Origin of the sequence: Hoeflea sp. 108 (genome assembly GCF_000372965.1) — a bacterium.
Taxonomy (GTDB): domain Bacteria; phylum Pseudomonadota; class Alphaproteobacteria; order Rhizobiales; family Rhizobiaceae; genus Aminobacter.
This window is the reverse complement of record NZ_KB890024.1, coordinates 5069352-5182188: the sequence shown is the minus strand read 5'-3', so window position 1 is coordinate 5182188 and position 112837 is coordinate 5069352. Positions and strand designations below refer to the sequence as shown.

The following is a 112837-nucleotide window of genomic DNA, read 5'->3' as shown; positions in this document are numbered from 1 at the left end:
GTGGTAGCGCTCGGTCAGCATCGCCCAGCACGCCCCGCCGGCGGCGCGGCACTCGTCGGGCGTCGCGGTGCCGAAGGTGGCGTCCAGCACCGCCCAGCGGAGCAGCGTCAGGGCCGCATAACCGAGCAGCAGCACACCGAGCACGGTGATGGCGGCATGCGGCCACGGCTTGAAATAGGGGCTCAGGCGAGCCTTGAAGGTCGGACGATCACGGGCGACCGTGGCGATGGCGACATCACTCATAGCTTCACCAATTGGGCGCGCCGTTCCAGCCTGCGGATGACGACAGAGGTCACAAGGCTGAGCGACAGATAGATCAGGAGATAGATGGTCACGGTCTCGATGGCCCGGCCGGTCTGGTTGAGCGCCGTGTTGCCGACGGAGACCAGGTCGGGATAGCCGATCAGCACGGCAAGCGTCGTGTTCTTGATCAGGTTGAGATACTGGTTGGCCAGTGGCGGCAGCATCAGCCGCAGCGCCTGCGGCGCCAACACCAGCCAGAGTGTCAGGAACGACCCCAGCCCCAGCGAGGCCGCCGCCTCCGACTGGCCCTTGGGAAGTGCCGCCAGGCTGCCGCGGACGATCTCGGCGATGAAGCCGGAGGTGTAGAAGGCAAGGCCGAACAGCATCGCCAGATATTCAGGCGTCACGCTCCAGCCGCCGCGGAAATTGAAGCCGACAAGGGCCGGACGGTCGAGCGTCGTCATGGCGACGGCCCAGAAGCACAGCGCAATGAACGCCGCGCCGCAGCCGGCCAGACCAAGCTTGCCGAGAACAGGGAAGATGCCGGTCTCATTCTTGCTGCGCAGCGCCAGATACCAGACGCTCCAGGACGCAACGACCAGCCCCAGTGCTGCAATGGCCAAGGCCATGCCGTCGGCGAAGACGGGCAACGGCATGTAGAGGCCACGGCTGGAAAGCATCACGCCATCCACCGGCGCCCAGGCTTGGCGCGGGTTCGGCAGGGCGCGCACGGCAGTGGCGCAGACCACGAGGATCAGCAGCAGCGGCACATTGCGGGTAAATTCGACATAGGCCTTGGCAAGCCGCGTCAGCAGGGGATGGCCGATGCGGGCAGCCAGACCGACGAGCACACCGAACACGGAAGCCAAAACGATGCTGGCGAGCGCCAGCCTGATGGTATTGAGCAGCCCGGCAGTCAACGCCCTGAGATAGGTGTCGCCGGAGCTGTAGGCGATGATCGACTCGCCGATCGGGAACGACGTTGCCTCGCGCAGGAAGCCGAAGTCGATGACGATGCCCTTGGCGGCCAGATTGGCAGAGAAGTTGTATGACAGCCACGCCACGACGGCGGTGGCTGCCACAACAAACGTCACACCATGGAGACGTTCCCGACTGATCATCTCAACGGCGCCGCGAACATGAGGCCGCCCTTGGTCCACAGATCGTTGAGACCGCGGTCGAGCTTCATCGGCGAGCCCTTGCCGAGATTGCGCTCGAAGCTTTCGCCGTAGTTGCCGACGGCCGAGACGATCTTGACCACCCAGTCTTCCGACAGGCCGAGATCCTTGCCGTTGCCCGGCTTGGCGCCCAGAAGCTGCTGGATCTCCGGATCGGACGACTTGGCGACCATGTCCTGGACATTCGCCTGGGTGACGCCGAGACGTTCGGTCTCTATCAGCGCTGCCATCACCCAGCGGGCGATCACGAAGAGTTCCTCGTCGTCGCCGTAGACCGAAGGCGCATAGGGCTCGAGGGTCAGGAAGTTCGGGAAGATGACATAGTCATCGACATTGCCATGGGCGACGCGCGAACCGGCAAGGTTGCCGTAGTTACCGCCGAAGGCGTCGCAACGACCGCCAAAGAAGGCCGCGTCGAGCTGCTCCCAGGTGCCGAGCACCAGCGGGGTGTATTTGAGGCCGCGCGACTTGAAGAAGTTCTCGGTGTTCACCTCGAAGGTCGAGCCCTGCAGGATGCAGACTGTGGCATCGGCCAACTGGTCAGGGCTTTCGACGCCGAGCGACTTGGGCACCATGAAGGTGTAGCCGTCGAAGTAGTTCGGGAAGGTGAAGCGGGCCTTCTGAGCGCCTTCACGGTTCAGCGTGGTCGTCGTGTCATGGGCCAGCACGTCGATCTCGCCCGAGGCGAGCAAAACGAAACGCTCGGAATACGAGGTCTGGCGGTAGGTGACCTTGCTGGCGTCGCCGAGGATCGCGGCAGCCATCGCCTTGCAGTAGTCGATGTCGATGCCGGCGAGCTCGCCATTGGCGGCCGGCGCCGAGAAGCCCGGAACGGCCTGGCCGACGCCGCAGGTGAGGTTGCCTTTCTGCTTGATATTGTCGAGCACCTTGCCGGCCTGCGCCTCGACCGGCGCGAGCATCGCACCGGCCATGGCGAGTGCCGTCAGGCACCCCAGGGCGTGGCCCTGAATCCTCCAGGAAAACGTCATCTTATTCCCTCTCTTGTGTTGTTTGGCGATGGTGGTTTTCGCAGCGGGCCGTGCCTTCGACCCGCCGGAAGCCTAGGAGGCCGCCCGACGCGGGTTCTGCGTCAGGCAGACATATTTGAGGTTCAGGAACTCCTCGATTCCGTATTTGGAGCCCTCCCGGCCAACGCCGGATTCCTTGATGCCGCCGAACGGCGCCACTTCGTTGGAGATCAGGCCTTCGTTGACGCCGACCATACCCGTCTCGAGCGCCTCGGTGACGCGCCACATGCGGTCGAGGTCGCGGGTGAAGATGTAGGCGGCCAGCCCCGCCGAGGTGGCGTTGGCGGCAGCGATCACCTCGTCCTCGTCGGTGAAGCGGAACACCGGCGCCACCGGTCCAAAGGTCTCTTCCTTGGTGAACAGCATGGTGTCGTCGACATCGGTCAGGATGGTCGGCTCGAAGAAGGTGCCGCCGAGCCTATGCGCCTTGCCGCCGGTGGCGACCTTGCCGCCCCTCGCGACGGCATCGGCGATGTGACTCTCGACCTTGGTCAGCGCCGCCGGGTTGATCAGCGGCCCCTGCTCGACCCCGTCTTCGAAACCATTGCCGACCTTGAGCGCCTCGACCGCCGCCTTGAAGCGGGCAATGAAGGCGTCATGGATGGCGTCCTCGACATAGATGCGGTTGGCGCAGATGCAGGTTTGGCCGGTGTTGCGGAACTTCGAGGCCATGACGTTGTGCACGGCGACATCGAGGTCGGCGTCGGCAAAGACGATGACCGGCGCGTTGCCGCCGAGCTCCATCGACACCTTCTTCACGGTGGCGCCGGACTGCTGCATCAGGAGCTTGCCGACGCGCGTCGAGCCGGTGAAGCTCACCTTGCGCACGATCGGATTGCCGGTCATCTCGCCGCCAATCGCCTGGGCGTCGCCGGTGACGATGTTGAGCACGCCGGCCGGAATTCCGGCGCGAGCGGCAAGTTCGGCAAGGGCCAGCGCCGAATAGGGCGTGAACTCGGAGGGCTTGATCACGACGGTACAGCCGGCGGCGAGCGCAGGCGCACATTTGCGGGTGATCATCGCGCTGGGGAAATTCCACGGCGTGACCGCGGCCACCACCCCGACTGGCTGCTTCATCACCATGATGCGCGACTGCGCCTTGGGCGCCGGGATGAGGTCGCCATAGACGCGCTTGGCCTCTTCGGCATACCACTCGACGAAGGACGCCGCGTAGCGAATCTCACCACGGCTTTCGGAGAGTGGCTTGCCCTGCTCGGCCGTCATGATTCGAGCCAGGTCCTCGGCGTTGTCGAGCATCAGCTCGAACCAGCGGCGCAGGATTGCGGACCGCTCGCGTGCGGCAAGGGCTGCCCATTCCTTGCGGACCCGGTCGGCCGCCGCGATGGCCCTGCGGGTTTCGGCAGCGCCCATGTCGGGGATCGTGCCGAGGACGGCATCGGTGGCCGGATCGGTCACCGCGATCGTCACCTTGCCGTCGGCATCGACCCATTGGCCGTCGATATAGGCCTGCTGCCGCAACAGCGACGGATCGGCCAACTGTCCGAGGAGGGGATGGTGCGAACTCTGATGCAAGGTCATGCGCGAGGTGGTCCCGGTATTCTCAAAATCTGAAATCTGACGTTTGATATATCAAACTCCAAATCACATAGAGTCAAGCCAGCTTCGCGCTGGACCAGTGATTGGACGGCTCTGGCTGGGGAGGCTACGAAGAGGCCGTCCGTATCGACCGGACTTATGCTTGGCCTGACAAGCGCCGGATGGAAAAGCGCCCACTCCATGCCGCCTTCGGGACCGAAGCCGCAGCCGCAAATGGGGCGCAAAGCATAGCTTTGGGATTCCTTGCTAATCACTTCGCCCGCGGGACCGGCTAATGATGCCGGAAAGCAGCTTCGTGCGGCCCGGAGTTTCCTACGTCTCCGGCAGGTAGCGGCAGCTAAGCCGGCGGCCGCCCACACGAGCGTTTAAGGAGATGATTTCATGACGCGATTGGCGGTTACGGCAGCAGTTCTTTCCCTCGTCGCACTTGCCTCGACGGCCTGCAACACGCCACAGGAACGCGCGCTCGGCGGCGGCGCCATCGGTGCCGCCGGTGGCGCGCTGGTCGGCCAGGCGATCGGGGGCAACACCGGGTCAACCTTGGCAGGCGCGGCCATCGGCGGCGTCGCCGGCGCGATGATAGGTGCCGGAACCGCGCCGGGCGAATGCCGCTTTCAGCGCCTCGACAGCCACGGCCGGCCGATGCACGACCGTTACGGCAGGCCAATCACCTATCTGGCCCCTTGCCGCTAGCCGCGCTTCGCTTTCTTGGAATTGCCCTGGCGCATCGATCCGAAAATCGGATTCCCGGCTGACACGAGTCGCGGTTTCGAGCTCCCGGGCCGCCGAGCCCGGAGGCGATTTTCAAAAGGAATCGTCGACAGATTCAAGATCATGAGGGGCCTTTTTGAACGCCCGTTGACGGGCCTGCCCTGTACTGTGTCGTGGCAAGGTAAGGCATCCGTCCCGCCCATTCTGGCCTGACATCGCCTTCGACATCGGTCGGTGCAGCACATTCCTTTCCGCGGGCCTTGGCCAGAAGGCACGCGGCGGCCGGTACATGGGAAACGACCCAGGCCCCCTCCACCCCTTGTACCGGCCGATTTTAAGCCGTTGGATTTGGTGCAACGCGGCTCACACCGTGGCCGGATTCCGCGATCCGAAGAAAAGCGGAAACGCTCTAGCGGTCAGCCGAGCGCCACCAGGTGGCCGCCGCCGACATCGGCGAGGTCGAGCCGCTTCGGCGGATCGCCCACCTTGCGCACCGGGCTCGGAATTTCCCTGTCCAGGCGCTCGAAACTGCCGCGCCGCTGCCGCGGATCGGGCTGCGGAACAGCGGACAGCAGCCGCTTGGTGTAGGGATGGCGCGGGTTCGCGAAAATCTGCTCGCGCGTGCCCATCTCGACGATCTGCCCGAGATACATGACCGCGACCCGGTCGGAGATGTTTTCGACGACCGCCATGTCATGGGAAATGAACAGGTAGGACAGGCCGAACTCGGCTTGCAGTTCCCGCAGCAGCCCAAGCACCCGTGCCTGCACCGACACATCCAGCGCCGAAACGCTTTCGTCGGCGATGATCAGGCGCGGCTTCAGCGCCAGCGCCCGGGCAATGCAGATGCGTTGCCGCTGCCCGCCCGAGAACTCATGCGGATAGCGTTCCATCTGGTCGGCCGAAAGCCCGACCCGTTCGAAGAGATGGGCCACCTGATCGCGACGTTCGCGGACCGAGCCGAGCCCATGGATCAGCAGCGGCTCGGCGACGAGTTCACCAACCCGCATGCGCGGATCGAGCGATGCGTAAGGGTCCTGGAAAATCATCTGCACGTCGCGCTTGACGGCCATCCTGCCGGCGCGGTCGAGCGATGCAAGGTTCCGGCCGTTGATCGCAATCTCGCCGGCAAAAGGCACCAGCCCGGCGATCGCCTTGGCGGTGGTCGACTTGCCGCAGCCGGATTCACCCACCAGGGAAACGGTCTCGTTGGGGGCGATATCGAAGTTGATCCCCTCCACCGCATGCACGCGCCGGTCGACCCTCCCGAAGAACCCACCATGCAGATCGAAGCGTACATGCAGGTCGCGGATGCTGGCCACAGGGACCGTCACCGGCACCGCGGCTTCGTCTGCCTGTACAGACCTTGCCCTGCCGGCTCCCATCTTCGGCACTGCGGCCAAGAGTTCGCGGGTATACTCGGCCTGGGGGCGCTCGAAGATGTCGAGCGTCGCGCCTTCCTCGACCTTGCGGCCATGGCGCATGACGATGACGCGGTCGGCCATCTCGGCAACCACGCCCATATCGTGGGTGATCAGGATGACACTCGTGCCCTGCATCTTCTGCAGGTCGCGCAAAAGCTCCAGCACCTCGCCCTGGACGGTGACGTCGAGGGCCGTCGTCGGCTCGTCGGCTATGAGCACGTCGGGCTTCAGCGCCAAGGCCATGGCGATCATGACGCGCTGGCGCATGCCGCCAGAGAGTTCATGCGGATACTGCCTGAAGCGGCCCTCGGCATCAGGAATGCGAACCGCCTTCATCGCCTCTATGGCCCTGCGGCGCGCCTCTGCCTTGGGAACGTCGCCATGCGTCCTGATCGCCTCGGTCAGCTGCCGGCCGATGGTCAGCACCGGATTGAGCGAAGTCATCGGCTCCTGGAAAATCATGGCGATGCGGTTGCCGCGAACCTCCCTGAGCTGTCCTTCAGGCATCTGCGAAATCTCGGTCTCACCGAGCCGGATCGAGCCCGCCGAGATGCGCGCGGCCGGCTGAGGCAAAAGCCCCATGATCGCCAGCGACGTGATCGACTTGCCGGACCCGGATTCGCCGGCGATGCACAGGGTTTCGCCACGCCGGAGCGTAAACGACAGATCGCTGACGATGGCGCGTTCGCCATCCTCGCCGCGGACCGACACGGTGAGGTCGGAGACCGCGAGAACGGGCAGGCCTTCAGCCCTGCCCTCTCCTGGTGATCCCGCGCCAAGCGCGCTCATGTGGCTGGCACCATCAGGGGCATGGGCAACCTCACCGTCACGACGTTCATTCAAACACGCACCTTGGGAAGTAGAACGACACCACCCAGTTCGGCATGTCGACGATCTCGCTGATCCTCAGGTCGCCGCAGACGGAGCACAGCATGTAGGCATCGACGGCGCTCATGTTGTAGCGGCCGGCAAGAAGGTCGACCATCTGGGCCACCGCTTCTTTGGCGCCGGTCATCAGATCCGGACCGATGCCGGTGGTGACCTCATAGCCCTTGGCGTCAAGGTGGCGGGTTACCGGACCGAGCGTGGTGAAGCGCGGCGTCTTCAGCCTGGCGTCCTTGACCAGATCGAGCGTCAAAACGACGTTCATCGGGCTTTCGATGGCGGTGCCGCAGACCTCGCCGTCGCCCTGCGCGGCGTGGGTGTCGCCAACCGAGAAAAGCGCTCCGGCCACTTCCACCGGAAGGTAGAGTGTGGTGCCCGCAGCCAGATCGCGAATGTCGAGATTGCCGCCGACGCGCCGTGGCGGAACCACCGAATGCAGGCCCGTTTCGGCCAGCGCGTTGCCGATCGTCCCAGCGAAGGGCTTCAGCGGCACACGCCCGTTCTTGCCGAACAGAGCGGGCTCGAGCGAGGCGGCGTCATACTTCCAGATGTTGAGCGCCGGCTCCTTGAAGTCGTCGGCGAGCAGCCCGAAACCCGGGATGTTGGCCGTCCAGCCGAAACCTGACGGCTTGAACTGCTCGATCGTCACCTTGAGCGCGTCGCCGGGTTCGGCACCCTCGACATAGATCGGTCCGGTGACAGGATTGACCTTGGCGAAGTCCATCTTGCCGACGTCGGCAACGGTACTGTCGGGCGTGAACTGGCCGCCGGAGGAATCCAGGCATTCGAACTCGATGGTCGAACCGGGCGTCACCCTCTCGGTTGGGACAAACGAGTTGTCCCAACCGAAATGATGGCTACGCCCATGGATGGTGTAGTTGCAGTTATTGCACATCGTTCACATACACATAGTCGTAGTTGATCGGGATATGGACGGGATCGACATAGAGCTTGTCGTCGCCGGCCATGCGGGGCGAGCGCATGGTGAAACGCTGCTCGTTGAAGACAGGCGCCCAGGGCGCATCTTCCATCACCTTGGCGTAGATGTCGCTCCACAGCTTGTAGCGTTCCGCCACCTTGGTCGGGTCGACGATGGAGTCGGCTTCGGCCGCCTTGGCATCGAGGCTCTCGTTGCAATACCAGGACCAGTTCCAGCCTCCGGGCACAGCACCGCCGCAGCCGAGGATCGGGCCGTAGAAATTCGACGGATCCGGGAAGTCGGCGATCCAGGCCATGCCACCTGACCAGATCATCGGCGCACCGGCCTTGTCGCCGCCGGCGGCGATGACGTTGGCCTGGGCCAGCGCTTGAATCTTGGCCTTGACGCCGATGGCCGCCAGATCCTGCTGGATCGCCTGGGCGATGCGCGGGTTGGGGTCGGTGTTCATGGCAAACAATTCGGTCTCGAACCCTTCGGGGTGCCCGGCTTCGGCCAGGATCGCCTTGGCCTTGGCGGGATCGTAGGCATAACCCTTGTAGTCCTTGTCGTAGCCCGGCATCGACGGCGGCAGCGGCTGCGTTGCCGGCACTGCGCGGTTGTTGATCAGCTGGACGACGCGGTCCTTGTTGATCGCCATGTTGATCGCCTGGCGCACCTTCACATTGTCGAAGGGCGGCATGGTCGTGTTCATGGTCACGTAGCCAGTGTGCAGCTGGCCGCCGACGACGACGCGCTCCTTCTGCTGCGGATCGTTCATGACTTCCTGGAACTTGGCAGGCGGGATACCGTCGCCCGGCACGTCGATCTCGCCCTTCTGCAGGCGCAGCAGCGCCACGATCGGCTCCTGGCCGATCTCGAAGGTGATCTTGTTCAGGTAGGGCAGGCCCTTGCGCCAGTAGTCGGCGTTGCGCTCGAAGACGAGGCGCTGGCCGAGCGTCCATTCGGCCATCTTGTAGGCGCCGGTGCCGACGGGGTTCTTGCCGAAGTCGGCGCCGTATTTCTCCACCTCTTCCTTCGGCACGACGTGGCTGAAGTTGATTGCCATCACGTGCAGGAAGGTCGCGTCAGGCCGCGTCAGCTCGATCTTGACCGTCGAGGGGTCGACGACGGTGACGCCTTCGAGGCTTTCGGTCTTGCCGCTGGCGACATCGTCAAAGCCCTTGATCGAGGCGAAGAAGCCAGCGCCCGGGCTCTGCGTCTTCGGATTGGTGACGCGGTCGAGCGAATACTTCACGTCTTCGGCCGTCATCTCGCGGCCATTGTGGAATTTCACGCCCTTCTGCAGCTTGAAGGTAAAGGTCTTGCCATCGGGCGAGATCTCATAGCTTTCGGCGAGATCGGGCCGGAGCGTGGTCGTGCCGGGCTCGTAGTCCATCAGCCCGTCGAACAGGCTCTTGATCATCGACCAGTTCTGCCAGTCGTAGCCGATGGCCGGGTCGAGGGTCGCAACGTCATCCTTGTAGGTGATGACGATGTCGCCACCCTGCTTGGCGTTGGGGTCGAGCTTTTCCTGCGCCGAAGCGGGCATCGCCGCCATGAACAGCGCCAGCGCCGAGGCGGCGACGGTTGAAGCCAGGTATCTTTTCATCTCCATGTTCCCTTTCTTTGTTGTTTGATAGGCAATGTCACCGCAGCTTGATGCGGGGATCGATGAACGGCGCGACCAGGTCGGCCAGAAGATTTCCGATGATGATGGCGCAGGCCGAGACGATGGTGACGCCCATGATGATCGGGATGTCGACGCGCTGGATGGCCTGCCAAGCAAGCTGGCCGATGCCCGGCCAGCCGAAGACGCTTTCGACCACGACGATGCCGCTCATGAACAGGCCGATGTCGATGCCGATCATGGCAATGATCGGCAGAACCGCGTTGGGCAATGCATGGCCGAACAGGACCGCGCGCGCCTTCAGGCCCTTGGCCCTCGCCGTACGGATGTAGTCCTGGCGCAGCACGTCGATCATCGACGAGCGCATCATGCGCGAGTACCAGCCGGCGCCAAGAAGACCGAGCGTCAGCGACGGCAGGACGAGGTGCTGCCACGTGCCGTAGCCGCCGATCGGAAACCAGCTGAGCTTTACGGCAAAGACATAGAGCAAAAGCAGGCCGACCACGAACTGCGGCGCCGATACGCCGATGAAGGAGGCGACCATCAGCGACTGGTCGGTGGCGCTGCCGCGACGAACGGCTGCCACCATGCCCATGATCGAGCCGATCACCACCTCGCAAGCTATCGCGCCCACCATCAAGAGCAAGCTGGCGGGCAGGCGCGAGGCGATCAGCGTGCTGACCTCAGAGCGCTGCAGGTACGACCGGCCAAGATCTCCCGACAGCAGATTGGTCAGATAGCGCCAGTATTGCACGACAAAGGGCTGGTCGAGGCCGAGCTGCTGGCGAATGCTTTCGACGGTCGCGGGCGTGGCGCTGCGTCCGGCGATCTGCCTGACCGGATCGGCGGGCAGCAGATAGAGGATAATGAAGGTGATCAACGAAACGCCGATCAGAAGGAAGAAGGCCTGCACCAGCCGGCGCGCGATGTAGGCGATCATGCGCGCCCCCTCTGCGTCGGGTCGAGGATGTCGCGCAGTGCATCGCCGACAAGATTGAAGGCGAGCGCCAGTGCCAGGATCGCCGCCCCGGGAAAGAACACCAGCCAGGGGGCAGCCTGAAAATAGGTCTGGTTTTCGAAGATGATGTTGCCCCAGGAGGCCGTCGGCGGCTGCACGCCGATGCCGAGATAGGACAGCGTCGCCTCGAGCAGCACCGTGGTCGAGATGCCGAGCGTTCCCCACACGATGATCGTCGGCATCAGGTGCGGCAGGATGTGGCGAAACAGGATGCGCGAAGTCGATGCGCCGATGGTGCGTTCCGCGTCGATGAATTCACGCTCCGCCAGCGAACTGGTTTCGGTGAAGACGATGCGCGCGGTCTGCACCCAATTCACCAGCGCGATGACCAGCGCCACGATCCACAGGCTCGGCTGGAACACCGCGGCCAGGCAGATGGCGAGCAGCAGCGCCGGAAACGCCATCATCAGGTCGGTGAAGCGCATCAGCGCGTTGCCAACCCATCCCCTGAAGTAGCCGGCGGTGATGCCGACCAGCGTTCCGATCAGCAGTGCCGCGCCATTGGCGACGATGCCGATGATGAGCGAGGTCCGCGCGCCGTAAAGGATGCGCGAAAACAGATCCCTGCCGAGCAGGTCCGTGCCCAGCCAGAATTGCGCGCTTGGAGGCAAGGGCGCGCCCTCGAGCGTCAGTCCGTCGAACATCTGTTCGTTCGGATCGTAGCCGGCGAGCCAGGGCGCGAAGATCGCGCCGCCCACCACCACAACGATGAGAGCGAGGCCGGCAAGGGCCAGCTTCCGCCTGAGCAGCAGCAGCCACCATCCCGACCGGGGTCGGCTGGCAGCCGGCGCGACGGCGCCCAATGTCTCAGGCCCGGCTGGTGCGGTCATTGCTCAAGTCTCGTTTTGCCATGGCCAGAACACGTTGCGCAGCCTGTTCGATCGGCACCTGCCAGCTCATTGCCAGCTTGCGCAGCTGCCCATAGGCGCGCTCGTCGTCGATACCCTGCTCGGCCAGCAGCGACACGGCGCGCACCACGGTCTGGCGTTCCGACGCCCGTGCCCGAAGTGCGGCGATCTCGGCGGCCTGTGCCTGGCGCGCATCAAAAGCCTGCCGGGCGATCAGCAACGCCGAATAGACGCCGGCATTGCCGATCGGCTTCACCATCTGGGCGTCGGCCTTGTGCGACAGCGCCCACTCGATGCGACCAGGGGCCTCGGATCCGATCAGCGCGATGATCGGCATGGGGGCTTCACCCGGCTTCCAAGGAAACTGCTGGTCGAAGCCCGGGTCGACATCGAAGAAGACGAAGTCAGCGCCAAGCGCTTCCGCCGGCAGGGCGGGCCAATAATCGTTGGCGACGAGCCCGATCGCGGCGAGTTGGCGGACGATGGCCGCAACAGTCGGATGCGGACGGTGGAGGATGGCGGCCTGCGCGCCGCCGAGGTTGGGGATTCGCGACCCGCGGCTCATGACACCACCTTCAGCGCCGGCCGGCCAAACGCGGCAGCGCGATCGTAGCGCGAGAGATAGGGATCGGGCGCGACAGCCTCGATGCGTTCGACCGTGTCGAAGCGCTCCCCGGCGATACGGCCGATGACGACCGGCAGGGTGGCGTGCTGGGTGCTGGGGTCGATCGCGATCCTGCCCAGCGGCGTATCGAAGCGCGCGCCCGCGAAAGCACGCGGCAGATCGGCGAAACCCAGATCAGGCTTCTCCGCCAGCAGCCGGCCCAGAATCATGATCGAGGCATAGGCAGAGGCTTCGAAGGAGGACTGCGCCGCGTCGCTGCCGGTGTCGAAGTACGGACCGACCGACAAGTGCCCGCGCCCGGCCAGGCCGATGGCCGGCAGCTCACATTCGGTGAGATTGCACGACAGGAGCGGACAGCGTTCCGGCAGGAAGTAGCCGTCCGCGCGCCCCAGCGCCGCATAGGCCTGGAAGAAAGCGTAGGACGACGTGCCGATCAGGTTGTTGAGGACAAAACTCGGCCGCGTTACACGAATCTCGTCGATCAGGCGGCCGACGTCGGCCTCGCCGATAGGCAGATAACGCTCGCCCAGCACCTTGCCGCCGGCATCGGCAATGAGATCGCGCGCGATGCGATTGGTTTCCCAGCCCCAGATGTAGTTGGAGCCGAGCAGGAAACCGTTGCCGCCGAAGCGGGGAACGACGTGGCCGAGCAGCGGCACCAACTGCTGGTTCGGGCAGGCATGCATGTAGACGACATGCTCGTTGGCCTCGAAACCCTCATAGGGGCAGGAGTACCACAGCGTGCCGCCCGCCTTCTCCAGAACGGGGATGGTCTCCTTGCGGCTGGACGAGGTGACACAGCCGACGATGTGGCGGGCATCAGTGGTGGCAAGCACCTCCTCGCAGAGCTGCGCGTATCGGTCGGCATTGCCCTGCGGGTCTCGCTCGATGGCGTTGAGCATGATGGGGGAAGAAGAATCGGCATTGATCTCCGATATCGCGCGCATCGTGCCGCGCAGGCACGATTCCGAGACGAGCCTGTAGCTCCCGGATCGAGAGAACAGAACGCCGATGTCGACGCGCCGCTTCAAGCAGACATCCCCCAAAAATAAAAAATGCCCCGCGGCAGCCGCTGGTTAGGCGGAGCTCACGAGGCACGTTTGCCCTCCGGCTTCCAAGGCCGGTATCTGCACTCAGCCTAACGCGTCTCAGGCCTGTGTCAATATGGCAGCGCCGGGCATGCCGGAACAGCAACGCGCCACTAGTGGGCGCAGCCTTGACGGGAGCCCGAATCATTCGACGGCAAAGCCAAGCCTAAAACGACAAAGCGGCCTTCAGGGGCCGCTTTCGTTTCGGTCGTTCTAGAAAACTAGAGGAAATTTGGTGGAGCCAATCGGAATCGAACCGACGACCTCTTGAATGCCATTCAAGCGCTCTCCCAACTGAGCTATGGCCCCACACCCGGCATTAGCCGGCGCCGTTTCCGGCGAAGAGGATGGCGCGGATTTGGTGACCCGCGCCGTGTTTGTTGGGCGGCTTCTAGCGCCGCATTCTGCCCTTGGCAAGCCTTGTTCGAAACCTTTTTTCGATTTCGAACAAGTGACGATCAGATGTCGTCTTCGTCGTCGCCGACGCCAATCATGTCGGAGACGTCGTCGTCTTCCTCTTCCTCGTCAGCGAGGAAGGTATCATCGTCATCGTCGCCCAGGTCGACATCGTCGTCATCGTCGAGATCCGGCAGGTCGTCGCCGCCCTTGGCCTCTTCGTCAGCGTCCTCCAGGGACACGACCTCAGCGCCTTCGTCTTCCGAATCAAGCTCCTTGGCTTCGACTTCCTCTTCTTCCTCAAGGAGGGCCGAAATCTTGCCGTCGTCGAAATAGGAGCGCGCATAGGTCTTGCCGGTATAGGGCGAGACGATCGGGTCCTTGTTCAGATCGTAGAATTTACGGCCCGTTTCCGGGTCGACACGCTTAGTGCCAAGTTCGGGTTTTGCCACGTCAGGCCTCGTTTTCTTCGCTTTTCGGTCCCATTAACCGCAGTTCGTGGCGCTGTCAAAGCCAAATCCCATATCGCCTCGCGAGCCCCAAAGGCTTGGGGCGCAAGGGGGATGACCGCTACGGCAATCGATGCTACGACACCGCCGCAATCATCGGGAAGGCCCCGAGCCGGGCTTTCCGCACGAGGAACCATCATGTCGCACAACGTCGAGCCGAAGCCGGCCGTCGCCCGGAAGTCTCAATCCTTGTCCGGTACCGCCCGCGTGCCGGGCGACAAGTCGATCTCGCACCGCTCGTTCATGTTTGGCGGCCTGGCCTCCGGCGAGACCCGCATCACCGGCCTGCTCGAAGGCGAAGACGTGATGCGTACCGGCGACGCGATGAAGGCGATGGGCGCGCATATCGAGAAGCGCGGCGACGAATGGGTCATCAAGGGCACCGGCAACGGCGCGCTCTTGCAGGCTGAAGCGCCGCTCGACTTCGGCAATGCCGGCACCGGTTCGCGCCTGACGATGGGCCTTGTCGGCACCTACGACATGGAAACCACCTTCATTGGCGACGCCTCGCTGTCGGGCCGGCCGATGGGCCGCGTGCTCGATCCGCTGCGCCAGATGGGCGTGCAGGTCATAGACGCCGCCCCCGGCGACCGCATGCCGCTCAAGCTGCGCGGCCCGCGCCAGGCAGCTCCCATCACCTATCGCGTGCCGATGGCCTCGGCGCAGGTGAAGTCGGCGGTGCTGCTCGCCGGCCTCAACACGCCCGGTATCACCACCGTCATCGAGCCGGTGATGACGCGTGACCACACCGAAAAGATGCTCAAGGGTTTTGGCGCCAACATCGAGGTGCAGACGGACGAGCAGGGCGTGCGCCACATCTTCATCGAAGGCCAGGGCAAGCTCACCGGCCAGATCATCGCCGTTCCGGGCGATCCGTCCTCGGCAGGGTTCCCGCTGGTGGCAGCACTGATCGTGCCGGGCTCCGATGTCACCATCGAAAACGTGCTGATGAACCCGACCCGCACCGGCCTGATCACCACACTGATCGAGATGGGCGGCTCGATCGAGATCCTCAACCGCCGCAACGCCGGCGGCGAAGACGTCGCCGACCTCAGGGTGCGCGGCTCGGAACTCAAGGGCGTCAAAGTGCCTGCCGAACGCGCCCCGTCGATGATCGACGAATATCCCGTGCTTGCGGTCGCTGCCTGCTTCGCCGAGGGCGAAACGCTGATGCAGGGGCTGGAAGAGCTGCGCGTCAAGGAATCCGACCGCCTCGCTGCCGTCGCCCGCGGCCTCGAAGCCAATGGCGTCGACTGCACCGAGGGCGAGGCGACGCTGTCCGTCCGTGGCGTGCCCGGCGGCAAGGGCCTCGGCGGCGGCACCGTCAAGACCCATCTCGACCACCGCATCGCCATGAGCTTCCTCGTCATGGGCCTGGCTTCCGAACGGCCTATCACCGTCGACGACCAGGCGATGATTGCCACCAGCTTCCCGGAGTTCATGGGCCTCATGGCCGATCTGGGCGCCGATATCGACCAGGGCGCTGTCTGACGTATTTTTGTTTGACGCATCCACTCAAAGGAGCACAGCATGTCTGACAAAGTAGCGATGATCGTCGGTGGTGGCAGCGGCATGGGGGCTGCGGCGGCGCGCAAGCTGGCAGCGGACGGCTATTCCGTCGCCGTCCTGTCCTCGTCGGGCAAGGGCGAAGCGCTGGCAAAGGAGCTCGGCGGGCTCGGCTTCACCGGCTCCAACCAGTCGAACGACGACCTCAAGCGCTTCGTCGACCTGACTATGGCAAGGTGGGGCCGCATCGACGCACTGGTCAACGGCGCCGGCCATGGTCCGCGCGCGCCGCTGCTCGAGATCACCGACGAGCAATGGCACACCGGCATCGACGTCTATTTCATGAATGTTGTGCGCGCGACGCGCCTCGTTGCACCAATCATGGTTGCCCAGAAGGGCGGCGCCATCGTCAACATCTCGACCGCTTGGGTCGGCGAACCGGCGGCGATGTTCCCCACGTCGGCCGTGGCCCGAGCCGGCCTCGCCGCCTACACCAAGCTGTTCGCCGACCAGTACGCCCAGCACAATGTGCGCATGAACAACGTGCTGCCGGGCTGGATAGACAGCCTGCCGCAGACCGACGAGCGTCGCGACGGCGTGCCGATGCAGCGCTATGGCACCTCGGCCGAGATCGCCGCGACCATCGCCTTCCTCGCCTCGGAAGGCGCTGCCTACATCACCGGCCAGAGCCTGAAGGTCGATGGCGGCCTGATGCGCGGCGTCTGAACGAACCGCGCCAACCATGCCTTTGTCCATCACCATCGCCATCGACGGCCCGGCGGGCGCCGGCAAGGGCACGCTCGCCCGGCGCCTGGCCGATTATTATCATCTGGCGCTTCTCGACACCGGCCTGACGTATCGCGCTGTCGCCCATGCGCTCATCAGCCACGGCCTGCCGCTCGACAATGTCTCGGCGGCCGAAACGGCGGCACGCCAGGTCGACCTGACCAGCCTCGACCGCAAGGTGCTGTCGGCGCATGCGGTCGGCGAAGCCGCTTCCAAGGTGGCGGTGTTTCCCGGAGTGCGGAAGATCCTGGTCGAAAAGCAGCGTGAATTCGCCCGGGCGCCGCAGGGCGCCGTCCTCGATGGCCGCGACATCGGCACGGTGGTCTGCCCCGATGCCGACGTGAAACTCTATGTCACCGCCAGCGCCGAGGTCCGGGCCCAGCGCCGCCTCGCCGAGATCGAGGCCAATGGCGGCACGGGCGATTTCGGCGGCATCCTCGCCGACATCCAGCGCCGCGACGAGCGCGACACCGGCCGCAGCGATTCGCCTTTACGGCCTGCCGACGACGCGCACTTGCTCGATACGTCAGAAATGGATATAGAAGCCGCGTTTTCCGCAGCCAGGGACATCGTAGATCGGGTCCTCAGCAGCTGAGAATAGGCTGAAGCCCCCGGGTTTCGCCACTTAGCCGACCTGTCCGCATTCTTCTTGCGCCGATTTGCCGCTTTGGGCGGCCAAGGGCCTTTGGCCCGGGATGCTGGCAGGCCAACGCAACGCTAACCCACGGCGCCGCTCCCGCAAGGCGGGACGCACCAGGAGATCCAATGTCACAAGCTAATCCCTCCCGCGACGATTTCGCGAGCCTGCTCGAAGAGTCCTTCTCGGACGGTCACTCGGGCGAAGGCCAGGTCGTCAAGGGCATCGTTACGGCCATTGAAAAAGACATGGCCATCATCGACGTCGGCCTGAAGGTCGAAGGTCGCGTGCCGCTGAAGGAATTCGGCGCCAAGGCCAAGGACGGCTCGCTCAAGGTCGGCGACACCGTCGAGGTCTATGTCGAGCGCATCGAAAACGCGCTTGGCGAAGCCATGCTGTCGCGCGACAAGGCTCGCCGCGAAGAGAGCTGGGTCAAGCTCGAAGAGAAGTTCAACAAGGGTGAGCGCGTCGAAGGCGTCATCTTCAACCAGGTCAAGGGTGGCTTCACCGTCGATCTCGACGGCGCCGTTGCCTTCCTGCCGCGTTCGCAGGTCGACATCCGTCCGATCCGCGACGTCACCCCGCTCATGCACAACCCGCAGCCCTTCGAGATCCTCAAGATGGATCGCCGTCGTGGCAACATCGTCGTGTCGCGCCGTACCGTTCTCGAAGAGAGCCGTGCAGAGCAGCGCTCCGAGATCGTCCAGAACCTCGAAGAGGGTCAGGTCGTCGAGGGCGTGGTCAAGAACATCACCGACTACGGTGCGTTCGTTGACCTCGGCGGCATCGACGGCCTGCTGCACGTCACCGACATGGCCTGGCGCCGCGTCAACCACCCAACCGAAATCCTCAACATCGGTCAGTCGGTCAAGGTGCAGATCATCCGCATCAACCAGGAAACCCACCGTATCTCGCTCGGCATGAAGCAGCTCGAGTCGGATCCGTGGTCGGATATCGGCACCAAGTTCCCGATCGGCAAGAAGATCACCGGCACCGTCACGAACATCACCGACTACGGTGCGTTCGTCGAGCTCGAGCCGGGCATCGAAGGCCTCATCCACGTTTCGGAAATGTCGTGGACCAAGAAGAACGTGCACCCCGGCAAGATCCTGTCGACCACCCAGCAGGTCGACGTGGTCGTGCTCGAAGTGGATCCGGCAAAGCGCCGCATCTCGCTCGGCCTCAAGCAGACGCTCGAGAATCCGTGGGAAGCTTTCGCCCGTAACCACCCGGTTGGTTCGCAGGTCGAAGGCGAAGTCAAGAACAAGACCGAATTCGGCCTGTTCATCGGCCTCGACGGCGACGTCGACGGCATGGTGCACCTGTCCGATCTCGACTGGAACCGTCCGGGCGAGCAGGTCATTGAAGAGTACAACCGTGGCGACATGGTCAAGGCTCAGGTTCTCGACGTCGACATCGACAAGGAGCGCATCTCGCTCGGCATCAAGCAGCTCGGCAAGGATTCGGTCGGCGAAGCCGCGACTTCGGGCGAACTGCGCAAGAACGCCGTCGTCACCTGCGAAGTGCTCGCGATCAAGGACGGTGGCCTCGACGTTCGTCTCGTCGAGAGCGGCATCGAGACCTTCATCAAGCGTTCGGACCTGTCGCGTGACCGCGACGAGCAGCGCCCCGAGCGCTTCGTCGTCGGCCAGAAGGTTGACGCCCGCATCATCGCCTTCGACAAGAAGACCCGCAAGCTGCAGGTCTCGATCAAGGCGCTGGAAATCGCTGAAGAGAAGGAAGCAGTCGCTCAGTACGGCTCGACCGACTCCGGCGCTTCGCTCGGCGACATCCTGGGCGCGGCCCTGAAGAACCGCGGCAACTAAGCCAAGGCTTCAAGCAAAAATCGAAAACCCCGCTGGAGCGATCCGGCGGGGTTTTTTCTTGGGAGCGAAGACGAGGTCCACAGCCCTGGTCGATCACAAATTGCCCACGAGGTCGCCGACCGGTTCTCGGCGCCTCCTCTAGCCGCTATAATTCTTTGGCGGACGGGCCGTCAGCCTCCAAAGGAGGGCCACGTCATGAACGGATCTGACACTTCGCGTCCAGCCTTCGTCACTCTCGACCGCCGGCGTTTTCTCACGGCCGCAGCCGCTCTTGTCGCTGTCGGCGCCCTGCCATCCAGGGCGCTCGCGCTCGCCGGGCCGTACAGCTTCAAGCAGGGCACCCTCGACATCATTGTGGTGAGTGACGGCCACCTGGTGTTTCCGACCAGCATCCTCGCGCCCGACGCCCCGCCCGACGCACTCAAGAAGCTTCTGGAAGACGCCGGTGTCACCGGCACGGAGGTCAAGCCCGACACGAACGTCACGCTGGTCAAGGCGGGCGATGAGACGATCCTGTTCGATACCGGGTCCGGTCCGAACTTCCAGCCCACGGCTGGAAAACTGGTGGCTAATCTCGATATGGCGGGCATAAAGCCGGACAGCATCACCAAGGTGGTGTTCACCCACGCGCACCCTGACCACATCTGGGGAACGCTCGGCGCGGGCGACAACCTCACCTTCCCCAAGGCCGCCTACTACACGGCTGCGGCGGAATGGAATTTCTGGATGGACAAGGACCTCATCAAGAAGGTGCCCGAGGCCATGCAGCCCTTCGTCACCGGCGCGCAGAAGAACCTGACGGCGGTGAAGGACAAGGTGACCATGTTCAAGCCCGGCGACGAGGTCCATGCCGGCATCAAGGTGGTCGACACGCCCGGCCATACACCCGGCCACGTCTCGTTCGAGGTGCCCGGTAAGGAAACGCTGATCATCGTCGGCGACGCCGTCGTTGCGGTTCCGATCGCCTTTCCGCATCCCGAATGGCGCTTCGGCTTCGACACCATTCCCGACCTGGCGATCCAGACCCGCAAGACGTTTCTCGACCGGGCCGCCACGGACAAGATCAAGATGCTCGGCTTCCACTGGCCCTATCCCGGCATCGGCTATGCCGAGAAGCAGGGCACCGGTTATGCCTATGTAGCCGCAAGCTGAATCGATGCCTCATGGCCTGCCCGGCACGCCGGAAAGGCCATGAGTGATGCCGGAATGCTTCAGGGCGAAAGCAGAATTCATCGGCCGACGGTCGCGCGGATGCCTGCGCGGTTGCCGCAACGGGCAATTGCTGCTCTTAAATCGCGGACTTGCTGCCCGCGTTCAGAGCCCGACCATGCCCAAATTGCGTTTTCTGACGTTTGTTCTGGTGTTGCTGGTCGTGTCGGGCTGCGGCGGCCGTGCCGTGCTCGGCCTCGGCGATGGCAAGGAAGGCGAATCGGCCGCCGTCGTGCCGATCTATGTCTCGACCATGCGGGCCCGCTCGGACAACCTGTCGCTGCCCTATTCGGCCGAGCGCGCCAAGCAGCTCAACTTCGCCAAGTTCGAGATCGGCATTCCCAAGACCCATGTCGCCGGCGAGGTCGAAAGCACCGGCCGCTCACCCAATCCGGCGCGCAATTTCGTCGCCCGCACCTTCCTGCCTTATGACGACAAGGCACAGTTCGTCGCAGCGCTCGACGCCGACCTGATGCGCCGCCCGCCCGACGAGCGCGAGATCTTCATCTTCGTGCACGGCTATAACAACAACTTCGCCGACAGCATCTTCCGCAACGCCCAGATCGTCCATGACTACAAGGTCAAGTCGGTGGCGCTGCATTATGCCTGGCCATCGGCCGGCTCGCTGCCGCTCTACGTCTATGACCGCGACAGCGCCGCCTACAGCCGCGACGGTCTCGCCGACACAATCGAGATCGCCGCGCGCACCAAGGCCAAGCGCATCGTGCTGGTCGGACATTCGATGGGCAGCTATGTGGTGATGGAAGCGCTGCGCAGCCTGTCGCTCAGCGGCCGCGACAAATACATCGCCCGCATCAACGGTCTCGTGCTGGCCGCGCCCGACATCGACCTCGACGTGTTCCAGAGCCAGCTGCGCGACATCGACGACCTGCCCAACCCGTTCATGATCCTGGTGTCGAAGCGCGACAAGGCGCTGAACCTGTCGGGCGGGCTGACCGGTGGCCACCCGCGCGTCGGCAGCGGTGCCGATGTCGCCGCCCTTCAGGCCGAGAACATCACCGTGCTCGACACATCCAATCTCGACGGCGGCACCCATGGCGTCTTCGCCAGTTCGCCGACACTGATGGCGCTGACGTCGAAGGGCGGCTTGACCAAGGACATCACTGACCGGGGCGAAGGCGCACCTGCGGAGACGATCCTGGCCGACGGCGGCCAGGTCATCAAAGGTGCGGCGTCGCTGGTCATCTACCTGCCGGCGAGGCTTCTGGGCGTACCGAATGGCGGGCTTTTGACACAGTAGGCGCAGCGGGACTGGCCAAAGGCGATCCCGGTCGCGGCGGGCTGACTGTCCCGCAGGCCCTTACGCTCGTCCGTAGATCGGTGCCACGACACCACTGGTGACAAGATTGGCCGGCGAGGCAAGCTGCGCGATTGCAGCGGCCGCCGCTTCAAGGCTGACCCATTTGGCGAAATCGGCCTTGGGCATGCCGTCGCGGTTCGCTTTGGTGTCGAGGATCGACGGCGCCACGGCGTTGACCAGTATGTCGGCGCCCTTCAGTTCCTCGGCCAGCACCACCGTCAGCGCCGCAACCGCAGCCTTGCTCGCCGTGTAGGCAGCCGTGCCGCCGCCCTTGCGCGGCTCGATGCCGGCACGCGCCGAGACATTGACGATGCGGCCGCCGGACTTGCCGGCGACCATGCCCCTGGCCGCCGCCCGGCAGCACAGGAAGGCGGTCTTGGCGTTGATGTCCATCATCTGGTCGAACTGGTCGGGATCGACACTTTCGATCGCGCCCATGTCGAAGCCGCCGGCCGCATGGATGGAAGCCCAGAGGCCCGGGATGGCATCGTAGAAGGCGTCCACGGCCTTGGCGTCGGTCAGGTCGACACCGGTGATGACATGCACGCGGTCAGTGCCTGAAAATTCGAACCCATCGGGCGCTTTCGGCCGGCTGATCGGCAAGTGGCAGATGGCACCTTCCTTGAGCAGATGCCTGGCAACGGCGGCACCCAGCGCACCGGTGGCGCCCGATACAACCACGTGCCGGCCTTCGAAGCTATTCGTCATGTCCAACTCCCTGGAACGGACGTCGGAGCTGATCCGGACCGCCGTTCCTTTTCTTTGCTATGGCCGCATCTATGCAGGGCCGGGCGCGACCACCTGGCTGCAAAATGCATGGCCGCGACGCGCGGCCTACTCTACGGCAATTTCTATCAGACAGGATTTTCCCGTCGAGCGTGCCTTCTGCAACGCATCGCCAAGGACGCTGGCATCCTGCAGGCGCTCGGCCTGAAGCCCATAGGCCCGCGCGATGAGGGCAAAGTCCGGCGGCGCCGGCGACACGCCGACCGGCTCGACGCCGGCATCCAGCATCGAGGTCTCGATCTCGCGATAGCCACGGTTGTTCCAGACGACGAAGATGACGGGTGCTGCGGCGTCGAGTGCTGCTCCCAGTTCCGGCATGGTGAACTGGAACCCACCGTCGCCGCTGAGGCAGACCACGGGGACATCAGGGACGGCCAGTGCGGCGCCTATCGCCGCTGGCGGGCCGAAGCCGAGCGCGCCGAAACCTGTCGCAGCGTTGAACCAGCCGCCCGGCCGGTCGTGATCGTAATAGAGGTTGGCGGCATAAACCGGCTGGGTGGAATCGCCGACGATGATCGCGCCCGGCAGGGCATCGCGGATCATTTCCACCACCCTCACCTGCCCGCGCATCGCCTCGCCGATTTCCTGCCACGCCGCCTCGCGCGTGGCAGCCGCCCGCGCCGCGCCGTCGGCGTCGCGAAGTGCCTCGCCAAGCCTCGCCGTCAGCATGGCAAGGGCAGCAGCGGCATCGGCGTGGATCGCAACCGTCCCCGGCCGCCTTGCCAGTTGGTCGGCGTCGATGTCCAGACGGACAAGATTAGGGGGAACCACAAGGCCGCCGTCGCCATACATGTCGTAGTCGGTGGGCCCGAATTCGGTACCCACCGCAATGACGAGATCGGCATCCAGCATCAGCGCCCTGACCGCCTTGAGGCTCGGGCTCGCCGGCACATTGAGCGGATGGCCGTAGAGCAGTCCGCGCCCGTTGGCCGTGGTCACCACGGGCGCGTCGAGCGCCTCGGCCAGTGCCAGAAGCTCGGCTTCCGCCCGCCGTGCACCGCCGCCGGCAAGGATCAGCGGCCGGCGCGCCTTTGCGACCAGCGCCGCCGCTTCTGATATCGCTGCCTCGCCGGGCACCCGGGCGATGGCGCGCTTGGGCAGCGGCCTGATGCCATCGGCGGGCAACGGCATGACATCGAGCGGAATCTCGATATGCACCGGTCCCGGCCGCATCGTTTCGAATATCTCGAAGGCTTCGGCGATTGCCGCGGGCAGCTCTTCAGCCGCCGTGATGCGGCGCGACGACAGCGCCACCTTTTCCATCATGCCGCGCTGGTCGGGCAACTCGTGCAGGAAGCCGAGCCCCTTGCCCAGCGACGGCTGCGCATTGACGCCCGAGATGACCAGCATTGGCACCGAATCGGCACGCGCTTGCGCCATGGCGGTGATGGTGTTGGTGAGCCCCGGCCCGGTGATGACGAAGGCAACGCCCGGCCGGCCCGAAGCGCGGGCATAACCATCCGCCATGAAGCCGGCGCCCTGCTCGTGGCGCGGCGTGACATGGCAGATCTTCGAGCGCGCCAGGCCTCGGTAGAGCTCGATCGTGTGCACGCCGGGGATGCCGAACACCGTGTCGACGCCATGCGCCTCAAGCAATCCTATCAGCGCCTCGCCAATCGTCGTCATGCAGCCTCCCTTTCACGCAGTTTCAGGCCCAGCATCGCCTCGACCGAGCCGACGCCGATCTCGGCGAGCTCGCCATGGGCGAACATGTCGCCTGCCAGGCAGCCCTCTACCCAGAGGCCGTCGATGATGGCGTTGATGGCGATGGCATGGCGGCGCAGCTCACCCGCATCGACTGGCCGGCCCGAACCATGGAGCACTGCGGCGACCAGTGCCTCGACCTCGTCGCGGAAGCCGAGATAACCGGCGCGGTGGGCAGCCCCCAGGCCGGCATCAGACCCAGCCCGGCCGATGAAGCTCGCCCAGAGCGAAAAAGTCCTGGCGTCAACGACAGGCGCCTCCAGGCTCGCCGCGACGAAGGCCGCAAGCCGCAGCTTCGGCTCCTGCTCCACCGTCGCCAGCGCGGTCTTGGCGAGCTCGGTCATCCGCCCCATCATGGTTGCGTAGGCCGCCTGCAGCAGCTCTTCCTTGCCGGGGAAATAGTGCCTTATCAGCCCTGCAGTGACGCCTGCGCGTAGGGCAATGGCCCTGACGGTCGCGCCTTGGAGCCCGTTTTCGGCGACGCAGTCCAGCGTCGCCTCGATCAGGTCCTGACGCCGGCGTTCCTCGCCTTCTCGGCGGAATTTTCTCCGCGCGGCGACTGCCATGCCCACCTTCTCTTGGTTCGGAAAAATTGGCCGAAACCGGCTTCGCGGATATTTATACACTTGCATAACAACGCGGCAAGTGCCGTAATGGGCTCACAAAAGAGCGCGGGAACCGATGCCGTTGACGCCGCAAGGCTGAAAGGTCCATCCTCACCGCCCAGGGGAACATCGCGACGCGACCATGAGCAGCCGATTGCTAGCTGACAGGAAAACGTTCACGCGCCGAGGCCAGTGCTGATGGCTGCGGTCGATGCAGCCGAACGCCCCGCACTGTCACACGGCATCGCCGCCGAAGCCATCCATGTCGAAAACCTGCACAAGAAGTTCGGCCAGCTTCACGTGCTGAAGGGCGTGTCGCTGTCGGCCCGCGACGGCGAGGTGGTGGCGATCATCGGCGGCTCTGGCTCGGGCAAGTCGACACTGCTGCGCTGCATCAACTGCCTCGAAAACCCGACAAGCGGCATCATCCGCGTCAATGGCGAGGAGATCCGCCTCAAGAAGATGGCGCATGGCGACAGCATCCCTGCCGACCGGCGCCAGATCGAGCGCATCCGCTCGCGCCTCGGCATGGTGTTCCAGAGCTTCAACCTGTGGAGCCACATGACGCTTTTGGAAAACGTCATCGAGGTGCCGGTGCATGTGCTGGGCATCAAGCGCGCGGACGCCATTGCCGAGGCCGAGCGGCTGCTCGCCCGCGTCGGCCTGGCCGAAAAGCGCGACGTCTATCCAGCCTTCCTGTCCGGTGGCCAGCAGCAGCGCGCGGCCATTGCCCGTGCGCTCGCCATCCAGCCACGCGTCATGCTGTTCGACGAGCCGACCTCGGCACTCGATCCGGAGCTGGTCGGCGAGGTGCTCAAGGTCATCGGCGACCTCGCCCGCGAAGGCCGCACCATGGTGCTGGTGACGCATGAGATGAAGTTCGCCCGCGAGGTGGCTACCCACGTGATCTATCTGTGGAACGGGCAGGTCGAGGAGGAAGGACCGCCCGAACAGATTTTCGGCGCGCCGAAATCGGAGCGCCTCAAGCAGTTCATCCGCAGCATTGGCTAGCGCACGCCCCCGGAACGGAAAGGACCATGCGAAAATCCAGGTAGCGGACGAAATCAGGGGAAAATCCGGAAAAACAACGGGAGAGACAGCATGAAAACACTGCTTGCGATCGCCGCTCTGGCCCTTGGCCTGAGCGCAGCCGGCGCCAGCGCCGAGGCCATCAAGGTCGGCATGGCGCCCGAACCCTATCCGCCCTTCGCGTCGCCCGACGCCTCCGGCAAATGGGGCGGCTGGGAAATGGACATGATCGACGCGCTCTGCGCCGAAGCCAAGCTCGAATGCACCGTCACCATGACGGCGTGGGACGGCCTGATCCCGGCGCTCAACTCGAAGAAGATCGACGCCATCATCAACTCGATGTCGATCACCGACGAGCGCAAGAAGTCGATCGACTTCTCGGACAAGTACTACAACACCCCGGCCGGCATCATCGGCGCCAAGGACGCCAAGTTCGACGCCACGCCGGAGGGGTTGAAGGGCAAGGTCATCGGCGTGCAGGTCTCGACCATCCACGAGGCCTACGCCAAGAAACATTTCGGCGACACCGCCTCCGAGATCAAGATCTACCAGACCCAGGACGAGGCCCAGTCCGACCTCGCCGCCGGCCGCGTCGACGCGGTGCAAGCGGATTCGCTGTCGCTCAAGACCTTCCTCGCCTCCGACCAGGGCAAGGCCTGCTGCGACTTCAAGGGCGAGGTTGCGGAAGACGTCGAAGTGCTCGGACCGGGCGTCGGTGTCGGTCTGCGCCAGGGCGATACCGAGCTCAAGAACAAGTTCAACGCCGCCATCAAGTCGCTGCGCGACAGCGGCAAATATGCCGAAATTGCCAAGAAATATTTTGACTTTGACATCTACGGCAAGTGAGCGACCGCGCGCCGATCTGGTCTTGCGCCAGCGCCGGATCGGCCGCAACGTCGACGTGAGGCACAGCGCCAGCGACCTCCCTCCCCCCTGCGGGGAGGGATAAAGGGCGGGGGTCGTCAGGCACCGATTTCGCGCCGCTCACCCCCGCTTCTGGCCTCTCCCCACAAGGGGCGAGGAACTTCGTTCTCCGCGGCACTCCAAAGGACACTGGACATCGAGCATCTGCTGAACCCGCTGCTGCAGTCCGCGACGGTCGAGCTGCTGTCGATCTCCCCGCCCGGCTGGGGCGGCAATCTCTTGCGCGGCCTGGCCAACTCGATCCAGATCGCGGTGGGTGCCTTCGGGCTCGGCCTCGCCATCGGCATATCGGGCGCCTGGGGCAAGCTTTACGGCGGGCCTGTCGTTCGTGACCTGCTGGAGGTCTACACCACCATCGTGCGCGCCGTGCCCGAGCTGGTGTTGATCCTCCTGCTCTATTATGCCGGCACCGACCTCATCAACCGCGCGCTCGAGCAGTTCGGCTACCCGGCCATCGACATATCGGGCCTTGCCGCCGGCATCGGCGTGCTGGGCGTCGTCCAGGGCGCCTACGCCACCGAAGTCATCCGCGGCGCCATCCTGTCGATACCGCAGGGCCAGGTCGAGGCGGCGCGCGCCTATGGCATGTCTCCTGGCAAGATGCTGAGGCGCATCACCCTGCCCGCCATGCTGCCCTTCGCCATTCCCGGCCTCGCCAATCTCTGGCTCATCGCCACCAAGGACACGGCCCTTCTCGCCGTCGTAGGCTTCAATGAGCTCACCCAGGAAACCCGGCAGGCGGCCGCGACCACCAAATACTATTTCACCTTCTATGTCGCTGCGGGTGCGCTCTATCTGATGCTGACGCTGTTTTCCAACGTCATCATCGGCCGCATCGAACGCTGGGCCCGTCGCGGCATGCCGCCTGTCGCGGAGGCCGGCCGATGAGCGCGCTAGCCCCCGCCGATCAGCCGCTCGCCGCCCGCTCGGCATGGCTGCAACCGCACCGCATCGTGCTCATCGCCATTGCGGCGGCGCTGGTGCTCTGCGCCGCCCTGTTCATGCGCTGGGAGTGGTTGCCCAACTATCTCGGCATGGCCGCGGCCGGCATCTGGCGCACGCTCTGGATCCTCGTCGTGACGGTGGTGCTCGGCTTCATGCTGGCCGTGCCACTGGGGCTCGCCCAGGCCGCCGGCCCATTCTGGCTGGCGTGGCCGGCCAAGGCCTTCTGCACGATCATCCGCGGCACGCCGTTGCTGCTTCAGCTCTGGCTGCTCTATTACGGGCTGGGCTCGCTGTTTCCGCAATATCCGTGGATCCGGCAGTCGGAGCTATGGCCGATCCTGAGACAGGCATGGCCCTACGCGGTGCTGTCGCTGACCTTGTCCTATGCCGCCTATGAAGGCGAGGTGATGCGCGGCGCCTTTGCCGGCGTGCCGAGAGGGCAGCTCGAAGCCGCCCGCGCCTTCGGAATGAGCCCATGGAAACGCTTCCGCCGCATCTGGCTGCCGCAGGCCATCCATCGTGCCCTGCCGACCCTTGCCGGCGAAACCGTGCTCCAGCTCAAGGCGACGCCGCTGGTCGCCACGATCACCGTCATCGACATCTATGCGGTGGCCTCGCGCATTCGCCAGGACACCTTCATCGTCTACGAGCCGCTGTTGCTGTTGGCGCTCGTCTACCTCATCATCACCGGTATCCTCGTCTTTGCGTTCCGCAAGCTGGAGGCGAGGATTCCGGCCAGACTGGGATAGCCTCATGACCGCCACCAAGTCCGAGACCAAGCTCGAGACCGTCACGCTCAGTCTCGACGAAGCCCGAGCGCTCTGCATCTCCGCCGCCATCGGAGCCGGAGCCAGCAAGGAAACGGCAAGCTCGATCGCGCTTGCGGCAGTCGCCGCGGAGGCCGACGGCCAGGCAAGCGTCGGCCTGTCGCATTATATCGATTACCTGGAATCGCTCGAGGCCGGCCGCATCGACGGCAAGATCGAGCCCATCGTCAGCCGTCCGGCACTGGCGATCTATCTCGCCGATGCGCAGGGCGGTGCCGCCCACACAGCGTTCGACCGCAGCTTCGACGAGATCGCCAAGGCAGCGCGGTTGTTCGGCGTCACGGTCTTTGCCCAGAAGAACGCCTATACCTGCGGCGCGCTCGGTTATTTCACCGGCCGCCTCGCCGAGGCGGGGCTTGTGGCGATCGCAGCCACCAACGGCCCGGCGCTCGTCGCCGGCTCCGGCTCGATCAAGCCGGTCTACTGCACCAACCCGATGTCGCTAGCGGCACCTGCCGCCGACGGGCCGCCGCTGGTCATCGACCAATCGTCGAGCGCAACCGCCTTCGTCAACGTGCGCCAGGCGGCGCAATCGGGCGAGGAAATCCCCGAGGGCTGGGCGCTCGACGCCAAGGGCAAGCCCACCACCGACGCCAAAAAGGCGATGAAGGGCGTGCTGCTTGCCTTCGGCGGCGCGCGCGGCGCCAATGTCGCGCTGATGGTCGAGGTGTTGGCTGCCGGCGTTTCCGGCGCCAACTGGTCCATCGATGCGCCGTCGATCACCGTGGGCGACCAGACCCCGGGCACCGGACTGTTCATCGTCGCCCTCGACCCCAAACTGTTCGATCCCGGTTTCGAAAGCCGCATGCGCGAGCAGCTCGGCCGACTGTCCGGCAGCTTCGGCGTGCACATCCCCGGCCCGGCGAAAGCTGCGGCACGGGCTCGTTCCGAGGTGGAGGGAATCACGGTGCCGACGGCCGTTCACGCCCGCATTGCGGAGTTTTCGGCGCGCAACGCGAGCTGACCGGCCTCGTCGCGCGCCAAGTCGGGCACTCGACCGGCTGCAACAACTTCCTGGTCCGTCGCGACAGTTGCGAGGTCACGGCATGGACCCCCGTGACCCTTCGCGGCTCACGCCGCTACGGGCACGAGGATGACGGCTGGAGGGGGCGCCTGCCAACCGGAAGCGGTCTGATAAGGCCAAGAGGGCCGACCCAACTGATCTGAGAACATCCCGCTGTCTGATCTGGTCTGAGCACGTCCACCTGTCTGAACGCTTGGCGATTGGCGAGCAACCGCCGCATCACCGTCATCCTCGACCTCGTGAGCGAGCGACAGCGAGCGGAGAGCGTCGGGGATCCATGCCGTGACTTTGCCACCTCAGCAACGGTCCAGAAACAGGCCCCTGCCGCAGCTGAAAATCACCCGCGCAAACGCACTTCAAAAAATCTTCGCCCCCTTTTGAACCTTTCCCCCGGCCGCTGCGACCTAGCCATGTCCAGGGCGAGGTGAGCTTGCCCGATCAACCCCGGGGGGAACCCGAAAACGAAACGACGTTCCGACGTGGAAACAAGGTTTCCGCGCCCCCGAAACGCAACCTCGAAAAGGGAATAGTCATGAAGACCAAGATCACCATCCTCACTGCAGTGCTTCTCCTTGCCGGCGCCATCGGCAGCGCCAATGCCGGCAGCATTTCGGCCGGACCGAGCGGCGGCGACAGGCCGTCAGGCCCGAGCGACCTCGCCGACAAGCCCGGCAATGACAAGCCCTCCGGCCCCGGCGACTTCTCGGACAAGCCCGGCGGTGGCGGCGACAAGCCTTCGGGTGGCAACAAGACCTCCGGCGGCAGCGGCGCGACCGAAGATAAATATTGCAAGAACAGCTCAAGCAGGTTCCCGGACTGCAACAAGAAGTTCGTCCAGGACTGCAAGGCCGCAGGTGGCACGATGTCGGGTCAACAGGGCTGGGGCGGCAGAACCTGCTGGGAGCCCTCCTGATGCCGTACCGGGCGACGGCCTGACCGCGGCGTCGGTCGCCCGCATCGTGGCCATCCGGAAAACCCCGCCCCCCGTGCGGGGTTTTCTGCCTTCTCCCGCCCAGGTTGTGGCAAAGAAAAAGCCCCGCCAAAAGCGGGGCTTCGTCCTCGTGGGCCGTTTGGCCCGCCGCATCTCGTTCTTGGCTAATGCCGCGACAGCCAGCTGTCGATTTCCTTCTCGGCCTCGTCCTGGGCCTTGCCGTAGCGTGCCTGGAGCCGGCCGGCGAGTTCGCGGCGCTTGCCTTTGATGACATCGAGATCGTCGTCGGTGAGCTTGCCCCAATGGCTCTGAACCTTGCCCTTGAACTGCTCCCAATTGCCTTCGATCTGGTTCCAATTCATCGCTTTTCTCCTTTCGGGATAGGCACGACTGGCATGCCGCACTGATTGGGGAACGCCTCAATGCCGGTCGGGTTCCGAATTTTCTTAAAATATGAGTATGTTAATCATATTATCTTCAAACCTTGTTGACTTGACCGTGAAGCTACCGGTCGGGCGTTGGTGCATTGCAATATCCAAACAAGCATCGCCCCCACCAGGAGACATGCCTTTGACCCTGACGACCGAAAATTCCGGCCGCCGTCTTTTCATCCCCGCACTCGGCGGGCTCTATGCCAACCTCAGCGACAGCGCCGAGACTATCCTGCGCGTCGTCGCCGGCCTTGCTCTCGTCACCCATGGCGCAACCAAAATCGTCGACCCGTTCGGCGCCGCCGGCATGGTCGAGAGCCTCGGCTTTCACCCCGGCGCCTTCTGGTCGCTGCTGTTGTCCGCGACCGAATTCTTCGGTGGCATCCTGATCGCAATCGGCCTGTTCACCCGGCCGGCATCCTTCGCTGCCATGTTCGTTCTTCTGGTCACCGTCTGGTTCCATTGGGTCACCATGGGCCAGGGCTATCAGGGCGCGGAGAAGTCGCTTCTGTGGGCCGCTATCTTCCTGTTTTTTGTCATCCGCGGCGGCAACCGCCACTCCGTCGACGCCCGCATCGGACGCGAATTCTAGACAAGCTTGCCGATTGCCTCCCAAGGCGATCCACCAGCCCGCGCCAGAGCGGCGCGGGCAGTTCCGAGCGGTCGCACAATGATTGCCTTTTTTGCGAAACGGGCTAAGAAACGCTGACAATCCAAGCCGTTCAGGCGTAACGGAGCCAGCGATGACCGAAATCCTCCAGACCCCGCAACTCGTCACCGTCTTCGGCGGGTCCGGCTTCCTTGGCCGCCACGTCGTCCGGGCGCTGGCAAAGCGCGGCTATCTGGTGCGAGTCGCCTGCCGCCGGCCCGATCTTGCCGGCCATGTCCAGCCGCTCGGTAATGTCGGCCAGATCCAACCGGTGCAGGCCAATCTGCGCGTACGCTGGTCGGTCGACCGCGCCGTCCAGGGCGCATCCCATGTCGTCAACCTGGTCGGCATCCTGCACGAGAGCGGCCGCCAGCGCTTCTCGACGGTGCAGGAGTTCGGTGCCCGCGCCGTTGCCGAGGCTGCCCGCGCAGCGGGTGCGACGCTGACCCATGTTTCCGCGCTCGGCGCCGACGAAAAGTCGGCTTCGCTCTACGCCCAGACCAAGGCCCGCGGCGAAAGGGCCGTGCAGGATACCCTGCCCGACGCCGTTATCTATCGCCCGTCCATCGTCTTCGGTCCCGAGGACGGCTTCTTCAATCGCTTCGCCAACATGGCCCGTTTCTCGCCTTTCCTGCCGCTGATCGGTGGTGGCGAGACGCGCTTCCAGCCGATCTATGTCGGCGACGTCGCCGAAGCGGTGGCGCGCGCCGTCGACGGCAAGGTCAAGGGCGGCACCATCTATGAGATCGGCGGCCCGCAGGTGCTGAGCTTCCGTGAGTGCATGGAGGAGATCCTTGAGGTCGTCGACCGCAAGCGCGGCCTGGTGGCCGTGCCGTGGTGGGTCGCAAACATGCAGGCCTCGGTGCTCGGCATGCTGCCCAACCCGCTCCTGACCAAGGATCAGGTGCTACTGCTGCGCTCCGACAACGTCGTGTCGAAGGCCGCCCAGGAAGAAGGCCGCACCATCGCGGCTGTCGGCATCGCACCCAAGACCACGGCGTCGATCCTGCCGAGCTACCTCTGGCGCTACCGCTCCGCCGGCCAGTTCACCCGCAGAACCGAGGCCTGAGCGCAGGCCGGGGCCTGATGCAGGCCCTCGCCGCCCTCCTGCCTGAAGGCCTCGATCCTGTCATCGCGGTCCTGCTCGTCATTGCCAGCGCCTTCACCTCGGCGCTGACGGCCGCTTTCGGCGTCGGCGGCGGCATCGCCATGCTGACGCTGATGGGCCTGTTCGTGCCGGTCGCGGCTCTCATCCCCGTCCATGGCGCGGTGCAACTTGGCTCCAACACCGGCCGCGCCTGGCACCAGCGCGCCAATGTGCGCATGGACGTCGCCGCTCCCTTCATTGCCGGCTCGGTGGTGGGCGCCATCATCGGCGCCTTCGTCGTGATCCAGTTGCCCGACGCGCTGCTCAAGCTGGTGCTCGGCGCCTTCGTCATCGCGATCACCTGGACCAAGATCCCCGGCATCGAAAAGCTGACGCGCGCCGGGCTGGCGGTCGCGAGCGTGGTGGTCGCGCTGCTCGGCATGCTGGTCGGCGCCACAGGGCCGCTGGTGTCGGTGCTGTTCGCGCAGTTCTTCGCCAATGATCGCAAGGCACTGGTCGCCACCCATGCCGCCGGCATGGTGGCCCAGCACGGGCTCAAGATCGTGGTTTTCGGGCTTGCCGGCTTCGCCTTCGCCGAATGGATGCCGCTGATCGCGGCGATGATCGTCTCCGGCTTCCTCGGCACCGTCTACGGCACAAGGCTGCTCGAGCGCATGCCGGAGGAAAGCTTCCGCAAATGGTTCAAGATCGCCATCACCGTGCTGGCACTCGACCTTTCGCGAAGGGGACTGATGGGCCTGGGATAAGCGCGCCTCTTTCCCTTCTCCCCTGGTGGGAAAGGAAAAAGTCAGCCCCAGACCATCAGCGCAATCAATCCCACGCCGCCGATCAGCAGGCGCCACCAGCCGAACAGCGCGTAGCCATTGCGCGACACGTAGTCGAGCAGGTGGCGGACGACGAACAGCGCGGTGATGAAGGCGGCGATGAAACCGATGCCGATGATCGGAAGGTCGGACGCCGACAGGATGCCGCGGTTCTTGTAGAGGTCGTAGGCGAAGGCACCGGCCATGGTCGGCATGGCGAGGAAGAACGAGAACTCGGCAGCAGCGCGCTTTTCGACGCCCATCAGCAGCGAACCGACGATGGTGGCGCCCGAACGCGAGGTGCCGGGGATCATCGCCAGGCACTGGAACAAGCCGATCTTGAGATAGACCGACAACGGGAACTTGGTGACGTCGCCGTATCTCGGCTTGAGGTCAAGCTTGTCGACGAACAAAAGCACGATGCCGCCGAGGATCAGCATGGTGCAGATCAGGCGCGGCGATTCGAACAGCACGGTCTTGATGAAGTCGTGCGCCAACGCCCCGATCACCGCTGCAGGCAGGAAGGCGATGAGGATGCCGGCTACGAAACGCTGCGTCCCAGGGTCGCGGGGCAGGTCGATCAGCATGCGCCACAGCCGCGCCGAATAAACCGACAGGATGGCAAGGATAGCGCCGAGCTGGATCAGGATTTCGAAAGTCTTGCCAGTGGATTCAAAGCCGAGGAAGTGCCCGGCCAGCAGTATATGACCGGTTGACGAAACCGGGATGAATTCGGTGAGGCCCTCGAGCAGTCCGAGAAGCAGTGCGTCGATTATCTGGCTATCCATTGCATCCCCGCGAGATCGTTCATTCGCGATTGCTTGTCATAGGGCAGGACTCCCCCTATAGGTCGGGGCGCCCGTGAGCCCGGCGCACCGGGCCCAAAAGCTCTAGCGGCGCGGCAGGCGATTCGCCAGAGCACCGTCGATCACGAAATTCCGCAGGACCATGCTGACGCTTTTCCACCACCCGATGTTTGCGACGTGCCGCTTCATCCGCCTCGCCTTTGGCGAGTATGGCGAGGAGCTGGCGCTGATCGAGGAGAAGCCCTGGACACGCCGCCGGGAATTCCTGTCGCTCAATCCCGCCGGGACGCTGCCGGTGCTGCTTGCCGAAGGCGACGTGCCGATCGTCGGCGCGATGATCATTTCCGAATATATCGACGAGACGCGCGGCGTGCTGAAGCGCGAGCGCCGGCTCTTCGCCGAGGACCCGATGGAGCGCGCCGAGATCCGCCGCCTCACCGACTGGTATCTCACCAAGACCGAGAGCGAAGTGACGCGCCATCTCGTGCGCGAGCGCGTGCTGAAGCCGCATATGCCCGAGGCTGCCGGCGGCGGTTCGCCCGATTCGGGCGCCATCCGCGCCGCCCGCGCCAACATCCGCCAGCACATGAAGTACACCAACTGGCTGGCTGGCACGCGCCACTGGCTCGCCGGCCCGCGCATCACCTATGCCGATCTTGCCGCCGCCGCATCGCTTTCGGTGCTCGACTATCTGGGCGAGATCGACTGGCGCGAATATTCCTCGGCGCGCGAATGGTACACGCGTGTCAAATCGCGACCATCCTTCCGGCCGCTCCTCTCCGACCGGGTACGCGGGCTGACACCGGCATCGCACTATGCGGACCTCGACTTCTGACAAGGCCCTGCGCCAGCTGATCGAGCGCGAAGCCACCCGCGCCGGCTTTGCCGCCGTGGCCGTCACGCGGCCCGACGCCATCCCGCTCGCCCCTGCGCGCCTCGCCCAGTTCGTCAGTGAAGGCCTGCATGGCTCGATGGCATGGATGGAAGAGACGCTCGAACGCCGCGCCGCCCCGTCAGTGCTGTGGCCCGAGGTGCGCTCCATCGTCGTCTTGGCGATGAACTACGGCCCCGACGGCGATCCGCGCGCCCTGCAGGCCATGGCCGACCGCGGCGCGATCTCGGTCTATGCCCGCAACCGCGACTACCACGACGTCATCAAGGGTCGACTCAAGGAAATCGCCGGCAAGATCGTGTCCCGCGCTGGAGGCGACGTGAAGGTGTTCGTCGACACCGCACCGGTCATGGAAAAGCCGCTGGCGGAAGCCGCAGGGCTCGGCTGGCAGGGCAAGCACACCAATCTCGTCAGCCGCGAGTTCGGCTCCTGGCTGTTCCTCGGCACCATCTTCACGACAGCCGAACTCGAATCCGACGATGCAGAGGGCGACCATTGCGGCTCATGCCGGGCCTGCCTCGATGCCTGCCCGACCGATGCTTTCCCGGCGCCCTACCGGATCGACGCCCGGCGCTGCATCTCCTACCTGACCATCGAGAACAAGGGGCCGATCCCGGCCGAATTCCGCGAGAAGATCGGCAACCGCATCTATGGCTGCGACGACTGCCTTGCCGCCTGCCCATGGAACAAATTCGCCCAGGCCGCTTCGGAAGCGAAACTTGCGGCCCGCGACGACCTGCGCGAGCCGCGTCTTGCCGAACTGCTGGCGCTTGATGATGCCGGCTTCCGCGCCCTGTTCTCCGGCTCGCCGGTCAAGCGCGTCGGCCGCGACCGCTTCGTGCGCAACGTGCTGATCGCGGCCGGCAACTCCGCAGACGCCAGCCTCGCGGGGCCATGCCGGGCGCTGCTCACCGATGCTTCGCCGCTGGTCCGTGGGGCCGCCATATGGGCGCTTTCGCGGCTCGACCCGGGAGCGGCGTTTTCCGCTCTTGCGCAACAGGCGCTGAAGTCCGAAACCGAGACCGACGTCGTCGCCGAATGGCGGGCGGCGCTGGCAGGGCAGGCAGGCACGGGGGCACAGGCATGAGCGAACAAAAAGTCTTCATCTTCGGCGCCGGCTATTCCGGCAAGGCGTTTGCCAGGCAGGCACCCGCCGACGTTGCCATATCGGGCACGACGCGCTCGCCCGACAAATTCGCAGCGCTCGAAGCCGCCGGCATCGAGCCGCTGCTGTTCGACGGCAAGCTGACGCCGGAAATCCGCGCGAAACTCGCGGAGACCACCCAACTGGTCATCTCAGCCGCGCCTGGCGATGCCGGCGACCCGGTGCTCGACGTCGCCCTTGACACTATCCTCCACCACATGCCGCGCCTGCGCTGGATCGGCTACCTCTCGACCGTCGGCGTCTATGGCGACTATGGCGGCAAGTGGATCGACGAGGCCGCCGCCTGCCATCCCAAGTCGGGACGTTCGCAGGCACGCCTCGAGGCCGAAAACCAGTGGCACGACCTCGGCGAGAAAGCCGGCCGACCGGTGGCGATCCTGCGCCTGTCCGGTATCTACGGCCCTGGCCGCAATGCCTTCGTCAATCTCGAAAACGGCACCGCCAAGCGGTTGGTCAAGCAAGACCAGGTGTTCAACCGCATCCATGTCGACGACATAGCGGGCGCCTTGTGGCATCTGATCGAGGCCGACCGCGGCGGCGTCTTCAACGTCACCGACAACGAGCCGGCACCGCCGCAGGATGTCGTCGCCTATGCCGCCAAGCTGATGGGCGTCGAGGCTCCACCCGAAATTCCCTTCGAGACTGCCCAACTTTCGCCCATGGCGCGGTCCTTCTATGGCGAGAACAAGCGTGTCGCCAACACCGAGATCCGGGCCACCGGCTATGATTTCCGCTACCCGAACTATCGCGCCGCCTTCGATCGCATGTGGGCCGAAGGCAGCTGGCGCGGCGAAGGCGACGGCGACAAGCGCAGTCCGATGCGGCAGCAATAGCCGTATGGGAGCGGACATTTGATCGGGGCGACCTGCCCGCATTTTACCTTTCGGTAACCACGGCAGCGCAAGGTCTTCGGAGAGGATTGGACCCCATGACAGCATTTTTCAGCGGATTTCCGGGCAAGGTGGCGCGGTTGGCGATGGCCGTGGCGACGCTCGGCCTGGTCGGGCTCGACATGCAGGCGGCCAGCGCATCTGAACTCGCCAAGGACCTGTTTGGCGGGAAAAAGCTGCCGGCGGCGACTGCGCCCCATTCCTACGGCTTCTACTCCAAGGGCTGCTTCTCCGGCGGCGTGGCGATTGCCACCGACGGGCCGACCTGGCAGGCGATGCGGCTGTCGCGCAACCGCCGCTGGGGCCATCCCAAGATGATCGCGCTGATCGAAAAGCTGTCCCGCGACGCCACCCAGGACGGCTGGCCTGGCCTGCTGGTCGGCGACATCTCGCAGCCGCGCGGCGGCCCGATGCTGTCAGGCCACGCTTCGCACCAGATCGGCCTGGACGCCGACATCTGGCTGACGCCGATGCCCGACCGCAGGCTGTCGCCAACCGAGCGCGAGAACATGAGCGCGGTGTCGATGGTCAACGAAAAGACCCATCTGGTCATCGACAAGCGCTGGACGCCTGCTCATACGCGCCTGCTCGAGCGCGCCGCGAGCTACCCCGAGGTCGAGCGCATCCTGGTCAATCCGGGCATCAAGAAGAAGCTCTGCGATACCGTCACCGGCGACCGCTCGTGGCTGCGCAAGGTCCGGCCGTTCTGGGGCCACGACTATCATTTCCATGTCCGCATCGGCTGCCAGGCCGGGTCTGTCGGTTGCAAGGAGCAGGATCCGACGCCGCGCGGCGATGGCTGCGACAAGTCGCTCGCCTGGTGGTTCACCGAGGAGCCGTGGCGCCCTGCCACCGGCCCGGCCAAGCCCAAGGCGCGTGACATCATGACGATGGCGAGCATGCCAAAAGAATGCCGCGCGGTGTTGAACGCGCCCTCGCCGGTCAATGAGGCTGCCGTCACCTACCACGGCCCTGGCGGCAGCGAATATGCGGCGACGCCCGCCCCGGCAGCACCAGCGGTGGCCGAAACGCCTGTCATCACCGATCCCGGCACGCCGGCATCGGCCAATGCGTTCGCACCGCGTCCGCCAGCCGACATTCCGCTGCCGCGCCCGCGTCCGGCCAACAAGTGAGGGGCGTGGAGGGTTTGCTGCGGCGCTTCCAAATCGCCGGAAATCGGTCTATTGATTTCAAACGATTTAGATAGTGACGGCAGCAAGCCCTGTGACACCCGCATTGCGTCTCGCATTGATCGCCCACGACCAGAAGAAAGACGACATGGTCGCCTTCGCCGGGGATCATCAGGAGTTCCTGAAAACCTGTCACATCGTCGCCACCGGCACGACCGGCCAGCGCATTCTGGCAAGCTGCCCGGAGCTCAACCTGACGCCGCTCAAGAGTGGCCCGCTCGGCGGCGACCAACAAATCGGCGCGCTGATCAGCGAAGGCCAGATCGATGCCTTGATTTTCTTCGTTGATCCGCTGACGCCGATGCCGCATGACGTCGATGTGAAGGCATTGACGCGGCTCGCCATCGTCTACGACATTCCCATGGCGTTGAACCGGTCGACCGCCGAGATCATGCTGGAAAACCAAGAGAACGGCTAAACGCCGTCGCGAGCATTCTGGGGACGAAACCGGGCATGTCACATCAGGGCCAACAGGCACAGGCGCTCCCCTTCCCGATCCTGATTGGCGACATCGGCGGCACCAATGCCCGCTTCGCCATCGTCGAGAGCGCCGACAAGGAAGCCGGCGAGCCGCGCATCGTCCAGACCGCCAGCTATGCCTCCATCGACGACGCCATCCTCGCCGTGCTCGACGGCTCGCCCATCCGTCCACGTTCGGCCGTGCTTGCGGTGGCCGGCCCGGTCGAGGGCGAGGAGATCGCGCTCACCAACTGCCCTTGGGTGGTGCGACCCCGGCAGATGTTTTCGACCATAGGTCTTTCCGACATCCTTGTTCTCAACGACTTCGAGGCACAGGCGCTGGCCGTCGTGGCGCTCGGCGACGAACACATGGAAAAGATCGGTGGCGGCGAACCCGAACAGGGTGCCGGCCGCGTCGTGCTCGGCCCCGGCACCGGCCTCGGCGTTGCTGGCCTGATCCATGCGCTCGGGCGCTGGATTCCGGTTCCCGGCGAAGGCGGCCATATGGACATCGGTCCGCGCTCGTCGCGCGACTTCGAGGTGTTTCCGCATATCGAAAAGCTCGAAGGCCGCATCTCTGGCGAGCAAATCCTCTGCGGCCGCGGACTGGTCAACACCTACCGCGCCGTCGCCCTGGCCGACGGCGAGACGCCAACGCTCACCCATCCGGCGCAGGTCACGGCCGCCGCACTGGCCGGCACTGACCCGATCGCGGTCGAAGCGCTCGAGTTGTTCGTCACCTGCCTCGGCCGGACCGCCGGCGACCTGGCGTTGGTGTTCAAAAGCAAGGGCGGCGTCTTCCTCACCGGCGGCATCGCCCAGAAGATCGTGCCAGCGCTGAAGAAGGGCAATTTCCGTGAAGCCTTCGAAGACAAGGCGCCGCATCGCGAGCTGATGGCGTCGATGCCGGTCTATGTCATCACCCACCCGCTCGCCGCCCTTGCGGGCCTTGCCGCTTATGCGCGAACGCCCGATCTCTTCGGCATCGAAACCGGCGACCGCCGCTGGCGGGTGTAGCGCCGGCGCTGCCCGCGCCTTAGCCAGCAGGTTCGCAGTCGGTTTTCAGATCCTGATAGTGAACGAGCAACGGATCCTGTCCGCGATCGGCGCGCATCATGTAGGTATGGGGTGAAGGCTCGGCCGGACAAGCGCCCAACCCGCGCGCGAAAAGCAGCATCTGCTCCGCGTCGTCGTCGCCGGTCCACAGCATTGCCGGATTTGTCAGCGGCATCGAGCCCGCCGCCGGCATGATCTGGTGAACGATCCTGGCATCGCTGTCGTAGAGCCTGAGATTGGCCAGGATGGCATAGTCGTTGATCAGGAATTCGGTCGCGCCAGTCGACTGGACCGCCGTCTGCAGAAGCTCGTCGTAATTGTAGTTCTTGCGCGCGTCACGCAGACTTTCGATCCACTGGCCCGGCGTTGCAATCAGGGCCATCACAATTGCGAGCGTCCGGATATGCCTGTTGGCGCGCGGATCGGCATCGGCCACAAGACCGCACAGCACCGGAAGCGCGGCGATCGCCAGCGGCAGCATCCAGCGGATATTGACGTTTGTTGCCCCTGAAACCAACACAAGGATCAGTCCAAAGGCGCTGGACAGAAGGGTCCAGAGTGCAAAAGCCTGCTTGCGCCCACGGCAGTTCGCCGCGATCGCGGTCCAACCGCGATGCGGCAGCATCATGAGCAGGGGAAGCCCCAGGATGCTGATGCAAGCAAGGAAATAGGCCAGCAGCCCGCTGACGAGAGCCCCCGCCCGATCATCCGCTACCATTCGAAACCGCCCCTGCTGCGCCAGGACGTGATCAAGATGATCGAGGGCCCAGATGGCATGGGGGACGACGAGCCCTCCGGCGATAACCGGGATCAACAGCGCTTTGGCCGTCCAGAAAACACCTTCGCGCCGCATCACCGCGAGATCCGCCACGACAAGCGCCAGGACGAACAGCGCGGCGTTGTATTTCGTGAGCAGCATCAGCCCGAAAATGACCCCGAGGACGACATAGCCGCGCATGCTCCGGGCAGAGAGCGTGTGGAGATAGGCAAGCGCGAAGGCCGCAGTGAGTGCGAGCAGCAGGACGGTGTGGGAATAATTCCGCTGTACTTCCCAGGCGATCTCGACGATCAGGAACGGCGACACGGCGAGGGTGACCGCCGCCGGAGGCCTGAGCCCGAGCTTGAGCCCGATCCGCCACATCAGGAAGACAAAGGCGAAGAGAGAGGCGAACTTCAGCAGGTTTTCCGAGAACTGCGTGACGCCGAACAGTTGCTGCACGGCGATCAGCATCCAGGTGTAGAGCGGCGGCTGCGACCGGCCATAGCCCCATTCGAAGCTCTGGGTGTAGAGCAACTGCTCGGCACCGTCATAGCTGGTGCCGCCGCGAATGAAACTCAGCACGACGGCTTGCATCAAGCAGAGAAATCCGACGATGACGATCAAGCTGTTTCCTGAGACGGAAACAATTGGCCGGCTCGAAGGGAGGGAGGCATCTGCCATGAAATGGGATCGCTTTTTCGCAAGAAAGAACTTTGAAGCCTGGCAGGGGCAGCCCAAAACATAACTGCGCACAGCCAGAATCTCAACCTGTGCAGGCCGCCAGTGACGGCGCAACCGCGAGGTGAGTGACCAAAAGGCGGTTTCCCCCTCGGTCTTCATGCTTTATGAGGGGCGCAGTTTTTGCCCCACCGAACCGGACCACCTGTTTGACCATCGACCAAAACCAGACGCCCAAGGCCGCGCAGAGCGAGATCGTCGGCGTCATCAAGCGCGTCGCCGCCGAAAATGGCCGCGACTACGCCAGGCACTACACGCTGGCCGCTGTCTTCCTGCTCACTATCGCAGGCACCACGGCCTTTACGGCCTGGATCATGCGTGATGTCGTCAACCAGATATTCTATGAGCGTCGTGCCGACCTGATCCTGCCGATCTGCCTGTCGATCATCGCCGCCTTCGGCCTGCGTGGCATCGCCACCTACGGACAGGCCGTCACACTTGCCAAGGTCGGCAACAACCTTATCGCCCGCTACCAGCGCCGCGTGTTCGATCATCTCATGAACCTCGGCATGGACTTTTTCTCGTCGCAGCGCTCGGCTCAGTTGATCGCCCAGGTCAACCAGAACGTCAGTGGCGTTCGTGACCTTCTCAACATCCTGGTCACGTCGATCGCGCGTGATGCGGTATCGCTCGTCGCGCTGGTCGGCGTCATGATCTACCAGGATCCGATGCTGTCGCTGCTCGCATTCCTGATCGGGCCGCCGCTGGTCTTTGCTGTCGACTACCTCGTGCGCCGGCTGCGCCGCCTCAATCGCGAGGCAATCCTGGTCGGTGCACGTCTGTTCGGTTCGATGCAGGAGGCGGTCCAGGGCATGGCGATCGTCAAGGCCTTCACGATGGAGGACCAACTCGCCAAACGCATGAGTCATCTGGTCAGCGATGTCGAGGCACGTTCAAACAAGATCGCCCGCGTCTCCGAGCGCCTGTCGCCGATCTCGGATGTGCTCGCAGGCTTCGTCATCGCCGCTGTCATCGGCTATGCCGGTTATCGTTCCGTCTTCGACCAGCAGCCACCCGGCGCAGTCATCTCTTTCATCACGTCGCTCATCCTCGCCTATGATCCGGCGCGACGCCTCGCCCGCACGCAGGTCGGTCTCGAAAGCGCGCTCGTCAACGCCCGCATGCTCTACGAGATCCTCGACACGGAACCGCGTCAGGAAGATGCTCCCGATGCCAGGGAGATTAGCGTGCGCAAGGGCGAAATCCGCTTCGACAACGTCTCCTTCGGCTATGGCGACGACGTGCCCGTGCTCAGGGACCTGAGCTTCACCGCAGCTGGCGGCAAGACCACCGCCATCGTCGGTGCTTCGGGCGCCGGCAAGTCGACACTGATCGCGCTGATGCAGCGCTTCTACGATCTCGACGGCGGCCGTATCGTCATCGACGGCCAGGACATCGCAACCGTCACCAAGCGGTCGCTGCGCCAGTCGATCGCTTATGTCTCGCAGCATCCGTATCTGTTCGAAGGCACCATCGCCGACAACATCCGCTATGGCCGTCCTGATGCCACCGACCAGGACATCCGCTACGCGGCCAAGCAAGCCTTCGCCGACGACTTCATCCTGGAGCAGCCTGACGGCTACGACACTGCAGTCGGCGAGAGTGGCTCAACCCTGTCGGGCGGCCAGCGCCAGCGCGTCTCCATCGCCCGTGCGCTGGTGCGCAACGCGCCGATCCTTTTGCTCGACGAGGCGACCTCGGCGCTCGACAACGAGTCCGAGGCGCGCGTTCAGGCAGCGCTTGCCACCGCCACGCAAGGGCGCACCACCATCGTCATCGCCCATCGCCTCTCGACGGTCATCAATGCCGACCATATCGTGGTGCTGGAGCAAGGACGCCTGGTGGAACAAGGTACGCATGCCGAGCTGATGGCCGACCCGAGCAGCATTTACGCCCGCTTCCACAATCTGCACGATGAGGCGGCGCTGGGACTGGTCGACGATACGGTAGAGACTGCATAAAAGCGCTGCATGACGCAGCGACAGGGAGCCTGACATGAGCGAGATGGGTCTGGTGGTGGTCGGTGCGGCCGGGCGGATGGGCCAGGTGCTCTTGCGGACGGTCCATGCCATGGATGGCGTGCGCATCGTCGGCGCGATCGAACGTTCCGGCTCGCCGCATCTCGGCAAGGACGCAGGCGAACTCGCCGGCATCGGCATCATCAACGTCGCCGTCAGCGACGACCCGCTCGCCGCCTTCGCCAAGGCCGATGGCGTGCTCGACTTCACCGTGCCGGCTGCGACAGTCGAATTCGCCGGCTATGCCGCGCAGGCGCGCATCGCCCATGTTATCGGCACCACTGGCTGCTCCACCGAGGACGACGCCAGGATCGCGGCAGCCGCGCGCCATGCCACCATCGTCAAGTCGGGCAATATGAGCCTCGGCGTGAATCTCCTCTCCGTTCTGGTCGAGAAGGCGGCACAGGCGCTCGGGCCCGAAGATTTCGACATCGAAATTCTCGAGATGCACCACCGCCACAAGGTCGACGCGCCCTCGGGCACGGCATTGCTGCTCGGCGAAGCCGCCGCCGAAGGCCGCAAGATCGCATTGGCCGACAACAGCGTGCGCGTCCGCGACGGCCACACTGGCGTGCGCGAAGCGGGCACCATCGGCTTCGCCACGCTGCGCGGCGGCTCGGTCGTCGGCGAGCATTCGGTCATCCTCGCCGGTTCGGGCGAGCGCATCGTCATGTCGCATCTTGCCGAGGATCGCTCGATCTTCGCCCGCGGCGCTGTCAAGGCGGCCCTCTGGGCGCATGGCCGCAAGCCCGGGCTCTATTCGATGCGCGACGTGCTCGGCCTCTAACTCGTTTTATCAAGCCATCCACCCAAGGGAGCAAAAATGTCCGGAACCCTCGTGCTCGTCCGTCACGGCCAGAGCGAATGGAACCTCAAGAACCTGTTCACCGGCTGGCGCGATCCGGGCCTGACCGAGCAGGGCCACGCCGAGGCCAAGGCCGCCGGCGAGAAGCTCAAGGCGCGCGGGCTGAAGTTCGACATCGCCTTCACCTCGGCTTTGTCGCGCGCCCAAACCACCTGCCAGCACATTCTCGACGCGCTCGGCCAGAGCGACCTCAAGACCATCCGTGACGCAGCGCTCAACGAGCGCGACTATGGCGACCTCAACGGCCTCAACAAGGACGATGCCCGCGCCAAGTGGGGCGAGGAGCAGGTCCATATCTGGCGCCGTTCCTACGATACCCCGCCTCCCGGTGGCGAGAGCCTGAAGGACACCGGCGCCCGCGTCTGGCCCTACTATCTGCACGACATGCAAAAGCACGTCCTGTCGGGCGGCACGGTGCTGGTCGCGGCTCACGGCAACTCGCTGCGCGCGCTGATCATGGCGCTCGAGGGCATTTCGGGCCCCGACATCGTCAAGCTCGAGCTCGGGACGGGCGTGCCGATCGTCTACAAGCTCAACGCCGATTCGACCGTCGCGTCCAAGGACGTACTGGCCTGATCCATACGCGACTGTCGTGCGCCCAAACGGGCGCACGACAGTCGCTCCAGTCTGCTGATTCTGCGCATTGTGCTTTCCGATAGCCGATTCCGGCTTCCGGGCCGATGCGATGGAGCCGCCCGTTTCGCCGGCGGCTCCGGCTGCTTTAAGCTCAAGGGCTTGCCGCCCCTACGTCATGCAGCGGGCGGCAATGCGACAAATCCGGCCCGTTGCGACATTCGTCGGCAAAAGCTGAAAAAGCGCGTTGACACAGTCGCTTCGCCCGCTTACATCACCGCCACCAGCCCAGATGGCGGAATTGGTAGACGCGCACGGTTCAGGTCCGTGTGCCGCGAGGCGTGGAGGTTCGAGTCCTCTTCTGGGCACCAATTCTCAGGTCGGACGACTTGTCGTCGGGACCTTACAAAAAGCCCGGTTCGCCGGGCTTTTTTGTTGCCTGAAATTCCGCACGGGAAACTAACCGCCAATCAGAGAGAAGCGCCCAGACGGCTGACCCTGCACAACCTGCTTTCCGAAGGTCGATCCCGATTTTCCGGCCGATCCGCCGTCAGCACGACCACTCTCGGCCATGCGCCGAGCAGGAAAGAAAGCCCCCGCCCCAATAAAGTCCGGGGGCTAGGTTCACTCGCGCAATGAAGCGTCAGGCTTCAAGGCTGCGGTTGCGGTCCTGCCAGAGTTCCAGCACGGCCAGCACGGCCACGGCGATGCCGAGGCCGATATGCCAGCTGCGCAGCGTTCCGCCATACTGGAAGAAGAATGGCGAGATAATCATCCAGGCACCGCACAGCAGCGACAGGAACTCCTCCCAGCGTCGCAGGAAGACCTGCTCCAGCCCAGCGAGAACGACCACGACGGCACCAACGATGGCTGTCGTCGCCACCATCTTGGGCATGCCGGCATTGCCGTAGACCATCGGTGAAATGATAATCGCGACGCCGAGGATCATCGATGCGATGTCTTCCCAGCGGCGGTGTTGCATGAGCCCAGAGGGCATACGATCAAGTGTTGCCATGACAACGATCCTCACAAGCTACGTTCGAGCAAAGCTCAAACGCCCGTGAGGACTTGGCGTGCCTTGCGAACTCCTCAACGGGCGTTCTTCGCACTGGGAATATTATCTCAGAAGACGGCAAAAGATTCAATGAATCCGGCGACGCCGCCAACGTCGCAGCCCCACCGCACCCTGGCTGGGCATTGTGCGCCCAGGGCGGGTCGCTGGCGGTGACGGCAGGCCCCGGCTCAGAGCTCCGGCCTGACGCCGGCCCGACCGGCCAGGGAGGCTGCCCTGACAAGGAGAGCCAGCCATTCCGCCGGCGCAGCCCTGTGCCTGGCACGACGGTAGCGGAAATAGGCACGGACCGCCTTGAACCACCGGCTGAGAGATTTGCCCTTGTCGGGTGACCAAAGCCGCCCATCGGCATGATAATAGCGCCACAGCCACTCCTCGGTCTGGCGCTCCGGCCCGATGATGTGATCGACGACGGCATCAGGCACCCAGCGCCCCTGGTGCCCCGCCGCCAGCGCGCCTCGGATCGACATGGTTTCTTCGCCGCCCCACATGGGGTCCTCCGGTCGGCGGCCGAGACGTGGATCGAAAGTGAAGGCGCGCTGCACGTCGCTGCGCATCGCGTAGTTGGCGCCGAAGGGAACATTGCTGCCGGGATCGCCGAACGTGGTCGGGGCCTCCGGGCGATGGGCCGCATAGGCATTCTCGACAACATGCAGGCCGTCCAGCAACCAGGCCGGCGGATTGCCTTCGAGGACCGGAAGGATGGTGCCGCCGAAGATGGCGCATGACGGCGAGGTCGTTATCGCCCGCTCATAGGCCGTCAGCAGGTCGGACCGGGCCATGGCATCGTCGTCGATCCAGACGATCCATCGACCCCTCACGAGACCGAGCAGCCGATTGCGCGCCAGGGAAACGCCGGGGATCGGCTCTTCCTCAACGACGATCTGCAACCGCCCGGCAAACCCTCTGGCAACCTCCAGCGTGTCGTCGCTGCAGGCATTGGCGACAACGACGACCTCGAAAGGGTTCGCAGGCTTGTCGGCGCGTGCCAGCGCCTCCAGGCAGCGCCCAAGCAGTGCTGCCCGGTTGCGCGTGCAGATCGCGACCGTGATGCCGATTTCGGTCATTGTCCCTCGTCGTTGCGATCGTTTCCCATGCTAGCCGCGTCGACGCGCGAACCGCGCACATCCGATACAACCTGCAGCGGCAGTTGCAAGTCCGATCCACAACCATTTTGGGTCGCCGGTCATGAAGCTGCCGCCGAGCCAACCGGCGCCCTGCAATATCCAGATGAAGCCGATCGCCATGGCCAGTCCGGAGATGGTCAAGCCAAGCATTCTCATCTCTGCCTCCATCCTGTTTCGAACATCCCGAGCATCTTTTTCCGCTACCCAGAATCGCCTCGGCAGCGGAAGTATTTCCTAGGAATATTTTGATCGGCAAGAATCAACTGATCTCCCGATGATCTCTCCGCAGAATCGGAAAGTGTGAAAATATTCCTCAAGATGACCTTAGCGTAAGCTGACAGACTGTTACCCTGGGATTCGAAACGTGTGCGCTCGCCACGGAACCGCCCGAAGGTTGCCCCATTCGCTGCCACATTTCGTTGGAAACCGCTCCGTGTGTCCATCAACGGAGCATTAACCAGAAGATGAAGAACGCCAAGCCCGCGATCGCGGCGGCCGCAGCAGCCGCCAGCATGATGTTTCTCGCCTCCACCGGAACTGCCTCGGCCCAATGCGGCGGCGCTTCCTGGTACGCCCTGACCTCGAAGACAGCGTCAGGCGAACGCATGAATCCATCGGCTTTGACCGCAGCCCACCGTTCGCTCCCCTTCGGCACCAAGCTCAGGGTGACCAACCAGAAGAACGGCAAAAGCGTCGTCGTCCGCATCAACGACCGCGGCCCGTTCGTGAAGGGACGTGTGCTCGACCTTTCCAAGGCCGCAGCGCAGCAGATCGGTTTCGTCAGCTCAGGCCACACCTCGGTCTGCATGGCGCGCACCTGAAGCTAACCCGCGCCTCCGGGCGCGGGTTGCATGCTAATCGAAACGCCGTGCAGCCGTCTCGGCCATCGCCTCCGCCAGACTCATGCCCCATTGCATCCGGCAATAAGCGCGGAAGTCGAAGCAGGGCAGTCCAGGACAGACCTCGAATTCGATGAGATGGACCGTGTCGTCAGCCTCGACGCGCAGGTCCATGGAAAAGACGTCACGCAGACCGAGCCCTGCCATCAGCCGCGCGGCCATACCTTCGATTGTCTTGGCCGCACGCGGCTGCAGCGATGCCACCGGCACCAGCTCCGGCTCGCGGTAGCTGCCCTCGTCGCGCGCGGCCGCGCCCGTATCGCCATAGAGCGCCATGCTGTCGGCCATGGTTTGGAAGTCGCCGCCCGACTCGACAAAGCTGATGCCCAGCACATTCACCCCCGCATTCGGATCGACCGCCAGGAAGCTGGCCCGCACATTGCGCCCGGCCACGTAGGGCTGCACCACCACTTCGTCACGATAGGCATCGAAGACGCGACGGCCGAGCCCAAGCGCGTCGCCTGCTCTGCCAATGCGCGAATCCTCCCAGATGCCGATCTTGGCGCCGAGCCGGTTCGGCTTGACGAAATAGCCTGAGACCGAGACAGGCGGTTCGACCAGCCATTCGCCCCCCCGCACCAGCCCCGCCTGCGGCACCGGAAGTCCGAGAGCCGAAAGCACCGCACCCGAGCGGAACTTGTCCTGGCAGAGTGCAAACAGGCTGTCGTCGGCGCCTATCGTGCGCAGGCCGTTCAGCCGGGCAAGTGCGGGCGCCGCCCCGCCGCGGAAATAGGCGACGCCGTCGGTCAGGGTCCAGACAAGGCTCCGGTCGCGGTCGGCTGTTTCAAGCACCCCAGCGGCATCGTCGAGTTCCACGGCGCGGAAATCGAGGCCACGTGCCGCGCAGGCAGTGCCGATCGCATCGAACTCGGGGGCAAGATCGGTCGACTGGGCGAGGTAGGAACAGATCTCGAATGCCGCCTGCCGGGCAAAGCCATCGGCCAGCAGAGCCTCGAAACAGGCACGCTCGGGCTCGTGGACCAGATAGAGCGTCGGTTTCCCTACGGCCATGGATTTTTCCCCGTGCGGCGATTGCAAAGCAACATTCGCATCCGCGCCCACGCGGACGTGCCGGAAAACCGACCTGTGGCGAACACGCCAGCGACATCGGGCCGCCGGCAATGCCTGGAGGGTTTCCGCCTTTCTTCGAAACGCGGCCCCCCTCCCTCACTTTGTTTTTGCGCAATTCCGGACAGAAAACGCTGCGCACTTTTCCTGGAATTGCCTCAGGTCAGATCAGCACGTTGGGCTCGTGGCGGCCGTTGACCTCGATGTCGAGCAGGAAGGTCTTGCCGGCATGGGGGTCCGCAGCACGGGCTGCCGCATCCATGTGCTCCCACGCCGAAGTCACGACCATGCGGTCGGCATTGGCACCGACAAAGGCCGGGCACGAGGGCTGCGAGACAGGCACCGCGACACTGCGGACCAAGGTGCCATCGGGCGCATAGGCATCGACCCGTGCGCCGCCCCAGACAGCGTTCCACAAGGTGCCGTTCAGGTCGACCACGGAACCGTCGATGCCGCCGCCCCTCGCCCTGCCGTCAACGAACAGCTTCGGCTCGCCCGTCGGCAGGCCGGTGTCGGCGTCGCAGTCGACACGGTAGAGCAGGTTCTGGGCGGTGTCGGCGTAGTAGCCAACGCTGCCATCGGCGCTGAAGCAGATCGAATTGGGAATGGTGATCGCCGGATAAAGCAGCCTCACCTCACCACGGAAATACCAGTAGATCGCACCGGCGCCGGCCTCTGCCTTCTTGCCCATGGTGCTGAACCACAGCGCACCGCATGGATGTACGCGTGCGTCGTTGGAACGGGTGCCCGCATTCGACGCCTCGACCGACATGTGCGGCGACAGCTTGCCGGTCCTTGCATCGCGCATGTGCAGGCCGGTCTCGGTCACCAAGAGTTGGCGCTCGGCGTCGATGGTGGCGATGGCACTCGCCATCTCCTGGAACTGGTGGAGCACCGTCTTGCCGCCCGACAGCTTCCTGGTCAGCATACGGCTTTCGAGGATGTCGAACCAGTAAAGCGTGTCGGTGGCCGCGTCATAGGTCGGGCCTTCGCCCAGGATACAGGTCTCTTCGGAAAGGATCACGCCGCCGCTCATCTCACGCTCCCTTGCCGATGGCGTCCCAGCCGGCCACCGCGGCGCTGGCACGTGCTCCCACCTCTTCAGCCGTCATGCCCGGCTTGTAGAGGCTTGAGCCCAGCCCGAACAGTTGCACGCCGACCTTGGCATAGGCGTCGAAGTCGACCTCCGACACGCCGCCGACGACACCCACTTGCGTTTCCTTGGGCAGCACGGCGCGGATGGCCGCAATGCCGCCAGGCCCGAGCACGCTCGCGGGGAAAAATTTCAGCGCCGAGGCGCCCAGCTTGAGCGCCAGGAAGGCATCGGTCGGGGTGAAGACGCCGGGCATCGTCACCATCTTGTGCATCATCGCCCGGCCCATCACCTCAGCGTCGATGTTGGGGCTGACCAGCAGCCGCCCACCGGCATCGTTCAGCCGGTCGACATCCTCGCCGCGCACCACCGTGCCGCCGCCCACCAGTGCTGCCGGCAGCGCCTTGGCCAGCAGTTCGATCGAGCGGAACGGATCGGGTGAGTTGAGCGGCACCTCGATCGCCTCTATGCCGGCGTCGAAGACGGCGCGGCCGACATCGAGCGCTTCTTCCGGCTTGAGGCCGCGCAGGATGGCGACGAGACCGCGCCCAAGTGCGGGAAATGGAGCGGTAACCGTCATGTCGTCATCCCTCAACAAGCATTCCGTTGCGCCGCGCCGCGGCCACCAGCCCTGATAGCACCGCCTTGTCGGCATCGGCGATGCGCACCGAGCGCCCGCCGAGCCTCAGCGCCTCGGCATAGAGAGCGCCGAGCGGCCCAGAGCCCACCAGCACCACAGGCGTGTCGCGCCTGCCGAAGCGGCGCGTCGCCGAAGCGATCTCGGCGCCGATGAGCAGGCCCGACAACGCTGCAGCCGCCTCGGCCTGGCCGAGGCCGGACAGCAGGCCTGCGGCGCGTATGCTGAAAAGGCGCGCGCCGATGTCGCCATCAGTCAGCGCTTCGCGGCACCAGTCGCGGAACACTGCGCTGTCGGGCGCAACTGACGCAGGCTTTTCGCCCAGCGAGTGCCTGAGGATCGAATGGCCGGCGAACACCGAAAACATCTCGCCGGTCGGCCAGGTGCCGAAGCCGCTGACGGCGCCCTCATCGACGCTGACCCATTTGCAATGGGTACCGGGCATGCAGACGAGATGGCTGCCCGAGCCGATCTCGGCGGCGACGCCGGCCAGCTGGGTTTCCTCGCCGCGCATCACGTCGGGCGCGCCGGCCTTGCGCTGGGCAAGACCCGGCACGATGCGGACGTCGCGCGAAATACCCGGCACCGGCACCGCCGCGCCCAATATGTCGGCCAAGGAGGCCGGCACATCGACATAAGGCGCCTCGACCCAGCCTTGGCGGGCGCCGGCCATACCACAGACGATAACGGGCAAGTCGGCGGCAGCGCCCATGCTGGCGAGATGATTGTCGAGGATCGGCGCAAAACCCTTGTGCTGGGCGGTCAAAAGCCCCTCGTCGCCGCGGCGCTCGTCGAGCACAGCACCTTTGCCATCCAGCAGCCAGACGCGCAGCCTTGTCGTGCCCCAGTCGACGGCGGCAATCGCCGGCTTGGAATTCTGGTTCACAACAGTCCTCCATCGACGATCAGCGTCTGCGCCGTCAGCATCTTCGCGGCATCCGACGCCAGAAACAGCACCGGCCCGACCATGTCGCCGGGCAGCATCATGTCGGGGATGCACTGCCTGGAGATATGCTCTTTCAGGTTTTCCTCGTTCACCCACAACGTGCGCTGGCGCTCGGTGATGACCCAGCCCGGCGCCACCGCGTTGACGCGGATGCGATCGGGGCCATAGCGGCCGGCCATGCCCTTGGTCAGACCAACGATGGCGGCTTTGGCTGCGGTGTAAGCCGGCATGGTGCCAATGTTGAGCATGTAGGCGGTGGAGCTGAAATTGATGATCGAGCCGCCACCAGCGGCCGCCATGCCTGGCGCTACCGCCTGGATGGCGAAGAACTGCGGCCTGAGATTGACCGCCAGATTGGCGTCCCAGCTTTCGGGCGTTACGTCAGCCACCTCGTGGCGTGTGTCGTTGGCGGCGTTGTTGACCAGCACCGTTACCGGGCCATGCGCCTCGACGGCGGCAGCGGCTGCGCTGCGCAATTCGTCGATGTCGGTCAGGTCGGCGCGCAGATAGAGCGGGCGGTTGCCGGTCTCGGCGGCCAGCCGGTCACGCAGTTCATGGCTTGGCCCTTCGGCGATGTCGATAAAGGCTACTTTTGCGCCCTGAAGGACGAAACCCTCGGTCAGAGCCGCACCGATACCCGATCCGCCCCCGGTGATCAGCACCGAGCGCCCTGCGAGATCCGGAAACCGCGCCGATGGCATCATGACCTGCTCCTCCGCATGGCCGTGCCTTAAGAAGCAGGCCGCAAGCGCGCCTGTCTTAGCCCATGGGCCAGCAAAGCGGAAACGCTTTTCCGCGGCGGAAGCCGTCTTTTTCAAACGATTGAAGGCTGGCGAATCAGCGCGACATCGAGTGGCAAATGAAGCGCCCTGCTCGCCGATCAGCTGCCGCGGCAGACTATCGAAGCCGGATCCGGACGATCACAGCGCCCGGGCGTAGGCCGCGCCGCGATGGGCCTCGCGCAGATAGCCCAGCGTTGCGTCCGCATCGGCCGGCTTGCCAAACAGGTACCCCTGGCCACCGGCGCAGCCGAACTGGATCAACCTTTCGGCCTGCGCTTCCTGTTCGATGCCTTCTGCCACCACATCCATGCCCAAGCCCTCGCACATCGCCAGGATGGCGCGGATGATATGTTCGGACGGACGGTCGTCGAGGATCGAGGCGACAAAGGCGCGATCGATCTTGAGCTTGTCGAAGCGGAATTCGCGCAGGCGGCCGAGCGACGACTGGCCGGTGCCGAAATCGTCGAGCGAGACGCGGATGCCGACGCGGCGCAGGTCCTCGACGATTTTCTCAGCCGAGATCGGATCGGTCATCAGGCCGGTTTCGGTAATCTCGATCTCGAGGCGGCGCGGATCGAAGCCGGTGCGCTCGAGGATCGACAATATGTGCAGGCCGGTGTTCTGGTCGACCAGCTGCGACGGCGACAGGTTGAACGACAGGAACATCTCCTGCGGCCAGCTGCGCGCCGCTTCCGCCGCCTTTCGCAGCACCAGCTGCGACAGCGGCCCGATGATGCCGCGCTCCTCGGCGATGGGGATGAACACGGCCGGCGACACGAAGCCGAGGTCCCGGTCGGTCCAGCGGGCCAGGGCCTCGAAGCCGACGGTGCGACGGGTGTTGAGGTCGACGATTGGTTGGAAATGCGGTGCCACCTCGCCGGCGGCAACCGCACGGCGCAACGCCTGCTCGATGCGGGTGACGCGCTTGGCCGCTTCTTCCATCTCGCGAGTGTAGACAACGACGCGGCCGCGACCCGAACGCTTGGCGTGATAGAGCGCGGTCTCCGCCTTGCGCATCAGCGTTTCGGTGTTGTCCTCCGTCGATTGGAACAGCGAGCAGCCGACCGAGGCCGACAGGCGCGCCGTGCGCTCGCCGACATCATAAGGCGCCGACAGGATTTCGATCAGCATGCGCGCCTTTTCGGCGGCGGCTTCCTCGCTGAACACAAGCGGATAGAGAAAGGCGAATTCGTCGGGGCCGATGCGTGCGACCGACGAATAGCCGTCAGCGGCGGCGCGCAGCCGCATCGCCACCTGCACCAGAATCTCGTCGCCGGCGCGATGGCCGAACAGGTCGTTGATGGGCTTGAAGCCGTCGAGATCGAGAATGCCCACGGTAAACGGTGCCGGGTCTTCGGCGCGATCATCGATCAGCCGCCCGACCTTGTCCTGGAACCGGCGCTGGTTGCCAAGGCCGGTCAGCGCGTCGGTAAACGCCAGGTCGCCGGTTTCCCTGTCCGAATGGCTGACGCCAAGTGGCATGCGCACGTCTCTATTCCAGTGCTTATTGCAATCGTGTGCGGACACTGGCAGCAAAGCGTTTAGGAATTGTATTCAATCCGCGCCCTCGTCCGCTTTTCGACATCGCGTCGAAACCGGTTTCAGATCGGATCCCAAAGCTCCGAAGTTCCGAGCGGCCCGAAACGCCGCTGCTTTCCCGCAAGTTGAGATAGGCCCGGCTATCGCCGGCCGAAAACACTTGCCCGTCCCGCCATTGCATAAGGCCGGCAAATCGCTACATCCTCGTGACCCAGGCGCGCCGCCGGCCATCGGCTGCCGCTTCATCATATCGACCAGCCGCGCCGGAGACCTCCATGCCGCTCAAGATCGCCGTCCAGATGGACCACATCTCCACCGTCAACATCGCCGGCGACACGTCGTTCGCGCTGTCGCTGGAGGCGCAGCGCCGCGGCCACGAGCTCTACCACTACACACCCGACCGGCTGTCGCTGCGCGACGGCAAGGTCTTCGCCCGCATCGAGAAACTCGAAGTGCGCGACATCAAGGGCGACCACTTCACCCTCGGCGAGCCTGTCCGCACCGACCTGTCGGAGATGGACGTGATCCTTTTGCGCCAGGATCCGCCCTTCGACATGAACTACATCACCACCACCCACATGCTCGAGCGCATCCACCCCAGGACTCTCGTCGTCAACGACCCGGCCTGGGTGCGCAACAGCCCGGAAAAGATTTTCGTCACCGAATTCGCCGACCTGATGCCGGAGACGCTGATCACCAAGGACCCGCAAGAGGTGGCCGCCTTCCGCAAAGAGTTCGGCGACATCATCGTCAAGCCGCTCTACGGCAATGGCGGCGCCGGCATCTTCCACCTGCACGAGGCCGACCGGAACCTGTCGTCGCTGCTCGAAATGTTCGGCCAACTGTTCCGCGAGCCCTACATCGTCCAGCGCTACCTCAAGGACGTGCGCAAGGGCGACAAGCGCATCATCCTGATCGACGGCGAACCCGCCGGCGCCATCAACCGCGTGCCGGCCGAGCACGACGCCCGCTCCAACATGCATGCCGGCGGCCGCGCCGAGAAGACCGAGCTCACTGCCCGCGAGCTTGAAATCTGTGCCCGCATCGGCCCGTCGCTGCGTGAACGCGGCTTCATCCTCGTCGGCATCGACGTCATCGGCGACTATATGACCGAGATCAACGTGACCTCGCCGACCGGTATCCGCGAGGTCAAGAAATTCGGCGGCGCCGACATCGCAGCCCTGTTCTGGGATGCGGTGGAGAAGAAGCGGGCCTGAGCGGCCTGCTATCGCCTGACCATCGGAGCCGCGCCAAGGCCTCGCCTACAGCGCTAGCGCAATTCCTGGACGAGCGCGGATGGGATTCCGCAAGCGAAGAGCCTGCCGGTGTCGGCGCGAAACCGGAACCGGTATCGCCCGACACCAGCCGAGTGCGCTAGTGTCTCCCGAGCCACCTCAACCCGCACAGCGTCACGGCCGCCATGACCGCGCAATAGGCAGCGAGCGGCCAGGCCGTGTCGCCTCCGAGCGCGACCACGACAAGCGTGCCGACAATGCCGACGATCAGGCTCTCGACACAGAAGTAGAGCGCCACCGCCGCGCCTGCGGCATCGCCGAACGCCTCTAGCGCGCCGTTCGCCGTCACCGCGCCGGCGAAGACGATGCCGACCGAGATCACCCACATCGGCACGACGAAGGTCAGGAACGACGGTTCGGCGAACGACTGCCCAAGCCCCAGCAGCGCTGAGCCGAGGAAAAGCATGGCCATGCCCCTGGCGAGACTGCCTGATATGCCCCAGCGCGCCACGAACAGTTTGGCGAAGCGCGTTGTGGCTATCATCGCAACCGCCGCAGTGGCGAAGGCCAGGCTGAAGCCGAGCTGCGAATAGCCGGCCCTGTCGATAAGAACGCGCGGCGCCGTCGAGAAGAACACGAAAAACGCCCCCATCGCCGCGCTGAAGCCGAGCGTGTAGACCCAGAAGGCAGGGCTTTTCAGGATCGTCGAGAAAGCCGGCCGTGACTGGGCCGTCTCGGGTCGCGTCTCGTGCCAGTGCGGCAGCGCGTTCAGCACGGCCGCTACAGCAAGGATGCCGAGCACGGCGAAGATCGCCTGCCAGCCAAGACTTTCGGCAATCAGCGCGCCTGCGATCGGACCGAGTGCCGGCACGCAGGCCAGCATGGCGCTGAACAGGCTGTAGATGACCGCGCCCTCCGGTCGCTCGGCATAAACGTCGCGCACGGTGGCGAAGGTGGCGACAAGCGCCGCCGATGCGCCCAAAGCCTGGACGACACGCAGGGCAACGAACAGCTGCGCCGACGTGGTGACGGCAAGCAACAACGAAGCAACGGCGAACAGGACTGCGCCCGATATCAGCACCGGGCGGCGGCCGATACGATCGGAGACCGGGCCGAAAACGACCTGGCCCAGCCCGAGCACGATCATGTAGAGGCTCAGCGTCAGCTGGACCACGTCAGGTGTCGTGCTGAGCATTGCGGGCATCGCCGGCACGACCGGCAGATAGATGTCCATAGCCAGCGAGGCCAGGATGTCGAAAGGCGCCATCAACAGTAGCGCCGCGGGTAGGGAATGGCCCCAGGTGGAAAAATTTCGATTGGGCATGACAAAGCATCCGCTCAAATGAATTTCATATGGCGGCGATCTGCCACTTCGCATGTCTGGATGAGGGGGCAGGGCGCCGCAACAACGTATCGGGTGTTGTTGCGGCCTATCTGTCTGCGGACTTGGTGGTGCCCATGTCGATGTCGCGATTGCTCGCGTGCCCTGCAAATACTGTGATGGCGAACTAGCAGGCCAGCGGGTCCAGAACAAGCCTTGGCATGGTGCTGCTCACGCAGCGCGCGGATTGGGCAGGCTTGCGAGGCTATCGGGCTTGAAGATGCGGAAGGTGTTCCGGCCCGCAGCCTTGGCGGCATAAAGCGCGGTGTCGGCGCTGACCAGCAATTCGGGCAGCGTCGCGCCCTCGATCAGGGCGATGCCGACCGAAGCGCCAAGCTTCAGGGAATTGCCGCGATAGTCGAGGGGCTTGCCAAGCCTGTCGATGATCTGGCGGGCGAGCTCGGAGATCGAGGCCAGATCGAGATCCGGACCTGTCAGCACGGCAAACTCGTCGCCGCCGATCCGGGCAACAAGTTCCATGCCGGCGCAAGCATCTTCGAGACGCCGGGACACCTGCCTGAGGCATTCGTCGCCCACGGCATGGCCAAAGCTGTCATTAACCTGCTTGAAGCCATCGAGATCGACAAGCAGCAGCGCCGCCGGGGCAGGGCAGTCGGGCTGGCTGGCGGTCAGCCCGGCCAGCCTCGACTGGAACTGGCTTCGGTTGGCGAGGCCGGTCATGACGTCGAACTCGGCGAGATAGCGTGTCTGGTCGCCGAGGATTTTCTCCTCGGTGATGTCCTGCTTCATGCCGAAGATGCGCACGGCGACCCCATCTTCGCATTCGACGGTTGCGGTGATCCGTATCCAGCGGCGATTGCCCTTCACCGTAACGATCTCGGCATCGAGGCTGAAGCCGGTGCGTTCGGCGATGGCCCTGCTGCGCCGGGCGTGCAGCTCCGCCACGGACTCGGCAGTGTAGCATTGAAGTGTCTGTCTGCGATCGACCGCCGAGCCGCGCGGCAGGTCAAAGATGTCGTAAACGACATCGGTCCAGTGCAGGGCCTCGTCGGCAAGGTTGCATTGCCACACGCCGATGCGGGCGGCGGCTGACGAGCGGTCGAAGATCTTCTGCGAATGCGCCAACGAGACTGCCTGTTCGCGGATCAGCGCCGCCTGCGCCTCAAGCTTCGCCTCGAGTTCAGCGATGCGGTCGGCCGAGCGCCTGCGCGCGCTGCCCAATCGTCCGATCTGTCGCCTGACCAAGATCGCCCCCATGAAGATCTACTGTCTTCCATCGATATATTCGCGCACGAGCACTTAACATTTTCTATCAAGGCATGGCGCCGAGGCCAGCCGCGCCTCGCCCTGCATCGAGCTAGATCGAATGGTCTAGGCAGACGCCCCAGCGGCAGAACTCTGTGGAAATCTCTCCCCCAATACATATCAGGTGATATAGACCAAAGCATCTACACCAGATTGCCGAGTGCAACACGTCGCAACTTTTGGTTATTGCCTGACGTGGGGTTAACTGGGCGTAAATGAAATGTCTGTTCTGCCAACTGAAGCGCTGCCGAGGGTACGTCCGGCGGCAATAGCATCCCTTGTGTTCACCTGCCTTTGGTGGGGCACACTCTTTATCGTCGCCGAGCGGCCGATCTGGCTCTGGTAGCCAAAAGGACGCCGCGCTCTCCCGCTGGCTGGGAAGCGCAAGAGCCGACGCACCCAAACAGGATCGGCCAATTGGTTTCAGCGTGTGTCGAGCTACAACCTTCGGGTCCAATAAGCGCTTCAATAGCCTCCTGACCCGCCTCGCGATCCCACTGCGGAAACTCGCGCTCGCGCCAGAGGTATTGACCGGCAATAGATCGGCCTTGGAGGCCTGCCCCGTCACCTGAAGTGACCACCCGGCGCGGTATCGAGTAGCCACGACGGCGCAGATGTTCCCTAATTGTTCTTGCGCACCCCTGCAATCTATGCTTGTCTCCAGCAAGGTCGATGACGACCTGACCGCGCCGGCTAGGGATGATGACCGGCGCAAGGGGGCGGCATGGTTTCGCATGTGCGTACTGTTGCATTCCAGGGCATCGAGGCGGTTCCCGTCGATGTGCAGGTGATGGTGGCGCCGGGCAAGGTCGGTATCTCGATCGTCGGCCTGCCCGACAAGGCTGTCGCTGAAAGCCGAGAGCGGGTGCAGGCAGCGCTTCACGCCTCGGGCCTAGCGATGCCGGCCAAGAAAGTGACTGTCAATCTCGCCCCGGCCGACCTCCCCAAGGAGGGCAGCCATTATGATCTGCCGATTGCTCTCGGGCTGATGGCGGCGCTGGGTGCCGTGCCCGGCGACGCGCTCGCCGCCTATGTCGTGCTCGGCGAATTGTCGCTCGACGGCACCATTGCCTCAGTGGCCGGCGCCCTGCCAGCCGCGATCGGGGCAAATGCCGAGGGCATGGGGCTGATCTGTCCCGCCGGCTGCGGACCCGAGGCCGCCTGGGCCGGTGCCGACATCGATATTCTTGCGCCGCGCAGCCTTATTGCCATCGCCAATCATTTCCGGGGCACGCAGGTTTTGTCGCGGCCCGAACCCGGCATCCGCGCACCTAGTGCCGGCCTGCCCGACCTCGCCGACATTAAGGGCCAGGAGAGCGCCAAGCGGGCGCTCGAGGTGGCTGCGGCCGGCGGGCACAACCTTCTGTTCGTCGGCCCGCCCGGCGCCGGCAAGTCGATGCTGGCGGCGCGCCTGCCCTCGATCCTGCCGCCTCTCGCCCCCAAGGAGCTGCTCGAGGTCTCGATGATCGCCTCCATTGGCGGCGAGCTGGCCGAGGGCCGGCTGACCGACCGGCGGCCGTTCCGCGCGCCGCATCATTCGGCCTCGATGGCAGCGATGGTCGGCGGCGGGCTCAAGGCCCGGCCCGGCGAGGTCTCGCTCGCCCACCATGGCGTGCTGTTCCTCGACGAGCTTCCCGAGTTTTCACCGCAGGTGCTCGATTCATTGCGGCAGCCGCTGGAAACCGGCGAATGCATGATCGCGCGCGTCAACCACCGCGTCACCTATCCGGCCCGCATTCAGCTCGTCGCCGCCATGAATCCGTGCCGGTGCGGCATGGCCGGCGAACCCGGTTACCGCTGCCTGCGTGGCCCGCGCTGCCAGTCGGACTATCAGGCGCGTATTTCGGGGCCGCTGCTCGACCGCATCGACCTGCGCATCGAGGTGCCGGCGGTGTCGGCTGTGGATTTGATCCGCACCGGCAATTCCGAAGCGAGCGCCGATGTCGCAGCACGCGTCGCTCGCGCCCGCAAGATCCAGCGCGAGCGGCTCGAGGGCCTGGGCATCGCCGGCGCCACGACCAACGCCCAATGCTCGGCCGGGATCGTCGAGGACATCGCCGTGCCCGACGCGGGCGGGCTCGCGCTGCTGCGGGACGCCAGCGAAAAGCTCGGCTTTTCCGCCCGCGCCTACCACCGCGTGCTCAAGGTCGCGCGCACCCTCGCCGACCTCGACGCCAGCGAAACCGTTGGCCGCATCCATCTCGCCGAGGCGATTTCCTACCGCATCTCGTCCGAGCGCATGGCCCAGGCGGCGTAGGCATCGGTGGGCGGCACGTGAGGCGCCACCGTCTGTCTGCATGACCGATCCGGTCTGCGGCTGTGGGACGTAAGGTTGATCTTGGCGCGTTGGGCGCATCGTCGCTGACACGCCAAGCTCCGAGCTGCGCCAGCGCGCAAGCGTGCCTACGGAAATCGTTCCGGTCTTCGAGACAATCCCTAGCGGACGGAGCCGACCAGCGTGGTCTGGCCTTCGCGGATCGAGACCCAGCGGCCGGTGTTTTCAGTCGACTGGCGCTTGAGGTAGTTGTAGCCGGTCTCGTCCCAGGGGCGCACGGCGTCAGTCAGGTTATCGAGGATGAACTCGCCCTGCGAGGTTCTGACGGTCAGCACCGCATGGCCTTCGCCGTCGGGCTTGCGCACCACGGTAATCAGCAGATTGGCCAGCGACACGCCTTCGCGGTTCAGCATGCGCCGCTTTTCCAGCACATAGTCCTCGCAGTCGCCGACGCCCTTGTCGGGATAGGCCCAGACCTCGTCACGACCGTAGATGTCGATGTCGTTCATCGGCTTGACCGCCGCATTGACCGACACGTTGATGGCGACGATCTTGCGCCACAGGGCACCGCTCAGCTGCTCGGGGCCGGGATCGCGCTGCTTGATCGAGCACTCGCTGGGGTTGAGGCGGCAGAAATCGTAGTGGCCGATCGGCTGCGAGGTCAGCCCGCCGGTGACCATCGGCTGCGAACCGGCGAAAGCGGCACCCGAAGACAGGACGACGCCTGCCATCAGCCCCAGAACCACACCGGCTCGCCCCGCCGCGTACCGTACGCCTGCTGCGGAAATCATCTGCCCCGCCCGCCCCTTTACATCGTTAATAAAACGTTAAGATCGGGAGGCCTGTCGAGTCAATGAAAGCCGGCCAGAGACTGGAGTTATGGTTACCGCCGGGCGGCTCGCCGCGACTATTGTGCAACAGCACCGGGCCGACAGGTCGGCCAACACTCACGATGGCCGTCCGGAAAATTATACATATTCAGCTAGTTAGCTGATCGCTTGCCCTACACCCGCCGCCTGGGACGCCAAGGTCGTCGCGGACTGCCACACCCGGACGGTTCGCCGGGAGCACCGACCTTGTGGAAAAACCCGCGCTCACGAAATACTCCCCTGGATCGGCACCGCTTCCCGCGCCTGTCCTGAAAAAGGGCTGTGTCCGGCGTTGCCGGTGGACAGGCTGGCGACGCCGAGGAGAGAGGCTGCTCGGCAACGTGAGCGCCAAGCACGCGTTCCCTGGCCGGCCGGCGAATCCGCCCCAAAGACCAACGCTGAAACGAAAAAGGGCTGCACGCAAAGGTGCAACCCTTTGAAAGCACTTTGGGCGCAACAGTCCATCGGGCAAGCCCCGACGGCTCAGCCCTTGGCCGAGCGCACCAGCCGCGGCTTGGCACCCTTGCGCGAAGCAGTACCGTGGCTCGCCATGAAGTCGGCGATGCGCGGCACGATCTCGGCGCGGAAGCGCGAGCCGTTGAAGACGCCGTAATGGCCGACGGCCGGCTGCATGTAATGCGCCTTCATCTCTTGCGGGATGTTGGTGCAGAGGTCGTGCGCCGCCTGCGTCTGGCCGAGGCCGGAGATGTCGTCATTCTCGCCTTCGACCGTGAACAGCGCCACGTTGCGGATGGCGGTGAGATCGACCGGCTCGCCGCGGTGGGTCATCTCGCCCTTGGGCAGCGCATGGCGAATGAACACGGTGTCCACGGTCTGAAGGTAGAACTCGGCGGTCAGGTCCATCACCGCCAGATATTCGTCGTAGAAGTCGCGATGCTTCTCGGCGCCGTCGCCGTCGTTCTTCACCAGGTGCATGAAGAAGTCCTTGTGGGCGATGATATGCCGGTCGAGGTTCATGCTCATGAAACCCGACAGCTGCAGGAAGCCCGGATAGACATCGCGGCCAAAGCCGGGCGCCGGCCACGGCACCTGCATGACGACATTGTCGCGGAACCAGTCGAGCGACTTCTGCTCGGCAAGCTGGTTGACGGCGGTGGGGTTGCGGCGCGTGTCGATCGGCCCGCCCATCAGCGTCATGCTTGCGGGTGCAAAGCGGTCGCCGCGCGCCTCCATGATGGCAACCGCCGCCAGCACCGGCACCGAAGGCTGGCACACGCCCATCACATGGGTGTCCGGCCCCAGCGCATGCAGCATGTCGATGACGTAGTCGATGTAGTCGTCGAGGTCGAACTTGCCCTCGGCCAGCGGCACCATGCGGGCGTCGGTCCAATCGGTGATGTAGACGTCGGCATGAGGCAGCATCGCCTCTACCGTGCCGCGCAGCAGCGTCGCATAGTGGCCCGACATCGGCGCCACGATCAAAAGCCGGGGGCTCGGGCGGCTGCCCTCGAGCATGGCGCGCTCGAAACGGATCAGGTTGCAGAAGGGGCGGGACCAGACAACACGCTCGGTCACCGCAACCTGCTTGAAGTCTACCACCGTCTTGTCGAGGCCGAAGGCGGGCTTGCCGTAACGCCTGGTCGTGCGCTCGAACAGCTCGGCCATGGCCGCCACGGAGCGGCCCAGCGGCATGTGCGAGAAGGGGTTCAGCGGGTTGGAATAGAACAACTTCACTGCATCGGCATAGGCTCGCGCCGGCTGGAGGGCCGCGTGGGTCGATTCATAGAGCTGGTAAAACATGCTGTCCCCTAGCGGGCCATTCGGGAGGCGAGCCGGCAGTGTGGCTCGTCATGCAATGCAACGAAGTTAACAAACATCTGCTGCGATGCAACATCTCATTCGGCGCGAAACAGGCTCATTGTTTGGTCCAAGCCGTTGAAAAAGCGTTTCCAACGTGTCCGCCGGCTTACAAATGCCATGCCTTGACATTGTGCAACGCCGAAATCTGGCGCACGAACAAGCAGGAGAGATGTTTGCAGCCGACGCAGGCTTGCACCAGCGTCTTGGCCAGCGCAACAGGGGGCTCCGATGCGGATTGCGGCAATCGCAGATGTTCATGGAAACGCGCTGGCGCTCGAAGCGGTGGTAGCCCACATCCGCGCTTCCGCACCCGACCTCATCGTCAATCTCGGCGATCTCGTGTCAGGGCCTTTCGACCCGGCCCGCAGCGCCGACATGCAGATCGCGCTCGACTGCCCCACGATTGCTGGCAACCACGAGCGGCAATTGCTCGCAGGAGACACTGGCTTTTCGGATGCCTTCGCGAGGCCGCACCTGACCAGCGCGCACCTGGACTGGATCGCCAGCCTGCCGGGGACGCTGGAACTCGCCGGTGGAGAAGTGTTCGCCTGCCATGGCAGCCCGGCAGGCGGCGACCTCGAATATCTTCTCGAGGATGTCAGCTCCGGCCGCCCGACGCTGGACACGGCGGACGCCATCGGCACCCGGCTTGCGGGCATCGGCAAGGCGAGCCTGGTGCTGTGCGCCCACACCCACATTCCGCGCATTGCCACGTCAAGGGGCGTGCTGGTCGTCAATCCCGGCAGCGTCGGCATGCCGGGATATCGCGACACGACGCCCGTCGCGCATGTGATGGAGGCGGGCAGCCCGCACGCGCGTTACGCGATCATCGACAGGCTTGCCCGCGGATGGGCGGTGGGACTGCACGCCGTGCCCTACGACTTCGAGGCTGCCGCGCGTCAGGCCGAACAGGCGGGCCGTGATGCGGTCGCCTATTCCGTCCGCACCGGGCGGATGCCTCCAGCCTAGCGTCAGAGGCTCGTCAGACGCCCTCGACCAGTATGATCTCGCCATCGGCGAATTGCTGGCGGATCGACTTGGCGTGCTGGTATTCAGGCGAGAGGTAACAGTTGCGCGCGTCTTCCATCGAGGCGAACTCGATAATGACGTTGCGGGCCCGACCCGGCCCCTCGACCGCCTCATGGGCGCCGCCACGGGCGATGAATTTCGCGCCGAAGCGCTCGAAGGCAGGCTTCGCCGCGGCGACATAGCCCTTGTAGCCCTCGGGGTCGCGCACGTCGACGCGTGCGATCCAGTAAGCCTTGGTCATCAATTCCTCCCGAGATATGCGTCAGGCTTTTGCCATTTCTTCCAGGATAGCCTGGGCGGCAGCCCGCCTGTCAACCGCGCCGACGATCGGCCGGGCGACAACGAGGTGGCTGGAGCCATTGCGGATCGCGTCCGCTGGCGTCACCACGCGCTTCTGGTCGCCATGGTCGGCCCCTGCGGGGCGGATACCGGGGGTGACGACCGCCATATTGGGTCCGACGATGCGGCGCACGGCAGACGCTTCGCTGGCCGAGCAGACGATGCCGCCCATGCCGGCATTGAGCGCCTGTTCGGCGCGGTGCAGCACCAGCGTGTGTGGGTCGAACTCGTAGCCTGCCTCTATCATGTCCTGTTCGTCCATCGAGGTCAGCACCGTGACGGCGAGCAGGCAGAGGTCGCTGCCCTCGGCTGCCTTCACCGCAGCCCGCATCGCCTTGGGATAAGCATGCAGCGTCAGCATGGTCATGCCCATCTTGGCGATGTTTTCGACGCCATTGGCCACCGTGTTGTCGATGTCCAGCAGCTTCATGTCGAGGAACACCTTCTTGCCGCCGCTGGCGAGCTCTCGGGCAAAGTCGAGGCCGCCGGCAAAGGCCAGCTGGTAGCCGATCTTGAAGAAGGTCGCGGTTCCCTCGAGGTCGCGCACCACCTGTTCGGCGTCCTTCACCGTGGGCACGTCGAGCCCGACGATCAGCCTGTCGCGCATTGCTTCGATGTTCATAGCTCGGTCCTCGTTGACAGCAGGATCGCCCGCTGGATCAGTTCGCGGCACAGCCGCTCCATGCCCTTGCGCAGGCGTTCTTCACGGAAATCGCCGTTCTCGTCGAAAGCGGCGCTCGCGTTCGGCACCGAAACCTGCGGCGAGATCACCTCCATCTGGATGTGCGACAGCACGGCGCGCAGATGATTGGCGCTGCGGATGCCGGCGAAATGGCCGTCCGACGACGAGCAGATCGCCACCAGCCGGCCGGGAAAAGCGTGCAGCGGCTTGCCGCCGTCGCTGCGGACACGGCTGATCCAGTCGATGGTGTTTTTCACCGGCGGCGGGATCGAGCCGTTGTATTCGGGCGTGGCGATCAGGATCGCATCATGGGCTACGAACAGCCGGGCAAGCGCCAAAGCGTGCGCGGGAACGCCCTCATGCTGCTCGAGATCCTGGTTCATCAGCGGCATCGGATAGTCGGCCAGCGAGATGCGGGTCACGTCCGCACCCTGCAGCGCCAGTTCCTTATGGGCGCAGTCGGCGGTCAGGCCGCTATAGGCGCCGGTCCTGATCGAACCGGCGAAAACAAGGATTTTCGGGATTATCGGCATCAACCATCCTGCTGCGCGCGGCTCGGCGCGCGCTCAGTCTCGTGGCTGCGGGTATAGAGCAATTCCAGGAAGGCTGTGAAGCGGTTTTCGGCCCGAAACCGCGCCGAAAAGCAGGGGATCAGTGCTTGCCGCGGCGATAGACCCAGAGCTGGGTCGGCGGAATGTTGCGGATGACGAAGTCGAAATGCTCGACCGTGTAGTTGCCCAGTCCTGGCGGGATCGGCGACTTCGGCCCGTAGGTCAGCTGGATCACCGGGCGGCCGGCGGGGATGCGCTTGAGCAGGCCCTCGAGATAGGCGACGCGGCTGGCGACGGGAAAGTTGAGCAGCGGCACGCCAGAGACGACGCTGTCGAAAACCAGCCCAGCCTTGTCGCCGAGCGTGGTGTCGAGCGCAAAGGCGTCGCCCTCGATGACATTCACACCGGGATAGTTGCGGCGCAGGTGCTGGACGAAATCGGCTGAATATTCAACCGTGTAGAGGTTCTCCGGCTTCACGCCACGGGCCAGGATCGCCTTGGTGATGACGCCGGTGCCGGGACCGACCTCAAGCACCGGCAGGCCCGATTTGGTGTCGATGACGGAGGCCATGCGCTTGGCGGTGATGGAACTCGTCGGCACGATCGAACCGACGGCCTTGGGCTTGTCGATCCAGCCTTTGAAGAATTTCAGTTCGTCGTCGAACTTGGCTGCAAGGGTCTTACGCAATCCGGAACCGCGTGACATCGATATCGTCTCCTACCCCTGCCGCCTCGGATCAATATCAAGAATGAGGTCCAAGGCAAGTCGAAAGCTGGCTCAACTTACCTTACGACATGTCGCAAGGTCATTTCTCCCCAAAGGATTCGAAAAAGTCCTTCATGCGCGAGAAGAAGCCGCTCGATTGCGGCGAATTCTCGGTCGAGGACAGCTTCTCGAATTCCTCCAGCAGCTCGCGCTGGCGGCGCGTCAGGTTCTGCGGCGTCTCCACGGCGGTCTGAATGTACAGGTCGCCGACCTGCGGCTGGCGCAGCACCGGCATGCCCTTGCCCTTGAGGCGGAACTGGCGGCCGTTCTGGGTGCCTTCGGGCACCTTCACGCGCGTCTGCGTGCCGTCGAGCGTCGCCACCTCGAAGGAGCCGCCGAGTGCGGCCGTGGTCATCGAGATCGGCACCTTGCAATAGAGGTCGGCGCCATCGCGCTGGAAGAACTCATGCGGCTTGACCGACAGGAAGATGTAGAGGTCGCCAGACGGGCCGCCGCGCGCGCCGGCCTCGCCCTCGTTGGCGAGACGGATGCGGGTGCCGTCCTCGATGCCTGAGGGAATGTTGACCGAAAGCGAGCGCTCCTCGACGGTGCGGCCCTGGCCGGCGCACTTGCCGCAAGGGTCCTTGATCGTCTGGCCGCGGCCCTGGCACTGTGGGCAGGTGCGCTCGATCGAGAAGAAGCCCTGGCTGGCGCGCACCTTGCCGTGCCCCTGGCACATCGAGCAGGTGACCGGCTGGGTGCCGGGCTTGGCGCCCGAACCGGAGCATTCGGTGCACGACACCGAGGTCGGCACGCGGATCTGCGCGGTCTTGCCGGCAAAGGCCTCCTCGAGGGTGATTTCCATGTTGTAGCGCAGGTCGGCGCCGCGCTCGCGGCCGTTCGAGGAGCGGCGCCTGCCGCCACCCATCATGTCGCCGAAGATGTCCTCGAAGATGTCGGCGAAACCGCCGGCGCCAAAGCCGCCACCGCCGCCATTGCCCATGCCGCCATTCTCGAAGGCAGCATGGCCGAAGCGGTCATAGGCGGCGCGCTTCTGGGGGTCCTTCAGAGTCTCGTAGGCTTCATTGATTTCCTTGAACTTGTGCTCGCAGGCGTCATCGCCCGGATTGCGGTCCGGGTGGAACTGCATGGCGAGCTTGCGGAAAGCCGACTTCAGCTCCTTCTCGTCAGCGCCCTTCTGGACGCCCAGCGTTTCGTAGAAATCAGCTTTCATATCTTCCCGCTGCCGGATGCCCAATGTCTTGCGTGGCATTGGTTTGCCGGTTCATTGCCTGGCGACAGGCTTTCGATTTAGTGAGCCAGAGGCCGCGATGCCAGAGTTTGCGAGGCCTGCGCCGCATTTTTTCGGCTCAGGTTGCAAAAAAGCCCGGCCAAACCGCCGGGCTTTCTTGTCAGAGCCTCGAAATGGGCACTTAGGCCGACTTCTTCTTGTCGTCGTTGTCGTCGATTTCTTCGAAATCGGCGTCGACAACGTCGCTGTCCTTGGCCGCGTGAGCCGCGGCGTCGGATTCAGCCGCTTCCTTCTGCGAAGCCTCATACATCGCCTGGCCAAGCTTCATCGAAGCTTCGGCAAGCGCCTGCGACTTGGCATTGATGGCCTCGACGTCGTCGCCCTCGGTGGCGGTCTTCAGGGCCGCGATCGCATCCGAAATTGCGGTGCGGTCGGCTTCGGTGACCTTGTCGCCATACTCCTTCAGCGACTTCTCAGACGAGTTCAGCAGGCTTTCGGCCTGGTTGCGTGCCTCGACCAGCGCCTTGCGCTTCTTGTCGGCCTCGGCATTCACCTCGGCATCCTTGACCATCTTCTCGATGTCGGCGTCCGACAGACCGCCAGAAGCCTGGATGCGGATCTGGTGCTCCTTGCCGGTGCCCTTGTCCTTGGCCGAGACGTTGACGATGCCGTTGGCGTCGATGTCGAAGGTCACTTCGATCTGCGGCACGCCGCGCGGTGCAGGCGGAATGCCGACGAGGTCGAACTGGCCGAGCATCTTGTTGTCGGCAGCCATTTCACGCTCGCCCTGGAAGACGCGGATGGTCACTGCCGACTGAGAATCCTCAGCCGTCGAGAAGACCTGGCTCTTCTTGGTCGGGATCGTGGTGTTGCGCTCGATCAGGCGGGTGAACACGCCGCCCAGCGTCTCGATGCCCAGCGACAGCGGGGTCACATCGAGCAGCAGCACGTCCTTGACGTCGCCCTGCAGAACGCCAGCCTGGATGGCGGCACCGAGAGCAACCACCTCATCGGGGTTGACGCCCTTGTGCGGCTCCTTGCCGAAGAACTGCTTCACGATCTCCTGGATCTTGGGCATGCGGGTCATGCCGCCGACCAGGACCACTTCGTCGATCTCGCCAGCCTTCAGGCCGGCATCCTTGAGCGCTGCCTTGCACGGCTCGATCGTGCGCTGGACGAGATCATCGACCAGCTGCTCGAACTTGGCGCGCGACAGCTTCAGTGTCAGGTGCTTGGGGCCGGTGGCGTCGGCCGTGATGAAGGGCAGGTTGATTTCGGTCTGGGTCGTCGACGACAGCTCGATCTTGGCCTTTTCCGCAGCTTCCTTGAGGCGCTGCAGGGCAAGCTTGTCGTTCTTCAGGTCGATGCCCTGTTCCTTCTTGAACTCGGCCGCCAGGTACTCGACCAGGCGCATGTCGAAGTCTTCGCCGCCGAGGAAGGTGTCGCCGTTGGTCGACTTCACCTCGAACACGCCGTCGCCGATCTCGAGCACCGAGATATCGAAGGTGCCGCCGCCAAGGTCATAGACGGCAATCGTCTTGCCTTCGGTCTTGTCGAGGCCGTAGGCGAGGGCCGCAGCCGTCGGCTCGTTGATGATGCGCAGCACTTCGAGGCCGGCGATCTTGCCGGCATCCTTAGTCGCCTGGCGCTGGGCGTCGTTGAAATAGGCCGGAACGGTGATGACCGCCTTGTCGACCTTCTCGCCGAGATAGGCTTCCGCAGTTTCCTTCATCTTCTGCAGGATCATCGCCGAGATCTGGCTGGGCGACTGCTTCTTGCCGCCGGCATCCACCCAGGCGTCGCCGTTGTCACCCTTCACGATGTGATAGGGGACCAGCTTCTTGTCCTTTTCGGTGACCGGATCGTCATAGCGGCGGCCGATCAGGCGCTTGACCGCGAAGACGGTGTTTTCAGGATTGGTGACCGCCTGGCGCTTGGCCGGTTGGCCGACGAGGCGCTCGCCGTCGCCGCTGAACGCGACGATGGAAGGGGTCGTGCGCGCGCCTTCCGCATTCTCGATAACCTTCGCGTCCTTGCCGTCCATGACGGCTACGCAGGAATTGGTCGTTCCCAGGTCGATGCCGATAACTTTTGCCATTTTGCTACTTCTCTCCGCTTAGCAGGCTCTCTGGACCCATTGAGGCGTTCCGTCGAGAGCCCCTTGTCACAAGAAATTCCGCTCCGGATGCCGGATTTCCGGGCCGAAGCGGTGTTGCGGCGTATATAAGAACAGGCTTCAGACAGCGCAAGCGTCCCGAAACTTTCCAATTGCCAGGACTCGGCAAAAGCCTGTCGAACCCACATACTCTGCCTATGAGCGAGCTGCGTTCAATCAACTTATTCGAGCATCGCCGCAACCGGGCGGTGAATACGCTGCAAACCTGGCTTCTCGGCGTCGGCAGCCTGCTCCTGCTCGGCATCACCGCCTGGGCCTTCGCCGGCAGCACCGGAATCCTCTATGCCCTTGTCTTTGGTGCGCTTTCCATGTGGGCGGTGCGGCGGATCAGTCCGCAGATGGTGCTGTCCATGTACAAGGCCCGGCAGGTCAGCGCGGCCGATTTTCCGGCCGGTTTCCGCATCGTCGAGGAACTCGCCCGCCGCGCCGAGCTGCCGGCCGTGCCGAAACTCTACGTCATCCCCTCCAAGATGATGAACGCCTTTGCCGTCGGACGGCGCGAAAACGCGGCCATCGCCGTCACCGACGCGCTCGCCCGCAGCCTCACCCCGCGCGAACTGGCCGGCGTTCTCGCCCATGAAATCAGCCACATCGCCCATGAGGACGTGAAGGTGATGGCCTTTGCCGACATGGTGTCGCGCTTCACTTCGTTCATGTCGACCGTCGGTCTGTTTTCGCTGCTGCTCAATCTGTTCGGCTTTGCCGGCGGTTTCGAGCCCAAGGTGCCATGGCTCGCCGTCGTCGTCCTGCTCGCCGCGCCCACCGTCGGCGGCCTGCTGCAGATGGCGCTGTCGCGAACCCGCGAATTCGACGCCGACCTGGGTGCCGCCACGCTGACCGGCGACCCCGATGGCCTGGCTTCGGCGCTGACCAAGCTCGAACGCGCCCAGGGCAAGCTGTGGGAAAACATCCTCTTGCCCAGCGGCCGCATCCCCGATCCCTCGGTCCTGCGCACCCATCCGCTCACCGCCACCCGCATTGCCCGGCTGTGGGCGCTGAAGGCCGAGGAGGCGTCCGACGAGTTCGGCGCCACGCCCAGTGCAGCGATGCCACATGTCACGCGCCCGTCGCTGGTCCCCAAGATTCGCGCCCATCCCGGAACCTACCTGCCACATGGCGCCCGCGGCTTCATCAACGCCGCCAACACCGATTTCGCCGACGATACCCGCCCCGCCAGCGACGCCCCGCTCAATCCACCCAGCAGCCGCCCCCGCATCCGCGTCACCCGAGGTGGGGTGTGGTGGTGATTTTTCACCCCAGGAGTGGGGAGACGATTTCCACGGTCTGAGGAATTTCCGCGGCTGACATCAGGCGCATGCCGATGTTGTGCCATCGGGCCAATCTTCGTCGTCTCGTTGCCAGCACCGCTAATCCGCCGCTTCGGGGCACCTTCTCCCATAAGGGGAGAAGGGCAAGAGAGCGCGCCTAGCGCCGCCCCTTCGCGCCAGTCGGACGCCGCTTCGCGGCATCAGAGCCACCCTTCGTCGCAGCCGGTGCGCTGTTCGCCGCTACCCAGATGACGTGGCGGGCGCCGCCGCCCTTGGTGCTGGCGCGGACCTTGACCTCGTCGGTGACAAAACCGCTCTCATGCAGCCGACGCGAAAACGATTTGTCGGGGCCTTGTGACCAGACGGTCAGCACGCCGCCCGGCTTGAGCGCGGTCTTTGCCGCATAGAGGCCGGTGTAGTTGTAGAGGCTGTCATTGGCGTCGCGCGACAGGCCCTCGGGGCCGTTGTCGACGTCGAGCAGGATGGCGTCGTAGCTGCGCGCGCCGTCGCGGATAAGCTTGCCGACATCGCCGACCACGACCTCAACGCGCGGATCGTCGAGGCCGCCGGCGGACAGCTCGGCCATCGGTCCGCGCGCCCAGTCAACGACCTCACTCACCAGTTCGGCGACGACGATGCGGGCGTCCTTGCCGAACAAGGCGAGGGTGGCGCGCAGCGTGAACCCCATGCCGAGACCGCCAATCAGGATTTTCGGCTTCGAACGGCCGCCAATGCGCTCATGGGCAAGCCGCGCCAGGGCCTCTTCGGAGCCGCTCAGCCGGCTGTTCATCAATTCGTTGGTGCCGAGCATGATCGAAAACTCGGTACCGCGCTGCTTGAGGCGCAGTTCGCCGCCGCCGGGGATCTTCGCGGTGTCGAGTACGGTCCAGGGAATCATCGCCGCGTGCCTTGGTTGTCGAACGTCATGGGCCGCTCCCTAGAGCATTTTGCCGCCAGACGAAATCGCCTGGCGTCGCTCAATGCTCGCAACAGGGTACCAGAGAGCGGCCGAACGACACTCGTGGCGCCCCCCGGGGTGCCAGACAGCCTGCCAAAGACGCTGGGTCGTCAGACCTTCTCCCAGCCATCATGGTCGCCAGCGCGGAAGATGGCGTCGATGGCCTTCTGGTTGAGCACCGACTCCTCGAGCGAGAAGACGTGCTCCCCGCTGCCCTGCGCGGCGCGCGCAAAAACCTCGGCCTCGAGCCGGTATTGCTGGATACCGGGGAAGCGGAACACGGTCGCCTCGGTGTGACCGGCATTGTGAAGCTCGATGCGGTGATGTTCGTAGAGCCCGGCATTGAAGGGCGAGCGCACCTCGATGAAGCCCTTGTCGCCGTGGAAGACCATCAGCTGGCGGTTGGCGAGCTGAGTCGACAGGTAGAAGGACAGTTCGAAATCACCGAAGTCGGCGCGGACGCTGGAATAGATGTCGGTGCCGAATTTCGGATCGCGCTCGATCGTCGCCTGGACCCGCAGCGGCTCCCTGCCGGTGGTGAAGCGCGTGGTAACAGTCGGATAGACACCGATGTCGGGCAGGGCGCCGCCGCCGAGATCGAGCTGGTTGCGCATGTTGTTGGGGTCGACGTTGAAATAGGAGAACGCGCCCTGGACGTGCTTGAGCTTGCCGATCGCGCCCGAAGCGATCAGGTCGCGCACCTTCAGCCATTGCGGATGATAGGTGACCATGAACGCTTCGGAGACGATGACCTTTTTGCGGTCGCGGATCTCGATCAGCGGCGCGATGTCCCCGGCCTTCAGCGCCAACGGCTTTTCGACCAGCACATGCTTGCCGGCCTCTGCCGCCTTCGCCGCCCATTCAAGATGCTGCGAGGTCGGCAGGGGGATGTAGACGCCGTCGACCGTATCGGAGGCGAGAAGCTCCTCATAGGAGCCGAAGGCATGGGGCGCGGAAAAACGGTCGGCCAGCGCCCGGGCCTTGCCGAGATCGCGGCTGGCGATCGCCGCGATCACGCCATTGTCGGAATCGGCGATGGCCGGCAGCACATGGTCGCGGCCAATCTTGGCTGTCGAAAGAATACCCCAACGAAACATCTGGCCTCCGGACGCAATGGGAAAGCCGGCCCTCCCGGCCGCTTCAGGAGATTGGCGGAAGCGGCGGCCAAATGCCAGAGCCTATCTGGTTCAGCCGCGATGACCGGTGAACTCCATGTCGAAGGCGACGATGTTGGAGTAGAGCGGCGTGCCGACATCCATCTGGTAACGCGAGCGGAACACCTTGCCGCTGACATGGAAGCGGATCTGGCCACCGCTCATACTCTGCAGTTCGGCCTCGAACTTCTCGCTGTTGGTGCGGCCGCGCGCCGTCAGCTGGCCTGTTATCATGGCCGAGTTGTCGCCGGTACGCTGCACCGAGGTCGAGCGGAAGCTGATCTCGCGCGAATTGGCGACGTCGAACACGGCATCTGACTTGAGGAACGCATCGACGCGACCCTCGCCGGTGCCGACGCTGGCGGGGAAGATGGTGATATCGACCTTGGAATGGGCGATATCGCCGCCGTCGATCCGGATCGTTCCCTTGAAACTGCCAAAGGCGCCGTTCAGCCCGCCGCCGCCGATCTTGCCGATGGCAAAGCGAATGGTCGAGCCGCTGGGCGAGATGGCATAGCGCCCGGCGGCATCCGACAGCACCACCGCCTGGGCGGAGCCGGCAATCGAACCGAGGGCAAGGAGGGTGGCAACGCCAAAAACGCGCAAGGACATCTCATCATACTCCCTGATGGCGCAGCAGACTGGCCACGCATCGAGACGAACGAATTGGCCGTTGCCACTATTCCTGCCGGCGCGGGCGGCGATCGAGAAAAGGCGCGATCATCCTGACCAGCACGACGTCGCGCAGCCAGAAATGGTGCCTGAACGCCGCCAGGATATGGAGCACAACCAGGGCTATGCCGGCATAGGCGAGCCAGCGGTGGCCGAAGATCCAGAAATTCTCGGCCTGCTCGGAAACGCCGATCGGCAGATGCGGCATGAGGAAGAGGTTGAACGGCATGGAAGGGATTTCGAGCACCGAAACCGACACCAGCACCCAACCGGACAGCGGCACCGCCAGCTGCGTGACGTAGAGCGCCAGATGCACCGACGGAGCCACACGACGCTCCATCGGCCCGACCTCGTCGGGCAATTCCGGGCTCTTGTTGCCGAGCCGCCAGCCGATGCGGACCAGCACCAGCCCGAGCAGCAGGAAGCCGAAGGATTTGTGCAGCTGGATCAACTCGAAGGAGGTACGCTGACTGGCGACGCGGATCATGACCAGCCCGAGCGCGAACTGGCCAATGAAGAGAGCCGCGATCAGCCAGTGAAGGACGATCGCGGTCCAGCCGTAGCGGGTCTTGGTGTTGCGCAACATCGACGGCACCTCCGTCGCACAACGAATCTGGAGCGGATTTCGTCCCCGAACAGGGCCTACCAGTCGATGACCGTGACCTCGGGCCACATCTCCCTGGCGCGCCGGCCCTTGGCCAGGTGAGTGGCGCGGTTGTCGTTGCGATGGTTGGGCGTCAGCCGGAAGGCGAAGATGTCGTCGAGGCCGAACGGCGCCCAGACCTGGGGCATGCCGCCAACAATGGCGAGACCGACGGCGTGGGTGCGGGAGGCGAAGTGCTCGAGCGACTCGGCAGAAGACGCCAGGGGCGCGCGCGGCGAGCCGAAATGGTCCTCGAACCAGAGATGGACGCGGGCCTGGTTGCGGATCTCGACCGGCAGCGGCAGATGCGCGAAGGCATCGTTGCCGCGGCGGATGACCACGTCCTCGGCCTCCCAGGAGAGGTCCGAGCCGTCGAAGTAAAACAGGTCGATGTCGCGGATGCCGTAGCCGGCCGGACGACCGGTCAGTTGATTCCAGACGCTGTTGTAGAGAGCGCCCGAAACCAGCATCCACTGCGGCAGGTCGAGCTTCTCGGCCAATGCGAGCGCGGGGCGGACGATCGGGTCGGCGAGAAGGATGTCGAGCAGGACCTGCCGCTGGTCTTCAAACGGCAGGTCCTTGTAGCGAAGATGCTCCATGCTCCTCCCCGAGCGTGATCAGCTCCGGAGCGAGCCGCCGGTCTGCTTCTTGACGTTCTCCACGATCTTGGCAGCCAGTGCCTCGAAATCCTGGTCGGTCAGCGTCTTTTCGACCGGCTGGATGGTGACCTCGATGGCGACCGACTTCTTGCCCTCGCCGAGTGATACGCCTTCGAAGATGTCGAAGACGGAAACGCCAGTGACCAGCTTCTTGTCGGCAGAAAGAGCGGCGCGGGTCAGCGTGCCGGCCTCGACGGCCTTGTCGACGACAAAGGCGAAGTCGCGCTTGACCGCCTGGAACGGCGACAGCTCGAGCTTCGGCTTGGTCTTGGTCGGCTTGGCCTTGGGCTCGGGGATGGCGTCGACATAGACTTCGAAGCCGCAGAGCGGACCCGACACATCGAGACCTTCGAGCGTCCTCGGATGGAACTCGCCGAAGGTGCCGAGCACGACCTTGGGGCCGAGCTTGATCACGCCCGAACGGCCCGGGTGGTACCACTCCGGAGCTCCCGTCTCGATCTGCAGCCGGTCAACGGGTGCGCCGCAGGCTTCGAGTGCCGCGATGGCATCGGCCTTGGCGTCGAACACACCGACATTGCCGGCATTGCCCGACCAGTTGCGGCCCGAACCTTCGAGCTTGGCGGTGCCACGACGCACGCCGGCGGCGACACGGCGCTGACCTTCGGCCGTGTCGTTTTCATAGGTGCCGGAGACCTCGAACAAAGCGACGTCGCCGAGGCCACGGTCGGCGTTGCGCTGGGCCGCGGCAAGCAGGCCGGGCAGCAGGGACGGGCGCATGTCGGACATGTCTGCCGCGATCGGGTTAGACAGCTTGAGGCTGTCCTGGCCGCCGCCGAACAACTCGGCGTGCCTGGCCGGAATGAAAGACCAGGTGACGGCCTCCATCATGCCACGCACGGCCAGCGCGCGCCGAGCCGAGCGCGTGCGAATCTGCAGCGTCGTCAGGATCTTGCCGTTGACCGCGTCATGCGCACCGAGCGGCTGCGGCGCGATGTTGTCCACGCCGTGGATGCGCATGACCTCTTCGACAAGGTCGGCCTTGCCGTCGACATCGGGACGCCAGGATGGCACGGACACCTCGACGACGTCGCCATTGCCGTTCACGCCGAAGCCGAGGCGGGTCAGGATATCGAGGCTCTCAACCTTGGCGACCTCGATGCCGGTCAGGCGCCTGACCTCGGACAGCGGGAAGGAGACGACCTTGGCCGTGTGGCCGGCATAGCCGACGACATCGGTCTTCGTCGGCTGTCCGCCGCATAGCTCCAGCACCAGCTTGGTTGCCAGCTCGACGCCCGGAACCATGAATTCGGGGTCGACGCCGCGCTCGAAGCGATAGCGCGCATCGGTGATGATGCCGAGCGTGCGGCCGGTGCGGGCGACGTTCAGCGGTGCCCACAGAGCCGACTCGATCAGCACATCAGTCGTGTTTTCGTCGCAGCCCGAGTGCTCGCCGCCCATCACGCCGGCAATGGATTCGACGCCGTTGTCGTCGGCAATGACACACATCTCTGATGTCAGCGCATATTCGCGCCCGTCGAGCGCCAGCACCTTGTCGCCCTCGCGGCCGCGGCGGACCACCAGGTTGCCGGCGACCTTCCTGGCGTCGAAGACGTGCAGCGGGCGGCCGCGGTCGAAGGTGACATAATTGGTGATGTCGACCAGCGCGTTGATGGGCCTGAGGCCGATGGCCAGCAGGCGCTGCTGCATCCACTTGGGCGAAGGGCCGTTCTTGACGCCGCGCACGAGACGCAGCGCGAAACCGGGGCACAGCTCCGGCGCTTCGATCGAAACCTTGACCGGGCAGTCGCCTTCACCGTTGATCGCTTCGACCGCACCGCCCTTGAGCGTGCCCAGGCCGGACGCTGCGAGATCGCGGGCGATGCCGTAGACGCTGGTGGCGTCGGGACGGTTCGGCGTCAGATTGATCTCGATCATCGGGTCGTCAAGATGGGCGTAGGCGGCAAACGACGTGCCGACGGGCGCATCGGCCGGCAGGTCGATGATGCCGTTGTGTTCGTCCGACAGCTGCAGCTCGCGCTCGGAGCACATCATGCCGTGGCTTTCGACACCGCGGATCTTGCCGACCGACAACGTGACGTCGATGCCAGGAACATAGGCGCCGGGAGCGGCGAAGGCGCCAACCAAGCCGGCGCGGGCGTTGGGCGCACCGCAAACGACCTGAACCGGCGTGCCGGTGCCAGTGTCAACGGTCAGCACCTGCAGCTTGTCAGCGTCGGGGTGACGGCTTGCCGTCAGTACCTTCGCGATGACGAAGGGCTTGAGGGCCGCCTTGTCATCGACGCTTTCGACTTCGAGGCCGATCGACGTCAACCGCTCGACGATCTCGTCCAGCGTCGCCTCGGTGTCGAGATGATCCTTGAGCCAGGAGAGGGTGAATTTCATGGGTTCACTCGTTTCGTGTCGTTGCGGTCGAGCACTTCCACCAGCCGGAACCGCTCACAAACCAAAATCATCTCAGGCGAAAAGCCGCCGTTGCGGGCGAAATAGGCCTCGTGGGCCTGACGCCAGTATTCATAGGACAGGTCGCCCTCACCTTCCGCAGCAGCAAACTCGGCGTCGACCTCGTCGAAGCGGCGATGGATCGCTTCGACCGTTTCGATGACAGCGGCGCGCCGGCCCTGACCGTCGAGCACCACATCGCGACGCCCGACCTGAGGCACCGGCTCGTCGCCGCCGAAATCGCGCAAGGCGCCGCATGTCGCGGTCTTGCGGCCAGACAGCACCAGCGCCAGCAACTCGTCGGCCAGCTCGGGGCTGTCGCCGAAGGCGAAGGTCACCGCATCGGCATATGGATCGGCAGCTACGCTCATGCGCTCAGACCACCGAACAGCGTCGGCATGTCGAGAGGACGAAAGCCGTAGTGCTGCAGCCAGCGGACATCGGCATCGAAGAAGGCGCGGAGGTCGGGCATGCCGTATTTCAGCATGGCGATGCGATCGATGCCCATGCCCCAGGCAAAGCCCTGATATTCGTCGGGATCGAGACCGCCATGGCGCAGCACGTTGGGGTGAACCATGCCGCAGCCGAGGATCTCCATCCAGTCGCTGCCTTCGCCGAAGCGCACTTCGCCCGGACGCGAGCGATCGCACTGGATGTCGACTTCGAGGCTCGGCTCGGTGAACGGGAAGAAGGACGGGCGGAAGCGCATCTTGACGCTGGGCACCTCGAAGAACGCCTTGCAGAACTCCTCCAGCACCCACTTCATGTTGGCGATGTTGGCGGTCTTGTCGATGACCAGGCCCTCGACCTGATGGAACATCGGCGAGTGCGTGGCGTCCGAATCCTGGCGATAGGTCTTGCCCGGGATGACGATGCGGATCGGCGGCTTCTGCGTCTCCATGGTGCGGATCTGCACCGGCGACGTATGGGTGCGCAGCAGCTTGCGCTCGCCATTGGCGTCGGGCGGGAAGAAGAAGGTGTCGTGCATCTCACGCGCCGGGTGGCCGACGGGGAAGTTCAGCGCCGTGAAATTGTAGTGGTCGGTCTCGACATCGGGACCTTCGGCAATGGCGAAGCCGAGATCGCCGAAGATCGCCGCGATTTCGTCGATGACCTGGCTGATCGGATGGATACGGCCGCGCTCGGCCGGCGACTGCCGCACCGGCAAGGTGACGTCGACCTTCTCGGCGACGAGGCGGGCGGTGATGGCGACATCACGCAGCTCGGTCTTGCGGGCGGACAGCGCATCGGTGACGCGGTTCTTCAGGCCGTTGATCGCAGGGCCCTTGGTCTGGCGCTCTTCGGCGCTCATCGCGCCAAGCGTCTTCAGCATCTCCGAGACGGAGCCCTTCTTGCCCAGCGCCGATACGCGCACCGCCTCGATGGCCTGCTCGTCGGAGGCGGAAGCGATGTCGCTCAGCAGCGATTGTTCGAGAGTTTCAAGATCGCTCATGGTCCAGTTCCGTTGCGGCCCTAACGGCCCTTCGTTGCTGCAAAGAAAAACCCGCGCCAGCCGTGCCAGCGCGGGTTTCCCAAATCAAGTCTGTGATGCTTGGGAAGGCGCTGGTTAAGCAACAGCGCTTTCAAAAGCATTCGGGGTGGTGTTCTTGAGGTACTCAAGAGCAACCTTGGCCTTGGCCACGAGCGCGGCGAAAGCCTGCGGCTCATGGATAGCCATGTCGGAGAGGATCTTGCGATCGATCTCGATGCTGGCCTTGTTCAGGCCGTCAATGAAGCGGCCATAGGTCAGGCCGTGCTCGCGGGCTGCGGCGTTGATACGCTGGACCCACAGGGCGCGGAAGTTGCGCTTGCGGTTCTTGCGGTCGCGGTAAGCGTACTGCAGCGACTTCTCGACTGCCTGCTTGGCGATGCGGATGGTGTTCTTGCGACGACCGCGGAAACCCTTGGCCTGCTCGAGAACCTTCTTGTGCTTGGCGTGGGCGGTTACGCCCCTTTTGACGCGTGCCATGTCATGATCTCCTTAAAACGTTGTCCAGGCCGGGCTTAGAGGCCGTTCGGCAGAAAATTCTTGATGACCTTCTTGGCATCGGGTTCAGCCAGAACCATCGTGCCACGGGCATCGCGAATGAACTTGTTGGAACGCTTGATCATGCCATGGCGCTTGCCTGCGGCAGCCGCCAGGACCTTGCCAGTTGCGGTAACCTTGAACCGCTTCTTGGCAGCCGACTTGGTCTTCATCTTGGGCATTTTGCTACTCCGTTCTTCAGGATTCCGAAGCCCCCGAAAGTGCTCGAAATCCCTTCATGTTGTTGTTTTCAGGCCGACCAAAGCCCGAAAAGCAAATGAAACCGCCACGGCATGCCCTGCCGGGCGGTTCTGGGACGCGGCTATATACGCGGAAGTTTGGCGCAGTGCAACACCCTGAAAGGGCAGCAACCGCGATGTTTCAGCGGCCTCAGGGCAAACGGAACAGCACAGGCAGCACGCCGGTGGTCTGGGCCTTGTCGATGATCTCGAACACCGGCAAGGCAACGAGGAAAACCAGCCCGTCGAGCAGCGTCGTCAGCAGGATCTTCGGCTTGAAGCTGCCGGTGTTGCCTTCTTCATAAAGCGAGATGTTCGGCACGAAGCGTGGAACGCGCGCGACGTAGGCAGCATATTCGGGGCCGAAGAGGTGACTGAGATGTTTTTCCTCGCGCAGGATGACGATGTGGAAGGCAAATGCGCACAGCAACGCGAAGCCGAGAGTGATGACGACCGAGCCCATCTGCGCTCCAACGCCGGCCGCGGCAAGCGTCGAGAAGACATAGAGCGGGTTGCGGGTCATCGAGTAGGGGCCGCCGGTGACGATCTCGCCCGACTTGCGCCCGCCAATATAGAGCGTGCACCATAGCCTTCCGATGATGCCCAGGAAGATCATCACGATGCCGGCCATTTCCAGCATCTCGTGGATCGAAGTCTCGGGCGGAAAGGACGACTGGCCGAACAGCAGAGCTGCGAACAGCGCCGCGATCAAAGCGCCCAGCACCATGCGGCGCCTGTGCTGGTAATGGCCCAGACCTTTGTATTCCGGCTCGCTCATCGCTTTCCACTCGCCGGCCGCTCGCTTGCGGCGAGTTTCACTGCACGGCGCCTATCAGGAGAAAAGAATCCATCCCGGCAGTCCACCGGGGCCCACGGAGCGCCCCGCGTCCTTTCGGACGCGCAGTGGCGCTCCAGCAGTCTTCAGTCGCGTGCCGTGAATTCCGAAAATCTGTGTCGATTTTCGGGCGGCTCGCACCAAGGCATCAGCGCGGTGCGAGCACCATCATCATCTGGCGGCCTTCGAGCTTGGGCTCGGCTTCGACCTTGGCGATGGTGGCGACTTCTTCGCGGACCTTGTTCAGGAGCTGCATGCCGAGCTCCATATGAGCCATCTCGCGGCCGCGGAACCTGAGCGTCAGCTTGACCTTGTCGCCTTCCTCGAAGAAGCGGCGAACCGCCTTCATCTTGGTCTCGTAGTCATGGCTGTCGATGTTCGGGCGCATCTTGATCTCCTTGATCTCGATGACCTTCTGGTTCTTGCGTGCCTCGGCCGCCTTCTTCTGGTTGGCGTATTTCAGCTTGCCGAGGTCAAGGATCTTGACGACGGGCGGCGTGGCATTGGGGGAAATTTCTACGAGATCGAGGCCAGCCTCTTCGGCGGCCAGGAGTGCGTCGTTGATGGAAACATCGCCACGGTTGGAACCGTCGACGTCGATCAGCTGGACCCGGGGAACCCGGATGTCACGGTTGGAGCGCGGGCCGTCCTTGGTGGGCGCGGCTGCTTTAAAAGGTCTGCGAATGGTCGTGGTCTCCTCGAGCCATTGACGTTGTGGTATCTGCGGAACGCGCAAATGTGGGGAGCGCGCGGGCGAAGTCAATAGCACAGCGATCTCAAGAAATCACCTGCATCTGAGCATCCAAACTGCCCCAAAATAACGATTCTTGAGGCACTTTCCGCATCATGCCGGCTGTGCCACAAGTCCGTACCAAGGGGATTTGACATGACCGCAGGCGCGCCGGACTTCATCGAGGTGGACAACATCAGCATTGCCTTGCGGCATATCGAGGGGACAGCACCCGGCATCGTGTGGCTCGGCGGTTACAAGTCGGACATGCTGGGCACCAAGGCCGAGACGCTGGCCGGCTGGGCTGCTGGCGAAGGCCGCGCCTTCCTGCGCCACGACTATTCCGGCCATGGCGAATCTGGCGGCGCGTTTGCCGACGGCACGATCTCCAGATGGCTGGCCGAGAGCCTCGCAGTGTTCCGCCAGTTCACGACAGGGCCGCAGGTTCTTGTCGGCTCGTCGATGGGCGCGTGGATCGCGCTCAGGATGAATGCCGAGCTCAACAAGTCGGGCGAGGGTGACCGGATCGCCGGGCTGGTGCTGCTTGCGCCGGCGCCGGATTTTACCGCCGAGCTGGTCGAGCCGGAATTGACCGAGGCGCAGCGCCGGGACCTGGCCGAGAAGGGCTATTTCGAGGAGCCATCGGAGTATTCGCCCGAGCCCTACATCTACACCCGCGCGCTGATCGAGGACGGGCGCAAGAACCTCGTCATGTCGGGGCCGATCCACACGCATTGTCCTGTCCATATCATCCAGGGCCTGGCCGACCCCGACGTGCCGTCCAGCCACGCGCTGAAGCTCATGAGCCTCCTGCCCGCCGACGATGCGACGCTGTCGCTGGTGCCGAACGGCGACCATCGGTTGTCGCGACCGGAGGACCTCGAGCTGATGACCCGCGCCGTCGGTGAAATGATCGGGCGGGCAGGCTGAGCCGATGCGCATCTCGATCCCGATCTCGGCCTTCGTCGCGGCCATCGTCGGCTTCGGCAGCACACTCGCGATCATCGTCGCAGCCGCAAACGCGGTGGGCGCTACCCAGATTCAGACCGCTAGCTGGGTCACCGCCATCTGCCTTGCCATGGCCTTCGAGACGGCCTGGCTATCGTGGCGGACCAGGATGCCCGTCATCTCGGCATGGTCGACGCCGGGAGCGGCGCTGATTGCCGCCAGCAGTGGCTTCACCATCAACGAGGCCGTCGGCGCCTTCCTGATCGCCGGTGTGCTTCTGGTGCTGACCGGGCTGATCAAGCCGCTGACGCAGCTGATCTCGCGCATCCCGGCTTCCGTCGCCTCAGGCATGCTCGCCGGCATCGTCGTCACCTTCGCCATCAACGCGGCCAAGGCCGTGCCAACCGATCCGTGGCTGATCCTGCCGTTGATCGGCGCGTTCTTCCTGGTCCGGCTCTACAATCCGGCGCTGTCGGTGCTGGTGGTGCTGGTCGGCGGCGGATTGGCCGCCTTCCTCACCGGACGCGTCGGCACCCTGCCCGTGCCGGAGCTTTCGACGCTGACGCTGATTGCGCCCGAATTCACGCTGACCGCAACGATCGGCCTGGCGCTGCCGCTCTATCTCGTCACCATGGCCTCGCAGAACCTGTCGGGTCTGGCCGTGCTGCGCGCTGCCGGCTACCATCCTGAGCCCGGCCCGCTGATTGGCGTCACGGGGCTCTTTTCCGTGTTGTCGGCGCCCTTCGGTGCTTCGACCACCAACCTTGCCGCGATCTCCGCGGCGATCTGCACCGGCCCCGACGTGCATCCCGACATGAAGGAGCGCTGGAAGACGGGGCCGTTCTACGCGCTCGCCTATCTGGTGTTCGCCGCGTTCGGCGCATCGCTGGTGGCAGTGTTCGCCGTGCTCCCGCCGAGCCTGATCGTGCTGGTGGCGGGCCTCGGGCTGGTGTCGTCGCTTGCAAATGCACTGGCGATTGCGCTCAAGGACGACCATCACCGCATGGCAGCCACGATCGCGTTTGTGGTCACCGCCTCCGGGCTGACGCTGGTCGGTGTCGGCTCTGCCTTCTGGGGGCTGGTTGCAGGCCTTGTCGTGCTCGTGCTCGAGAACTTCAAAAAAGGCTAGGATTCGCAGGGCCTTGTCCGGTTTTGGCGGGCGCCGTCTTGAATCGCCATTTTTGCTTTCCCATGTCGATAAGAGCAGCTTTTTCTCCGGCTGCCTCGAACAAAGGAACGGCAATTTACTATGAACACGACTGCACTGATCCGCCCGGCCTGGACGCCGGCAACCATCGCGCTGATGGTGATCGGCTTCATGGTGTTCTGGCCGCTCGGCCTCGCCATGCTTGCCTACATCATCTGGGGCGACCGGCTTGACGGTTTCAAGCGCGACGTCAACCGTGCGACGGACGGCATCTTCGCCGGCTGCCGCAAGGCTTCCTACCGGGCCAGCGCCCAGACCGGCAACGTCGCCTTCGACGACTGGCGCGAGAAGGAACTCGAGCGCCTCAATGAAGAGCGCCGCAAGCTCGACGAGATGCGCGACGAGTTCGACGCCTATGCCCGCGAACTGCGCCGGGCCAAGGACCAGGACGACTTCGACCGCTTCATGGCCAACCGCCACAAGCCGACCGCGCCCACGGTCACGCCCAAGAAGGGCGGCAAGTCCGGCCTGCTTGACGACTGAGGCCAGAACCTCGCCTGCACGACACGGCGCCGCAACGAGCGGCGCCGTTTTTGTTTCCTCAAATTCCGCCCCGAATCACCTATTGTCCCGCCCATGCCCTTCGGTTTCCTGAGAAAGCTCCGCGAGCCGGCTCCCGTGCAGGAGCGCGAGCACGTCGTGGCCGGCCGGACGCTGCCGCTGCGCATCGTCGAGAACGACCGGGCGCGGCGGCTGACGCTGCGCATCGATGCCGGCGGCCGCGGCCTGCGCATCACCGTGCCACCCGGCCTGCGCCAGGGCGAAGTCGACCGTTTCCTCGACCGTCACCAGGGCTGGCTCGAACAGCGGCTCGCCAAGGTGCCGGACCGACCACAGGTGCGCCCAGGCATCAAGATCCCGGTCCGCGGGGTGCCGCATCTCATCGTCCATGAGGGCGGGACACGCGGCACGGTGCGGCTGGGCGAGGACGAAAGCGGCCCGACACTTGTCGTCCATGGCGACCGGGCGCACCTGCCGCGCCGCGTCGCCGATTTCCTCAAGCGCGAGGCCAAGCGCGACATCGAAGCGATGGTGGCCAGGCATTGCGAGGCAGCCGGCCGCCGCGCCAAGGCGATCCGCTTCCGCGACACGACCAGCCGCTGGGGCTCCTGCACCTCTGACGGGGTGCTGTCATTCTCGTGGCGCATCATGATGGCGCCGACACCCGTCATCAACTACCTCGTCGCCCACGAGGTCGCGCATCTGCGCGAGATGAACCATGGCCCGAAATTCTGGAAGCTGTGCGAAGAACTCTGCCCCGACACCGAGCGCTGTAAGGCCTGGCTCAAGCGCAATGGCGGAGCGCTGCAGGCGATCGTGTTTGAATAAGCGAATAGGGAATGGCAAATAGTGAGTAGTGGGGCCGTGCCCGCCGCGCGGTTTCGCCCACTGAGGCACTGTTCCCCAACTCGGCTTTTTTCTACTCACTACTCACTATCCCTATTCGCTCCCAACCACTCCTCCATGAAATCCAGAAACGCCTGCACCCGCGGCACGCGGAAGCGCCCCTTGGGCATGAGCGCCCAGAGCGAGATCGGGTCGGAGCGGTTGATGTCGGCAAGGATCTCGACCAGCCGCCCCTCGCGCACCGCCTGGCCAACGACGAAGTCGGCGAGACGCACGATGCCGTGGCCTTCGACGGCGACGTCGAACAGCATGCCGACATTGTCACAAGTGAAGTTGCCTGACGGCTGGAAGCGGACGACGCCATCGTCGCTCGCCAGAGGCCAGGTGGTCGCCGCCGACTGGCCCGAGAGTCGAATGCAATTGTGTCCGGCGAGTTCGGCCGCGGAGTGCGGCGTACCGGCGCGGGTCAAATAGGAGGGTGCCGCACAGATCAGGCGGCGTCCTTCGGCCAGATGCCGCGACACCATCTCCGAGCCTGACGTCGGACTGCCGCGGATAACCACATCGACCTGTTCGGTGACAGGATCGATGAGGCGGTCGGTCAGGGTCAGGTCGACCGAAACCTCGGGATAGTGGCTGAGGAACTCGGGCACCGCATGCAGCAGGGTTTGCCTGGCGAAGCCGGTGCTGGAATTGACGCGCAGCAGGCCTTTGGGCTTCGCCCGCGCCGATGAAACGTCGGCCTCGGCCAGATCGATGAGTTCGAGCACCTCGCGGGCCCGCTCCAAAAACAAAGACCCTTCCGAAGTCAGCGCCAGCCGGCGCGTCGTGCGCGTCAACAGCCGGACGCCTAGCCGATCCTCAAGCCGCGACATCAGCCTTGACAAAGCCGATGGTGTGAGGCGCAGGTCCTCGGCTGCCCTGGCGAAGGAGCCGAGATCGACGACTCGCACAAAGGCCTTCATGTCCTCAGATGACGCCATATTCGTGATTCCAGATCATGAATGCATCGCCAAACTAGCTAATTATGTCAGCCATAGTAACTGATAATCCCTTGGCATGGCTTCACCGAGGACCTGCCATGTCTTCAGACCACGACCTGCCGACGGCCAGTCCGTCATCTTCCGGCCCGATCGACTACGATCGTTTCCGGGCGATTGCCGTGAATGAGCGTCGGAAGGCCATTTCCGGATTTCCCGGTGCCGTACGCCGCTGGCTGGCGCTTGCGTTTCGCAAGCTTTTCTCGACTCCGCCGCCGTTTCGTGCCAATCCCGGCCCATGGCACTCGACATCAAGATCTGCGGCCTCAGCACCGCTGAAACGTTCGACGCCGCGCTAGACAATGGCGCGAGCCATGTCGGCTTCATCTTCTTTGCCAAGAGCCCGCGCAACGTTTCGCCCGAACTCGCCGGCCAGCTGCGCCAGGCAGCCAAAGGCCGTGCCATGGCGGTTGCGGTCACAGTCGACGCCGACGATGCCTTCCTCGACGAGATCGTGGAGGCAGTGGCGCCCGACATGCTGCAGCTGCACGGCAAGGAGACGCCGGCGCGCGTCGCCGAAGTCAAGGCGCGCTACGGCCTGCCCGTGATGAAGGCCTTTTCCATTCGCGAGGCCAGGGATTTCGAGGCGATCCTGCCTTATGCCGGCGTCGCCGACCGTCTGCTTTTCGACGCCAAGCCGCCCGCCGGCTCCGAATTGCCCGGCGGCAATGGCGTTTCGTTCGACTGGCGGCTGCTTGCGGGCCTTGACGCCTCCGTCGATTACATGCTTTCCGGTGGCTTGAACGCCGCCAATATCGGCGACGCCCTCAGGCTTGCGAACCCGCCCGGCATCGACATTTCCTCGGGCGTGGAAAGCGCGCCCGGCGTCAAGGATGCGGCGCTGATCGACAATTTCTTCAGGGCCGTCCGGGCCGCGCGCGAAGACAGCGCCGCTTGAGTGAGCCTCCAGCCGCAAGGAGATCGGCCTTGAACCAGCCGGCAGAGCCCAATTCCTTCCGCACCGGCCCCGACGAGCAGGGCATGTTCGGCATTTTCGGCGGCCGCTTCGTCGCCGAGACCTTGATGCCGCTGATCCTCGACCTGCAGCGCCACTGGGATGACGCCAAGAACGATCCGGCCTTCAAGGCGGAGCTGAGCGAGCTGTCGACCCATTATGCCGGCCGGCCGTCCAAGCTCTATTACGCCGAAGGCCTGACCCGGCATCTCGGCGGCGCCAAGATCTACTTCAAGCGCGAGGACCTGAACCACACGGGCTCGCACAAGATCAACAACTGCCTGGGCCAGATCCTGCTCGCCAAGCGCATGGGCAAGACCCGCATCATCGCCGAGACCGGCGCCGGCCAGCATGGTGTCGCTTCGGCCACCGTCGCAGCGCGTTTCGGCTTCCCCTGCTTTGTCTATATGGGCGCCACCGACGTCGAGCGGCAGAAGCCCAATGTATTCCGCATGAAGCTGCTCGGCGCCGAAGTGCGCCCGGTCAGCGCCGGCCACGGCACGCTGAAGGACGCCATGAACGAAGCCTTGCGCGATTGGGTTACCAACGTGCACGACACCTATTATCTGATCGGCACGGCCGCCGGTCCGCACCCCTATCCCGAACTGGTGCGCGACTTCCAGTCGGTGATCGGCTCCGAGGCGCGCCAGCAGGTGCTGGAGCAGGAGGGCCGCCTGCCCGACATGATCGTGGCTGCCGTCGGCGGCGGTTCCAATGCCATCGGCCTGTTCCACCCCTTCCTCGACGACCGCAGCGTCAAGATCGTCGGCATCGAAGCCGGCGGACGTGGCCTCGACGGTGTCGAACACTGCGCCTCGATGAATGCCGGCCGCCCGGGCGTGCTGCACGGCAACCGCACCTATCTTTTGCAGAACGAGGACGGCCAGATCCTCGACGGCCACTCGATCTCGGCCGGCCTCGACTATCCCGGCGTCGGCCCCGAGCATTCGTGGCTGCGCGACACCGGCCGCGTCGACTATCAGCCGATCCTCGACGATGAAGCGCTGGAGGCGTTCCAGCTGACCACCAAGGTGGAAGGCATCATTCCGGCGCTCGAATCGGCGCATGCGATTGCCTATGCGGTGAAGACCGCGCCGACGATGGGCAAGGACAAGGTGATGATCGTCAACCTGTCGGGCCGCGGCGACAAGGACGTGCATACGGTTGCCAAGATGCTGGGCATGGAGATCTGAACATGACGACCACCCGCATCGACCGCCGCATGGCGAAGCTGAAAGCCGAGGGACGCCCGGCACTCGTGACCTATTTCATGGGCGGCGACCCCGACTATGAAACGTCGCTCTCGATCATGAAGGCGCTGCCCAAGGCCGGCAGCGACATCATCGAGCTCGGCATGCCGTTCTCCGACCCGATGGCCGACGGCCCGGCGATCCAGGCTGCCGGCCTGCGGGCGCTGAAGGCCGGCCAGACGCTGGCCAGGACGCTTGAGATGGCGCGCGAGTTCCGCAAGGACGACAACGACACCCCGATCGTGATGATGGGCTACTACAACCCTATCTACATCTACGGCGTCGACCGCTTCCTCGCAGATGCAGTCGCCTCGGGCATCGACGGCCTGATCGTCGTCGACCTGCCGCCCGAGATGGACGCCGAACTCTGCATCCCCGCACTCAAGGCAGGCATCAATTTCATTCGCCTCGCGACGCCGACCACCGACGACAAGCGGCTGCCCAAGGTGCTGCAGAACACGTCAGGCTTCGTCTACTACGTGTCGATGACCGGCATCACCGGCTCGGCGCTGGCCGACACCTCGAAGGTTGCCGAGGCGGTGGCGCGCATCAAGGCGCACACCGACCTGCCCGTCTGCGTCGGCTTCGGCGTCAAGACCGCCGAGCAGGCGCGCACCATCGGCGCCTCCGCCGACGGTGTGGTGGTGGGCACCGCCATCGTCAATGCGGTGGCCAATGTCATCGGGCCGAAGGGCGAGAAGACGGCCGATCCGGCCGAGGCGGTTGCGACGCTGGTCAATGGCTTGTCCCAAGGCATTCGCGCCGCACGCCTTGCTGCCGCCCAATAAATATCCCATGTCCTAGGGTCGAAGAGGACCAAAACCATGAACTGGATCACGAACTTCGTTCGTCCGAAGATCAATTCGATGCTCGGCCGCCGGGAAATGCCCGACAATCTCTGGATCAAGGATCCCGAGAGCGGCGAGATGGTGTTCCACAAGGATCTCGAGGAAAACCAGTACGTCATCCCGTCGTCTGGCCACCACATGAAGATCTCGGCGAAGGAGAGGCTGCGCTTCTTCTTCGATGACGGCCGCTACGACACCATCGAGAATCCGAAAGTCGTCACCGACCCGCTGAAGTTCCGCGACGAGAAGCGTTATGTCGACCGCCTGAAGGACGCCAAGGCCAAGACCGGCATGGAAGACGCGATTCTGTCGGGTACCGGCAAGATCGAGGGCCTGCCCGTCGTCGTCACCGTGCAGGACTTTGCCTTCATGGGCGGCTCGCTCGGCATGGCCGCAGGCGACGCCATCATCCGCGCCTTCGAAGTGGCGCTGGAAAAGAAGCGTCCGCTGGTCCTGTTCGCTGCCTCCGGCGGAGCGCGCATGCAGGAAGGTATTTTGTCCCTGATGCAGTTGCCGCGTACCACGGTCGCGGTCGATCGGCTCAAGGAAGCCGGCCTGCCCTACATCGTGGTGCTGACCAACCCGACGACAGGTGGCGTCACCGCCTCCTATGCGATGCTGGGCGACGTGCATATCGCAGAACCTGGTGCGCTGATCGGCTTCGCCGGCCCGCGCGTCATCGAGCAGACCATCCGCGAGAAGTTGCCCGAGGGCTTCCAGCGTTCCGAGTACCTGATGGACCACGGCATGGTCGACATGGTGGTGTCGCGCCTGGAGATGAAGTCGACGGTCGCCAACCTGCTGAAGATTCTGATGAAGACGCCGGCGGAGGCCAAGCCGGCCGAAGCTGAGATCCTGCCGCCTGTCGTACCCGTGCCGGAACGCCGCCCGCAGGCCTGATCTGACCGCAGCCGCGTAGTGCCGGGGGGAAATGCCATGACCACGCTCGAAGCCGATGTCGAAATCGAGCGCCTTCTGGCGCTACACCCGAAGGGCTTTGACCTTTCGCTCGACCGCATCACCCGGTTGCTCGAGCGGCTCGGCAATCCCCAGGACCATATCCCGCCGGTGATCCATATCGCCGGGACCAATGGCAAGGGCTCGTGCGCGGCGTTTTCGCGCGCCTTGCTCGAGGCGCAGGGCATGCTCGTTCATGTCCACACCTCGCCGCATCTGGTGAACTGGCACGAGCGCTATCGTCTCGCTGCACCTGGCGGCGGCAAGCTGGTGGCTGACGACGTGCTGGCCGATGCGGTACGTCGCGTCGGCGAGGCCAATCGCGGCGAAAAGATCACCGTCTTCGAAATCCTGACCGCCGTCACCTTCGTGTTGTTTGCCGAACATCCGGCCGACGCCTGCATCATCGAGGTCGGCCTCGGCGGCCGCTTCGACGCGACCAATGTCATCAAGCGGCCGGCTGTGTCGGTGATCATGCCGGTGTCGATGGATCATGAGGCCTATCTCGGCGACAAGGTGGAGCTCATCGCCGCCGAAAAGGCCGGCATCATCAAGCGCGGCTGCCCTGTCATCGTCGGCGCGCAGGAGAGCGAAGCCGCCCAGCAGGTGCTGATCGACACCGCCGAGCGGCTGAATTGCCCGCTCGAGGTCTACGGCCAGGACTTCCTCGCCTTCGAGGAAAACGGCCGGATGATCTTCCAGGACCCGACCGGGCTGATGGATCTCGTGCCGCCGCGCCTGCCCGGCCGACACCAGTATGCCAATGCTGCCGCGGCGATCGCGGCGGTGAAGGCAGCGGGTTTTCCGGTCGACGACCGCATCGCCGACAAGGCGATGGCCTCGGTGACCTGGCCCGGCCGGATGCAGCGCCTGCCGCAGGGTGAGCTGACCGATCTTGCGCCGAAGGGTTCGGAAGTGTGGATCGATGGCGGCCACAATCCCGGCGCCGGCACCGTGATCGCAGAGGCGCTGACCGAGCAGGAAGAAAAGGTGCAGCGGCCGCTGTTCCTGATCTCCGGAATGATCAACACCAAGGACCAGACCGGCTATTTCAAGCCGTTCCACGGCATGGCGCGGCATGTCTACACCGTGCCGGTGCGGATGAGCGAAAGCGGCGTCCCCAATGAAGAACTGGCGGTGCGCGCCTCGGAGGCCGGGCTTTCGGCCGAGCCGGTGAGTTCAGTCGCCAATGCGCTGATGCTGCTGCGCGATACCTGGGACGAGGACGAGCCGGCCCCGCGTATCCTGATCGGCGGCTCGCTCTATCTGGTGGGCGAAGTGCTGGCCGAAAACGGAACGCCGCCGACCTGAGCGACAAAAGCCCGGTCGCCCCCTCACCAATAAGCATGTGAGATGCCTTTCTCGCAGAAGCCGGTCATAGAACGACGGCTTTTGCGGCCGTTTTTTTGCAACCACAAATAACTTGCCTTGCATTTGTTCTTGTTATGTTCTTTATGGGCCGACATGGATTTCTATGTCGAACCTTCGGAGGAATGGCAGAAATGAGTGTTTACGTGACCGTTGGCGCCCTGGAGTCCGCCACGTCGAACGCCTTCTATGACGCGGTCCTGGCAACCATCGGATGGAGCAAGCATACGGAGTTTCCGGGGTGGCGCGGATACTCCGAGGGCGGAACGGGCGGGGGGCTTGTCCTATGGGTCTGCAAGCCTTTCGACGGTGGGCCGGCGAGCGCCGGAAATGGCGCGATGGTGGGCTTCATGGTCAAGTCTCGTGCGGAAGTCGACGCTTTCCACGAAGCTGCCATGGCCAACGGCGGAACGGACGAAGGCGCACCTGATCCGCGCCCGCACTACGGGCCACACTGGTACGCCGCATACATGCGTGACCCCGCCGGAAATAAGATCTCCGTGGTCTACAACGGCTAGCGCTTCGTAAACCGGCCTTACGGCTGCCTGCGGAAAGAAAAAGCCGCTCGTAACAGTACGTTACGAGCGGCTTCATTTTCAGCAGCGACTAAGGCTTCGCTGTCGCCTTGCAAACCGTCAGGCCACGTTGCCGGCGATCCAGTGGGCCAGCGCGGTCTTGGGAGCGGCGCCAACCTTGATGTCGGCCACTTCGCCATCCTTGAAGATCATCAGCGTCGGGATCGAGCGCACACCGAACTGGGCAGCGATCTCGGGGTTCTCGTCGATGTTGACCTTGGTGATCTTGACCTTGCCGGCGAGCTCGTTGGAAATCTCCTCGAGCGACGGGCCGATCATCTTGCAGGGACCGCACCACTCAGCCCAGAAATCGACCACGACCGGCTCCTTGGCTTCGAGCACGCCGGACTTGAAATTGCTGTTGTCGATCTTGACGGTGGCCATGATGCGATCCTCTAGAGTTAGCTGTCGCGCCATATGTGGTGGTTTGGGGCCCGACGTTCAAGCAGTTCTTGTGTCACGCTTGGATGAGTCGAGCAAGGGCGGCGTCCATGGCCGCCACGGGCAACGGGATCAGAAGCGGCGCCTCAGTGAAGAGCAAGGCAGCCGCAACCGACTTGCCCGGATAGAGCGGCCGGAGTAGCGCGCGGTAGAGCGCAAGCTGTACGATGTAGGCTCCGGGCACCTGTTCAAGCGAGGCCGGCGGCGAGGCATTGGTCTTGTAGTCAACGATCAAAACCTCGTTATCCGTGACCGCCAGACGGTCGATCTTGCCCGACACCGAACGCGCTTTCCCCCTGATGTCGAGACTGCCCATCACGGCCACTTCGGCGCGCGAGGCGCGCGAGAAGAGGGGCGCAAAGCGCGTGTCGTCGAGGATGGAGAGGACGGACGCGAGAGCCGAAGCGCGCTGCGCCTCGTCCCAGTCGCGGCCTGTTCGGGCGAGATAACGTTCGGCCGCCAGCCGCCGCTCTGCCGGGTCGAGACGCGGCAGCACCTGCAGCAGGCGATGCAGCGCCGAACCGCGGGCGATGGCAAAGGCAGGCTCGACCTCCGCATCCAGCACCGGTGAACGGCCTGAGATCACCGGCTCTTCGGTCTCCTCGATCAGGGCCGAGGCCCCCGACGGCGACAGCGGGCGCGGCAGGTCCTCGAAGGGCGGCGGCCGGTCGAACAGGCTTTCGGGCAGCGGCGCCGGGGCGACGATCTCCGCCGCCTCGCGCTCAGGCGCGATTTCCGCCGCACCCGACAAAGGCGTGACGCGGAAGCGGTGCACCTTGAGGTCGGCGACGACGGGATGGTCGCGCAATTCGCTTTCCGGCGCGGCCGACAGCGCGCGCGAAACGATCGAATGCCAGGTGTTGCCGCCGGGCGCACGTTTGCCGTGATAGCCGCAGACGATGAGACGGTCCTCGGCGCGGGTCATGCCGACATAGAGCAGGCGACGGTATTCGTCGTCGGCCAATTCGCGCGCTGTCAGAGCAGCGCCCTTGGAGAAGGCATTGGCGACATCGGCGCCGGCGCGCCAGAGATAGCCTTTGCCCTGCCAGTGTCGGGCACGCGGGATGAAAGGCATCAGCCGGGGCAAATGCTGGTCGCTGAACGGCGCCGAGCCGCTGTCGACCAGGAATACGACCGTCGCTTCCAGGCCCTTGGCGGCGTGCGCGGTCATGATGCGGACCTCGTCGCGGGTCTGGTCCATCTCGCGCTTGATCTCGGGCCCGGCGTTTTCGAGCGTCGACAGGAAGGCTTCGAGGCCGGGCAGGCCGGTGCGCTCTTCGGCGAGGCAGAAGTTGAGGAACTCGTCGAGAATGTCGCCGGCTTCCTGGCCCAGACGGGAAATCATTTTCTTGCGCACGCCATCACGGTCGCGACCGCCCGAGAGCACGCCTGAATAAAACTCGAAGATCGGCCGAAAGGCGGCCTCGGTGGCCCAGGCGTCGAGCTGTTCGGAGACTGATTTCAGCGCCGCATCCGTTTCGGCGGCCTCACGCAGTGACACGACCAGCGAGCGGCCGCCGGGTCGGCCAGAGGCGAGCGCGAACAGCGCCTCCTCGGAAAAGCCGAAGATCGGACTGCGCAGGACGGCCGCCAGCGAAAGATCGTCCTCGGGCTGGATGAGGAAACGACCGAGCGCGATGAGGTCCTTGACGGCGATGTGGCCCGGCAGGCTGAGGCGGTCGGCACCGGCGACGGGAATGTCGCGGCGCTTGAGCGCGCGGGACAGCGCGTGGACGAAGCGGTCGCGCTTGCGCACCAGCACCATGACGTCGCCGGCACGCAGGCGCTTGCCGGTGCCCTCGACGATCTCGTCATTGTCGAGCCATTTGCGGATCGTTGCCGCGACCTGCTCGGCCACCACCACGGCGGGCGCGTGGGCATGGTCGATGGGCTTGCGCCAGTCGTCCGGTTCGTCGACCACATCGGTACCAACAGAAGGCCAGACCTCGACATAGCCGGGGGCGCCGGCGCGGATCGCCTTGTGGCTGGGCGGCTCGGGCGCGCGGGTGACGCCACGGCGGACCGTCGGGTCCTCGAACACACGGTCGACCGCCGACAGCACGTCGTCGGTCGAGCGGAACGACCAGGTCAGCGTGACGTCTTCGAAGCGGGCTTCGGCGGCGCGGACGCGGGCGGCAAATTCGTGCTTGCTGTCGTCGAAGGATTCAGGCGCGGCACCCTGGAAGGAATAGATCGACTGCTTCTCGTCGCCGACGGCGAAGACGGTGCGGTGGACATGATCGCGCGCCCCGAAACCGGAGAAGAACTCCTCGGCCAAGCGCTTGACCACTTCCCACTGGTCGGGGCTGGTGTCCTGGGCCTCGTCGAGCAGGATGTGGTCGATGCCCTTGTCGAGCTTGTATTGCACCCACGGCCCGGCATCGGGGCGGGCAAGCAGGTTGACCGTGCGGGTGATAAGGTCGTTGAAATCGAGGAAACCGCGCCCGGTTTTCAGCCGCTCATAGCGGGCGATCAGCCAGTCGGCGATGGTGAGTGCGGCGCGCGTCGCCTCGAGCATGCGGAAATGGGCGAGACGGTCTGCGGCCCGGATGATCGCCTCTGACGTCGCCTGGTAGCGTTCCGGCAGGTCGGGTAGGCGGTCGAGCAAAGCCTTCTTGAAGGTGCTCGCCGTGTAGGGATCGCCGTCAGCCTTGAGGAAGGCATCGGCCAACAGGCCGAGACGCCTGATCGGGTCGGGTTCGGCATAGGCCAGGCTGGCATAGGGCAGGATGTTGTTGAGCACGCTGCGTGCGTCGGTCGCCTCGGCAGCAGCGGCAAAGGCATTGAAGAATGAAGGCTCGAAACCGGGCAGAGGCCAGATCGAGCCAGCGATGGCTTCGGCGTTGTCGTCCTCGACAAAGCCGAACTCCTCGTACAGAGCGCCGAAGGGCCAGGAAAAATCCATGATCTGGCCGATGAAGGCGCGCAGGCCGTCGCGCTTGGCGACGATTTCTGACAGCAGCGCGTCGAGACCCGCCTCGCCACCGCGCTCCAGCACCATGGCAAAGGCTTCGGCCAACTCGGGATTGGCCGCCCCCCCGGTCACCATCTCGCGCCGCGCAGTGGCAAAGAGCGTCGCTTCCATCTGCGGATCGAGCATCTCGAAATGGGCAGCGATGTTGGCTTCGAGCGGGAACTGGTGCAGCACCGACTCGCAGAAGGCGTGGATGGTCTGGATCTTCAGACCGCCTGGCGTTTCCAACGCCTCGGCGAACAGCCGGCGGGCACGTCGCAGCATCGCCCGGTCGGGCCGCGCGCCGTCGAGGGCGGTGATGCGCTCGGCCAGCTCCGCATCGGGCAGCATGGTCCATTCAGACAGGTTGGCGAACACGCGGTTCGACATGTTGGCGGCGGCGGCGCGCGTGTAGGTCAAACAGAGGATCTTCGACGGATCGGTGCCGCGCAACAGCAACCGCATCACCCGCTGCGACAGCACATGGGTTTTGCCCGAGCCGGCATTGGCCGACACCCAGACCGAATTGCCGGGATCGGAGGCGCGGGCCTGCCTGTCCGCGGTTTCCTGGGGGACGAAGAACTTCTTCTTCATTCCTCGCCCTCCGAACCGCCATCGCCGCCGGCCGACCATTCGAGCACGCGGGCGAGATGGTCGTAATCGCCGTCGGTTTCGCCCTCGCGGAAGGGCAGTGCGCGCGACAGATAGCCGGTGGTGGGATCGTCATAGTGGTGGAGAAGCTGCTCTAGCCTCGTCCAGGCCTCTTCCGACAGCTCCGACGCCGATTTGGGCTTGCGGTTGTGTTCGAGGATCGATTCCTCGAACACCTCGCCATTGGGCTTGAGGCGGACGAAAGCAAGTTGTGACGGCTCGCGCTGGCCCAGTTCGCGGAAGGCGCCGCGACGGAGCAGGGCGCCTTCAAGTGCCAGCTGCGGCGCGATCAGCGTATGGGCCTGCGCCTTGGAGGGCGACGAGCCGGTTTTGTAGTCAATGATGTCGGCCATGCCGCCTGCAAGCAGATCGATGCGGTCCGTCCGACCTGACAGCGTGATGCCGGTGCGCCCGACTTCGGTCGCGGAAGCACCTTCCTCGGCATGGCGGCTGACGACAGCGGCGGCACGGCTGCGCTCCCATTCGAGGATGCCCTCGGCCATGCGTTCGAAACGCGGCCACCAGACGGCCTCGACATCGGCGGGCAAGGATGCCTCGGCGAAGCAGTGCTTGCCTGCGGCGATGAGAACGTCGAGCGCCTGCGGCGCGCGCGGGTCGCCGACCGTCGCCGAGAACAGGTGCAGAATGTCGTGGAACAGCGTGCCACGCTCGGCGGCACCGGGATCCCGCACCAGCGGATCGATGGCCGACAGGCCGAGGATGCGGCGCGCATAGACGGCATAAGGATCGCGGCGCAGCGTTTCGATCTCGGTAACGCTGAAGCGGCGCGGCCGCACCGCGACCGGCGGCCTCGGCTCGGGGCGGGCGGCGAAGTCGGTCTTCTGGCCGGCATCGAGTTGCCGGGCCCAGCCGAGAAGCCTTGTGCCGCGCTGGCGCAACACCGCCGCATGGTCGGGGCCGATATAGGTGAGCAGGCGCTGGAGCCAACGCGACGGCACGGCGGGCGCATCGCCAGAGCGCGCCGAGCGCGACAGCACGACGTTCCTGGCGCCCATCGCCATCTGGAAATCATGGGCGGCGAGGCCGATGCGGCGCTCCGGCGGTTCGAGGTCAATGCCCGATTTCATGACGCGCGACATGAAGCGGTCGGCCTCGGCCTTGCGCGGCCAGCTGCCTTCGTTGAGCGCGCCGATGACCAGCGTGTCGACGGTCTGGAGACGAGCCTCCAGCGCACCCCAGATGGAGATGGCGCGGTCCGCGCCCTGCGACGGCTTCACCGCCTCTGGCGCGACAAGTGCGTCGAGCACGTCGGGCCATTCGGCGGCGGCGAAGCTGAAGCTCGCCTGGGCTGAGACCAGCCCGCGCAACGTTTCGGCCAGCTTGGCGCCGGCATCACCATCATAGAGGGTCGCAAGCCCCCCAAGCTCGTCCCGGCCCAGATGTTCCAGCGCCTCGACGGTGGCGCGAACGACCGCACCGAGTTCGATGGCCTCGCCGCCGCGAAGGGCAGTCAGCGGTGCGACTGCTGCAACCAGCCTGGCTGCAACGTTGCGCGCATCCTCGATGCGGCGGACATTGATGCGGTCGAACCAGAAGGGCTTGCGCGATGCATCGCCAATGCCGGTGAGACGGGTGTCGAAATCCTCGGCAAGCCGGGCAACATCGGGGCGGCCGACGCCGCCGCGCAGCACCACGAGCTCAATGGTCTCGGCGGCGCGCCTGACCACATGACGCTCCAGCCCGAGGCGCAGCAGCGGGTGCTTGAGCAGCGACAGCACGGCGACCGGGTCGCCGGGGCGGATCGCCGCCTCGACCATCGTGCGCAGAAGTGCTGCCGGTGGGGTGTTGGCGAGCGGCACACCACCGGAATCGTCGGCCTGGATGCCGAAGCGCCGGAGTTCGGAGGCGACACGGCGGGCAAGGTTGCGGTCCGAGGTGACGAGCGCGGCGCGATGGCCGTCCTGTGCGACCGCCTCGCGCAACGCGATGGCGATGGCGGCTGCCTCGTCGCGTTCCTGGGCGGCTTCGAGCAGCGTCACGCCGGCAAGGGCATCTGATATCTCGGCGTCGCTGACGCCGCCGCGCTTCTCGGCCCAGGCGTCTGTGGTTTCGGCCGGGCGCAGCGCCTCGCCGACGATGGCCGCGCGCGCAGTCAGCGCCGGCGGCGACACGCCCAGCTCCTCGATGTCGCGACGCAGGACACCGATCTTGCCGATCAGCTTGGCGAGACCATATTGCGGATGGCCGAGCACCGAGGCGCGCAGGTCGGGCGCGGTGATGGCCTCAAGGGCGGCCTCGTCGAGCGTGGCATCAAGACCGGGCAGGACGACCGCGCCACGCTGAAGGCGGGCGATGGCCGCGAGCAACTCGGCGGTTGCAGGAATGGAGCCGGTGGAACCGGCGGCGATGACCGGACCGACCGGCGGATTGCGCCTCAGACGCTCGGCCTCGAGCCGGATCAGCGCGCTGCGGTGGGCCGCCGGGTTGGATTGGTCGCGCTCGGCGAGCAGATCGGGCCAGACCGAGGTGACGATGGACAGGAAGTCGAGCGTGACCTGCCACCAGCCTGAGAGTTCGCCGGTGACGAGGCCAGCGAGCTTGGCCCAGTCGGAACCTTCGGTCTCGATCTCGTCCATCAGACCGGCGAGATCGCGTGCCAGCCAGATGGCGTCGGCGGCCGAGGCCGGTACGACCACCTCTTCCTCGAACAGGGCTGCGACATGGGCAGGCAGGCGACGCTTCCAGGCGCGCACCAGCGGCGCAAGCAACAGCAGCCGGTCAGTGGACGAAACGGGCGGTGCGAGATCGAGTGCTGCCGTACCTTCGGCCTCGAAGGCGGCCTCGTCCTCATCGAACTCGCCAAGCGGCTTGATCACGGGCAGGATGGCCGAACGGCCGCCGGCGGCGTCGACGAAGACACCACGCAAGGCGCGCGCCGCACGGCGCGTCGGCACGTAGATGGTGACGTCGGCCAAGGCCAGCGGGTCGCCGTCAAAGCGGAAATCGGGGATCAGGCTGCCGTCGAGCAGGGATGCCGCCAGCGTCGGCAGGAAGGGGGCGCCGGGCGGAATGGAATAGACGCGTGGCGACGCGCGCCCGCTCATTGCGCCCCTGCCAATGCCCTTTTCACCGCGGCCTCCGCAGGGACGATGGCGTCAGGCGTGCCGACGGTTATCCAGCTGCCGTGCATGGGCATGCCGAACAACCGGCCGGCCGAAATCGCCTCATCGAAATAGCGGTTTAGCGAGATCGCACCAGCAGGCGCGTCGGCGAAGATGCGGGGATGGATGATCGCAGCACCCGCATAGATCAGCCCGTCGGGCGATCCTGCGGCGCGGCGCAGCTGGCCGTCGGGCGCGACGAGGAAATCGGTGCCGCCGGAATGGCCGGTCGCCTGGGGGAGAGCCGCGAGCATGATGAGAATATCCATGCGGGCGTCGTCCCAGGCAAGGGCGAGGCGAGTGAGGTTCGGTGTGCCCTCGTCGACCCAGAAGGTGTCGGCATTGACGATGTAGAACGGATCGGTGCCAAGCTCGGGCAATGCCTTGACGATGCCGCCGGCGGAGTCGAGCAGTCCGTCGCGCTCGTCGGAGATGGCGATGCTCGGTGCCCGGCGGGACGCGGCATGCGCGACGATCTGGTCGGGGAGATAGTGGACGTTGACCACGGCCTTTTCGACGCCTGCCATGGCCAGGCTGTCGAGCCCCCAATCGAGCAGGGTCTTGCCGGCAATTTTTACCAGCGGCTTGGGAATCGTGTCGGTGATCGGCCGCATGCGCTTGCCGAGACCGGCTGCGAGAACCATGGCGACCGACGGGATCTTGGCAGGCCCACTCACGCGTCAAACTCCTCGAGCAGGCGGTTGTCGCGGTAAAAGTCGCGCAGGCCGGTCAATGCGGGATGTGCGAGCGCGCGGTGCAGGTAATCGCGGATGCGCGGCAGGTGCTTGAGATATTGCGGCTTGCCGTCGCGGCGGTCGAGCCGGACGAAGATGCCGAGGATCTTCGAGTTCCGCTGCGCCGCCATGATGGCGTAGGCTTCGCGAAAGGCAGCCTCGTCGAAGCCGCCGGCAGCGTTGCGGGCGGCGACATAGGCATCGACGGTGGTCCGCTCGATCTCAGGCGAGACAGTCACGCGTGCGTCCATGGCAAGCGAGGCGACGTCATAGGCGACGGGGCCGATCAGCGCGTCCTGAAAGTCGACGATGCCGAGCCGGGCGAAACCCTTCTCCTCCGTACGCCAGATGATGTTGGGCGAGTGATAGTCGCGCAGGACCAGGCCGTATTGTTTGTCGGTGAGGCGGTCGAAGACGGCGTTCCAGGCGGCGCGGTAACCATCGCGCAGCACATCGGAGGCGGGCGCACCCGACACGGCCGGCACATACCAGTCGACCAGCAGGTCGACCTCGATCATCAGCGCGCCGCGGTCGAAGGGCGGAACCTCGTGGACGACGCCGGGGGCGGCTTCGAGCCGGTCATCCCAATGTTTCCCGTGAATCATTGCCAGCAATTCGGCAGCGGCGGCATAACGTTCGGCGACCGGATTGCCCTCTGGGTCGAGGAATGCGCCCGTTCCCAGATGCGCGAGGAGCAGAAAACCCTGGTCGAGGTCCTGGGCGACGATGCCCGGTACGGTGACGCCGCCCGAGGCGAGCGCCCGGTCGACCGCCGCGAAGGCGGCAACCGTCTGTGCGGTGTGAGCGATCTCGGCATAGGGCTTGCCGTCTCGAACCGGCGGTCCGAGCACCAGGCGCGGTGAATTCATCAGCACCAACGGCGCATGACCGTCGAGCGTCACCGTCTCATAGGCGCGAGCGGAGGCGTCGCCAATGAAGCGGGCGCGATGGGCTTCGCCCCAACCGGAAGCGGCAAGAAAGTCGCGCATGGCGAGCGAACGGGCCATGCGGTCGAAAGCGGGGCCATCGCCCGAAATGATGATGCGGCGGCCGTCGCCTTCATGCTCGATGGCAAGCCGCAGGCTGGTGGTCGGCATGGCGGCGGCCGCGCGCTCGGGCCACTCGACCAGTGCCACGCCGGAGGCAACCGCCTCGTCGAAGCCGAGCTCGTCGAGCTCCTCCGACGAGGACAGGCGGTAGAGGTCGAAATGGTGGACCGGAACCGGCGTGTCGTAGCTCTGGACCAGGGTGAAGGTCGGGCTCGGCACCTCGTGGCGGGGGTCGCCTGCCAGCGCCCTGATCAGGCCGCGCGCCAAGGTCGACTTGCCGGCGCCGAGATCGCCGTCGAGCAGGAACACGTCGCCCGGCCTGACGGCCATGGCGAGGTCCTCGCCCAGCCGCGTGGTGGCTGCCTCGTCGGGCAGGAAGCGCTCCAGCGATCTGGCCGTCATGAAGGGATCTACTCCGCCGCCACCCGGACGCCGGCCGGCGCGCCAGGGAACAGGCAGATGACTGTTGTGCCGCGGTCGGTGCCGCTGTCGATGCGGACCGAGCCGCCATGCAACTCGACGAAGCTCTTGACGATGGACAGGCCAAGACCGGCGCCACGGCGACGGCCGCCATTGACGCGGGATTCGAAGCGCTGGAACACCGTGTCCAGCACCTCCGGCGGCATGCCGGGACCATCGTCATGAACGGAGAATTCGACACCCTCGGCGCGCTGGCGGCAGGCGAGCGTGATGGTGCTGGCGGCCGGCGCGTAGTTCACCGCGTTGCTGAGGAGGTTGTAGAGGACCTGGCGCACGCGGGTCTCGTCGCCGCTGAAGCTCTTGGGCGCGGCGGCGATGTCGATCGAAAGTCGGATCGAATGCTCCTGCAGCCGATCGGCGACCAGCTCGGCCGCCGCCTCGATGGCGCGGTCGACATGAACCTCGGAAATGTCGAGCTGCATGATACCGGCATCGACGGTTGCGAGGTCGAGGATGTCGTTAACGATGGTCAAGAGCACGCCCGAGGACGAGCCGATGTGCTCGACATATTCGCGTTGGCGCTGCGACAGCGGGCCTGTGCCTGGCAACGACAGAAGCTCGGTGAAGCCGATGATATTGGTCAGCGGCGAGCGCAGTTCGTAGGAAACGTGCTGGACGAACTCGTTCTTGATCTGGTCGGCGCGCTGCAGGGCCTCGTTCTTGTCCTTGAGCGCGCGCTCCATGTTGACGCTGTCGGTGACGTCGACAAAGGTCAGCATTACCTGGCCGTTGGGCAGGTGGACGACGGCGTGCTGCAGAACCGTGCCGTTGCGCAACTCGGTCTGGCCGCGGCGGTCGCTGCGTTCGTCGAAGCCGGTGACGGCCGCCACGAAGTCGGACCACGGGCTGATCTCGGCACGCATGTCGCATTCGGCGCGGATGGCCGAGATGTGGGTGCTCGGCCGCAGGATGTCGTCGGAGACACCCCAGAGCTGGCCAAAGGCCGGGTTGAACAGGCGGATGCGGCCATCGGGCCCGAACACGACGACGCCCTCTGCCAGATTGTCCAGCGTCTCGCCCTGGACACGGACGGCAGTGGTGTAGCGGCTTTCGAGATCGATCTTCTCGGTTAGGTTCTCGAACACCCAGGTGACGCCGCCCTTGGGCTGCGGATTGGCGACGACGCGGATGGTGCGGCCGTCGGGCAGGTGCCAGAGATGTTCCTGCGGATCGACGGCGCGGTAGGCGCCGAGCAGGTTTTCCTTCCAGCGCCGCCATTCCGGTTGCTCGGGTAGCTTGCGCTCGCTGCGCAGGCGATCGAGCAGCAGCGCATTGTCGGGCGCGCTGGTGAGATAGCCGGCGTCGAGGTCCCAGATCTTCTGGAACGCCTGATTGTAGAAGCGCAATTTCTGGTTGGCGTCGAAGGTAGCCACGGCGGTGGCCACCTGGTCGAGCGTGTCGGCATGGCTGCGCACGACCTGGCCGTATTCGTCGCGGATGGCATCGGCAGCGCTCATGTCGACGGCGATGCCGGCGGAGCCGTCGCGGCCGAGGATGTCGGTGACGGCAAACATCTTGCGGTCGCCGTCGATGACGGTCGACAGCTGCTGCTGGAACAGCGGACGGGACTGGTGCTGCTTGGCGATCGCCTCGCGTGACTGGGTGCCGAGGAACTCCTTGCCGTCGCGAATTACGGCCGAGCCATCGATGGCCTCGACCGCCTTGGCATAGGCCCTGTTGACCCATTTCAGGCGGCCGTCGGCGTCGCGCATCCAGAACGGCATCTCGACGGCATCGATCAGGCCGACGAGCGTCTCGTATTCCGCGCCGATGCGCTGGTTCTCGAGCTTCAGCCGCGCCTGGAGGCGCTGTGCCTCGGAAATGGAAATGAAGCGCACGATGATCTGGGTGCCGCTCTTGCGGCCCTGGACCTCGAGCGCGGCACCCGCATGGGTCTCCGCCACCAGTTCGAAGGCGGTTCCCTTGTCGCGCAGGCCGGCGATTGCATTTTCGAGCGCTGCCGCAGAGCGCGGCATGAGCCAGCGGCCGAAGGCGAGGAAGGCGGCGCGATCGTCCGGCACGCCGGTTTCGACCGGCAGCGAGCCGATCAGCTCGGGCTTCTTGTTGTCGTTGGCCCAGACGATGACGCGCTGGTCACGCAGATTGAGCAAGGCCTCGGTGCGCTGGACCGACGCGTTGAGGTCGGCGACGCGGCCGCGCAGGTCGCCGTTCTCGGCGGCGAGACGGGCCCGCTCGCGGATCAGTGCGACGGCGGAGATCATGGCGGCGCCGATGACGCCGACGAAGACGGCGAGCTGGATGACGTCGACCGTGCTGACGGAAAGGCCGGCGACGGACGCCTGCTGGGCATGCGCAAAACCGAGAGGCGTGCAAAGAGCTGATGTGCCGAGGGCAAGGCCGGCTGCACGGCGGCCCAGCCGGCGCACCGCCTGCCACCTGCCGCCCGCAAGGGCCTTCCGCGAATCTTCATGGCCGCCGGAAACGGCTCGTCCCGCTGAAAGCGGGTATTCCCCCGGCATGTGTTGTTTTCCTTTGTGCCGCCCGAATGCAAGACCGCCCTGAAGCGCCCGGCTTTCCCCGCCAAGAACGAGCGCGTGACGAATCACGTCACAATAACCCCTAGGCGAATCGTCGTGAAGAAGGCGCGCCTCCAAAAAGAGAAGCCGGGCGAAAGTCAATCGCCCGGCTTCAATATCTTGTAGGTACTTTCGCTATGGTTAATAGCGGTAGTGTTCCGGCTTGAACGGGCCCTTCGGCGTCACGCCGATATAGGTAGCCTGCTCATCAGACAGGGTGGTCAGCTTGGCGCCGAGCTTGTCGAGATGAAGCCGCGCGACCTTCTCGTCGAGATGCTTGGGCAGGACATAGACCTCGTTCTTGTACTGGCCGGGCTTGGTCCAGAGTTCGATCTGGGCCAGCGTCTGGTTGGTAAACGATGCCGACATGACGAAGCTCGGATGGCCCGTCGCGTTGCCGAGATTGAGCAGACGGCCTTCCGACAGAAGCAGCATGCGCTTGCCATCGGGGAAGGAAATCATGTCGACCTGCGGCTTGACGTTGGTCCACTTGAGATTGCGGAGCGCCGCGACCTGGATCTCGTTGTCGAAGTGGCCGATGTTGCCGACGATAACCATGTCCTTCATCGCCCGCATATGGTCGAGGGTGATGACGTCCTTGTTGCCGGTCGTGGTGATGACGATGTCGGCGGTCGGGGCAGCGTCCTCGAGGGTGACGACTTCATAGCCGTCCATCGCAGCCTGGAGCGCGCAGATCGGGTCGACTTCCGTGACCTTGACGCGGGCGCCCGCACCCTGGAGCGAGGCTGCCGAGCCCTTGCCGACGTCGCCGTAACCGCAGACGACCGCGACCTTGCCGGCCATCATGACATCGGTGCCGCGGCGGATGCCGTCGACCAGCGATTCCTTGCAGCCGTATTTGTTGTCGAACTTCGACTTGGTGACCGAGTCGTTGACATTGATCGCCGGGAAGGGCAGCAGGCCCTTCTTCTGCAGCTGGTAGAGACGGTTGACGCCGGTGGTGGTCTCTTCGGTGACGCCGCGGATGGCAGCCTTGTGCTTGGCGAAGAAGCCCGGCGTCTCAGCCATACGCTTCTTGATCTGGGCGAACAGGATCTCTTCCTCTTCGCTGCCCGGGTTGGACAGGACGTCCTCGCCAGCCTCGGCGCGGGCGCCGATGAGGATGTACATGGTGGCGTCGCCACCATCGTCGAGGATCATGTTAGTGGGGCCGCCATCGGTCCACTGGAAAATCTGGTCGGTGTACTGCCAGTATTCCTCAAGGGTCTCGCCCTTGACGGCGAAGACCGGGATGCCGGCATCGGCGATTGCCGCCGCTGCGTGGTCCTGGGTCGAGAAGATGTTGCACGAGGCCCAGCGGATGTCGGCGCCGAGCGCCTTCAGCGTCTCGATCAGCACCGCCGTCTGGATGGTCATGTGCAGCGAGCCGGAAATGCGCGCGCCCTTGAGCGGCTGGGCTTCACCGAACTCCTCGCGGCAGGCCATCAGGCCCGGCATCTCGGTTTCGGCGATCTCGATTTCCTTGCGACCCCAGCCGGCGAGCGAAATGTCGGCGACCAGATAATCCTTGCTACCCGTCATGGCTTGCTCCGATTCCTGTTTGCTGCGCGCCAAAGCGGGAGGCTGAAAAGGGCGCGCGAAGTGACGGCCTGACTACCAGATCAGCCCGCACCCGACAATGGGACATAAAGAAATCTTTATTCGTGCATGTCACCGACAGATGCCGACGATCAGCATTCCTCGCCGAAGCGCGCTGCGACGAGGGTGGCCAGCGCTTCCATCGCCTGGGGCGCTTCCGGGCCCGTGGCAGTGACCGTGATGGTGCAGCCAGGGCTGGCGGCCAGCATCATCAGCCCCATGATCGAGGTGCCCCCGACCGAGATGCCGTCCTTTTCGACGGTGACGCAGGCCTGGAACTCGTTGGCGATCTGGACGAACTTGGCCGAGGCGCGGGCATGCAGCCCGCGCTGGTTGACGATCGGCAGTTCGCGGGTGATGTGGCCCTGTTCGGGCGAATAGGGCATGCCGCTCATTTGCCGCTCAACACCTGGCTTGCCACGTTGATGTATTTCCGGCCGGCCGCCTGGGCCTCCTCGAGCGCCATGGTCATGTTGTCGGCCTTGCGCACGCTGGTGAGCTTGATCAGCATCGGCAGGTTCATGCCGGCGATGACCTCGACCTTGCCCGCCTCCATCACCGAAATGGCGAGATTGGAGGGCGTGCCGCCGAACATGTCGGTGAGCACGACAACGCCGTTGCCGGTATCGGCCCGGCCGACGGCACTGATGATATCGCTGCGGCGCTGCGCCATGTCGTCGTCGGCGCCGATGGAAACTGTCTCGAAGTTTTCCTGCGGTCCGACGACGTGTTCCACTGCATGGCGGAACTCCTCGGCCAGCTGACCGTGCGTCACTAGCACGAGTCCAATCATTCTGGTTTGACTCCCGTCATGGCCCCTTCACAGCCGCGCAGTATTCTTGCCGCCATGGTGGAGGGCGGGAGCGCTATCTTGTCGAGGGCGAGAGCGTTTACAAGCCCCAATTTGCGGCATCGGCAGCCATTTTGACGCATTGCAGCAAAAATTTCGGGCAGGTTCAGCCGGAAGGCAGCAGCCCAAGGCGGGCAAAGACAACGGGTAGGGCGGCAATCACCTCGCGCTCCGCGAGCATTACCCTGGGTACGCTGCAACCAAGCAAAATCTCGCTCGCCGGCTCGGGCAACCGCTCGATATCGGTGGCGGGAGCAAGACGGACAAGCAGATCGACGGCGGCGGCAGCCTCATGCGCGGCGGGACTGGGGCCTAGCCCGCGGATCTCGACCAGCCCGGCGATGGTCGCCGGCGCATGGCAGACAAGCCGCCCGCCCGGGGCGGACAGGAAAAGCTGATCGTCGGAAACCAGCCGTGCAAAAAGCCCCGATCCGCGTGCCCTGTCGATCAGCGCCAGCGCTAGTGCAGTCTTGCCGGAACCCGAGGGGCCGGCGATGAGCACGCCGCAATCGCCAAGCAGCACCGCAGTGGCGTGCATGTTGACGGGCGGCACGGATCAGCCTTCGGCCGGCAGGGTGACGATGAAGCGCGCGCCCTTGATGTCGCCGGGCTTGGTGCCGGTGATGTTTTCCGCAGTCAGCGTGCCGCCATGGGCCTCGACGATCTGGCGGCTGATTGACAGGCCGAGGCCGGAATTCTGGCCGAACGCCTCCGATGAGGGCCGGTCGGTGTAGAAGCGCTCGAAGATGCGGTCGATGTTCTCGACGCGGATGCCGGGGCCGTTGTCCTCGACCGTGATGACGTTGAACTTGCCGATGCGCGCCAGGCTGATGTCGATGTGGCCATGACCATCGGGCACGAAGGAGCGTGCGTTCTCTATCAGGTTGGTGATGACCTGGCCGATGCGCAGGTCGTGGCCGAGCACGTTGTAGCTCTTCACGCCGGCCGGCAACTTGGCGGTGGTGAACTCGATCTCGACCGACTTCTTGTGACGCGAAGTCTCGCGCGACACCGAGACGAGATCGCCGACGAACTTCTTGAGATCGACCCTGGCCGCGTCCTCGCGGGCAAGCTCGGCGTCGAGGCGCGACGCGTCGGAAATGTCCGTGATCAACCGGTCGAGGCGCTTCACGTCGTGCTGGATGATTTCCATAAGGCGTTCGCGCGAATGCTCGTTCTTGGCCAGAGGCAGCGTTTCGACGGCACTGCGCAGCGAGGTCAGCGGGTTCTTGAGCTCGTGGCTGACATCGGCCGCGAAGCTTTCGATCGCCTCGATGCGAGCGTAGAGCGCGTTGGTCATGTCACGCACCGCGACCGAGAGGTTGCCGATCTCGTCCTGACGGTCGGAGAAGTCGGGGATTTCCTCGCGGCTCTTGCCGCCACGGCGCACGCGGTTGGCCGCGGCCGAAAGCCGGCGCAGCGGATTGGCGATGGTCGATGCCAGGAGCATCGACAGAAGTGCCGTCACCAGGGCCGCAACGCCGAAGACGCGCAGGATGGCCTTGCGCTCGGCCGCAACGATCTTGTCGATGTCGCCGCCCTCGGTCGACAACATCAGCACGCCGAGCACGGCGCGGAAGCGCTGGATGGGCACGGCGACCGAAACGATCTGCTCGCCCTTTTCGCTGACGCGCACGATGGTCGCCGGGCTGCCGGTCAGCGCCTGCATCACCTCCGGGAAGGCCGAGCCGTTGCCGCCGGGCTGCTCGTGATAGACGGGCAGCGAGCTGTCGCGGAACATGTCGAAGATGAACTTCTGGCCCCTCTCGAGCAGCGTCGGCTCCTCTTCCTCGACCGGCGGCAGGTCGTAGCGGAGGATCTGGCCGCGCGAATAGAGGTGGCGCGAATCGAGCAGCAGGGTTGCTTCACGGTCGAAGATGCGGGCGCGTGTGCGGGTCGGCGAGATCAGCCGGCGCAGCACGGGTGCGACACGCTCAGGGTTGATCGGGAAGTCGAGGCTGTCGAGCTGATCGGAACGCGGACCTAGCGTCTCCCCGGCCTGCAGTTCCAGGAGCTTCTCGGGATCGATGCTGATCGAGTCCGTCTCGACCGTCGCCGAAGCGGCGATGGCGCCGGCGATGATTTCGCCCTGCGTCATCAGGCTCTCGACGCGGGCGTCGATCAGGCCGTCGCGAAAAGTATTGAGATAGAGGATGCCGGCGACCAGCACGGCGAGGCCGGCAAGGTTGAGAAAGAGGATGCGCCGGGTGAGGCTCGAGAAGAAATGATGGCCGAGGAAGCGGCTGAGCCGGGCCCGCACGCGGTCCAGGAAAGTCGACAAGCGCCCGCGCGACCGCCTTTTGGCGGTCACTGGCTTGCTCATCTCTGCTTCCATTGCCATGCGGTTTCAGGCCCCGCCGGTATCAGGCTTCGCGGAATCTGTAGCCGACGCCATAAAGCGTTTCGATCATCTCGAAGTCGTCGTCGACGGCCTTGAACTTCTTGCGCAAGCGCTTGATGTGGCTGTCGATGGTGCGGTCGTCGACATAAACCTGCTCATCATAGGCCGAATCCATCAGCGCGTCGCGGCTTTTGACCACGCCGGGGCGCTGGGCCAGCGAATGCAGGATGAGGAATTCGGTGACCGTGAGAATGACCGGCTCACCCTTCCAGGTGCAGGTGTGGCGTTCCTGGTCCATGACCAGCTGGCCGCGTTCGAGCGAGCGCGATGCCTGCGCCGGCGCCTTGGTGGCGGCTTCGCGGGCGCTTGCACGGCGCAGCACGGCGCGGACGCGCTCGACCAGCAGGCGCTGCGAGAACGGTTTGCGGATGAAGTCGTCGGCGCCCATCTTGAGGCCGAACAGCTCGTCGATCTCGTCGTCCTTGGACGTGAGGAAGATCACCGGCAGGTCGGTCTTCTGGCGCAGGCGGCGCAAAAGCTCCATGCCATCCATGCGCGGCATCTTGATGTCGAGGATGGCGAGGTTCGGCGGACGCGCGGCGAGGCCTTCCAGTGCGGATGCGCCATCGGTGTAGGTCTCGACGCGATAGCCTTCGGACTCGAGCGCAATCGAAACCGATGTCAAAATGTTGCGGTCGTCGTCGACAAGCGCGATCGTTGCCATTTCCAGCGGCTCCCTCATGTGCGGGTGTCCCTTCCTGCTTGAAGCAGGGCTTTTGCAGGACAAATTAGGTACAAAATGTGGCATACCCCCCGAAGGCGGGGAGCGCAACCGCAACGCCCAATGCCTGTCTTATATGGGGCGGTGAGGCCAAAGCTCGAACAAAAAACCGCCCATCTTGTGTGGGCCGGCTGGTCGTTCCCCATCATTTAAACGATTTAGATATTTTTCAAAATTTTTAAATCGATTAATGATTTGATATCGCTGATCTTTTCTGTTTCAGCCTGCCTTAGTCCCTCGGGACTGCGGCGTCCGGCCCGTTGACCGGACATAGGCGTCAAAGCGAAACGAGGCTTCACCAGATGTCGGAAAACGGTAAGCGCAATCCCGCATGCGGGATCGAAACGGCAGGACTCAAAACGTCGGGCACCGTCCGTTACAACTTTGGCGCTGCGTTTCTCACCGAAGAAGCGATCCGGCGCGGCGAAGCGAAGCTGACCGCCCATGGGGCGCTTGTCGCCGAGACCGGCCAGTACACCGGCCGTTCGCCCAAGGATAAGTTCGTCGTCCGTGACGAAAACACCGAGGCGCATGTCTGGTGGGACAACAACAATGCGATGACGCAGGCCCAGTTCGACGCGCTGCATGCCGACTTCCTGGCGCATGCGTCGACCAAGGACCTCTACGTCCAGGACCTGATCGGCGGAGCCGACCGCTCGCTCTGCCTGCCGACGCGCGTCGTCACCGAATTCGCCTGGCACTCGCAGTTCATCCGCAACCTGCTGATCCGTCCGACGGAAGCCGAGCTTGAGAGCTTCGTGCCGGAGATGACGATTATCGACCTGCCGTCGTTCCGCGCCGACAAGTCACGCCACGGTGGACGCAGCGAGACGCTGATCGCCGTCGACCTGACCCGCAAGATCGTGCTGATCGGCGGAACCCAGTATGCCGGCGAGATGAAGAAGTCGGTGTTCACGGCGCTCAACTACGTGCTGCCGGCCAAGGGCGTGATGCCGATGCACTGCTCGGCCAATGAAGGTCCCGACGGCGATGCTGCCGTGTTCTTCGGCCTGTCGGGCACCGGCAAGACGACGCTGTCGGCCGACCCCAAGCGCACGCTGATCGGCGACGACGAGCATGGCTGGGGCCCTGACGGCATCTTCAACTTCGAGGGCGGCTGCTACGCCAAGACCATCCGCCTGTCGGCCGAGGCCGAGCCGGAGATTTTCGCCACCACCAGGCGCTTCGGCACCGTGCTCGAGAACGTCATCCTAGACGAGAACCGCGTTCCCGACTTCAACGACGGCTCGCTGACCGAAAACACCCGCTGCGCCTATCCGCTTGATTTCATCCCGAACGCCAGCGCCACCGGCCGCGCCAGCCATCCGAAGAACATCATCATGCTGACGGCCGACGCCTTTGGTGTGATGCCGCCCATCGCCAAGCTGACCCCGGCGCAGGCGATGTACCACTTCCTGTCGGGCTACACAGCCAAGGTCGCCGGCACTGAGCGTGGCGTGACCGAGCCCGAAGCGACCTTCTCGACCTGCTTCGGCGCGCCTTTCATGCCGCGCCACCCCTCGGAGTACGGCAACCTGCTGCGCCAGCTTATCGCCGAGCACAATGTCGACTGCTGGCTGGTCAACACCGGCTGGACCGGCGGCGCCTATGGCGTGGGCTCGCGCATGCCGATCAAGGCGACGCGTGCGCTGCTCTCGGCAGCACTCGACGGTTCGCTGAATTCGGTCGAGTTCCGCACCGATGCGAATTTCGGCTTTGCCGTTCCGGTCTCGGTGCCCGGCGTCGACGCAAAAATCCTCGACCCGCGCTCGACCTGGGCTGACGGCGCTGCCTATGACCGCCAGGCCAAGAAGCTGGTGTCGATGTTCGTCGACAATTTCGGCAAATTCGAAAGCCATGTCGATGCGACCGTGCTGGGCGCTGCCCCGCAGGTGCGCACGGCAGCCGAGTAAAACCGGCATCGCCCGAGAAGTTCCAAAAGGCCCGGCCAAGTGTCGGGCCTTTTCTTTTGCGCTCCAGCACGGCATGAGTTGGCGCATGAGCGCCGACGACAAGATCATCATCGCCAACGACGTGGTCATCCATCCCGATGACCTCGAGGAGAACTTCATCCGCTCCTCGGGGCCGGGCGGCCAGAACGTCAACAAGGTGGCCACCGCGGTGCAACTGCGCTTCGACGCGGCGAATGCGCCGGGGCTGCCAGAGCGCGTGCGCGAACGCACCATCAAGCTCGCGGGACAGAAGGCGACCAAGGACGGCGTCATCGTCATCGAGGCCGGACGCTACCGGACACAGGAGCAGAACCGTGCCGATGCGCGCGCCAGGCTGACCGCACTTGTGGCCAAGGCGGCCGAGCCACCGCCGCCGCCCCGCAAGAAGACCAAACCGACCAAAGGTTCGGTCGAGCGCAGGTTGAAAACCAAGTCCGGGCGCTCGACAGTCAAGAAGCTTCGCGGGCGTGTCGACGGCGACTAGATCGAAGTTGCTTCCAATTTGTTTTTGCAGATGCCAAGCTCCGGCGAACGCCACAGCAAGGGAGACCAAGGATGGGCATGTTCGATTTCGTCAAGAATGTCGGCAAGAAGCTTGGCTTCGGCGGTGAAGAAGAGGCGCCGACGGCCGACACGCTGAAGAAAGAGCTCGATTCTCATAAACTAGGCACCGACAACGTGCAGGTCGTGGTCAAGGGCGACACCGCCGTGCTGACCGGCGTGGTCAAGGACCAGTCGATCTTCGAAAAGGCGGTCATCGCCGTCGGCAACACGCTCGGCGTCTCCAAGGTGCAGGCGGACGAACTCAAGGTCGTGGCGCCGGACTCAGGGCTCAAGCTCGACGGCAAGGTCGACATGACCGAACTGGTCAAGGCGGCGACGCCAGCCAAGGCGCCGGTGTTCTATACGGTCAAGAAGGGCGACAACCTGTCGAAAATCGCCGAGGCCCAGTACGGCAAGGGCAAGGCTTCGAAATACACCGTCATCTTCGAGGCCAACAAGCCGATGCTGACGCATCCCGACAAGATCTATCCCGGCCAGGTGCTGCGCATTCCCGATATCGCGACGGCCTGACCCGAAATTTCATTCGATGCGGAACGGCGGCTTTCGGGTCGCCGTTTTGCTTTTCCGGTGGCAATCTGGATGGCCAGATCAACGAGGCAGCTTGAACGTGCTCGTGCTTCCCAAAGGCGTCCGCCACATGCCCGGCTTTCTCAGCCGCGAGGTGCAGGAAGGGCTGGTCGAGAGCATGCGCGAGGTGGTGAAGGCAGCGCCGCTGTACACTCCCGAAATGCCGCGCACCGGCAAGCCGATGAGCGTGCGCATGACCAATTGCGGCTCGCTTGGCTGGGTCACCGACCAGGATCGTGGCTATCGCTACCAACCCGAGCACCCGGTGACGGGCGACCCCTGGCCGCCAATTCCCGAAGCGTTGATGGCATTGTGGCGTGAGGTCTCCGGCTATCGCCACCCGCCCGAGGCTTGCCTGGTCAATTTCTACACCGACGCGGCCAAGATGGGCCTGCACCAGGATCGCGACGAGCAGGAGTTCGAAGCACCCGTGGTTTCGGTGTCGCTGGGAGATGCCTGCCTGTTCCGTGTCGGCGGCAGCCGGCGCGACGACCGCACGGTATCCTTCCGGCTGGAAAGCGGCGACGTGGTGGTGCTGGGCGGGGAGGGTCGGCTCGCCTTCCACGGCGTCGACCGCATTTATCCGATGACCTCGGCCCTGCTGAAGCAGGGCGGGCGGATCAATCTGACGCTGAGACGGGTGACGAAGCCAGCGTGACGGGTCGGCGAAGCTCTAGAGTTTGCGGATCGCCACTTCCTCGACAAGGTGGCCGGCACCCTTCTTGAGGATCAGGTCGGCGCGCGGGCGCGTTGGAAGAATGTTCTCACGCAGGTTCTTGAGGTTGATGTTGGCCCAGAGCCCCTCGGCGATGGCGCGCGCCGCATCTTCCGACAGCTGCGAATAGCGATGGA

107 protein-coding genes and 2 tRNA genes (2 of these 109 only partly in view) are annotated in these 112837 nt (G+C 64.7%); 45 read left to right on the top strand and 64 right to left on the bottom strand.

Going from position 1 to position 112837, the window contains the following annotated elements:
• The 4 genes from B015_RS0125760 to B015_RS0125745 form a co-directional block, all read right to left on the bottom strand.
• On the bottom strand, positions 1-243 hold the start of the coding sequence (locus B015_RS0125760; RefSeq protein ID WP_018430648.1) for an amino acid ABC transporter permease. The gene continues 837 nt to the left of window position 1, outside the view; only the first 243 of its 1080 coding nucleotides appear in the window; the start codon lies at positions 241-243; its stop codon lies beyond the left edge, outside the window.
• A complete protein-coding gene (locus B015_RS0125755) occupies positions 240-1337 on the bottom strand; it encodes an ABC transporter permease subunit (protein WP_018430647.1) in 1098 nt (365 codons plus the stop codon). The genes B015_RS0125760 and B015_RS0125755 overlap by 4 nt, the downstream gene beginning before the upstream one ends.
• A gap of 23 nt (positions 1338-1360) precedes the next feature.
• On the bottom strand, positions 1361-2410 hold the full coding sequence (locus B015_RS0125750; protein ID WP_018430646.1) for a transporter substrate-binding domain-containing protein: 1050 nt from the start codon (positions 2408-2410) through the stop codon (positions 1361-1363).
• Positions 2411-2482: 72 nt separating this feature from the next.
• On the bottom strand, positions 2483-3988 hold the full coding sequence (locus B015_RS0125745) for an NAD-dependent succinate-semialdehyde dehydrogenase (RefSeq protein ID WP_018430645.1): 1506 nt from the start codon (positions 3986-3988) through the stop codon (positions 2483-2485).
• 399 nt (positions 3989-4387) lie between these two features.
• On the opposite strand from B015_RS0125745, the gene B015_RS0125740 reads away from it, so the two are divergent.
• Positions 4388-4699 (top strand): hypothetical protein, encoded by a 312-nt coding sequence (locus B015_RS0125740; RefSeq protein ID WP_018430644.1) that lies wholly within the window; start codon positions 4388-4390, stop codon positions 4697-4699.
• A gap of 434 nt (positions 4700-5133) precedes the next feature.
• On the opposite strand, the gene B015_RS0125735 is transcribed toward B015_RS0125740, so the two are convergent.
• From B015_RS0125735 to B015_RS0125695, 9 genes are all read right to left on the bottom strand, one after another.
• The gene (locus B015_RS0125735) at positions 5134-6930 is read right to left on the bottom strand and encodes an ABC transporter ATP-binding protein (protein WP_018430643.1); all 1797 of its coding nucleotides are present in this window, start codon (positions 6928-6930) and stop codon (positions 5134-5136) included.
• Positions 6931-6976: 46 nt separating this feature from the next.
• On the bottom strand, positions 6977-7921 hold the full coding sequence (locus tag B015_RS0125730; RefSeq protein ID WP_026227732.1) for an acetamidase/formamidase family protein: 945 nt from the start codon (positions 7919-7921) through the stop codon (positions 6977-6979).
• Positions 7911-9554, bottom strand: coding sequence for an ABC transporter substrate-binding protein (locus tag B015_RS0125725; protein ID WP_026227731.1), 1644 nt, complete (start codon positions 9552-9554; stop codon positions 7911-7913). The genes B015_RS0125730 and B015_RS0125725 overlap by 11 nt, the downstream gene beginning before the upstream one ends.
• Before the next feature lie 37 nt (positions 9555-9591).
• A complete protein-coding gene (locus B015_RS0125720) occupies positions 9592-10512 on the bottom strand; it encodes an ABC transporter permease (protein ID WP_018430640.1) in 921 nt (306 codons plus the stop codon).
• Positions 10509-11420, bottom strand: a complete 912-nt coding sequence (locus tag B015_RS0125715) for an ABC transporter permease (RefSeq protein ID WP_026227730.1) — start codon at positions 11418-11420, stop codon at positions 10509-10511. The genes B015_RS0125720 and B015_RS0125715 overlap by 4 nt, the downstream gene beginning before the upstream one ends.
• A complete protein-coding gene (locus B015_RS0125710) occupies positions 11398-12003 on the bottom strand; it encodes an ANTAR domain-containing protein (protein ID WP_018430638.1) in 606 nt (201 codons plus the stop codon). The genes B015_RS0125715 and B015_RS0125710 overlap by 23 nt, the downstream gene beginning before the upstream one ends.
• Entirely contained in the window at positions 12000-13094 is a 1095-nt protein-coding gene (locus B015_RS0125705) for a transporter substrate-binding protein (protein WP_018430637.1), read from the bottom strand. The genes B015_RS0125710 and B015_RS0125705 overlap by 4 nt, the downstream gene beginning before the upstream one ends.
• 290 nt (positions 13095-13384) lie before the next feature.
• Positions 13385-13460, bottom strand: a tRNA-Ala gene (locus B015_RS0125700).
• 149 nt (positions 13461-13609) lie between these two features.
• Positions 13610-13999, bottom strand: coding sequence for a TIGR02300 family protein (locus B015_RS0125695; protein ID WP_018430636.1), 390 nt, complete (start codon positions 13997-13999; stop codon positions 13610-13612).
• A gap of 195 nt (positions 14000-14194) precedes the next feature.
• Here B015_RS0125695 and aroA point away from each other — a divergent pair, with 195 nt between their 5' ends.
• The 6 genes from aroA to B015_RS0125665 all read left to right on the top strand — a co-directional run bounded on the left by aroA (position 14195) and on the right by B015_RS0125665 (position 21281).
• Positions 14195-15547, top strand: a complete 1353-nt coding sequence (gene aroA / locus B015_RS0125690; protein ID WP_018430635.1) for a 3-phosphoshikimate 1-carboxyvinyltransferase — start codon at positions 14195-14197, stop codon at positions 15545-15547.
• Between the two features lie 39 nt (positions 15548-15586).
• Positions 15587-16288: an SDR family oxidoreductase gene (locus tag B015_RS0125685; protein ID WP_026227729.1), complete on the top strand. Its 702-nt coding sequence runs from the start codon at positions 15587-15589 to the stop codon at positions 16286-16288.
• Between the two features lie 16 nt (positions 16289-16304).
• Positions 16305-16943 carry a (d)CMP kinase gene (cmk, locus tag B015_RS0125680; protein ID WP_026227728.1) on the top strand — a complete coding sequence of 213 codons (639 nt, stop codon included), beginning with the start codon at positions 16305-16307 and terminating at the stop codon, positions 16941-16943.
• A gap of 170 nt (positions 16944-17113) precedes the next feature.
• Complete coding sequence (gene rpsA, locus B015_RS0125675) at positions 17114-18811, top strand: 30S ribosomal protein S1 (protein ID WP_018430632.1); 1698 nt, start codon at positions 17114-17116, stop codon at positions 18809-18811.
• A gap of 195 nt (positions 18812-19006) precedes the next feature.
• Positions 19007-19963, top strand: a complete 957-nt coding sequence (locus B015_RS0125670; protein WP_018430631.1) for an MBL fold metallo-hydrolase — start codon at positions 19007-19009, stop codon at positions 19961-19963.
• Between the two features lie 175 nt (positions 19964-20138).
• A complete protein-coding gene (locus tag B015_RS0125665) occupies positions 20139-21281 on the top strand; it encodes an alpha/beta fold hydrolase (RefSeq protein ID WP_018430630.1) in 1143 nt (380 codons plus the stop codon).
• A 60-nt stretch (positions 21282-21341) separates the two neighbouring features.
• Here B015_RS0125665 and B015_RS0125660 read toward each other — a convergent pair whose 3' ends face one another.
• The 3 genes from B015_RS0125660 to B015_RS0125650 form a co-directional block, all read right to left on the bottom strand.
• Positions 21342-22049, bottom strand: coding sequence for an SDR family NAD(P)-dependent oxidoreductase (locus B015_RS0125660; protein WP_018430629.1), 708 nt, complete (start codon positions 22047-22049; stop codon positions 21342-21344).
• A gap of 126 nt (positions 22050-22175) precedes the next feature.
• Positions 22176-23753: a 5-guanidino-2-oxopentanoate decarboxylase gene (locus B015_RS0125655; RefSeq protein WP_018430628.1), complete on the bottom strand. Its 1578-nt coding sequence runs from the start codon at positions 23751-23753 to the stop codon at positions 22176-22178.
• Positions 23750-24397: a TetR family transcriptional regulator C-terminal domain-containing protein gene (locus B015_RS0125650; RefSeq protein ID WP_018430627.1), complete on the bottom strand. Its 648-nt coding sequence runs from the start codon at positions 24395-24397 to the stop codon at positions 23750-23752. The genes B015_RS0125655 and B015_RS0125650 overlap by 4 nt, the downstream gene beginning before the upstream one ends.
• A 237-nt stretch (positions 24398-24634) precedes the next feature.
• On the opposite strand from B015_RS0125650, the gene B015_RS0125645 reads away from it, so the two are divergent.
• The 6 genes from B015_RS0125645 (at position 24635) to B015_RS0125620 (ending at position 30098) form a co-directional block, all read left to right on the top strand.
• On the top strand, positions 24635-25447 hold the full coding sequence (locus B015_RS0125645) for an ATP-binding cassette domain-containing protein (RefSeq protein ID WP_018430626.1): 813 nt from the start codon (positions 24635-24637) through the stop codon (positions 25445-25447).
• Between the two features lie 90 nt (positions 25448-25537).
• Positions 25538-26311, top strand: coding sequence for a transporter substrate-binding domain-containing protein (locus tag B015_RS0125640; protein ID WP_018430625.1), 774 nt, complete (start codon positions 25538-25540; stop codon positions 26309-26311).
• 297 nt (positions 26312-26608) lie between these two features.
• Complete coding sequence (locus B015_RS0125635; RefSeq protein WP_018430624.1) at positions 26609-27277, top strand: ABC transporter permease; 669 nt, start codon at positions 26609-26611, stop codon at positions 27275-27277.
• Positions 27274-28083, top strand: a complete 810-nt coding sequence (locus B015_RS0125630; RefSeq protein WP_018430623.1) for an ABC transporter permease subunit — start codon at positions 27274-27276, stop codon at positions 28081-28083. Before B015_RS0125635 ends, B015_RS0125630 begins: the two co-directional genes overlap by 4 nt.
• Before the next feature lie 4 nt (positions 28084-28087).
• Entirely contained in the window at positions 28088-29125 is a 1038-nt protein-coding gene (locus tag B015_RS0125625) for an Ldh family oxidoreductase (RefSeq protein ID WP_018430622.1), read from the top strand.
• A gap of 592 nt (positions 29126-29717) precedes the next feature.
• Positions 29718-30098 carry a hypothetical protein gene (locus B015_RS0125620; protein ID WP_018430621.1) on the top strand — a complete coding sequence of 127 codons (381 nt, stop codon included), beginning with the start codon at positions 29718-29720 and terminating at the stop codon, positions 30096-30098.
• Between the two features lie 182 nt (positions 30099-30280).
• On the opposite strand, the gene B015_RS0125615 is transcribed toward B015_RS0125620, so the two are convergent.
• Complete coding sequence (locus B015_RS0125615; protein WP_018430620.1) at positions 30281-30478, bottom strand: CsbD family protein; 198 nt, start codon at positions 30476-30478, stop codon at positions 30281-30283.
• A 208-nt stretch (positions 30479-30686) separates the two neighbouring features.
• Between B015_RS0125615 and B015_RS0125610 the strand changes: the two genes are divergently transcribed.
• The 3 genes from B015_RS0125610 to B015_RS0125600 all read left to right on the top strand — a co-directional run bounded on the left by B015_RS0125610 (position 30687) and on the right by B015_RS0125600 (position 33050).
• Positions 30687-31139 (top strand): DoxX family protein, encoded by a 453-nt coding sequence (locus B015_RS0125610; protein ID WP_026227726.1) that lies wholly within the window; start codon positions 30687-30689, stop codon positions 31137-31139.
• Positions 31140-31290: 151 nt separating this feature from the next.
• Entirely contained in the window at positions 31291-32265 is a 975-nt protein-coding gene (locus B015_RS0125605; protein WP_018430618.1) for a complex I NDUFA9 subunit family protein, read from the top strand.
• Between the two features lie 17 nt (positions 32266-32282).
• Positions 32283-33050, top strand: coding sequence for a sulfite exporter TauE/SafE family protein (locus B015_RS0125600; RefSeq protein ID WP_018430617.1), 768 nt, complete (start codon positions 32283-32285; stop codon positions 33048-33050).
• 41 nt (positions 33051-33091) lie between these two features.
• Here B015_RS0125600 and B015_RS0125595 read toward each other — a convergent pair whose 3' ends face one another.
• Positions 33092-33895, bottom strand: a complete 804-nt coding sequence (locus B015_RS0125595; protein ID WP_018430616.1) for an undecaprenyl-diphosphate phosphatase — start codon at positions 33893-33895, stop codon at positions 33092-33094.
• A 160-nt stretch (positions 33896-34055) separates the two neighbouring features.
• Between B015_RS0125595 and B015_RS0125590 the strand changes: the two genes are divergently transcribed.
• The 6 genes from B015_RS0125590 (at position 34056) to B015_RS0125565 (ending at position 39526) form a co-directional block, all read left to right on the top strand.
• Positions 34056-34748 carry a glutathione S-transferase family protein gene (locus B015_RS0125590; protein ID WP_018430615.1) on the top strand — a complete coding sequence of 231 codons (693 nt, stop codon included), beginning with the start codon at positions 34056-34058 and terminating at the stop codon, positions 34746-34748.
• Positions 34729-35892 (top strand): tRNA epoxyqueuosine(34) reductase QueG, encoded by a 1164-nt coding sequence (gene queG, locus B015_RS0125585; protein ID WP_018430614.1) that lies wholly within the window; start codon positions 34729-34731, stop codon positions 35890-35892. Before B015_RS0125590 ends, queG begins: the two co-directional genes overlap by 20 nt.
• Positions 35889-36803 carry an SDR family oxidoreductase gene (locus tag B015_RS0125580; RefSeq protein ID WP_018430613.1) on the top strand — a complete coding sequence of 305 codons (915 nt, stop codon included), beginning with the start codon at positions 35889-35891 and terminating at the stop codon, positions 36801-36803. Before queG ends, B015_RS0125580 begins: the two co-directional genes overlap by 4 nt.
• 95 nt (positions 36804-36898) lie before the next feature.
• Positions 36899-37993: a penicillin-insensitive murein endopeptidase gene (mepA, locus tag B015_RS0125575; RefSeq protein WP_018430612.1), complete on the top strand. Its 1095-nt coding sequence runs from the start codon at positions 36899-36901 to the stop codon at positions 37991-37993.
• A gap of 91 nt (positions 37994-38084) precedes the next feature.
• The gene (locus B015_RS0125570; protein ID WP_026227725.1) at positions 38085-38468 is read left to right on the top strand and encodes a methylglyoxal synthase; all 384 of its coding nucleotides are present in this window, start codon (positions 38085-38087) and stop codon (positions 38466-38468) included.
• 35 nt (positions 38469-38503) lie between these two features.
• On the top strand, positions 38504-39526 hold the full coding sequence (locus tag B015_RS0125565) for a glucokinase (protein ID WP_018430610.1): 1023 nt from the start codon (positions 38504-38506) through the stop codon (positions 39524-39526).
• 19 nt (positions 39527-39545) lie between these two features.
• On the opposite strand, the gene B015_RS0125560 is transcribed toward B015_RS0125565, so the two are convergent.
• On the bottom strand, positions 39546-41165 hold the full coding sequence (locus B015_RS0125560; RefSeq protein ID WP_081623536.1) for a glycosyltransferase family 39 protein: 1620 nt from the start codon (positions 41163-41165) through the stop codon (positions 39546-39548).
• A 47-nt stretch (positions 41166-41212) separates the two neighbouring features.
• On the opposite strand from B015_RS0125560, the gene B015_RS0125550 reads away from it, so the two are divergent.
• From B015_RS0125550 to B015_RS0125535, 4 genes are all read left to right on the top strand, one after another.
• On the top strand, positions 41213-43024 hold the full coding sequence (locus B015_RS0125550) for an ABC transporter ATP-binding protein (protein ID WP_018430607.1): 1812 nt from the start codon (positions 41213-41215) through the stop codon (positions 43022-43024).
• A gap of 34 nt (positions 43025-43058) precedes the next feature.
• A complete protein-coding gene (dapB, locus tag B015_RS0125545) occupies positions 43059-43868 on the top strand; it encodes a 4-hydroxy-tetrahydrodipicolinate reductase (RefSeq protein ID WP_026227724.1) in 810 nt (269 codons plus the stop codon).
• 36 nt (positions 43869-43904) lie between these two features.
• Positions 43905-44522, top strand: a complete 618-nt coding sequence (locus B015_RS0125540) for a 2,3-bisphosphoglycerate-dependent phosphoglycerate mutase (RefSeq protein WP_018430605.1) — start codon at positions 43905-43907, stop codon at positions 44520-44522.
• Between the two features lie 283 nt (positions 44523-44805).
• Positions 44806-44890, top strand: a tRNA-Leu gene (locus B015_RS0125535).
• A 272-nt stretch (positions 44891-45162) separates the two neighbouring features.
• Here the strand turns inward: B015_RS0125535 and B015_RS0125530 are convergent.
• The 3 genes from B015_RS0125530 to B015_RS0125520 form a co-directional block, all read right to left on the bottom strand.
• Positions 45163-45534, bottom strand: coding sequence for an SPW repeat protein (locus tag B015_RS0125530; RefSeq protein WP_157632829.1), 372 nt, complete (start codon positions 45532-45534; stop codon positions 45163-45165).
• A 227-nt stretch (positions 45535-45761) separates the two neighbouring features.
• Positions 45762-46658 carry a glycosyltransferase family 2 protein gene (locus tag B015_RS0125525; protein ID WP_018430603.1) on the bottom strand — a complete coding sequence of 299 codons (897 nt, stop codon included), beginning with the start codon at positions 46656-46658 and terminating at the stop codon, positions 45762-45764.
• Positions 46659-46688: 30 nt separating this feature from the next.
• Positions 46689-46868 carry a hypothetical protein gene (locus B015_RS0125520; protein WP_018430602.1) on the bottom strand — a complete coding sequence of 60 codons (180 nt, stop codon included), beginning with the start codon at positions 46866-46868 and terminating at the stop codon, positions 46689-46691.
• A gap of 314 nt (positions 46869-47182) precedes the next feature.
• On the opposite strand from B015_RS0125520, the gene B015_RS0125515 reads away from it, so the two are divergent.
• The gene (locus B015_RS0125515) at positions 47183-47539 is read left to right on the top strand and encodes a septal ring lytic transglycosylase RlpA family protein (protein ID WP_018430601.1); all 357 of its coding nucleotides are present in this window, start codon (positions 47183-47185) and stop codon (positions 47537-47539) included.
• Positions 47540-47572: 33 nt separating this feature from the next.
• On the opposite strand, the gene B015_RS0125510 is transcribed toward B015_RS0125515, so the two are convergent.
• The 6 genes from B015_RS0125510 to B015_RS0125485 all read right to left on the bottom strand — a co-directional run bounded on the left by B015_RS0125510 (position 47573) and on the right by B015_RS0125485 (position 53625).
• On the bottom strand, positions 47573-48628 hold the full coding sequence (locus B015_RS0125510; RefSeq protein WP_018430600.1) for a hypothetical protein: 1056 nt from the start codon (positions 48626-48628) through the stop codon (positions 47573-47575).
• 220 nt (positions 48629-48848) lie between these two features.
• On the bottom strand, positions 48849-49721 hold the full coding sequence (locus B015_RS0125505; RefSeq protein ID WP_018430599.1) for an SMP-30/gluconolactonase/LRE family protein: 873 nt from the start codon (positions 49719-49721) through the stop codon (positions 48849-48851).
• 1 nt (position 49722) lies between these two features.
• Positions 49723-50358: a 2-dehydro-3-deoxy-6-phosphogalactonate aldolase gene (locus B015_RS0125500; RefSeq protein WP_018430598.1), complete on the bottom strand. Its 636-nt coding sequence runs from the start codon at positions 50356-50358 to the stop codon at positions 49723-49725.
• Positions 50359-50362: 4 nt separating this feature from the next.
• The gene (locus B015_RS0125495) at positions 50363-51301 is read right to left on the bottom strand and encodes a 2-dehydro-3-deoxygalactonokinase (protein WP_018430597.1); all 939 of its coding nucleotides are present in this window, start codon (positions 51299-51301) and stop codon (positions 50363-50365) included.
• Entirely contained in the window at positions 51298-52065 is a 768-nt protein-coding gene (locus B015_RS0125490; protein ID WP_026227722.1) for an SDR family oxidoreductase, read from the bottom strand. The genes B015_RS0125495 and B015_RS0125490 overlap by 4 nt, the downstream gene beginning before the upstream one ends.
• Positions 52066-52281: 216 nt before the next feature.
• The gene (locus B015_RS0125485) at positions 52282-53625 is read right to left on the bottom strand and encodes an EAL domain-containing protein (protein WP_018430595.1); all 1344 of its coding nucleotides are present in this window, start codon (positions 53623-53625) and stop codon (positions 52282-52284) included.
• Between the two features lie 332 nt (positions 53626-53957).
• On the opposite strand from B015_RS0125485, the gene gshB reads away from it, so the two are divergent.
• On the top strand, positions 53958-54899 hold the full coding sequence (gene gshB, locus B015_RS0125480; protein ID WP_018430594.1) for a glutathione synthase: 942 nt from the start codon (positions 53958-53960) through the stop codon (positions 54897-54899).
• 157 nt (positions 54900-55056) lie between these two features.
• On the opposite strand, the gene cml is transcribed toward gshB, so the two are convergent.
• The gene (cml, locus tag B015_RS0125475; RefSeq protein WP_026227720.1) at positions 55057-56241 is read right to left on the bottom strand and encodes a CmlA/FloR family chloramphenicol efflux MFS transporter; all 1185 of its coding nucleotides are present in this window, start codon (positions 56239-56241) and stop codon (positions 55057-55059) included.
• A 228-nt stretch (positions 56242-56469) separates the two neighbouring features.
• Positions 56470-57516, bottom strand: a complete 1047-nt coding sequence (locus B015_RS0125470) for a sensor domain-containing diguanylate cyclase (protein WP_051091926.1) — start codon at positions 57514-57516, stop codon at positions 56470-56472.
• Between the two features lie 772 nt (positions 57517-58288).
• On the opposite strand from B015_RS0125470, the gene B015_RS0125465 reads away from it, so the two are divergent.
• The gene (locus tag B015_RS0125465) at positions 58289-59821 is read left to right on the top strand and encodes a YifB family Mg chelatase-like AAA ATPase (RefSeq protein ID WP_018430591.1); all 1533 of its coding nucleotides are present in this window, start codon (positions 58289-58291) and stop codon (positions 59819-59821) included.
• Between the two features lie 179 nt (positions 59822-60000).
• On the opposite strand, the gene B015_RS0125460 is transcribed toward B015_RS0125465, so the two are convergent.
• Both B015_RS0125460 and B015_RS0125455 read right to left on the bottom strand, forming a co-directional pair.
• A complete protein-coding gene (locus B015_RS0125460) occupies positions 60001-60570 on the bottom strand; it encodes a transglutaminase-like cysteine peptidase (RefSeq protein ID WP_018430590.1) in 570 nt (189 codons plus the stop codon).
• Positions 60571-61191: 621 nt separating this feature from the next.
• A complete protein-coding gene (locus tag B015_RS0125455) occupies positions 61192-62469 on the bottom strand; it encodes a polyhydroxyalkanoate depolymerase (RefSeq protein WP_018430589.1) in 1278 nt (425 codons plus the stop codon).
• A 288-nt stretch (positions 62470-62757) separates the two neighbouring features.
• Between B015_RS0125455 and B015_RS0125450 the strand changes: the two genes are divergently transcribed.
• Complete coding sequence (locus B015_RS0125450; RefSeq protein WP_018430587.1) at positions 62758-63498, top strand: metallophosphoesterase family protein; 741 nt, start codon at positions 62758-62760, stop codon at positions 63496-63498.
• 13 nt (positions 63499-63511) lie between these two features.
• Here B015_RS0125450 and B015_RS0125445 read toward each other — a convergent pair whose 3' ends face one another.
• The 6 genes from B015_RS0125445 to dnaK form a co-directional block, all read right to left on the bottom strand.
• Complete coding sequence (locus B015_RS0125445) at positions 63512-63799, bottom strand: DUF1330 domain-containing protein (protein ID WP_018430586.1); 288 nt, start codon at positions 63797-63799, stop codon at positions 63512-63514.
• 21 nt (positions 63800-63820) lie between these two features.
• Positions 63821-64519 (bottom strand): orotidine-5'-phosphate decarboxylase, encoded by a 699-nt coding sequence (gene pyrF, locus B015_RS0125440; protein WP_018430585.1) that lies wholly within the window; start codon positions 64517-64519, stop codon positions 63821-63823.
• Positions 64516-65112: an NAD(P)H-dependent oxidoreductase gene (locus B015_RS0125435; RefSeq protein WP_018430584.1), complete on the bottom strand. Its 597-nt coding sequence runs from the start codon at positions 65110-65112 to the stop codon at positions 64516-64518. Before B015_RS0125435 ends, pyrF begins: the two co-directional genes overlap by 4 nt.
• A gap of 118 nt (positions 65113-65230) precedes the next feature.
• On the bottom strand, positions 65231-65836 hold the full coding sequence (pmtA, locus tag B015_RS0125430; RefSeq protein ID WP_026227717.1) for a phospholipid N-methyltransferase PmtA: 606 nt from the start codon (positions 65834-65836) through the stop codon (positions 65231-65233).
• Between the two features lie 100 nt (positions 65837-65936).
• The gene (dnaJ, locus tag B015_RS0125425; RefSeq protein WP_018430582.1) at positions 65937-67070 is read right to left on the bottom strand and encodes a molecular chaperone DnaJ; all 1134 of its coding nucleotides are present in this window, start codon (positions 67068-67070) and stop codon (positions 65937-65939) included.
• A gap of 199 nt (positions 67071-67269) precedes the next feature.
• Entirely contained in the window at positions 67270-69186 is a 1917-nt protein-coding gene (gene dnaK / locus B015_RS0125420; RefSeq protein ID WP_026227716.1) for a molecular chaperone DnaK, read from the bottom strand.
• Positions 69187-69452: 266 nt separating this feature from the next.
• Here dnaK and B015_RS31585 point away from each other — a divergent pair, with 266 nt between their 5' ends.
• Complete coding sequence (locus tag B015_RS31585) at positions 69453-70511, top strand: zinc metalloprotease HtpX (protein WP_245262276.1); 1059 nt, start codon at positions 69453-69455, stop codon at positions 70509-70511.
• A gap of 178 nt (positions 70512-70689) precedes the next feature.
• Here the strand turns inward: B015_RS31585 and B015_RS0125410 are convergent, their stop codons facing one another.
• The 12 genes from B015_RS0125410 to infC all read right to left on the bottom strand — a co-directional run bounded on the left by B015_RS0125410 (position 70690) and on the right by infC (position 80824).
• Complete coding sequence (locus tag B015_RS0125410; protein ID WP_018430579.1) at positions 70690-71430, bottom strand: hypothetical protein; 741 nt, start codon at positions 71428-71430, stop codon at positions 70690-70692.
• A 170-nt stretch (positions 71431-71600) separates the two neighbouring features.
• Complete coding sequence (locus tag B015_RS0125405; RefSeq protein ID WP_018430578.1) at positions 71601-72587, bottom strand: Gfo/Idh/MocA family oxidoreductase; 987 nt, start codon at positions 72585-72587, stop codon at positions 71601-71603.
• 90 nt (positions 72588-72677) lie between these two features.
• Positions 72678-73256, bottom strand: coding sequence for a YceI family protein (locus B015_RS0125400; protein ID WP_018430577.1), 579 nt, complete (start codon positions 73254-73256; stop codon positions 72678-72680).
• Positions 73257-73323: 67 nt separating this feature from the next.
• The gene (locus B015_RS0125395; RefSeq protein WP_018430576.1) at positions 73324-73911 is read right to left on the bottom strand and encodes a cytochrome b; all 588 of its coding nucleotides are present in this window, start codon (positions 73909-73911) and stop codon (positions 73324-73326) included.
• Between the two features lie 47 nt (positions 73912-73958).
• On the bottom strand, positions 73959-74558 hold the full coding sequence (locus tag B015_RS0125390) for a nucleotidyltransferase family protein (protein WP_018430575.1): 600 nt from the start codon (positions 74556-74558) through the stop codon (positions 73959-73961).
• Positions 74559-74576: 18 nt separating this feature from the next.
• Positions 74577-76982: a phenylalanine--tRNA ligase subunit beta gene (gene pheT / locus B015_RS0125385; RefSeq protein WP_018430574.1), complete on the bottom strand. Its 2406-nt coding sequence runs from the start codon at positions 76980-76982 to the stop codon at positions 74577-74579.
• Positions 76979-77410: an ASCH domain-containing protein gene (locus B015_RS0125380; RefSeq protein ID WP_018430573.1), complete on the bottom strand. Its 432-nt coding sequence runs from the start codon at positions 77408-77410 to the stop codon at positions 76979-76981. Before B015_RS0125380 ends, pheT begins: the two co-directional genes overlap by 4 nt.
• On the bottom strand, positions 77407-78492 hold the full coding sequence (gene pheS / locus B015_RS0125375; RefSeq protein ID WP_018430572.1) for a phenylalanine--tRNA ligase subunit alpha: 1086 nt from the start codon (positions 78490-78492) through the stop codon (positions 77407-77409). Before pheS ends, B015_RS0125380 begins: the two co-directional genes overlap by 4 nt.
• A gap of 114 nt (positions 78493-78606) precedes the next feature.
• The gene (gene rplT / locus B015_RS0125370) at positions 78607-79008 is read right to left on the bottom strand and encodes a 50S ribosomal protein L20 (RefSeq protein WP_018430571.1); all 402 of its coding nucleotides are present in this window, start codon (positions 79006-79008) and stop codon (positions 78607-78609) included.
• Between the two features lie 35 nt (positions 79009-79043).
• Complete coding sequence (gene rpmI / locus B015_RS0125365) at positions 79044-79247, bottom strand: 50S ribosomal protein L35 (protein ID WP_018430570.1); 204 nt, start codon at positions 79245-79247, stop codon at positions 79044-79046.
• Positions 79248-79455: 208 nt separating this feature from the next.
• Complete coding sequence (locus tag B015_RS0125360; protein WP_018430569.1) at positions 79456-80082, bottom strand: isoprenylcysteine carboxylmethyltransferase family protein; 627 nt, start codon at positions 80080-80082, stop codon at positions 79456-79458.
• A 205-nt stretch (positions 80083-80287) separates the two neighbouring features.
• Positions 80288-80824 carry a translation initiation factor IF-3 gene (infC, locus tag B015_RS0125355; protein ID WP_040457142.1) on the bottom strand — a complete coding sequence of 179 codons (537 nt, stop codon included), beginning with the start codon at positions 80822-80824 and terminating at the stop codon, positions 80288-80290.
• A 201-nt stretch (positions 80825-81025) separates the two neighbouring features.
• Here infC and B015_RS0125350 point away from each other — a divergent pair, with 201 nt between their 5' ends.
• From B015_RS0125350 to B015_RS0125335, 4 genes are all read left to right on the top strand, one after another.
• Positions 81026-81799 (top strand): alpha/beta hydrolase, encoded by a 774-nt coding sequence (locus B015_RS0125350; protein WP_018430567.1) that lies wholly within the window; start codon positions 81026-81028, stop codon positions 81797-81799.
• 4 nt (positions 81800-81803) lie between these two features.
• Positions 81804-82946 (top strand): benzoate/H(+) symporter BenE family transporter, encoded by a 1143-nt coding sequence (locus B015_RS0125345; protein ID WP_018430566.1) that lies wholly within the window; start codon positions 81804-81806, stop codon positions 82944-82946.
• A 120-nt stretch (positions 82947-83066) separates the two neighbouring features.
• Complete coding sequence (locus B015_RS0125340) at positions 83067-83507, top strand: DUF2852 domain-containing protein (RefSeq protein WP_018430565.1); 441 nt, start codon at positions 83067-83069, stop codon at positions 83505-83507.
• A 93-nt stretch (positions 83508-83600) separates the two neighbouring features.
• On the top strand, positions 83601-84353 hold the full coding sequence (locus B015_RS0125335) for a M48 family metallopeptidase (RefSeq protein ID WP_018430564.1): 753 nt from the start codon (positions 83601-83603) through the stop codon (positions 84351-84353).
• A 98-nt stretch (positions 84354-84451) separates the two neighbouring features.
• Here the strand turns inward: B015_RS0125335 and B015_RS0125330 are convergent, their stop codons facing one another.
• Positions 84452-85354, bottom strand: coding sequence for a LysR family transcriptional regulator (locus tag B015_RS0125330; RefSeq protein ID WP_026227714.1), 903 nt, complete (start codon positions 85352-85354; stop codon positions 84452-84454).
• A gap of 295 nt (positions 85355-85649) precedes the next feature.
• On the opposite strand from B015_RS0125330, the gene B015_RS0125325 reads away from it, so the two are divergent.
• The 6 genes from B015_RS0125325 to B015_RS0125300 all read left to right on the top strand — a co-directional run bounded on the left by B015_RS0125325 (position 85650) and on the right by B015_RS0125300 (position 91307).
• Positions 85650-86309: a phosphoribosylanthranilate isomerase gene (locus tag B015_RS0125325; protein ID WP_018430562.1), complete on the top strand. Its 660-nt coding sequence runs from the start codon at positions 85650-85652 to the stop codon at positions 86307-86309.
• Between the two features lie 29 nt (positions 86310-86338).
• Positions 86339-87559: a tryptophan synthase subunit beta gene (gene trpB / locus B015_RS0125320; protein ID WP_018430561.1), complete on the top strand. Its 1221-nt coding sequence runs from the start codon at positions 86339-86341 to the stop codon at positions 87557-87559.
• A 2-nt stretch (positions 87560-87561) separates the two neighbouring features.
• Positions 87562-88404, top strand: coding sequence for a tryptophan synthase subunit alpha (gene trpA / locus B015_RS0125315; RefSeq protein WP_018430560.1), 843 nt, complete (start codon positions 87562-87564; stop codon positions 88402-88404).
• 36 nt (positions 88405-88440) lie between these two features.
• A complete protein-coding gene (accD, locus tag B015_RS0125310) occupies positions 88441-89364 on the top strand; it encodes an acetyl-CoA carboxylase, carboxyltransferase subunit beta (protein ID WP_018430559.1) in 924 nt (307 codons plus the stop codon).
• Between the two features lie 36 nt (positions 89365-89400).
• Positions 89401-90732, top strand: a complete 1332-nt coding sequence (locus B015_RS0125305) for a folylpolyglutamate synthase/dihydrofolate synthase family protein (protein ID WP_018430558.1) — start codon at positions 89401-89403, stop codon at positions 90730-90732.
• A gap of 191 nt (positions 90733-90923) precedes the next feature.
• The gene (locus tag B015_RS0125300; protein ID WP_026227712.1) at positions 90924-91307 is read left to right on the top strand and encodes a VOC family protein; all 384 of its coding nucleotides are present in this window, start codon (positions 90924-90926) and stop codon (positions 91305-91307) included.
• Between the two features lie 117 nt (positions 91308-91424).
• Here B015_RS0125300 and trxA read toward each other — a convergent pair whose 3' ends face one another.
• The 12 genes from trxA to B015_RS0125235 all read right to left on the bottom strand — a co-directional run bounded on the left by trxA (position 91425) and on the right by B015_RS0125235 (position 108845).
• Positions 91425-91748 (bottom strand): thioredoxin, encoded by a 324-nt coding sequence (trxA, locus tag B015_RS0125295; RefSeq protein WP_018430556.1) that lies wholly within the window; start codon positions 91746-91748, stop codon positions 91425-91427.
• A 73-nt stretch (positions 91749-91821) separates the two neighbouring features.
• Entirely contained in the window at positions 91822-95352 is a 3531-nt protein-coding gene (gene addA / locus B015_RS0125290) for a double-strand break repair helicase AddA (RefSeq protein ID WP_018430555.1), read from the bottom strand.
• Positions 95349-98474: a double-strand break repair protein AddB gene (gene addB, locus B015_RS0125285; protein WP_018430554.1), complete on the bottom strand. Its 3126-nt coding sequence runs from the start codon at positions 98472-98474 to the stop codon at positions 95349-95351. Before addB ends, addA begins: the two co-directional genes overlap by 4 nt.
• Positions 98471-99175: a nucleotidyltransferase family protein gene (locus B015_RS0125280; RefSeq protein ID WP_040456372.1), complete on the bottom strand. Its 705-nt coding sequence runs from the start codon at positions 99173-99175 to the stop codon at positions 98471-98473. Before B015_RS0125280 ends, addB begins: the two co-directional genes overlap by 4 nt.
• A gap of 29 nt (positions 99176-99204) precedes the next feature.
• Positions 99205-100716, bottom strand: coding sequence for a bifunctional tRNA (adenosine(37)-N6)-threonylcarbamoyltransferase complex ATPase subunit type 1 TsaE/phosphotransferase (locus tag B015_RS0125275; RefSeq protein ID WP_018430552.1), 1512 nt, complete (start codon positions 100714-100716; stop codon positions 99205-99207).
• Between the two features lie 8 nt (positions 100717-100724).
• Positions 100725-103274: a PAS domain-containing sensor histidine kinase gene (locus tag B015_RS0125270; RefSeq protein WP_018430551.1), complete on the bottom strand. Its 2550-nt coding sequence runs from the start codon at positions 103272-103274 to the stop codon at positions 100725-100727.
• A 198-nt stretch (positions 103275-103472) separates the two neighbouring features.
• Complete coding sequence (gene ahcY / locus B015_RS0125260) at positions 103473-104873, bottom strand: adenosylhomocysteinase (RefSeq protein WP_026227710.1); 1401 nt, start codon at positions 104871-104873, stop codon at positions 103473-103475.
• A 149-nt stretch (positions 104874-105022) separates the two neighbouring features.
• Positions 105023-105325: an HPr family phosphocarrier protein gene (locus B015_RS0125255; RefSeq protein ID WP_018430549.1), complete on the bottom strand. Its 303-nt coding sequence runs from the start codon at positions 105323-105325 to the stop codon at positions 105023-105025.
• A complete protein-coding gene (locus B015_RS0125250) occupies positions 105322-105723 on the bottom strand; it encodes a PTS sugar transporter subunit IIA (RefSeq protein WP_018430548.1) in 402 nt (133 codons plus the stop codon). The genes B015_RS0125255 and B015_RS0125250 overlap by 4 nt, the downstream gene beginning before the upstream one ends.
• Positions 105724-105886: 163 nt before the next feature.
• Positions 105887-106333, bottom strand: a complete 447-nt coding sequence (locus tag B015_RS0125245) for a hypothetical protein (RefSeq protein ID WP_018430547.1) — start codon at positions 106331-106333, stop codon at positions 105887-105889.
• Between the two features lie 3 nt (positions 106334-106336).
• Positions 106337-108121: a sensor histidine kinase gene (locus tag B015_RS0125240; RefSeq protein WP_018430546.1), complete on the bottom strand. Its 1785-nt coding sequence runs from the start codon at positions 108119-108121 to the stop codon at positions 106337-106339.
• Positions 108122-108143: 22 nt separating this feature from the next.
• Entirely contained in the window at positions 108144-108845 is a 702-nt protein-coding gene (locus tag B015_RS0125235; protein ID WP_085941106.1) for a response regulator transcription factor, read from the bottom strand.
• Positions 108846-109204: 359 nt separating this feature from the next.
• Here B015_RS0125235 and B015_RS0125230 point away from each other — a divergent pair, with 359 nt between their 5' ends.
• The 4 genes from B015_RS0125230 to B015_RS0125215 all read left to right on the top strand — a co-directional run bounded on the left by B015_RS0125230 (position 109205) and on the right by B015_RS0125215 (position 112643).
• Complete coding sequence (locus B015_RS0125230; protein ID WP_018430544.1) at positions 109205-110815, top strand: phosphoenolpyruvate carboxykinase; 1611 nt, start codon at positions 109205-109207, stop codon at positions 110813-110815.
• A gap of 85 nt (positions 110816-110900) precedes the next feature.
• Positions 110901-111338: an alternative ribosome rescue aminoacyl-tRNA hydrolase ArfB gene (gene arfB, locus B015_RS0125225; RefSeq protein ID WP_018430543.1), complete on the top strand. Its 438-nt coding sequence runs from the start codon at positions 110901-110903 to the stop codon at positions 111336-111338.
• Between the two features lie 71 nt (positions 111339-111409).
• A complete protein-coding gene (lysM, locus tag B015_RS0125220) occupies positions 111410-111928 on the top strand; it encodes a peptidoglycan-binding protein LysM (protein ID WP_018430542.1) in 519 nt (172 codons plus the stop codon).
• A 97-nt stretch (positions 111929-112025) separates the two neighbouring features.
• Positions 112026-112643, top strand: coding sequence for an alpha-ketoglutarate-dependent dioxygenase AlkB (locus B015_RS0125215; protein WP_026227709.1), 618 nt, complete (start codon positions 112026-112028; stop codon positions 112641-112643).
• A gap of 15 nt (positions 112644-112658) precedes the next feature.
• Here B015_RS0125215 and coaA read toward each other — a convergent pair whose 3' ends face one another.
• Positions 112659-112837, bottom strand: partial view of a type I pantothenate kinase gene (gene coaA / locus B015_RS0125210; protein ID WP_018430540.1) — the end only. Its footprint extends 784 nt past the window's final position; 179 of the gene's 963 nt are visible here — the last part of the coding sequence; its start codon lies off the right edge, out of view — the gene reads right to left on this strand; the stop codon is at positions 112659-112661.

Bases quoted from the DNA above. Each gene is read 5' to 3' on its own strand.
- addA (WP_018430555.1), bottom strand. From the start codon at position 95,352: ATGAAGAAGAAGTTCTTCGTCCCCCAGGAAACCGCGGACAGGCAGGCC.
- B015_RS0125405 (WP_018430578.1), bottom strand. From the start codon at position 72,587: ATGTTTCGTTGGGGTATTCTTTCGACAGCCAAGATTGGCCGCGACCAT.
- pheS (WP_018430572.1), bottom strand. From the start codon at position 78,492: ATGAGCGATCTTGAAACTCTCGAACAATCGCTGCTGAGCGACATCGCT.
- B015_RS0125720 (WP_018430640.1), bottom strand. From the start codon at position 10,512: ATGATCGCCTACATCGCGCGCCGGCTGGTGCAGGCCTTCTTCCTTCTG.
- cml (WP_026227720.1), bottom strand. From the start codon at position 56,241: ATGCCCAATCGAAATTTTTCCACCTGGGGCCATTCCCTACCCGCGGCG.
- cmk (WP_026227728.1), top strand. From the start codon at position 16,305: ATGCCTTTGTCCATCACCATCGCCATCGACGGCCCGGCGGGCGCCGGC.
- B015_RS0125380 (WP_018430573.1), bottom strand. From the start codon at position 77,410: ATGAGCGTAGCTGCCGATCCATATGCCGATGCGGTGACCTTCGCCTTC.
- B015_RS0125605 (WP_018430618.1), top strand. From the start codon at position 31,291: ATGACCGAAATCCTCCAGACCCCGCAACTCGTCACCGTCTTCGGCGGG.
- B015_RS0125530 (WP_157632829.1), bottom strand. From the start codon at position 45,534: ATGGCAACACTTGATCGTATGCCCTCTGGGCTCATGCAACACCGCCGC.
- B015_RS0125590 (WP_018430615.1), top strand. From the start codon at position 34,056: ATGCTGACGCTTTTCCACCACCCGATGTTTGCGACGTGCCGCTTCATC.
- B015_RS0125450 (WP_018430587.1), top strand. From the start codon at position 62,758: ATGCGGATTGCGGCAATCGCAGATGTTCATGGAAACGCGCTGGCGCTC.
- B015_RS0125725 (WP_026227731.1), bottom strand. From the start codon at position 9,554: ATGAAAAGATACCTGGCTTCAACCGTCGCCGCCTCGGCGCTGGCGCTG.
- B015_RS0125730 (WP_026227732.1), bottom strand. From the start codon at position 7,921: ATGTGCAATAACTGCAACTACACCATCCATGGGCGTAGCCATCATTTC.
- B015_RS0125270 (WP_018430551.1), bottom strand. From the start codon at position 103,274: ATGCCGGGGGAATACCCGCTTTCAGCGGGACGAGCCGTTTCCGGCGGC.
- B015_RS0125620 (WP_018430621.1), top strand. From the start codon at position 29,718: ATGAAGACCAAGATCACCATCCTCACTGCAGTGCTTCTCCTTGCCGGC.
- B015_RS0125300 (WP_026227712.1), top strand. From the start codon at position 90,924: ATGAGTGTTTACGTGACCGTTGGCGCCCTGGAGTCCGCCACGTCGAAC.
- B015_RS0125390 (WP_018430575.1), bottom strand. From the start codon at position 74,558: ATGGAGCATCTTCGCTACAAGGACCTGCCGTTTGAAGACCAGCGGCAG.
- B015_RS0125435 (WP_018430584.1), bottom strand. From the start codon at position 65,112: ATGCCGATAATCCCGAAAATCCTTGTTTTCGCCGGTTCGATCAGGACC.
- B015_RS0125490 (WP_026227722.1), bottom strand. From the start codon at position 52,065: ATGATGCCATCGGCGCGGTTTCCGGATCTCGCAGGGCGCTCGGTGCTG.
- ahcY (WP_026227710.1), bottom strand. From the start codon at position 104,873: ATGACGGGTAGCAAGGATTATCTGGTCGCCGACATTTCGCTCGCCGGC.
- B015_RS0125240 (WP_018430546.1), bottom strand. From the start codon at position 108,121: ATGGCAATGGAAGCAGAGATGAGCAAGCCAGTGACCGCCAAAAGGCGG.
- B015_RS0125655 (WP_018430628.1), bottom strand. From the start codon at position 23,753: ATGACGACGATTGGCGAGGCGCTGATAGGATTGCTTGAGGCGCATGGC.
- B015_RS0125515 (WP_018430601.1), top strand. From the start codon at position 47,183: ATGAAGAACGCCAAGCCCGCGATCGCGGCGGCCGCAGCAGCCGCCAGC.
- B015_RS0125250 (WP_018430548.1), bottom strand. From the start codon at position 105,723: ATGATTGGACTCGTGCTAGTGACGCACGGTCAGCTGGCCGAGGAGTTC.
- B015_RS0125670 (WP_018430631.1), top strand. From the start codon at position 19,007: ATGAACGGATCTGACACTTCGCGTCCAGCCTTCGTCACTCTCGACCGC.
- B015_RS0125345 (WP_018430566.1), top strand. From the start codon at position 81,804: ATGCGCATCTCGATCCCGATCTCGGCCTTCGTCGCGGCCATCGTCGGC.
- B015_RS0125335 (WP_018430564.1), top strand. From the start codon at position 83,601: ATGCCCTTCGGTTTCCTGAGAAAGCTCCGCGAGCCGGCTCCCGTGCAG.
- accD (WP_018430559.1), top strand. From the start codon at position 88,441: ATGAACTGGATCACGAACTTCGTTCGTCCGAAGATCAATTCGATGCTC.
- rpmI (WP_018430570.1), bottom strand. From the start codon at position 79,247: ATGCCCAAGATGAAGACCAAGTCGGCTGCCAAGAAGCGGTTCAAGGTT.
- B015_RS0125505 (WP_018430599.1), bottom strand. From the start codon at position 49,721: ATGAGCGGCGGCGTGATCCTTTCCGAAGAGACCTGTATCCTGGGCGAA.
- B015_RS0125255 (WP_018430549.1), bottom strand. From the start codon at position 105,325: ATGAGCGGCATGCCCTATTCGCCCGAACAGGGCCACATCACCCGCGAA.
- addB (WP_018430554.1), bottom strand. From the start codon at position 98,474: ATGAGCGGGCGCGCGTCGCCACGCGTCTATTCCATTCCGCCCGGCGCC.
- B015_RS0125615 (WP_018430620.1), bottom strand. From the start codon at position 30,478: ATGAATTGGAACCAGATCGAAGGCAATTGGGAGCAGTTCAAGGGCAAG.
- B015_RS0125540 (WP_018430605.1), top strand. From the start codon at position 43,905: ATGTCCGGAACCCTCGTGCTCGTCCGTCACGGCCAGAGCGAATGGAAC.
- B015_RS0125645 (WP_018430626.1), top strand. From the start codon at position 24,635: ATGGCTGCGGTCGATGCAGCCGAACGCCCCGCACTGTCACACGGCATC.
- B015_RS0125580 (WP_018430613.1), top strand. From the start codon at position 35,889: ATGAGCGAACAAAAAGTCTTCATCTTCGGCGCCGGCTATTCCGGCAAG.
- B015_RS0125470 (WP_051091926.1), bottom strand. From the start codon at position 57,516: ATGGGGGCGATCTTGGTCAGGCGACAGATCGGACGATTGGGCAGCGCG.
- B015_RS0125410 (WP_018430579.1), bottom strand. From the start codon at position 71,430: ATGATTCCCTGGACCGTACTCGACACCGCGAAGATCCCCGGCGGCGGC.
- B015_RS0125510 (WP_018430600.1), bottom strand. From the start codon at position 48,628: ATGGCCGTAGGGAAACCGACGCTCTATCTGGTCCACGAGCCCGAGCGT.
- B015_RS0125660 (WP_018430629.1), bottom strand. From the start codon at position 22,049: ATGACGAATAGCTTCGAAGGCCGGCACGTGGTTGTATCGGGCGCCACC.
- gshB (WP_018430594.1), top strand. From the start codon at position 53,958: ATGCCGCTCAAGATCGCCGTCCAGATGGACCACATCTCCACCGTCAAC.
- B015_RS0125445 (WP_018430586.1), bottom strand. From the start codon at position 63,799: ATGACCAAGGCTTACTGGATCGCACGCGTCGACGTGCGCGACCCCGAG.
- B015_RS0125460 (WP_018430590.1), bottom strand. From the start codon at position 60,570: ATGGCAGGCGTCGTCCTGTCTTCGGGTGCCGCTTTCGCCGGTTCGCAG.
- B015_RS0125595 (WP_018430616.1), bottom strand. From the start codon at position 33,895: ATGGATAGCCAGATAATCGACGCACTGCTTCTCGGACTGCTCGAGGGC.
- queG (WP_018430614.1), top strand. From the start codon at position 34,729: ATGCGGACCTCGACTTCTGACAAGGCCCTGCGCCAGCTGATCGAGCGC.
- aroA (WP_018430635.1), top strand. From the start codon at position 14,195: ATGTCGCACAACGTCGAGCCGAAGCCGGCCGTCGCCCGGAAGTCTCAA.
- B015_RS0125350 (WP_018430567.1), top strand. From the start codon at position 81,026: ATGACCGCAGGCGCGCCGGACTTCATCGAGGTGGACAACATCAGCATT.
- B015_RS0125500 (WP_018430598.1), bottom strand. From the start codon at position 50,358: ATGACGGTTACCGCTCCATTTCCCGCACTTGGGCGCGGTCTCGTCGCC.
- rpsA (WP_018430632.1), top strand. From the start codon at position 17,114: ATGTCACAAGCTAATCCCTCCCGCGACGATTTCGCGAGCCTGCTCGAA.
- B015_RS0125520 (WP_018430602.1), bottom strand. From the start codon at position 46,868: ATGCTTGGCTTGACCATCTCCGGACTGGCCATGGCGATCGGCTTCATC.
- B015_RS0125560 (WP_081623536.1), bottom strand. From the start codon at position 41,165: ATGAAGACCGAGGGGGAAACCGCCTTTTGGTCACTCACCTCGCGGTTG.
- B015_RS0125625 (WP_018430622.1), top strand. From the start codon at position 28,088: ATGACCGCCACCAAGTCCGAGACCAAGCTCGAGACCGTCACGCTCAGT.
- pyrF (WP_018430585.1), bottom strand. From the start codon at position 64,519: ATGAACATCGAAGCAATGCGCGACAGGCTGATCGTCGGGCTCGACGTG.
- mepA (WP_018430612.1), top strand. From the start codon at position 36,899: ATGACAGCATTTTTCAGCGGATTTCCGGGCAAGGTGGCGCGGTTGGCG.
- B015_RS0125640 (WP_018430625.1), top strand. From the start codon at position 25,538: ATGAAAACACTGCTTGCGATCGCCGCTCTGGCCCTTGGCCTGAGCGCA.
- B015_RS0125710 (WP_018430638.1), bottom strand. From the start codon at position 12,003: ATGAGCCGCGGGTCGCGAATCCCCAACCTCGGCGGCGCGCAGGCCGCC.
- B015_RS0125525 (WP_018430603.1), bottom strand. From the start codon at position 46,658: ATGACCGAAATCGGCATCACGGTCGCGATCTGCACGCGCAACCGGGCA.
- B015_RS0125685 (WP_026227729.1), top strand. From the start codon at position 15,587: ATGTCTGACAAAGTAGCGATGATCGTCGGTGGTGGCAGCGGCATGGGG.
- B015_RS0125485 (WP_018430595.1), bottom strand. From the start codon at position 53,625: ATGCCACTTGGCGTCAGCCATTCGGACAGGGAAACCGGCGACCTGGCG.
- B015_RS0125305 (WP_018430558.1), top strand. From the start codon at position 89,401: ATGACCACGCTCGAAGCCGATGTCGAAATCGAGCGCCTTCTGGCGCTA.
- dapB (WP_026227724.1), top strand. From the start codon at position 43,059: ATGAGCGAGATGGGTCTGGTGGTGGTCGGTGCGGCCGGGCGGATGGGC.
- B015_RS0125565 (WP_018430610.1), top strand. From the start codon at position 38,504: ATGTCACATCAGGGCCAACAGGCACAGGCGCTCCCCTTCCCGATCCTG.
- B015_RS0125740 (WP_018430644.1), top strand. From the start codon at position 4,388: ATGACGCGATTGGCGGTTACGGCAGCAGTTCTTTCCCTCGTCGCACTT.
- B015_RS0125230 (WP_018430544.1), top strand. From the start codon at position 109,205: ATGTCGGAAAACGGTAAGCGCAATCCCGCATGCGGGATCGAAACGGCA.
- B015_RS0125745 (WP_018430645.1), bottom strand. From the start codon at position 3,988: ATGACCTTGCATCAGAGTTCGCACCATCCCCTCCTCGGACAGTTGGCC.
- B015_RS0125400 (WP_018430577.1), bottom strand. From the start codon at position 73,256: ATGTCCTTGCGCGTTTTTGGCGTTGCCACCCTCCTTGCCCTCGGTTCG.
- B015_RS0125325 (WP_018430562.1), top strand. From the start codon at position 85,650: ATGGCACTCGACATCAAGATCTGCGGCCTCAGCACCGCTGAAACGTTC.
- dnaK (WP_026227716.1), bottom strand. From the start codon at position 69,186: ATGGCAAAAGTTATCGGCATCGACCTGGGAACGACCAATTCCTGCGTA.
- B015_RS0125360 (WP_018430569.1), bottom strand. From the start codon at position 80,082: ATGAGCGAGCCGGAATACAAAGGTCTGGGCCATTACCAGCACAGGCGC.
- B015_RS0125465 (WP_018430591.1), top strand. From the start codon at position 58,289: ATGGTTTCGCATGTGCGTACTGTTGCATTCCAGGGCATCGAGGCGGTT.
- trpA (WP_018430560.1), top strand. From the start codon at position 87,562: ATGACGACCACCCGCATCGACCGCCGCATGGCGAAGCTGAAAGCCGAG.
- B015_RS0125340 (WP_018430565.1), top strand. From the start codon at position 83,067: ATGAACACGACTGCACTGATCCGCCCGGCCTGGACGCCGGCAACCATC.
- dnaJ (WP_018430582.1), bottom strand. From the start codon at position 67,070: ATGAAAGCTGATTTCTACGAAACGCTGGGCGTCCAGAAGGGCGCTGAC.
- arfB (WP_018430543.1), top strand. From the start codon at position 110,901: ATGAGCGCCGACGACAAGATCATCATCGCCAACGACGTGGTCATCCAT.
- trxA (WP_018430556.1), bottom strand. From the start codon at position 91,748: ATGGCCACCGTCAAGATCGACAACAGCAATTTCAAGTCCGGCGTGCTC.
- B015_RS0125455 (WP_018430589.1), bottom strand. From the start codon at position 62,469: ATGTTTTACCAGCTCTATGAATCGACCCACGCGGCCCTCCAGCCGGCG.
- B015_RS0125275 (WP_018430552.1), bottom strand. From the start codon at position 100,716: ATGACGGCCAGATCGCTGGAGCGCTTCCTGCCCGACGAGGCAGCCACC.
- B015_RS0125665 (WP_018430630.1), top strand. From the start codon at position 20,139: ATGCCCAAATTGCGTTTTCTGACGTTTGTTCTGGTGTTGCTGGTCGTG.
- B015_RS0125735 (WP_018430643.1), bottom strand. From the start codon at position 6,930: ATGAGCGCGCTTGGCGCGGGATCACCAGGAGAGGGCAGGGCTGAAGGC.
- B015_RS0125630 (WP_018430623.1), top strand. From the start codon at position 27,274: ATGAGCGCGCTAGCCCCCGCCGATCAGCCGCTCGCCGCCCGCTCGGCA.
- B015_RS0125330 (WP_026227714.1), bottom strand. From the start codon at position 85,354: ATGGCGTCATCTGAGGACATGAAGGCCTTTGTGCGAGTCGTCGATCTC.
- B015_RS0125715 (WP_026227730.1), bottom strand. From the start codon at position 11,420: ATGACCGCACCAGCCGGGCCTGAGACATTGGGCGCCGTCGCGCCGGCT.
- B015_RS0125280 (WP_040456372.1), bottom strand. From the start codon at position 99,175: ATGGTTCTCGCAGCCGGTCTCGGCAAGCGCATGCGGCCGATCACCGAC.
- rplT (WP_018430571.1), bottom strand. From the start codon at position 79,008: ATGGCACGCGTCAAAAGGGGCGTAACCGCCCACGCCAAGCACAAGAAG.
- pmtA (WP_026227717.1), bottom strand. From the start codon at position 65,836: ATGTCACGCGGTTCCGGATTGCGTAAGACCCTTGCAGCCAAGTTCGAC.
- B015_RS0125750 (WP_018430646.1), bottom strand. From the start codon at position 2,410: ATGACGTTTTCCTGGAGGATTCAGGGCCACGCCCTGGGGTGCCTGACG.
- pheT (WP_018430574.1), bottom strand. From the start codon at position 76,982: ATGAAATTCACCCTCTCCTGGCTCAAGGATCATCTCGACACCGAGGCG.
- B015_RS0125650 (WP_018430627.1), bottom strand. From the start codon at position 24,397: ATGGCAGTCGCCGCGCGGAGAAAATTCCGCCGAGAAGGCGAGGAACGC.
- B015_RS0125235 (WP_085941106.1), bottom strand. From the start codon at position 108,845: ATGGCAACGATCGCGCTTGTCGACGACGACCGCAACATTTTGACATCG.
- B015_RS0125600 (WP_018430617.1), top strand. From the start codon at position 32,283: ATGCAGGCCCTCGCCGCCCTCCTGCCTGAAGGCCTCGATCCTGTCATC.
- lysM (WP_018430542.1), top strand. From the start codon at position 111,410: ATGGGCATGTTCGATTTCGTCAAGAATGTCGGCAAGAAGCTTGGCTTC.